Source organism: Pseudoalteromonas phenolica (assembly GCF_044788725.1).
Taxonomy (GTDB): domain Bacteria; phylum Pseudomonadota; class Gammaproteobacteria; order Enterobacterales; family Alteromonadaceae; genus Pseudoalteromonas; species Pseudoalteromonas phenolica_C.
Genome location: NZ_CP173161.1, coordinates 2,594,499 through 2,709,841, shown reverse-complemented (window position 1 = coordinate 2,709,841; position 115,343 = coordinate 2,594,499). Strand labels below are relative to the sequence as shown.

Genomic DNA, 115,343 nt, shown 5'->3' with positions numbered 1-115,343 from the left:
GATGATAACCCTGCGCAATTTGTTATTAATGCAATGGCGCCAGCTGAAGTCGCTTCAATTGTGATGGACGAAGATTCTCGTTCGATGGATATCGCAGTAGAAGCTGACAACCTTGCTCAAGCAATCGGTCGTAACGGTCAAAACATTCGTTTAGCTAGTCAGTTAACTGGTTGGGAACTAAACGTGATGACAGTGGAAGATATGGAAGCGAAAAACGCAGCTGAATCTGACAAACTGATCAACCTATTCACTGAAAATCTAGACATTGATGATGACTTTGCTGCGTTACTAATAAACGAAGGCTTCTCTTCACTTGAAGAAGTGGCTTACGTACCAGTTGCAGAATTCTTAGAAATTGATGGCCTTGACGAAGACACAGTTGAAGAGCTTCGTAACCGTGCTAAAGATGCACTAACTACGAGTGCCCTTAAGACTGAAGAAAGCCTTGAAGGCGCAGAGCCGGCAGAAGATTTATTAGCACTAGAAGGTCTAGAGCGTCACCTCGCATTTGTAATGGCAAGTAAAGGTGTTGTAACGCTTGAAGATTTAGCTGAACAAGGTATTGACGAATTAGTAGAGATTACTGAACTTTCAGAAGAGCAAGCAGGCGAGTTAATCATGGCTGCTCGTAATATCTGTTGGTTTGGTGAAGACGCATAAAATTTATTGACGGAGGTAACACACACTATGGCAGAAGTAAGTATTGAAAAACTGGCCGAAACTATTGATACATCTGTTGATAAACTGTTGCAGCAATTAAGCGATGCAGGGATCAGCAAAAGCAATGGTGACATGGTTACTGAAGCTGAAAAAGCACAATTACTTGATCATTTGAGCAAGCAGCACGGTGGTAAAGGTGCTGAAGGCCCTGAGCGTATGACGCTTCAACGTAAGAGTAAAAGTACACTGAGCGTAAAAGGTTCAACGGGTAAAGAGAAATCTGTACAAGTTGAAGTTCGTAAAAAGCGTACTTATGTGAAGAAGAGCGCCATTGATCAGCAAAAAGAGCAAGAGCGTTTAGCGCAAGAGGAAGCTGCTCGTAAAGAAGCTGAGTTGAAAGCTCAGCAAGAAGCTGAACAAAAGGCGAAAGAAGAAGCAGAGCGTAAAGCAATAGAGGAAGCAGAGCGCAAGGCGAAAGAGGAAGCTAAGCGTAAAGCAGACGCAGAGCGTAAAGCGAAAGAACAGCAGAGCAAGCAAGTGGATACAGAACAGCAAGAGAAAGATCGTCTAGAAGCTGAAAGACTTAAAAATGAAGCAGAAGCAGCGGCTTTAAAGAAAGCTGAAGAAGAAGCAAAACGCCAAGCAGAAGAAGCGCGTCGTCTAGCGGAAGAAAACGAAGCACGCTGGAAAAAGGAAGAAGAAGAGCGCAAGAAGCGCGAAGAAACAGCAGATCACCATATGACTACATCAGCATATGCACGTGCTGCTGAAGATGAATCAGATGCGCGTGAAGAAAAAAGTGCGCGTCGTAAGAAAAAGAAAAAAGCACCAGCTAAAGATGAGGCGCCAGCTAGAGGCCGTAAAGGTAAGCTTAAAGCTCCAACTTCTTTACAACATGGTTTCCAAAAGCCTGTTGCTGATGTTAAACAAGAAGTTCGTATTAGTGAAACTATCACTGTAGCTGAGCTTGCATCTCGTATGGCTGTTAAAGGCGTTGAAGTCGTAAAAGCCATGATGAAGATGGGTGAGATGGTTACTATTAACCAAGTGCTTGACCAAGAAACAGCGCAAGTAGTTGCTGAAGAATTAGGCCATAAAGTTGTCTTAGTTAAAGAGAATGAGCTAGAAGAAAAGGTACTAAATGACCGTTGTGAAGGTTCAGCAGAGCTTAAGTCTCGTGCACCAGTAGTAACGGTTATGGGTCACGTTGACCACGGTAAAACGTCAACACTTGACTACATCCGTTCTAAGAACGTGGTATCAGGTGAAGCGGGTGGTATTACCCAGCACATCGGTGCTTACCATGTTGAAACAGAAAACGGTATGGTGACTTTCCTAGATACTCCTGGTCACGCAGCGTTTACTTCAATGCGTGCGCGTGGTGCGAAAGCGACTGATATCGTAATCCTAGTTGTTGCAGCAGATGATGGCGTAATGCCACAAACAATCGAAGCGGTACAGCACGCTAAAGCGGCTGAAGTACCACTTATTGTTGCAGTGAACAAAATCGATAAAGAAACAGCAGATCCAGATCGCGTTAAGAATGAACTTTCTCAGCACGATGTAATTCCTGAAGATTGGGGTGGTGACGTACAGTTCGTTCACATCTCAGCGAAAACAGGTCAAGGTGTTGATGAGCTACTTGAAGCGGTTCTAATGCAGGCTGAAATCCTTGAGCTTACAGCTGTTCATGATGGCATGGCATCAGGTGTTGTTATTGAATCTCGTCTAGATAAAGGTCGTGGTCCAGTTGCTTCTGTACTAGTTCAATCTGGTACGCTTAAGCAAGGTGATATTGTTCTTTGTGGTCTTGAATACGGCCGTGTTCGTGCAATGAAAGACGAAGATGGTAAAGACATCAAAGAAGCTGGTCCTTCAATTCCAGTAGAGATTTTAGGTCTTTCTGGTGTGCCAGCTGCAGGTGATGAAGCGACTGTTGTAAAAGATGAGCGTAAAGCGCGTGAAGTAGCACTTTATCGTCAAGGTAAATTCCGCGATGTTAAACTTGCTCGTCAGCAGAAAGCGAAACTTGAGAACATGTTCTCTAACATGACTGAAGGTGATGTGTCTGAAGTTAATGTTGTACTTAAAGCGGACGTTCAAGGTTCAGTTGAAGCAATTTCTGATGCACTAGTTAAGCTTTCAACAGACGAAGTTAAAGTGAAGATTGTTGGTACAGGTGTAGGTGGTATCACTGAAACTGATGCAACACTTGCTGCAGCGTCAAACGCGATTGTAGTAGGCTTTAACGTTCGTGCGGATGCATCTGCGCGTAAAGTGATTGAAACTGAAAGCCTAGACTTACGTTACTACAGCGTAATCTATCACTTAATCGACGAAGTTAAACAAGCAATGTCAGGTATGCTTGCACCTGAATTCAAGCAAGAAATCATAGGTCTTGCTGAGGTACGTGATGTATTCCGTTCACCTAAGTTCGGTGCAGTTGCAGGTTGTATGGTAACTGAAGGTGTGATTAAGCGTAGCAATCCAATCCGTGTACTTCGTGATAACGTTGTTATCTACGAAGGTGAGCTTGAGTCACTGCGTCGCTTTAAAGATGACGTAAACGAAGTTCGTAACGGTATGGAATGTGGTATCGGTGTTAAGAACTACAACGATGTTCGCGTTGGTGACCAAATCGAAGTATTCGAGATCATCGAAATTCAGCGTAGCCTGTAATACATTGCTATACTGATAAGATTAATGGGGGCATTTATGCCCCCATTCGTCTATTTTAACATTTATAAAACTGTTATATAAATCAATGGTTTAAAATTATAAGTAGGTGATAATGAGAGAATTTTCTCGTACTGACAGAGTTGCACAGCAAATTCAAAAAGAAATCGCTGTGATCTTACAAAGAGAAATTAAAGATCCGCGTTTAGGTTTTGTGACGGTTTCTGCCGTTGAAGTTTCAAGAGACCTTTCATACGCGAAAATCTTCGTGACGGTGTTAAACACCAGTGATGAAGATAAAACCAAACAGAGCGTACAAATACTGAATGATGCAACGGGTTATATTCGTTCTATTTTAGGTAAACGTATTCGCGCTCGTATTATGCCTGAGCTGAGATTTGTGGTTGATACATCTCTTCTTGAAGGTATGCGTATTTCTAACTTAGTTGACTCTGTGATCCGTGAAGACAATGCGAAGCGCGGCCCAGAGGAAGAAAACGAAGAGTAACCAGCATGGCGAGACGATCTAAAGGTCGCCCGGTTGATGGCATTTTACTTCTTCATAAGCCAGAAGGCATTTCTTCAAATAAAGCATTACAGCGCGCGAAAGGTATTTATTACGCGCAAAAAGCTGGTCACACTGGGGCACTAGACCCACTTGCGACAGGTATGCTGCCAATTTGTTTTGGTGAAGCGACTAAATTCAGCCAGTTTTTACTTGATACCGATAAAACCTATGTTGTAAGAGCAAAATTAGGCGAACGTACCACCACCTCAGACTCTGACGGTGAAGTAGTCGAAACTCGTCCAGTTGCAGTGACGCAAGAAATGCTTGAAGAGCAAATTGCTAGCTTTTTAGGTGAATCAGATCAGTACCCTTCGATGTACTCGGCGTTGAAATACGAAGGCAAGCCTTTGTATTTTTATGCAAGGCAAGGTATCGAAGTGCCACGCAAATGTCGCAAGATTAATGTGTTCAGTTTAACACTTGACGAATATGACGCAGAAAATGAAGAAATTCAAATGACGGCGCATGTGTCTAAAGGCACTTATATTCGCACAATTGTTGACGACTTAGGCGAAAAGCTTGGCTGTGGCGCACATGTGATTATGCTTCATCGCTCGAAAGTGGGGCATTATCCAAGTGATAAAATGCTGACACTCGAGCAACTTGAAGAAAAACTAAATCAGGCGAAAGCAGAAGATTTACCAGCAAGTACGTATCTAGACGAATTGCTGTTACCCATGGATACCGCACTCGTTGATTTACCTAGTGTTGAAATTGATGAAACGCAAGGCATTGCATTTGGCCACGGTCAAACAGTAAGTTGTGGTGAGTTGCCAGACGGCCCGATTAAAGTCGTTGCCAATGGGCAATTTGCAGGTGTGGGTGAACGTAATGATCAAGGCTTACTAAAAGCAAAACGCGCACTTTCAAGTCAACAAGATTAAATACTAGAGTTTAGGTGTGAATGTTGATAAACTACGCGCCGCTTCCCGCTTTGGCTGAATTAGTGATCGGCTAAAGCACAATTTAAATTTATTTTGGAGTTATTATGTCACTAAGCAACCAAGAAAAAGCAGAAATCGTAGCAAAATTCGCACGTGCAGAAGGCGACACTGGTTCACCAGAAGTACAAGTTGCACTTCTAACTGCTGACATCAACAAGCTACAAGGTCACTTCGCTAACCACAAGCATGATTTCCACTCACGTCGTGGTCTTCTACGTAAAGTTAGCCAACGTCGTAACCTTCTAGACTACCTAAAAGGTAAAAGTGTTGAGCGTTATTCTGCACTAATCAAAGAGCTTGGCCTACGTCGCTAATCTTTTTGTTTATGTTGGCTTTTTAGTCAATGATAAAAAAGGGGCCTAATCGCCCCTTTTTTTGTGGGTATTCTACAAGTATACTTACTCGCACTTGGCAATTTTGCCGAGTGAACGCCGACGCGTTAGCCAATTGTAGTACTTAAGCAGATTTAATGAGTCTGCTTAAGACTGTAATTGGTGATTGTTGGCGTTTTATTTTGTTTTAAATAAGGAAAATATTGTGCAAGCAATTATTAAAGAATTTCAACTAGGTCAACATACAGTGACCCTAGAAACAGGTGCAATTGCACGTCAAGCTGACGGTGCGGTACTAGCAAGCATCGGCGACACTTCAGTTTTAGTAACGGTTGTTGGTAAGCGTGATGCGGCACCAGGTCAAGACTTCTTCCCACTGACAGTAAACTACCAAGAGCGTATGTACGCTGCTGGTCGTATTCCTGGTGGTTTCTTAAAGCGTGAAGGTCGTCCAAACGACGGTGAAACATTGATCGCTCGTCTAATTGACCGTCCAATTCGTCCACTTTTCCCAGACGGTTTCGTAAACGAAGTACAAGTTATTGCAACAGTTGTTTCTGTAAACCCTGACATTCAGCCTGATATGGTTGCGATGATTGGTACATCAGCGGCACTTGCTATTTCTGGTATTCCATTCAACGGTCCACTAGGTGCGGTTCGTGTTGGTTACACTGATGGCCAATACGTACTTAACCCAACATTGACTGAGCTTGAATCAAGCAAGCTAGATTTAGTTGTTGCTGGTACTGAAAACGCAGTATTAATGGTTGAATCAGAAGCTGAAGTTCTAACAGAAGAAGAGATGCTGGGTGCGGTTGTTTATGGTCATGAACAAGCACAGGCTATCATCAAAGCTGTTGAAGAATTCAAAGCAGAAGCGGGTAAACCAGCTTGGGATTGGACAGCACCAGAAAAGAACGTAACACTTGCTGATAAAATCGCTGCAATCGCAGAAGAGAAAGTAGGCGCTGCTTACCTGATCACTGACAAAGTGGCTCGTAAAGAAGCAATTTCTGCTGCTAAAGCAGAAGTTGTTGAAAAACTTACAGCTGAGCTTGCTGAAGATGAGTCTTTGGATGAGCAAGAAGTTGGTAAGCTGTTTGGTTCTTTAGAGAAGAAGACTGTACGTGGTCGTATCATCGCGGGTGAAAAGCGTATCGATGGTCGTGAACCAGACATGGTTCGTGCACTAGACGTAATGACAGGTGTTCTACCTCGTACGCACGGTTCTGCTATCTTCACACGTGGTGAAACTCAGGCCTTGGTTACTGCAACATTAGGTACTGAGCGTGATTCACAGCTAATTGACGACCTGACTGGTACTCAAAAGAACCACTTCATGTTGCACTACAACTTCCCTCCATTCTGTGTAGGTGAAACTGGTTTTGTAGGTTCTCCTAAGCGTCGTGAAATCGGTCATGGTAACCTAGCTAAGCGTGGTGTAGCTGCAGTTCTTCCTACACTTGAAGAATTCCCATACTCAATCCGTGTCGTATCAGAAATCACTGAATCAAATGGTTCATCTTCAATGGCGTCTGTGTGCGGTACGTCACTAGCGCTTATGAACGCGGGTGTACCAGTGAAAGCTTCTGTTGCGGGTATCGCAATGGGTCTAGTTAAAGAAGGTGACGACTTTGTTGTTCTTTCTGACATCTTAGGTGATGAAGATCACTTAGGCGACATGGACTTTAAAGTAGCTGGTACTAATGCGGGTGTTACTGCACTTCAAATGGATATCAAGATTGAAGGTATCACTAAAGAAATCATGCAGATCGCACTTAAGCAAGCAAAAGCGGCGCGTTTACACATCCTAAGTGTGATGGACCAAGCTATTGCGGCACCTTCAGAAGAGCTTTCTGAATTTGCACCGCGTATCTACACAATGAACATTCCACCGAAGAAGATTGCAGATGTGATCGGTAAAGGTGGTGCAACAATTCGTCAGCTTACTGAAGAGACTGGTACAACAATCGAAATCGAAGATGACGGTACAGTTAAGATTGCTGCAACAGATGGTCTAAGTGCAAAAGATGCTATCGCACGTATCGAAGCGCTTACTGCCGAACTTGAAGTTGGTACGCTTTACAATGGTAAAGTTGTACGTATCGTTGACTTTGGTGCATTCGTTAACGTACTTCCTGGTAAAGATGGTCTTGTACACATTTCTCAGATCAGTGAAGAGCGTGTAAACAACGTGTCTGATCACCTATCTGTAGGTCAAGAAGTTAAAGTTAAAGTACTTGAAGTTGACCGTCAGGGCCGTGTTCGTTTGAGCATCAAAGAGGCTGTTGAGAAAAAAGCAGATGCTGAGCCAGCACAACCGGCTGAATAATCTACTCTAAATTGTAGGTAACAAAGAAAAGGGGCTGTTAGGCCCCTTTTTTTATGTTTTAATGGCACTTATTGTCATACAGATTGTCAGCTAATAGAAGAAAGTTAAACTAGCTACAAAGCAAATAAAGGAAGTCAATGAAGTTCAAATCATTTCTGCTCGCATCATTGGTTGCGTTAACCTTGGCAGGCTGTCAAACAACATCAGACAAAAAAATGGCTAAGTCGGTGGCTAACGTGCCTCTAGGTGTACCATTGGCGCCAAATTACCGAAATGAAATCGAAATTGCCCGTTATTCAGAATTATTGTTGTCGTCAGAAATTAATAATGAACAAAAAGCGGAGTTGTTTTTAAGAAGAGGACGCTTGTATGACAGTGTTGGTTTAGCAACGTTAGCGCGTATTGATTTCAATCGCGCCGTGCAGCTCAAACCAGATCTAGCCTCCGTGTATAATTTTCTAGGAATTCATCACACACTCGCACAAGACTTTGGTAAGGCATACGAAATGTTTGATGCGGTGTTAGAGTTAGATGAAGACCACCAATATGCTTATCTTAATCGTGGTATAGCGCTTTATTACGGTGGTAGACCTGAACTTTCTAGCCAAGATTTAGAGGCGTTTTTAGCTCGTTCTCCGGCGGATGCGTATCGTGTTATGTGGGTGTACCTTGCTCAGGCTAAAGTAGATGCTAATGCAGCGTACGAGCAGTTAAAAGCCAATAGCCAAGCACTTAACCCGGATGAGTGGTCTACACAGCTTGTACAACTTTATATGGGTGAATTATCAGAGACACAATTTTTGGCTCAAATCACAGATGGGGTTGAGGGTCATCAACAATATGCAGAGCGGTTGTGTGAAGCGTATTTTTACTTAGCTAAACTGTATCAAGCTAGGGGAAAGCAAGCTGTTGCCGTTGACTTTTTCAAGCTTGCATTAGCGACTAACGTGTTTGAATTTGTCGAGCATAAGTATGCACGACTTGAGTTAGAGCTCTTTGCTGGTGTTAAAGCTGGTTAAATTCATTTTCATACTTATTTTGATTGGGGTGATCAACAGTAGTGCTGATCACCCTAAGCTTCATGATAAACGTTCACAAGCTAATTTCCTTTTAAACTTTCCCCAAAGCTATTATTTAACAGACATTAACCCAGCATCATTGTCATTAAGCACCATAGAGAATTTAACAGTGCTTAATGATCCCGAAATCAACTTTGTTTGGCTGCAGTATCTGGTTGAGCGAGGTGAGTATAATAAAGCAAGATTTTTGTGGTCTCGGATCCCGTCAGAAATACCATCAGAAAAACTCAACGAGTTTGTTGACTTGCTTGTGATGCAGCAACGATGGCAAGAGATAGCTCGTTTGGCAGAGCACGTATACTCAAGCGATAGACTTGATGTGCTATTGGCAATGCAATCAGGTGTGAATGCAAATAAACTAACAAAGGCGCAGTTAAATTACTTTGCAATAAATACTTTACCAGACAGGCTTAACTTTGCTTCAGAGTGTAAGAATTCAGTTTTGCTGCTTGCGGATCATTTCTCTGCTTATCAGCACCTAAAAAGGTTACGTGCACAGTACATTCAAAACCCAGAGCCTGAGGAAAATAGCTTTTGTCTTAGTAAGGTTTTCTATTTAGGAAATACACTGGACTGTAAGCAAGGCTTTAAAGGTTTTGCCAGTTGCAATATTAATACAGCTTTACCTGAAACAGATTTTTATATCTTGATGACAAAAAATGGTCTTGCGAACGTCAGAGAGTCACAAATGACATTGACACTAAAAAGCGACATCAATGTCATGGTTCACGAACTTATGCACTTCAGTGGTTTTGAGGATGAATATCCAATTTATGGCCAAAAAGCCAAATGGTTATGTAATTCTGAAGGGTTAAAAGCACCGAATTTATTTGTTGGCACAGCTGAGCAGGCGCCAGTGGGCTGGGTAAAAGCAAAAACATGTCAGAATGGTATTTTAGACGCCTATAAACCCTCTCCGAAGTGGAGTAAAATGCAATTTCAAGAACTACCACTTTCTGAACAATATCGGCAACTTTGGCAAAAGAAAATCCACCAAGATTGGTTGTTTGAAGAGCAAAATGTTGCAAAAAGCACTTCAAGTATTATTAATTAAGCTGTCAGCTTATATCCAATTTTATAATTTAATCTGAATTGTTTGTTAATTTCGTCTAGTATTTAACCAGCTAGAACCTAAAACTATAGACAACTCAAACACTAATAAAGTATAAATTGTAACAGTTTTGCATGGAGAAAATGCGCGATTAGATGCATAACTATCCATCACTATCAGTGTTTAGTTGCACTGTTTTATCTCTGTGACAGCACAATAAAAAAGGTTAATTATATGACTTTGCTTTGGATACCTTTGTTATCCTTCTTTGGCAGTATTATTTCATCTTTAACAGGTAAGTTAACGCGTAACCAAACGACCGCATTAACACTCGTAATGCCTGCTATCGCATTAATACTGGTCATTAACTCTGCTGCAGACGTGTTTGCGGGCGAAGTATTACGTGAAAGCGTTAACTGGGTGCCAGCACTTGGCCTAGAGTTATCATTTAGACTTGACGGGCTCTCGCTACTATTTGTATTCATGATCTTAGGTATTGGCATGTTGGTTATCTTCTATGCCCGTTATTACCTGAGTGAAAAAGATTCAATGCCAAAACTATTTGCATACCTGATGCTGTTTATGACGGCGATGTTAGGCATTGTGACGGCGAATAATGTACTGCAGTTATGGCTATTCTGGGAGCTTACCAGTATCAGCTCGTTTTTATTAATTAGCTATTGGTGGGATAAATCAGAAGCGCGCAAAGGCGCGCGTATGGCGCTTACTATTACTGGGGGCGGTGGCCTCGCATTATTAGCTGGTCTGCTAATGATTGGTCATATTGTTGGCAGTTACGATATTGATGTTATCTTAGCAAGCCGTGAGCTTATTCAAGCTCATGACCTATACGAAGTGACTTTAGTACTTGTGCTGCTTGGCGCATTCACTAAATCGGCCCAGTTCCCATTTCATTTCTGGCTACCGCATGCAATGGCAGCTCCTACACCTGTAAGTGCTTACTTACATAGTGCAACTATGGTGAAAGCGGGGATCTTCTTGCTTGCGCGTTTTTATCCTGCACTTGCTGGTACTGAATTGTGGTTTATTTTAGTTGGCCTTACTGGTTTGGCGACTTTGTTGTTTGCGGCCTATGTTGCGCTGTTTAAGCATGACTTAAAAGGGCTGTTGGCTTACTCTACGATCAGCCATTTAGGTTTAATTACTTTACTGTTTGGCTTAGATACAGAACTTGCAACCGTTGCTGCCATTTTCCACATCATTAACCATGCAACTTTTAAAGCGTCATTATTTATGGCGGCCGGTATTATCGACCATGAAACTGGCACCCGTGATATGCGTAAGCTTAATGGTATGTGGAGATTTATGCCTTACACAGCCACACTGGCTATGGTTGCAGCAGCGTCAATGGCTGGTGTGCCATTGTTAAATGGGTTCTTATCGAAAGAAATGTTCTTCGCTGAAACCCTACACCAGCAGCTTTTGGGTTCAATGTCATGGCTGGTTCCAGTTTTAGCGACTATTGCTGCGGCATTCTCTGTGGCTTATTCTGCCCGCTTTATCCATGATGTATTCTTTAACGGCGATCCGATCGACTTACCTAAGCACCCTCATGAACCGCCACGTTATATGCGCGTTCCGATAGAGATCTTAGTCGCACTTTGCTTGATTGTGGGGATGTTCCCGAACTTTGTGGTACACGACATCATCTACACTGCCGCAGATGCAGTGTTAGCGGGTCAAGTGCCTGAATACAAAATTTCCTTGTGGCATGGTTTTAACTTACCCCTACTTATGAGTGCGGTAGCGGTTGCTGGGGGTATTTTAATTTATACCCAGCGCAAGTATTTATTCCAATTCCAAGCATCTTTACCGCCAATGACGGGTAAAAAGATGTTTGATGGCTCGGTGTCAAAGCTTGTGAAGTGGAGCCAAAATAAAATTGCAGCCATCGAAAACGGTTCTCTGCAACGTTACTTAATGCTGATGTTTATCATCGTGTTACTGGCGGCTGGCTGGCCTTTATTTGAAATGGCACAGTTAGCGGGGAATAACCCATTAACTCCGGTAGATGTTCACAATGGTATTGGTGCTGGTTTATTAATGATAGCGGCGATTGCGACAGTGATCTGGCATCGTATGCGTATGATTTCACTTCTGATGGTGTCAGTGGTGGGTCTAATGGTATCAATCGCTTTCACCCGCTTCTCTGCGCCCGATTTAGCATTGACCCAACTAACGGTAGAAGTAGTGACCATTATTTTATTAATGTTAGCGCTGTTCTTTTTACCGCAAAAATCGCCAAAGGCTTCGAGCTCAATTCGAGTGTTGCGTGATTTAGGTATCGCATCTGCAATTGGTATAGTGGTGGGCAGTATTTGTTATGCGTTGATCACCCGTCCGTTTAGCAGTATTTCAGATTTCTTTATCGCTAATGCTAAGACAGGAGGTGGTGGCACTAATGTGGTGAACGTCATCCTTGTTGATTTCCGTGGTTTTGATACTTTGGGTGAAATTACCGTATTAGGTATTGCGGCATTGGGTATCCACAAGCTGCTAGTTAACTTACCGCTATTTATGCCTGGTTCTGACAGTGAAGGTCGCCCTTGGGCGAAAGAGCGCTATCCGTTACTGCTTGCAAGTATCTCGCAAAGCTTGTTGCCTCTTGCTCTGTTAGTTTCATTCTATATTTTCCTTCGCGGCCATAACCTGCCTGGTGGCGGCTTTATCGCGGGTCTTATAACCGCAATTGCGTTTATTTTGCAGTACATCGCGCATGGTTCGAATTGGATAGCTGAACGTTTGACCATTAACTACCGTAAGATTATCGCTTCAGGTATTGCCATTGCGTTAGCAACAGGTGTTGGTAGCTGGATCTTTGACCGTCCATTCTTAAAAACGTGGTTCGACTATTTCGATCTACCAGTAGTCGGTCAGATTGAGTTAGCCAGCGCACTGATATTTGATTTAGGTGTTTACATTACTGTGGTGGGTGCAACTCTTATGATTTTAGCAAGTCTTGGTAAGTTAACTGCCAATGCGCCGAAAGAAGAGGTGAATATTTAATGGAAATCTTATATGCATCTTGCGTCGGTCTGCTCGTTGCGTGCGGCGTATTTTTGATTTTACGCTCGCGTACTTTCCCTGTGGTCTTGGGGTTAACTATGCTGTCTTACGCGGTAAACTTATTTTTATTTGCATCTGGTCGTTTAACGTTGAACAAAGCTGCAGTACTTGGATATAGCGCTGAATATGCAGATCCGTTGCCACAGGCTTTGGTTTTAACGGCAATTGTTATCGGTTTTGCGATGACGGCATTTGTGGTGATTTTAGCAATCCGTGGCCGTGCAGATTTAGGTAACGACCACGTAAACGGTCAAGTTCCGTCAAATAATAACAAGGGCAAAGCATGATCCAACATTTAACTTCTCTGCCTGTATTACTTCCTATGTTGGCAGGGGTTATTTTATTAATGCCACCCTGTGGAAAAAACAAACATATTCGTCGTTTTTCATCAGTGGCACTGAGTTTTATTACGTTACTTGCATCTGCTTTGTTACTGCTACAAGTAAATGATACAGGCAGTACAACTTACGCAATTGGTGATTGGCAAGCGCCATTTGGTATTGTGCTATTTGCGGATCCGCTTTCAACGCTATTGGTGACGCTCACTTCATTATTAGGGTTAGTGTGTGCACTTTATGCTTGTGCAGGTGACGATCAAAAGGGTAGTTTCTACCATCCATTACTGCACTTCTTAATTTTAGGTGTGAATGGCGCATTTTTAACTGGGGATGCGTTCAACCTATTCGTATTCTTTGAAGTGCTATTAATTGCATCATATTCGCTGCTTATGCATGGTGGTGATAAGCACAATACCCGCGCTGCGTTGCAATATGTCATTATGAACCTAGTGGGTTCAGCTATCTTCCTTATCGCATTAGGTATTTTATATGGTGTGTTAGGCACACTAAACATGGCAGATATGGCGAATAAAATTACGCATTTGCAAGGCGATGATGTGTTTTTAGCGAAGATAGGTGGCTTATTACTCTTGGTTGTTTTTGCACTTAAAGGCGCTTTATTACCTCTTCACCTTTGGTTGCCAAATACTTACGCGACAGCTATGCCTGTGGTTGCAGCCCTGTTTGCGATTATGACCAAAGTTGGTGTGTATTCTATGATGCGTGTGTATACCTTAATTTTCGGTGACGAAGCCGGTGAGTTGAGTCATATGGCGCAAAGCTGGTTGTGGTGGTTAGCACTTGCAACCATTGCAATGGGGGCTATTGGCGTGCTCGCTAGTCATGACTTAAGAAAGCTAGTTGCTAACTTAGTGATTGTGTCAGTAGGCACCTTAGTTGCACTTGTTGCGGTGCAAACAGAAGAAGCCAGTGCTGCAGCTATTTTTTATCTTGTGCATTCAACTTTGGTCACGGCTGCTTTATTCTTGCTGGCTGACCTAATAGGCACGCAGCGCGGCAAAGTTGCTGATCGCATCACAATCGGTCGTCCGGTAACACAGCCTATTTTACTGGGTGGTGCATTTATTATTGCTGCTATTACCGTGATTGGTATGCCGCCACTGTCAGGATTTATTGGTAAAGTTTGGTTATTGAGAGCGACTTTCGAAAGTGAGCACGGTGCAATTTTCTGGGGGCTCTACCTTCTTGCGAGCTTGGCATTACTAGTCGGTATTTCGAAAGCGGGCAGTACAGTATTTTGGCATCATCAAAACAAAGTACAAGATACGAGTGAACCGGTAAAGGCGCATAAATATCAAATCTCTGCGCTATTAATAGTATTACTCGGCTCTCCTCTGATGGTTATCTTCGCGGGTAATATGGCTGACTATGCTATTGAAGCAGCGAAACAGCTGCATAACTTCTCAGGCAATATCACAGTCGTTTTAGGGGAGGGTAAATAATGCGTACAGAAGCTAGATTTAAGTGGTTACCGACCCCATTCAGAAGCTTATTGTTGTTTAGTGTTTGGTTATTGCTTAATAACAGTGCGTCTGCAGGCCACATTATTTTGGGGTTAATTCTAGCCATAGTGATCCCTTTGGCAACAAATCCATTTAGAACCAAGCAGCCTTTGCTCTTACACCCTTGGCTGGCATTTAAGCACCTGATGTTGGTGTTGTACGATATTATTACTGCAAATATTCAGGTTGCGCTTTTGATACTCGGGCCAACTAAAAAGCTCAACCCCGGTTTTGTTAAGGTGCCTTTAGACCTTGATCATTCAATGCCAATTACTATTTTGGCAAGTACAGTATCACTGACTCCAGGCACTGTGAGTGCAGAGGTTTACCCTTGGAAAGAGACTTTAGAAGAAGGTGAAAAGCCAGAGCAGCGATATTTGTTGATCCATGTCTTGAACCTCAAAGACGAGCAAGAATTGATTGACACTATCAAACAGCGCTATGAAGCACCTTTAAAGGAGATCTTTGAATGTTAGAGACAGTTATCCTGATTGTATTTGCGATGATTGGCGTTTCGTTACTATTAAATCTGTGGCGATTAGTGAAAGGCCCGTCAGTGCCAGATAGAATTTTAGCTTTAGATACCATGTACATTAACAGTATTGCTTTAATCATTTTATATGGTTTAAGTATGGGCACTGAGCTTTATTTTGAGGCTGCGCTGTTGATTGCAATGTTAGGTTTTGTAAGTACTGTTGCAGTTTGTAAGTATTTACTACGTGGCGATATTATTGAGTAGGTGAGCTATGGCTGAATGGATTATTTCTATATTACTTTTAATTGGTGGCTCATTTGTATTGGTTGGGTCAATTGGTTTAGTGAAAATGCCTGATTTCTTCATGCGTTTGCACGGTCCAACAAAAGCAACAACACTGGGTATGGCTTGTTTGTTAACAGCTGCAATGGTGTTTTTCAGTCAATCTGAAGCGGGGATCAGTGTAAAAGAAATCTTGATTTCGATTTTCTTACTACTAACTGCACCTATCAGTGGTTATATGCTGATCAAGTCAGCAATACATCATAAGCTTGATAGTATTGAACGCACGAAAGGAAAAGATAACATCGAGGATGATGTTTGATTTACCCGATTATCTAAAGCTCTGAACTAGACATTTTAAATGGCTAGTTCATCTAAACCGATAACTAAAAAATGAGACAAGCGCGTTAAGACGCAGCTTAACGGCTTGCTCATTGGGCTAGTATATTTTATAACGCAGGTTGTATTTCTACTTCTTGGCCTTGAGCGAGTGTTTCAGCACCCCTAATTGCGATTCTGTCACCTACGTTTAGTATTCCAAGATCTTTAGCTCTGATTGCCACTTTGTTCCCTTGGCCTTTGCCAACAATCACAGGTACGTGTAGCGCGGTATTATCATCTTGAATTTTTACAATATGCACACCTTGCTGTCTAAGTATTAGAGCATCTCTGCTTACAATAAGTTCCTCAGTATTTGAACTCAGTGGCACTACCACATCCACAAGTTGGCCTGACGCCCAGCTTTGTGCCTCATTCGTTGCAATGTCGGCACGAACTTCAAATGATTGTGCTCTGGGATCGGTTGCTGGGATAACAGCTGTTACAGTTGCAAGCGCCTGCTGTGGGTCATCTAGTTGACCTGCACTTAACTGTAACTCATTGCCTAAGCTCAAGTATTTTAAATATTTAACTGGTACATATAAACGCACTTCTAGGTTATTGATATCAACTAAACTTACTACTGGTTGAGCTCGATTTATTTCGCTACCAGCTCGCTCAAAACGCTCACTGACTACGCCACTGAAAGGCGCTTTTAATATCGCTCTGCTCAATTGGTCTTCAATAACTTTTAGTTCAATTTCTGCAAGTTTAATATCGGTCAATGTCAAATCATGAAGGTTTTGTGCTTGATCAACTTGCGTCGCTGCGGCGCTATTGGTTTTGGCCAATCGGTTTAAACGTGCAAGTTCTTGTTTTTGGAATGTTAGGTTTATTTTGGCTCTTTCTAACATCACCTCTTGTTTTGCCTTATTGAGCTGAAGTGGCAGTAAATCAATTTTTGCGAGTACGTCATTTTTACTGACGTATTGCCCAGGTGTGGCAACAAAGGTTAAGCGGCCGGCAACGCTAGATGTTAATTTTACATCTTGCTTGCCATACAGAGTCCCGTGAACTGACAAAGCACTATCAAGCCTTGCTTGCTCTATGGTTTCAACTGCAACAGGTGAAACCGCGAAACTAGATGAAGAAAATAAGGCGATAGACGATGCTAGCCCCAATGCAAAACTGCTTGAAAGCATGTTTGCACGAATTTTTGAATGCTTAAAAATCATCTGCGGTTTTCCTTTATTGGTTAGCAACAAGATTTAGTTTGGGTTTATCTTTGCTGATAGGGGGAGATGTTTGCTTTTTTGCTTTACCAAGCAGTAACAGACTAGGCATTAATACCAGAGTAAAAATTGCACTTATCGCCATACCGCCAACAATCACCGTCGCCAATCCTCGGTATATTTCAGAGCCGACGCCAGGAACTAACATCAGTGGCAACATGCCAAATAAACTCGTTAATGTGCTTAAATAAACCGGACGAGCGCGTAAAAGCACAGCTTGTTTAACGGCTTCTTCACGAGATGCGCCTTCGCGTTCAGAGCAACGAGTTTGATCGACCAATAAGATGGCATTATTAACTACTAAGCCAAGCAAAATAATGAAGCCTATCATGGTCAGTAAATCGAGTGACTGAAAGGTAAATAGGTTGAGTAAGTACAAAGCAATCACACCGCCAGCAAGGGCTAATGGCATAATTAGTAAGACTAAAAAGCTATCTTTGGCTGATTTGAATAGTGCGGTCATTAGCAAAAATAAAATAAACAACGCTAGCGCAAAATTAACCGCCATCTCTTCAATTGCTGAGTTCATCTTCTGCGCATTACCTGCCAAAATTACACTTGTTGAAGGTGCGATCACGGCTTTGACTTTAGGCAGAACCTGAGCGTTGAGTATCGCTTGTGCTTCTTGCAAGCTCATTAATGGCGGTGGTGTAACCATGACAGAAACTGTACGTTTACCGTTGACTCGCCTTAATTGAGTAGGACCTACCGTTCTTTCTACTCGAGCAAGTTCTCCCAGTGTTTGGGTACCAGCTAGAGGAGTAATAATTGGCATTTCTTTAAGCTCTTCAGGAGACTGCCAAGGTTTTGCGCGCAAGATCACGTTCATACGCTCATTACCATCAAAGTATTCATTAATGAATAAGCCGCCAGTAAATGCTTGTACAGCTTGCGCTACATCGCTACGCGTTAATCCTGCTTGAGTAATGCGCCTGTCGTCAGGGTGTAATCTTAATTCAGGCTCCGCCATGTCTAAACGAGGCATTGGTCTGGCTGAAGCCTCTGGAATGGCTTCTCGCGTTGCTTGCATTGCTATTTTGGCACCGGCAATTAAATCATCAATATTCGGGCCTGACAGATCAATGTTAATGGCTCGACCATCGCCGCCATTATTAACACTGATCATCGAACCTCTGGTTAAAAATACACGGGTGTCTGGGAGGTCATGAAAGATTTCTTCTCTGGCAACTTTCATTAATTCTTCAACTCGAGTTGGGTCGTCAGAATAGATAAATCCACCTGCGTTGGAGCCAAACACATAGAAGTTGAAGTCTTTTATTTTTGGTGACTTTTCGCCTTCATAATATGGCATAACTCGTTGTTTAACACGCGAGGCTATTTCGGCTTCCATAAATTGAATATTACCACCCGGCGGTGTTAGCAAAGTATAGAAAAAGCCATCTGTTGGGGCGCGAGGCATAAAATCTGTTTGTGGCAATAATGCATAAGTAATAAATACCGAGCCACCAAGTAACGACGCTATCCAGCTAAGTTGTTTGACTCTTGAGTTTGTTAAATTGACAACCAGTGCTGTGACTCTATGCCAGTAAGCTTTGTATGGATCAGGTTTTATTTCGCTATCAGGCCAAATTTTATTCGCTACGGGAATAAGTGTCATCGCACAAATTAAAGATGAAATAACAGCGATAGAAAGTGTGAGCGCTAAATCTGAGAATAATTGACCCTCAACACCTGCCATAAACATAATTGGTAAGAAGATCGCGACACTGGTTGCGGTTGAAGCAAATAGCGCACCGCCGACTTGAGTAGCGCCTTTGAGTGTGGCTTTGCTGGCGGTCATACCTGATGCTGTTAAGCGGGCGATGTTTTCTTGTACTATGATTGCGGCATCCAGCACTAAGCCGACAGCAAATGCCAGACCTGCTAATGACACGACGTTGAGACTGCGTTCAAATAAGTTTAGTGCAAGAAAAGCGACCATAAGAGAAACAGGGATTGTCGCTGCGATGATCAGAGTTGGCTTAAACCCCCTAAAGAATAACCATAAAATACCACAGGCAAGTAGAACGCCAAGCCCGAGGTTACTTTTTACCAATTGCAGGGCATTTCGAATGTGCACAGAAGAGTCAAAGCTCAGTTCTATGGCAAGTCCTGCCTCTTTCAGTGCCCCTTCATTTAGCTCTTTAATCGCAATATTGATTTCATCAAGTACAGCAACGGTATTGGCATCATTGGCTCTCGAAATAGTAATGTAGTAAGCGGGTTTACCATTTCTAAGGGTCATTGAGCGGCGATCGGTTACCGTATCTTCGACACTGGCAATATCACCTAGATATATAGGACGTTGACCTACATAGCCTACACGTAACTCAGCTAGATTATCGACATTGTATTTGCCTGTGAATCGTACTGTGTACTGTCGGCGTCCGACATCAGCCAAGCCACCAGAACTATCATTAGCAGTTGATAAAGTTCGACGAATTTGCGCAAGACTAATACCAAATGCCGCTGCTTTTTGCGGGTCGAAAGTGACGCGTAATTCTCGAGGGCGTTCGCTGTTCATGTTGACGCGGGAGATACCAGGAATGCGAGCGAGTCTGGGCTCTATTATGTCTTCAATTTGTTTCTGATATTGCGCCATGTCCAGTTTCTCTGAGTCAAAACTAAGCGGCACAACCAATAAACTTGCTGCAGTCGGACCACCAGAACCTGGTCCTCCATTTCCTCCGGCAGTAACAATTGGGTCCATGGCATCTAATGGAAGAGGCGGAGCCTGATTCAAACTGGTAAGCACATCCAACATGGCCTGTTGCATATCGGCGCCAACGGCAAAAGAAAGACTGATTGCCCCACCGCCTTGGTTAATTGTGGTGTTCACTTCTAATGCGCCTGGCGTATGTTTTACTGCATTCTCGAGTGGTTCAATGATCATTGATTCAATTTCTTCAGGTGCTGCTTGTCGCCAGCCTGAGAATATTGTGATTTGCGGTTGTTCAATTTCTGGTGTGAGCTGTATCGGTAATTTAAAAATACTGATGATGCCAAATAAGATGATCAACGTGAGTATGACGAGAACCGCTGCTGGGTTCTTCAACGAGGAACGAGTTAAATTCATGGCTTTATCCAATTGCACCAAAAGTAGTCTGCTTTATTATTGTGACTTAGTTATGCACAATTTAGCAAAGGCAAAAAATTGAGATTTCGTTGAATCTCCCTAGAAGTCAGTTAAACCGAAGGTTTCGCAATATCTTGTAACGATTTGAAAAAGTTTAGTAATGAAATTGTTGTCTGATTTGTTGATTTAGCACAAGCAAGATGATTATCACACTTTCAAATTATTATCTTATTAATACAATCACGACAGAAATTAAATAAGGAGTGATTATGTTCGTTGCATTAAAATGGGACCATCAAATAGGTGCGCATTTTGTCTCTTGGATTGTGGTTGAATGTTCAGGGGTAAGTGAAAAATTTGGTTTGCCGCAAGCATTACCTCCTCGCAGAGACATTGCCTATTTTGTTGACGAAAAGACGGCAGAATATGATGCGAAGGTATTTGCTGCCTATAAAAATGGTTTGCTTGATACCTCTGTACTAGACAAGTATGACCCATTTTTATCACCGCACCATGGTTTTTGTCATTACGAGTGGGATCATACTTATATGGGCGACTTGGTGAAACATGCGGTGTTATATTGGGAAGATGGCAAGCACCATCGGAATAAGCCTTTTAGAGACGACATTGGCTACTTTATTTGCCCAGATCAATCAGAAGCCGATAGTCAGTTTTATGCACAATATAAACTCGGCCTGTTAGATTTCAACTCAGAAAACTTAAAAACAGCCTAACACGCTGTAAAGTGACATGAAGCTAGTTTGAGCTAGCTTCATCGTTTAATTTATTTTGAAAGTCTGATTTTACAATCTCTAGTGCAGCAAGTACGTCTTCGGCTGGCAGTTCATGTTGTTCAAGCAACATGATTAAATCAACAGCCAATTTCACATGGGTTGGTGCATTTTCTAAGCTATTACTCATTTCGAAAAGTTACTCACTGGCCGTTGAACCTCTTTTAGCTACTTGTGTCATGGCAACATCAATTGCAATATCGACTCTTTGCTCCATTTGGATACGCTCGTGTTGAGGTAAGTAAAAAGCCATGTCTACATCATAGCGAATATACCTTGCAGGCAATTGATTGAGTACAGTACAGCAAAAATCAGCCATTACATCATCATCGTATTTGTCTTGCAGATTGCGCTCAACAATGCGATCTAGCATGACTTTTTCATAATAATTGTGCACATCATCATGTAGTTTCATGTCATCTTCCTAATGTTTTTATTTTTTGAGTTTATACCAAAAATCAATAGTTTTCGAACACAGCGAATAAAAGTTGTTTATGCACTTCAATCAGTTGCTCTTCATTACGTTGATAGCCACCGCCAAGGCCAATCGATAAAGGGATATCGTTGTTTTTACAGAATGATATTACTGTTCTTTCACGCTCTAACACACCAGCAAGACTGATATCTAGTAAACCGAGTTCATCTTTATGGTAAATATCAGCACCGGCGTTATAGATAATAATATCAGGCCGATAGAAACGCTTAATTAAATCTAAAGCTTGCTCTAGCGTTTGCAAATAGTGTGAATCGGTACAACCTTTTTCGATTTCGAAATCAAGATCTGATCGAGCTTTTGCTCGGGGGAAATTCTGAGCGCAGTGCAAAGAGCAAGTAATGATGTTGTCGTTGCCATTTAAAATGTCTGCAGTACCATCTCCTTGATGAACATCGCAATCGAGGATCACAACCCGCTCAACAAGGTCTTGCTGGATCAGGTGCTGTGCAGTTATGGCATGGTCGTTAAAAATACAAAAGCCAGCACCATGGTCGAATTGGGCGTGGTGGTAGCCTCCACCTAGATTTAAACCGAGTCCATGTTCTAATGCGTATTCAGCAGCTTCGATACTTGCGCCAACAGAAAGTAAGGTTCTTTCAACTAATGTTGTTGACCATGGAAAGCCCATTTTTTTGATTGCTTTCTGAGATAAAAAGCCGTTTACAAATGCGTCGACATAATCAGCATCATGGCAAAGCTTGATCTGCGCTAAGCTAGCAGGCTTAGGTTCAAATACTCGGTCGGAAAACCCCATTGTATGAATTGTGTTTTCAAGTTTTTGGTATTTTTTTATGGGAAAGCGATGTCTTTCAGGCAGCTGTAGGGCACTGTATAGAGGGTGATAGAAAATCATTAGCGGTTTTGTTGTTTTTCAACTTGTTGAATTTTGTCTTCTGTGGCGGTAATGGCTTTTCTACATCGGCCAAGTCGGGCATGCAGTGCCAATATTTCTTGATTGATTTTACTTGCTTCAGCATTACTTGCCGATGATAACTGCTGTTTACGAATATCGATCATCTCTTGTAAACGACGCTCAAACTCATGGTTTTGTGATAACTCTTGGTATAGCTCATGAGAGCTTTGCATGATTTTCTTAACTGCTTGCTTATAGACTTTCGCTTTCTTAGGCTTAGTAAACTTATTCTCTTTGGCCCAAACAGGCGTCGATTTTAATACCTTTATAACAGCTTCTATTTGAGTGCTTAATTTTTCGAGGGCAAATGCATAGGCATGGCGCTTTTCAGGGCTTGGCAACCTTGCAAATGCTTCTTTGATCTCGTCTACATAGTCGCACAATTTTAAGCTTTTTGTTGCAAACACGCTGTGTGCAAATAAACTTGGCTGCGCTTGAATGTAGCGGTTTTTATCAAACCACTTCGCTTTATCAAATTGGTGAGCATGCTGAGCAAGTTGCTCAATTTGCTGTTGTAATTTGACAATAGCCTGACTCATATAAAATAAGCCTCATAAATAAGTTTGCCGGCAAGTACGATAACCACACTGTTAAACAGCGGTTTTATTAGTTTATTTCCAAACTTAATCGCAGAGTGCGCGCCTATCCATGCGCCTACCATTAAGAATAGTCCCATGGTAATGCCAAGTAAAAAGTTAACATGACCTAGTGCCACAAAGGTGATCAGCGAAATAAAGTTCGATACAAAGTTCATTGAACGCGCAAGTCCGCAATTCAACAATAAACTCATCTTATAAAGTAGGCTATTTGATGCAGTCCAAAAAGTGCCTGTACCAGGGCCTGCTAAACCATCAAAAAAACCTAAACTTAACCCTTGCGACCACTGTTTTATTTTTAGTTGTAACGTTTTTGTCGGTAAATGATGACTAGTCTCAGTACTAAATTTACCGAATAAACTGTAGCAGGCCACTGCAATGATGATCACTGGTAGTAATTTATTTAAAAACTCAATACTGAGATGATCAACCAAGAGAGTACCGAGAAGTGCTCCTATTGCGGTTGCCAGTATTGACCCTGCCCAAAACTTGGGGTTGAATAAGTTCTTTTTATAATAAGTGATGCTAGCTGTAATTGAGCCAAAGCTTGCAGCCAGTTTATTGGTCCCTAACGTCATGTGGGGGGGTAAGCCTGCAGTAAGAAGAGCTGGAACAGTTAACATGCCGCCACCGCCTGCAACTGCATCAATAAAGCCTGCGATTAAAGCTACTAAACACAATAAGCCCCAAGTCGTGGGGTCGAGCGCAAATTCAAACATTAATAATCTATTTGTCTTTTAAATGGCGGGAGGGTATCTAGCATGGCTTTACCATACCGTTTACTGACCAAACGCCTATCAAGGAGCGTAATTTTTCCTTGATCGGTTTCTTTTCTCAGCAGTCTACCACAGCTTTGTACTAATTTCTTTGCGGCATCGGGTACAGTGATTGATAAAAATGGATTACCACCTTTACTCGTAACAAACTCAGCTTGCGCCTCTTCTATCGGGGAGGTAGGTACTGCAAAAGGGATCTTAGTTATGACTAAATTTTCTAAATAAGCACCGGGTAAATCGAGCCCTTCAGACAAGCTTTGCGTACCAAATAAAATGCTGCCATGGCCCGAATCAATACGAGATTTGTGCTTTTTCAGTAGGGCATCACGTGAAAATTCGCCTTGCACTAGAATTTGCCAGTTCTTAAGGCGCATTTTTTTTGCAACATGTTCCATCTGCCAATAGGAGGCAAATAACACCAAATTACCCTTTGTTCTGTCTAAATACTTAGGCAAAGCATCGGCTAAAAAGTCACTGAATGCTTTATCTGTGGGCTCTTTATCTGTGGTCGGTATATGTAGTGTCGCTTGTTTAGGATAATCAAACGGTGAATTAGCTTTAATATATTGCACGCCTTCTTCACCTTTTAACCCACTTTCTTTTGCGAAATGGTCAAATGTACCGAGTGCACTGAGCGTGGCTGAACATAATACGGCGCCTGCACATTCGCGCCATAGTTTATCTTTTAAGTAGTAACCTACTTCAATAGGGCAGTCGCAGAGCAAATGGTCGTGATGATTTTTATATTCAAGTCGCTTAATCCATCGTGCATGCGGAATAGTTTCACCTTTGCTGGCGTAGCTGAACCACAGTTTTTGTAATTGCTCAAGGCGGTTAATGTACTGACCACTCTCGGCTAAAAGTGGATCGGCTAAGAATGCAGTCACGTCACCATCGCTGACATCTAAAGTAAGTGCGTCATGCATTTTATTGAGTGCTCTTAAGGCATCGAGTGTTGCATCGCTGATGTCTTTGGCTTTAATGGTCAATTGCTCGGGCACAATGCCGTGTTCAAATCGATAAGTGTCGTCATCGTTGTAATTAAAATCAGCTTGGTCTAGCAAGTCCCTGACCGACCTTAGATCTTTAGCCGCATCATTTGCGGCGTCGTTAAGCTTAAAGTTTTGACCAATGGCTTTTTGCGACACAATGGCATTGGCCATCTTCTGACTGAACTTTAAAAGCTTTTCAATCCAATCTAATGTGCCTTTAATGGTTGCCGCTGCGGATGAAAAGTCTCGAGTGATATGAGGCAAATGGTGCGCTTCATCAATAACATAAAAGGTCTCATCGGGCTCAGGTAAGATTTTGCCGCCACCGAGCTCTAAGTCAGCAAGTAACAGAGCATGGTTAATAACAAGCACATCCATTTGCGCCATTTTTTGTCGTGCTAAATGGAATGGGCATAAATGATGAGACTTCATCTGTCTTTGACATGCATGTTTATCGCAGGCAATTAAGTTCCATACTCGATCAGGAATGGTGTCAGCCCAACTGTCTCTATCGCCTTGCCATTGCTTGTTCTGATAAGCATTCTGAAGCGCAACTAAGCAGTTTTTCTCTTGCTCAGATAGCGGCGAGCTCAATGTAGGTACGAGTGACATTTGCATCATGTCTTCATCTAATGCTGAATTTAATTTGTGGACACAGATATATCTATGCCTGCCTTTGACCAAATCAAACTTAAAATCGAGTCCTGAGTGTTCTTTGAAAAAAGGTAACTCTTTTTCAATGAGCTGTTCTTGTAAAGCAACAGTAGCAGTAGAAATGACGAGTTTTTTCTTTTTAGCCAATGCCAAAGGCAGGGCGCCTAAACAATAGGCGAGAGACTTACCTGTACCAGTTCCTGCTTCTATTACACAGATTTTTTGTGATCTATGGTATTCGCCTGCTAAGACCTTGGCGATTTCTGCGACTAGATAGTTTTGGCTTTTTCTGGGTCTATAACCGTCTAAGCTTTCAGCAATGCTGGTATGTGTTGTTCGAATTGTTTTTTTTAATGCATCTGAAAGCATGAAGGTCGCCTAAAAAGTACGGTATGTATATAATTACAGTATTTGATATTTTAGATGGGGTTTTATCTTGGCACAAGCTGTATACGAAGGCTTTATACTATCACGCCAGCAATTTAATCAGCAGGGGAAGTTGTGTCTTCGTTATTGGCTTATGACACCACAAGGTCCAGCCAAGGTAATTATACCCGATCAGCAATCTGTTTTTTTTATTCGCCAGTCAGATGTAGCGCAAGCTAAAAGCCTTATCAAAGAGCAAGGGTTGAAATGTGATATAAAAGCACTTTCATTAAAGCACTTCGACGGTGAGCCCGTAGCAGCCTGTTATTTTTCTTCTAATCAGCATCTATTTCAAGCCAAGCAACGCTTTTCTCAGCATATGCGTTTGTATGAGGATGATATTCGTCATTGTGACCGTTATTTAATGGAACGGTTCATTAAAGGTGGAGTTTGGGTAAGTGGAAAAGTGAAGCAACGTAATGGTTATACCGAGATCACGGATGCAAAGTTAAAAGAAAACCCAGACTACAAGCCAAACCTTTCTATGCTGTCACTTGATATTGAGTGTGATGGACAAGGGGTACTTTTTTCAGTCGGTCTTGTCAGCGAGCACTATAAAAGTGTCATCATGATTGGAGCGCCTCAGCAAACAGAGCAAAGTATTATTTGGGTCGAAGACGAAATTGAACTGCTACAAGTTTTAATGCAGCAAGTGAAGGCTATAGATCCAGATGTAATCATTGGCTGGAATGTCATTGAGTTTGATTTTGTGGTTCTAGCTGAGCGGGCTGAAGCACTCGGTATTGAACTTTGTTTAGGGCGTGATAACGCCTCTATAGATATTTATAAAGGCAACTATGTTCGAGTTTTGATTTCAGGCCGAGTAGTTATTGATGGTATTGATACCATGAAAAATGCCACATATCACTTTTCGAGTTTTAGCCTTGCGAATGTGGCGAGTGAAATCTTAGGTGAGCAAAAGCTTATCCAACAAGATAATCGCTTGTCTGAAATTATCAGGCAATTTAATGAAGATAAACTCGCTTTAGCAGCCTACAACTTGCAAGATTGCATGCTTGTTATGTCGATATTCAAGAAACTAAACTTGCTAGAATTTGCCATTGTCCGAACGCAAATGACAGGTTTGGAGCTCGAAAAAATGGGCGGGTCAGTGGCTGCTTTCATTAATTTATACTTACCTTTATTACATCGAAGTGGCTACATTGCACCAAATTTAGCCGAACATGGAGTGTCTTTTGAAAGCCCTGGTGGTTATGTAATGGAGTCCAAACCTGGCCTTTATAAAAATGTACTCGTGCTTGATTTTAAAAGCTTGTATCCATCCATCATTAGAACTTTCTTTATCGATCCGTTGGGGCTTATTAAAGGGTTAGAGAGCCAAGATAATGCATTAGAGGGGTTCAACGGCGGATACTTTTCTAAAACAGCACATCATTTGCCTAAATTGGTCGAGCAATTGTCAGAGAAACGGCAAAACGCCAAAGAGCAGGGCGATGCCATGTTATCGCAAGCTATCAAAATTATTATGAATAGTTTATACGGTGTATTAGGCTCGAAAGGGTGTCGTTTTTATGATCCAAGACTGTCAAGTTCTATAACTGTCCGTGGTCATCAAATTATGCAAACAACGCGTAAATGGCTTGAAAGTTGGGGATATGAAGTTATCTACGGTGATACAGATTCAACTTTTGTGGCCTTACCGGAAGATTTGACTGCTGAACAAAGCCAAGAAATAGGCAAAGCGCTGCAAAGAAAAATCAACCAAACTTGGTCTTTAGAGTGCGAAGAACGTTTTGGCATTCAAAGTCATTTAGAAATTGAATTCGAAACGCATTACAGCCCATTTTTTATGCCGACTATCCGTGGACAAGAAACCGGTTCAAAAAAACGTTACGTGGGCAGAGTAGAAAAGAACGGTCACTCTGAACTGGTATTCAAAGGTATGGAAACAGTTAGAAGTGATTGGACTGAAATCGCGAAATTATTCCAAAAGGAATTGGTTGAAACCCTATTTGCAGGGGGAGATCTTGAAGCAGTTGCACAGAAATATATAAAAAAGGTGTTATCTGGTGAGGTGGACCATTTACTAGTTTATCGTAAGCGTTTAGGTAAGCCCTTAGAGCAATACACGAAAAGTATTCCTCCCCATGTAAAGGCAGCTAAAGAATACAAGAAAGAATGCCCGAGTCAATTTGTTAAAGGCTCAATCATTTGTTACTGCATAACAACCTTAGGGCCAGCAATTGTCACAACAAAACAAAGTCATACACTCGACTATGAACATTATGTTGAAAAACAGATAAAAGTTATTCTAAACATGTTTATATTATCTGAAGGCTCATCTATATGTTCGAACCAACTAAAGCTTTTTGGAGATGTCATTGATGTTTAAGTGCCTAATATAGAGTTTTACAACACAAAGCCGACAAGGAAATGTTATTAGCGAACTTAATTTCCATATCTAACATAGCGTTAACCTGGTTGGTTGGTTTTGAGTAAAATAGTTAAGTAACGATTGTCGCTTTACCCTAATTAGGGAAAAATTAATGTTATCCTTGTGTTATAAAATGAGGTTTTTTTTAATTGACATGTACATTGTGTGTTGTTTAGTATGCAACTTGTATTGTGTATGTCACATAATACCAATTGGGTTTTACCCAAAAAAAATTATAAAACTACTAACAAGTGGTCCAGGGAGATAAAATGTTAAATAACAAAGTTTCAAAAGCAGTTCGTTTAGCGATTGCTTTTGGTGCAGCTTCTTCTGCTGCATTTTCTGCAAATACATTAGCAAACGATGAAAACAAAGCTGAAGAAGTAGAGCGTATTCAGGTTACTGGTTCTCGTATTAGCCGTACAGATATGGAAACAGCAACTCCAGTTACTGTTTTTACTTCTGTAGAAATTGACAAGACAGGTGTGTCTACAGTTGCTGAGTTCCTACGTACTAACGCCGCTTCTGGTGGTTTTAACGAATCAGCTACTTTAAGCCAATCGGCAGGTGCTTCTTCAATAGGTATTCGTGGCTTTGGTCCTGATTATACTCTAATCCTTTTAAACGGTCGCCGACTACCTAAAAACTCTGCAGGTGGTATTTTTACTGATATTAACCAAATTCCTATGTCTGCTGTTGAACGTATTGATGTTCTTCCTGACGGTGCTTCAGCTGTATACGGTTCTGATGCGGTTGCGGGTGTAATTAACATCATCACTAAAACAGATATGGAAGGTGTTGAAGCTCGTGCTAAGTATGGTGCAGCAGTAGAACATCGCGACGGTGATGAACTGCAATTCTCTTTCACAGCAGGTGCGACAAGTGGTAATACTAACATCTTATTCTCTGCAGATTATTTTGAACGTCGTCCAATTATGGCTGTTGACCGTGAAATGGGTAGCACTGCTTATATTGAAGGACACGAAGGTGGCGAAGGTCGTTCTAGCTGGGGTATTCCTGGTTCAACATTAATTAGCTCTCCATCAGCAAATGAAGCTGAACTAGGTGGCTGGGCTCCTTGGTCTGATTGTCCTACTGAGAATGTATTGTCAAATGGTCGTTGTGCTTATGACTTTGCTCCATTGTATCAATTACAACCACAAAGCGACCGTCAATCAATCTTCACTAGTGTAACACATGAGTACAGTGATAGTCTTACGTTTGATACACAGTTCCGCTTCTCTCGTGCTTATACTAAGACTGCTAACGCGCCAGCTCCAGGTGCGGTAAACATTTCTAATAGTCCTTATCTGAGAGATTTCTTAGTTAACGACCGTTATAAAGATAACCCTACTTTAGGTGCGAAAATTGCTGATGAGTTAGCTGCAGGTGAAGGTTATGCATATGTAGGTCGTCGTTACTTAGACTTCCCACACCGTCAAAAAGACAATACAAACGAAACGTTTGAAGCAACTACAGGTTTCTCTTACCTAATCAACGATGATTGGCAGTTAGATTACGATTTAGGTTTCTCTCGTCTTACTAACCGTCAAGTAGGTGCGGGTGGTCAACTTCTTGTTGATGAAGTTGAGTCTGCATTCTCAGGTGGTAAGTTAAATCCATTCGTACTAAACGACTGTAACTCTGCTGAACTTAAAGATTTCTGTGATAGCCTAAACTCTTCAATTCACAGAACTTCAGAGTTTGAAATAAGCTTCTCGTCACTTGCAGTTTCTGGTTTGACATCGCTTGAATTACCAGGTGGTCAAGTTGGTGTGGCTGCAGGTGTTGACGTTCGTCGTGAAAATTACCTTGACCGTTCAGACACAGCATCAATCAATGGTGATGTAATCGGTGGTGCTGGTTCTAATGGTGGCGGTTACATGAAAAATGAAGCTGTATTCGTTGAATTATCTCTACCTGTAATTGATGACATGGAACTTAGCCTTGCTGCTCGTAACGACAAAGCAGATTGGGGTATCAGTGATGCGTCTGAAACTACTTACTCAGCAAAAGTTTCTTATCGTCCAGTAGATTCATTATTACTTCGTGCTTCATATGGTACGGGTTTCAAGGCACCAGGTCTAGGTCAGCTATATCTTGGTAGTTCATTCGGTGTGAGTAAAGCAATTGATACCAAGCTTTGCCTAGCAGCCGGTGGTAATTCGGAACATCCAGATTGTAAAGAAGTAGAGTTAAACTCTAAATCAGGTGGTAATACTGAGCTTGAACCAGAAACATCTACATCATACAACTTAGGTCTTGTTTGGGATGTGACTGATGAAGTGGCTGTTACTGTTGATTATTGGTCATTAGAAATTGAAAACATCATTGGTTCACTAGGTATCCAAGAAATTCTTGATGAAGAAGCACAAGGTCGTTTAACAGATCTAGTAGTTCGTAACTCGCAAGGTCGTATCGATGATACTGGCCGTACAGGCTTCGTAAAAACTGACTTACAAAACCTGACAGTTGCTTCTTCAAAAGGTATCAACTATAACATTACTTACGACACTGAATTAAGCTTTGGTGCACTTAAAACAGACTTTAAAGTTGAGCAGTACTTAGAGCAGAAACGTCAGCAGTCAGCTGTTCAGCCATTGTGTGACCTTAATGATATTGGTAGAAAGTACCGTGTGAATGGTAACGTTTCACTTGAAACTGGTAATTTCACCACTTCACTTAACGTGCGTTTCTTACCTGGTTATGAGTCATATGACAAACTGAACACAATTGAAAAGACGTGTGAAGCTGTAGGCTACTACGATGTTAAGACTAAGAAGAACGAAGCTGGTGATACTGTGTACACTGACTTTGGTCGTTCGCAACGTTTCGCATCATATATGCAATTTGACTTAACTGGTGCTTATAACATTGATGATAACAACAGTGTTACAATTGGTATTCGTAACTTGTTTGATAGACAACCACCATTCAGTTCTGTGAATGACTGGCCATTCTACAGCCAAAGCACTTATGACAATATTGGTCGCTTTGCATACGTACAATACGACATTAAATTCTAATTTTATTTAATGTTTTTAAAGCGCACTTAATGTAGTGCGCTTTTTTTTGCCTGGAGAAAAGAATGAAATTAAAAGCTACTCCAAAAGTCTGCTTTGCCACACCAATCTTAGAGGGTTACTTTGAAGGGGTGGAATTATTAAACTCTGAACTAACAGAATTGTTTCTCGAGCTAGAAGCCAAAGGTTTTAAAAATGGAAAAAGACTTAATACTACGATAGGGAATATATCTGATAGCCCTGGTGATTTATTTTCAATGCAAGGCTATCAAGCTTTAGATGAAATTAAAAAACATATGAATGGAACATTATCTTCTTGGATACTAGAAACCGGAAAGATGACGCAGCAAGAGCTTTCGCAGTGTAAGTTTGAAGTCGAATCTTGGTATCACATTACTAGATTTGGAGGAACCAAAACATTACATGACCATGGTCAGTGTTCTTGGTCTATGGTCTATTATGTGGATGCTGGCGATCCCCCTACACAAGAATACCCTAGAAGTGGCTTTCTACAAGTATATGATCCAAGAAGAATAAGGCAAAACCCTGATGATAAAGGCTTTTTTAATCTAAAACCTATGTTTGATTATGGGGGGTTTTCTTTTGCTCCTGCATCTGGAGGGTTTGTGATATTTCCAGGTTATCTAGAACATGAAGTGTTGACATACTTCGGGAAAAAACCTCGTATTATGATCGCAATAAATTGTTTTATAAGGTGATTCTAAGAATATTAGACTTTATTTACATTATTAGCACTTACTTACACTTTTTTTATTTATATTGATAATTTAATTGTTATATTAACACTTATTGATTAAGCGTTAGATTTATCTAATTTAAATTTTTAGGGAAAAATACATGAAATTTTTAAGTTTTCTTGCTTTATGCTTTATTTCATTTTTTAGTTCTGCAAATAGTGACTGGATTAAATTTGAAATAATTAATGGGAAAATGGTAGTACCAATAAAAGTAGAGGGGCAAAATGTAAAGGCTATTTTAGATACTAGTGGTGAAGGACACTACATCAGTGAATCATTCGCTAAGTTAGGAAAATTAGATGCACGAAAAACATCACCTGTTATTGTTGAGGACAATATATCAGAAGTGTACAAGCCTTTATATCAACAAGTTGGAATAAATGTTTTTGGTTTCGATATTACTTTAGATGAGATGCAACTTGCAGTTCTTCCTGAAGCAGAAGTTAAACTAGGTGCTGGTTTTTTCTTTAACTTTGTCTATCAATTTGATTATCCGAATAAGAGATTGAGATTATTAGATAGAAAAAGTGTAAATTTAAAGAAAGTAAAAAATATTGAAATGAGAGCACATCGTCAAACAGGTTTACCAATAGTTAAAGTAGGTATTAATAATAAAGAAGACGCTTGGTTTGCTATGGGTACTGGGTTAACAGAAGGATTAAGAATAACTCGCTCTCATGCTAAATCGTTAGGCTTAACAGAGCAAGAAGTATCAAAAGTTGAGGTGGCAGATCTAAATGCTTTGAGAGAGTATGACCAAGTTAATCTTCCTGAAATTAAGTTTGGCCCATTTTCACTTTCAAATGTAAAAACTATCTTTTATAAAGACGATACGCGCTATGAGTTGTACGATAATAGAGCAAGGACAGGTTCTAGAGTTAAAGGTGTTATGGTTAAAGGCGCATTAGGCTATGATGTTTTACAGCACTTTGTAATTACAGTCGATTTCAAAAATGGATACATGCATGTAGGAACTTCTGCATAATACTTTTGCTAGCTCAAATTCAGTTATGCTGATTTCAGATAATAGTTTTTGAGCTAAATCAGAGTGTTAATTTTAAGTTTTTTAACATGTAAAGCTCATTGATTTGAGTTTACTCAATTCTAAAGAAACTTTGTTTCGGTTGGATGATTTATATTCTTGCATTCATTCTTTTTTAACAATTGATTACTAGTGAAGTTGCCATATCAGCTATTAGAGCAAATAAATATTTTTTGTAACTAGATTAAAAACTGAGTCCCAAATTCAACTTCGAAGTGCAGTACGCTAACATCAATCGACCATTGCTAATTATTTAAAAATAAGTGCTGGCTGCTTGAATCCAAAACACTTTCTTGGGCGGCTATTTATCCTTGATTGAACAAACTGAATATACTCATCCGTTACCTGTTTTAAGTCTGACCTTTTCTTCACATATTGCCTCAAAAGACTATTCGCGTTTTCGTTTGCACCTCGTCCCCAATAGCTTTATAAATGAAAAAATATATGTCAGCATCAAGAGCAACACTAATCTGCTCATGGCTCTCGAATTCTCTACCATTGTCTGCCGTGATTGTGTTAAATGGCATAAGCATTTCTATTGTCGTTTTTGTCACTGTATCGATTTCCCAATTCCTGAATCGTTCTTAGTTATTCACAGTTAATGGGTGTTCATCAATGGATACCGCATTTTTCATCCATGGCGCCCTCTCTTTGAGGCCTTTGCGTTATCGTTTGTCCTTGCCTCAAGTGACGACAGAGTTGACCGCCTTGGCATTAAACTAAAGCAACATAACGATAAATCCATTCATGACTAACGCGAGTTCCTACTCTTGTAGGGACATTGGATATTTGCTCTGTGCTCCAGTCAATACTAAGCAGCAAGCATACAAACTCAATACGCTAGACAGGTATTTGATATTTGTGAGTTGCTTTGCGCATTCGAACCGGAAAAGCGTGAGCATTCTGAGGACAATAACCCCCATACGTTTGATTTCTTTTTTTACTCACGATACACCGTTGCACGGTAACACCTCACTTTTTTGGTAATTTCAGAATCGAAATTCCCAGTTCAAAAAGGGTAGAAATCTGGTATCTTCTCCTCTCGGTCAATTGCTGATAACTCATAGTTGTAATGCTTGCTTCTTTGTCGAGAAGAGCGTACCACTTTTGGCAGTTGGCTTCTTCTACACCTTTCTATGAGTGTCGCACTTATTATCTGAAATCTGGGTTAGGCATTTGTTAAATAGCACAATACTGATTTGATATATTTTTATAAGGGATATTTATATCAAGTTTTGTTAACTCACAATTTATGAATATGTTAATATTTTATTCTTACTACTGGATATTTGAGAGTTTTAGGTTAATATATTTATTTTATAAAAAAGGAAATGAAATGAAGAATAGAAACACATTTACTCTTATTATGTTAGTTCTAGTATTATTAGGTTGTAATTCTACAAGTAATAAAAAAGAGACTATGGCTAATCAACTTGCTGCGGTTGAAAAAGATGATAATTATATATGCAAGACTGTAAAAAAAACAGGCTCTAACTTTAATACTAGACGTTGCATGACAAAAGAAGCGTATGAAAAGAGTAAAAAACAAGCTAGAGATGCAATGGATGAGCTTGATCGTAGCTGGAATACAGGTAATAATGTTGGATTCTAAGCTTTATTCTTAAGTTTGTCGCAACTACTAATGTTCGTTAGATGGATAAGTAGTTGCGCCAAAGTCAAAGTTTGTAATTATTTCTTGCATTTATTACCACTCAAACGGCAAAGTTATTTAGCATCTTTTTAAATTCAGTATAGATTCTCAGGTGCATTAATTTGAAAAAAGTGTTTAAGTTAACTGAAGTCCAAATATCGAAAAACCTCCTTGAAAGTTAGCGGTTACTTTGTAGTTTCCCCAAACTATGAAACACTTCGCAAGTAGAATTTTCCATTTATTAAAAAGTTACGTTGAGAAAAGTAACTTTACTGAAACTTAAATTGCCATCATGGTCAAAGAAATTGACTTTGTGATAGCGACCCTGATTTACCTTAAATGCACTTGAAACTTGGGTTAAATAAAACAGCATCAAGCTGGAGCTTATAATAGCTGGTAGCTTTTATAAAAACGGCTGTGTAGAAAGGTTTAACTGAAGTTACAGTGAAAAGATAATTGTTTAATACTGGTTTGAATTACCACAAGAAGTACGTGAAATAAAAGAAGAGTTGTTAAACATTTATAATTATGTGAATTAGGTCTCAACTTGCTCTGACATTTCGATTTGAAAAGTTGAGAGTTGCCAGTTTTTATAAATGTGTCGAATCTTTTAATCAAAGCAACCAAAAGGTGCTAACTCTCACGCTTCATACTGACAACCCAATCATTAAACACTAAACTGACTAACTTAATCCTGCTGAAGAGAGAGCATTTTTCTAAAGCCTCTAAAGCCATGGGGGTTCTAGAGACACGTTTTTTCGATGCTAAGAGCCATATTCGAAGACAGTGGCTTTGGGTACACTCATTGATAAAAGTCATAGGTCTCCAAAAATCAAAAGTAGAGTCGGTGAAGAAACTGAACTAGCAGTTCTTAAGTACACTTTTGACTACCTGCTCAAGAACAACACAAAACAATCAATGAACTAAGGAAGCAAGATGTATTTGTATCTGTCAGCGCTGTTCGATCGATTTGGTTACGTCATACTTAGAAGCCTTTGATAAGCGTCTGAAAGCTTTACACTTCAGACCACCGATTACAGCGGCAGATATTTAATTATAAGGTTTTACCTTATTTAGAACGGCAGGAGCTGCTAATGCTACAAATTTTTAATTACTGAGGTACAGAGTATTGCAGCAAGGTTGCACATAGTGACTACAAATTTTATCTTGCAATTAACGATATAGACCATACGCAAACAAAAGCGATGTTGCCTCAAACTAACGGTATCAGCGAGCGATTTCACAAAACAATACTTAGCGAGTTTTAGCAGATTACATTCCGCAAAAAGCTGTAAAGTTCGATAGAGTATTTACAAAAATGATCTGAACGAATGGGTGGCTTATTTCAATAATGACCTAATACCATTCCGCTTAAATATCTGATCTAATAGAAGTCATATAAAATCACCAACTCAATAACGTTGAACACAAACATATCTGAACAGCTTTTATCGCTTTCGCGAAAAGAACCCAACGCACGAAAGCGCATTCGATTGCTTGCCGTGTCATTATTTTATGAGGGCAATAGTAGAGCCGACATTGCAAAACGCCTTAATACTGCACGAAGTAGTGTTAATAAATGGGTCTCTAGTTACCTAGAGCATGGCCTCGATGGCTTAGACAATAAGCCTATTCAAGGGCGTCCATCTAGACTCCAACAACCACAGCTTGAGCAACTGTCTGAGTTTATAAAGCGCGCAAACTCAGACCTTCAAGGTGGCCGTCTAACCGGTGAGGACATTGTGCAATACATTAGCACCGAGTTTGGCGTTCATTACCACTTAAATCATGTCTATAAAATACTAAAACAGCTTGGCTTTAGCTGGATCACAAGTCGCTCGAAGCATCCTAAGCAATCACAGCAGAGGCAAGAAGCTTTTAAAAAACTTTCTACTGGAAACGATCCTTCACACTCCAGGCCACCTTCCTCTTGACCGTATCGATGTCTGGTTTCAGGATGAAGCTCGATTTGGTCAGCAGAACCCGACTACACGCATTTGGGCTGAAACAGGAACACGGCCAAGGATTGTGAAACAACAACAGTTTGAATACGGGTACTTATTTGGTGCAGTATGTCCTTCCACAGGCCAAACTGAAGCGTTAGTAAGTCCATTCGTAAATAAAGAAGCGATGAGGCAGCATATGCGTCAAATATCACAAGCTACACCAGTTGGCAGGCATGCAGTTGTGATTATAGACGGCGCAGGCTGGCATACAGATGATACTGCGGCAGAATTCAGCAACTTAACGCTCATAAAACTTCCTCCTTATTCACCAGAGCTAAATCCAATAGAACAAGTATGGAGCTGGATACGACAACATTGTTTATCCAATAGAGTGTTTTCTGGCTATGACGACATAGTTGATGAAGTTTCAAAAGCATGGAATCAATTTATTTCACTACCGGATCGAGTGAAGAAGATGTGCAGCCGAGAATGGATAAAGCTGACTTAATCTTTATGCGGAATGGTATAACTCACAAGGAAAAATATGCTGTGACAGAACGCCACTTAATACGGAAGAAGATGGAAAATATATTTGGGCAGAAAAAATTTGCTCAGTCCTAATCTGACAGTCTCCGATTTAAAAAGGTAACTGTCAGATTAAGTCCGAGCTAGTACAAATAACGAATTGACTTGTGATTCACTTGGTGATAAGACACTAATTAATTATCTTAAGGGTGTATAAAATTCTATGAAAAGACATTACTAAATTGGGTGGATTCACAACTTCAAAAATTTCTTAGCGTAGCAAAAAGTTTATGTATGTACTCGTGTGATTATTTAATATTGGCTCGTATTTACCGAATTTATCCATTTTATAACACACGAGTTCAAGCTGCTTCTAATTAGTTCCACCTTCGGTATAAGTTCGACCTAGCCTAATTAAAGCCTCTTGAGCGGCTTCTTTTGATCTTTTGTATGCTTCTTTTGTCATACACCTTCTAGTGTTGAAATTTGAGCCCGTTTTCTTAACCGTCTTACATATATAATTGTCATTATTTTCGACAGCAGCTAACTGGTTATTCATTTTTGTTTTACGATCAACTGTGTTTGAACAGCCAGATATGATGAATGTAAGCCCGAAAAGTAAAAGTGAAATTTTTTTCATAATAAATCCTTTTCTGTTGTGTTGTTCCTTTTTATAATACAATATTTTAACTTAAGTACAACACTTTATTATGTTGGACTTAGTTATTAAGCGTGGGAGTTTACTTATACTGTATTTTTATTTTTTGCCTTCAACCACTGTTTTGCACAACTAATTCAGGACACTTTTCTTAAGGAACTTTGCTTATATTCAATTGGCGATAGATCACCATTTTCCGTATGGAGTCGTTCTAAGTTGTAATAACGCATGTACGCTGTCACATCATCTCTCATATACTCGTGTCTTGGCTGAGGTACTTTCAACAACCGCATTCTCCCAACACGCTCCAACATCGTCCATACTCGCTATAATACCGTAGGTGGCTAGCAGTTTACGGTAATGCTTACTGGTATATTGTGAGCCTTTATCAGAATGAAACACCAAGCCTTTAGGTGGCTGACGTAAGTTATAAGCTTTCTTCACAGCTTTGCTTACCAAGTCAGTCGTTATTCGCTTATTGATATGCCAGCCAACGATGCGGCGTGAATATAAGCCCATAACAATGGCTAGGTACATCCAGTCTTCTCCTGTTCTTAAATATGTCACATCACCAGCCAAAACCTGATTTGCAGCAATAGGATTAAAGTTCTGATTCAATAGGTTACCAGCTACGGCATCAGTATATTTACGCTTGGTTGTGACTTTATAAGCAACTCGCAGATAACAAATAAACCAAGCATAGCCATTAACTTCTTATCGCCATATTCGCTGGCTATAAAGCCCTTCTTGCATAACTGCTTCTTCAGCTCTCGATAACCCAAGCTATTTCTGTTTTGCCTGAAGATGACTTTGGCTCTTCGATACATATGCAAATGCTCTGCTGTAATGATTTTAGCGGGTCGCTTCAGGCAAGCATAATAGGCTGAGTGACTGACGTCCATTACTTTACAAAGCTTACTTACTGGAAATACCGAAGATAGTTTCTTAAAGGTTTTAAACGTTACTTGGTTTCCTTTAGCAGGGCGCTGGCCTTTTTTAAGGTTTCTTTTTCCATCCTGAGCTCTTTATTTTCATTGTGAAGCCTTAACAATTCAGCTCGTTCACCTGCACTTAAACTGGTCTCAGATTGCTTAGCTTCAAACTTAGCTTTCTAGTTATAAAGTATTTTATCTGTGATGCCTAAAGACGCCGCTGTTTTTGGTACGCTTTAACCTTGCTCAGTTACTAATGCCACAGCTTCTAGCTTAAATTCAGCAGTATAATTTCTGTTTGTCATTTTTGTCATTTCACACCTCAATAATTGGGTTATATTCCATTATAAAAGTGTCCTGTTTGATTAAAGCAGAACAGTGTTTTATTAGGTCATCATTGCCATGCTTTCTGAATAATGTACCGTCAACTGCAAATACTTGTAAGCCATGCTAACTATCCTGAGTGTAACGCTCAAGTCCTCATTTATAGTTACATTGCCTAAAAAGCCCTGGCCTAGGATTTTATAGGCTTCAATTAAAGCATTTTTAGCTATTAGCTTTTCATCAACTAACCCTTCGGCACAAATATTTAATCATCGTGATACTTCAGCGATTGTCTCAATGCGAAAATACGCCATACCAACCACTAACCAAAGCAATATATCACTGGGTAGTCTTCGTCTTCTAATTGTTGCCTTAGATGAAAGCCAAGTGGCTTGCGCAACCCATTCGGTAGGAATGTGTTCACAAAATGTAGAAAGTTGAGCTAGTTCAATAGCTGACTCGTCTATAATATCTACAAATAAATGTGTGCTAGATATAAAAAAACCATAATCAGAAACCTGACTAAAGGTTTTTCACGATCATTTGGATCGGTTAACTGATCTCTTTCTTATTAGATCTGAATAGCCCTAGAAGGTGGATTTTTTGTAAAAATATTTTTTGTTTCATAATAGTAAATCACGAAGTGTTTATTAACACTATTTATTATTTCACATCAACCACTTTACTTGCCTTTTTATACTGAATTTTAAATCCCTTCCAAGCTGGTAATTCCCATCTTTTTGGGGCATCTTTGCGAGCGCCACTATCGTAATGCAGGGTTAAACGCTTAGCCTTAAAGAAATACTCAACCGATAGCTTTAACTCAGGTAAATCGATTTTAAGCGGGTATTTTTCTTTAAATGGCTCAATTAACCAAGACTCCACACCTTGATAAAACAAGTCTTCGGGTTCGATTAAGGCTAAATCATCTTGTTCACGAATACCTAAATTGGTCAAAGTTTCTAGCAAGTATTGCTCGGCTGTTGGTAGTGTCTCAGTAATATTTTCAGCTAAGTTATAAAGAGTATGATAATCAATCGACCCCGTCACTTGCTCGGCTACGCCCGGCATTAATTGATTATTGAGTATGAGCTCGACACAGGCGGGAATGAGGGTGTTTGAGGTGACAGGCTCAAGTTTTGACGAAAGTTCTACACCGGCAAAAATATGGCTGATATTCACCATGATATCATCGTCAATGATTTCAGCTTTGTTGAGTGTGGTTTCGTATTGTGCGTATTCACTAATAAGATTAAGCGATATAGGTGCGGCGCAGGTTGCCAACGTCATGGCTTGTTTTGTCCCTTTACCAGCCATGGCATACGTGTCTAACACTATCATTGCTTGCGCCTTATCGTTAATGCGAGATTCTTTGGCAGGGATCACTTCGTTGTGGCCATTACCAAAAGCACCACGTCGATTATTTCTTTTTATGTAAAGTAAATCAGGTCGAGCTTGAGCAATATGTTGTAAGAGTAAGTTTCTATCAAAATTCGCGGCTTTACTGAGCTCTGGTAATGAAAAGGCCTCTCGTAGTTGTTCGCTAAATTGCTTGGCCTCTTCAAACGCGTTTTGTTCGACATTTACATGAGGGGCTTTACCTCTAAGTAGATTAATAGCTAATTCTAGATCGCAATGATTAGGTAGGGTCTTGTTTAATTCTTCGAGTTGTTCTGAATTATTCGGTAGCTGATAAACCCTTGCTGGCACACTTAAAACGGCAATGGCATCGATCATGGCTTGTTTTAGTACTCCGCTTGGCATCTGCGTAATTAAGTATGCATATTCTGCATCAATGGGTAGCGGATATAACACTTTGCCCAGTTCTGTGGCGTTCAAATCATTATCAAGGGCTGCGACTTTTTGTAATTGTGTAATGGCGGTATTTAACGAGCTACTTGGCAATGGTTCTAAAAATTGTAACTCATGTATATTGAACCCTGCACAAGCACTCGCCAATACCAGTTCAGACAAGGCTTCCCTGTGAATTTCTGGCGGCGTGGTTTTTATTAGTGGCGCATATTGACCGTATAAGCGTATGCAGCTACCTGCTTGTGTTCTACCGGCGCGGCCAAGTCGTTGTTTTGCTGAGTCCGCAGCTATGGCTTCTAGTGCCAGTACTGTTTTACCGCCGCGAAGATGGGTGCGACGCTCAAGGCCTGAATCAATCACAAAGGTAATATTGGGGATGGTCAATGACGTTTCTGCGACATTGGTTGCTAAGATAATACGTTGTTTTGATTGTTGTTTAAGCGCCAAATCTTGCTGTGATTTATGACAACCACTATACAAACCAATGACAATGGCATCTAACTCCTTGAGCGCACTCGCGGCACTTTGAATTTCGCCTTTGCCCGGTAAAAACACCAAAATATCACCTTGGGTTTCATGCAATGCTTGAGCACAAGCTTGATATACCCTTGGGGCTAAGTCATGTTTGCTTGGCATCGCCCGCATATCATCTGCAATAAAGGTCTCTTCGACGGGGAACATTTTGCCTTCGCTATGAAGGTGCGTTGCGTGTAAATAATCACATAGAGGCTTTGTATCTAGTGTGGCCGAGGTGACGATGAGTTTATGCGCTTGATGACTTTTAAGAAGAGCAAGGAGTAGATCCATGTCCCAGCGGCGCTCGTGAAATTCATCGAGCATGACCACATCAAATTCTTTTAATTTAGACTCAAAAAACCACCGCAGTGCGACACCTGGTGTGGCAAATACCACTTGGGTGTTTTCATCGAAGTGGCTTTCAAAACGAATGGCGTAGCCAATCTCTTTTCCGAGCGGTTGCTGGCTTTGCTCAGCTAAATATTCCGCAAGTGACGTACAGGCAATACGTCTTGGTTGTACTACCAACACTCGGCCAATTTTTTTTGCCCAAACAGGTAAACAAGTTGATTTGCCTGAACCAGTGCTTGCGCTGATCACAAGCGGAGAAGAGTCAATATGAGCGTGAAAATCAGCTTCTATATGGGCTATGGGTAAAGTCATGGCAGAGTGTTCTATCTTATAATCTTTAAGTTTCTTTGATTTTATCAAAGCTATATTGAAATCGCTGCAATTCGTACCTACTAACTCATTAGTAGAGTAAAGAGAATTCACATGATAAATATTTTCTTGATGTTGGCACTTGTCGCCTTTGTGGTTATTTATTGGCGTTGGCATGATGTAATGAGGCAATATTGGCAGCGTAAATATGCTGAGCAAAACCTGTCAGAGCAAGATAAGCAGATCTTACTTAAATATATGCCTATCTATCGTAATATGACCGACAATGACCGTGAAAAGCTCGAAAATCATATTGTCTGGTTTTTAGGTGAAAAGCGTGTATTAGGCCGCGATGGTTTAACAGTGAATCGTGCCATGGTCTTACTGATTGCTGCCGATGCTTGTTTATTGGTGCTGAACAGCCAGTGGCCTTTATATCCAAATGTGAAAGAAGTGCTGTTATATCCCAGTAGCTACTATGCGCCACAGCAAAGTCGCGATTCGGCAGGGCTGGTTAATTACCATACCTCAGTTAGACAAGGGGAATCTTGGCCCGGTGGTACTTTGGTTTTAAGTTGGGATAACGTCATTGAAGGGCATAGGTTACCTGAAGATGGCCATAATTTGGTGTTTCACGAATTTGCCCATCAGCTCGATCAGCAAACAGGGCAAACCAATGGTACACCTCAGTTACATTCAGAGGCCATGTATCAACAATGGGGTAAAGTGTTTACTCGTGCATTTTCAAACTTGAAAAGTCATGTGGCTTACGGCATGCATCATGTTATGCATAGTTATGGGGCAACCAATGAAGCGGAATTTTTTGCGGTGCTGACCGAGACATTCATAGAAAAACCGTTCGAGCTGAACCAATACGACCCAGAGCTATTCACGTTACTGACGGATTATTACCAGTTTGATCCCCGTAACTGGTACCGTCGATAAAATCTGCAATTGGTGGCTTTTTTCTGGTATCTCATACGAAATTTTGTTGCAATCAGTTGTAATGATAACTGAGAGACAACAAGATGAAAAAACAGTTTTATAGTGCGCTCGCACTTTCTGTGTCATTGGCACTTGGCAGTGCACAGGCCGCAGAAAAATCAGAAAAATGGCAAGTTGATTCGCCGCAAGGTGAGTTCTTCGATGCGAAAGTATCGGTAGAGCAAGGTACTTGGATGAATGTCGACGTCAGCCCAGATGGTAAAACCATTGTATTTGATTTACTTGGTGACATTTACACTATGCCGATGAAAGGCGGTAAAGCCACACAGTTAACCTCAGACATTGGTTGGCAAATGCAACCACGCTTTAGCCCTGATGGTCAGTATATTGCTTTTACTTCAGATCAAGGTGGTGGCGACAATATTTGGGTGATGAAGACCGACGGATCAGAGCAAACCGCCGTTACCAAAGAAACGTTTCGTTTATTGAACAGTCCGGCATGGAGTCCAGATGGTAACTTTATCGTGGCGCGTAAGCACTTTACCGGTACTCGCTCTTTAGGTGCGGGCGAAGTTTGGATGTACCACAAAAGCGGTGGTAATGGTGTTCAGCTAACGAAGCGTCCAAATGAACAAAAAGACTTAGGTGAGCCTGCGTTCTCGCCAGATGGTCGTTATGTGTATTTCTCACAAGATGCCACACCGGGCAAAACTTTCCACTACTCAAAAGATTCAGTGGCAGGCATTTATAAAATTAAGCGTCTAGACAGAGAAACAGGTGAGATCGAGGTGATCTTATCGGGTATGGGCGGTGCCATTCGTCCAACCCCGTCACCAGATGGTAAAACACTGGCATATATTAAACGTGACGATTTTCAATCAAGCCTCTATTTATATGACTTAGAGTCAGGTGAGCATACTAAGCTTTATGGTGAACTTGAGCGTGATATGCAAGAGACTTGGGCCATTCACGGTGTATATCCAACCATTGCTTGGACACCAGATCAAAAACATTTGATATTCTGGGCAGGTGGTAAAATTCATAAACTGGCTGTGAAAGACAAATCAGTTGAAGAAATTGCCTTCAAAGTAGAAACCACCAAAAAGCTTCAAAAAGCATTACGTTTTGCTCAGGACATCGATGAGCCTGAATTTGATGTGAAAATGCTTCGTAACGTACAAGTCTCTCCTGACGGTGAAACGGCCATTTTTGAAGCCATGGGTCATATTTACAAAAGAGATCTTGATTCTGGCAAAATTAAGCGTTTGACTAAGCAAAAAGATCATTTTGAATTCTTCCCACAATTTTCTCGTGATGGCAAAAAGATTGTTTATGTTACTTGGGATGATAAAGAGCAGGGCTCGGTACGTGTTGTATCTGCGCGCTCAGGTCGAGGTAAAGCAGTTACTAAACAGCCAGGCAAATATGTAGAGCCAACATTTAGTCCTGATGGCGACACAGTGGTGTACCGTAAAACTTCAGGCAGTTCGATTTTAACGCCTGAGTGGTCATTAAAGTCGGGGATTTACAAAGTTTCAAGTAAAGGCGGAGAATCAGAGCTCATCACAGAGTCAGGTTTCCAACCTCAGTTTGCTGACAGAAACGACCGTATTTTTGTAATGGCTGGGTGGCCTAAACCGCAATTGCGCGCAGTAAACTTAGAGACGAAGAAAACACAGGTTTTATACGAATCAAAACATGCGACTGAATACCGCGTATCTCCGGATGGTAAATATCTCGCATTTGCTGAACGTTTTAAGGTATTTGTGACGCCGTTTGTAGAGAGTGGCAAAACCATTAATATCTCTCCAAGCGATAAACAATTTCCTGTTGAGCAGTTATCTGTCAGAGCGGGGGAGGGCATTTCATGGAGTGCTAAAGGCGATAAACTATATTGGAGTCTAGGACCTGAGCTTTATCATGCGTCACTTGCAGGCATGTTTGATATCAATAAAGCTGAAGATGCTGACTTTAAAGTGGCCAGTGGCACAAACATTGGTTTCAAGCAGAAAATGGCTGAGCCAAAAGGCATGATTGCGTTAACTGGCGCAATCATTGTTACCATGAAAGGCGAGCAAGTTATCGAAAATGGTGTGGTGCTGACTGATGGCAAGCACATCAAAGCGGTGGGGTCACAAGCTGATGTGCGTATTCCAAAAGGCGCAAAAGTGATTGATGTAACAGGTAAAACTATTTTACCTGGGCTGGTGGATGTACACGCGCACGGTGCGCAAGGCAGTAACGAGATCATTCCAGAGCAAAACTGGAAGAACTTTGCGGGCTTGTCTTTAGGTGTAACAACCATTCACGATCCATCAAACGATACCACAGAGATCTTTGCAGCCAGCGAAATGCAAAAAGCAGGCAAAATTGTTGGCCCTCGTATTTTCTCAACCGGCACAATTTTGTACGGAGCGAATATGCCGGGTTATACATCACACGTAGATTCATTAGACGATGCTAAGTTCCACTTAGAGCGTTTACAAAAAGTCGGTGCCTTTAGTGTGAAGTCTTATAACCAACCGCGTCGTGAGCAGCGTCAGCAAGTGGTTGAAGCGGGTCGTCAGTTAGGCATGATGGTTGTGCCTGAAGGTGGGTCATTGTTACAACACAACCTCACTATGGTCGTTGATGGTCATACTGGTATTGAGCACTCGTTACCTGTCTCGCATATCTATGACGATATTAAGCAGTTATGGTCGCAGACTGATGTAGGTTATACACCAACGCTAGGTGTGGCTTATGGCGGTATTTGGGGTGAAAACTATTGGTACGATAAAACAGATGTGTGGGCACACCCAAGATTAAGTAAGTTTGTGCCTAAGAATCAATTACTACCACGTTCAATGCGTCGTATTAAGTCACCAGATCACCACTATAATCACTTCAACAACGCACGTGTGTCTGCTGAATTACAAGACTTAGGTGCGCTAGTGAATCTAGGTGCACACGGTCAGCGTGAAGGCCTAGCGGCACACTGGGAAATCTGGATGTTTGCACAAGGTGGCATGACGCCACATGAAGCATTGCGTGCAGCTACGATTGATCCGGCTAAGCATATCGGTCTTGATGAACATATTGGTTCAATTGAGGCGGGTAAATTAGCTGACTTAATCGTGCTAGATAAAAACCCGTTAGATAACATCAGAGATACGGACAAGATCAGTCTTACTATGATCAATGGCCGTTTATTTGATGCGTCAACGATGCAAGAAGTCGGTGCTAAAAAACGTGAGAAGTTATTCTTCGAAGAGTAACATTTTCATTGGTGAGTGAGGCTTAGGTCTCACTCCTGTTGGATTTTAATCTTTCAATGTTAAAATCCAGACATAAAAAAACCGCGGTAAACGCGGTTTTTTTATGTCTAGCTGTGAGTGGAGATTAAACCACACCACGTGGAAGGCGACAGTCATGCTCTTTTTCAGCAAGACGGATAATCCAGAACTCTTCTGGTGTGTAGCCTTCTTCGTTAGCTTTAACAACAGTAAATGCTGCTTTTTTAGTTTTCGCAGGCGCTGCTGGTTTTTTTGTTTCTTTTTTAGCAGGAGCCGCTTCTTGGCTAGGAGCCGCAGAACCAGAAGTAAGCTCTTCTGTTAGTGCTGCTACATCTGCAAGACGCATGTTTTTGCCACCGTCAATGCTGTACCAGCCAGGTTTAGTTGTGATCTCTGGCTTTTTACCATGGGCAGCTTCATATGCAGCTTCAAAAGCGCTTAATACTTCAGTTTTATCAAGTTTACTCATCGTAGATCCTAGTCGTTAATACGCGGATACGCGGGTTTAATTTAAAGGCGCATTTATACCGAAAATTGGGCTAATTTTCAATTTTTTGCGCCATTTCTCTACTTTTAGCCATCTAAAATGTGATAAAGCGCTGTAAAAGTAAGCATTTTAACGTATTTTTAAGCACTGATTCATAAAGCTTCAGGGTTAATGAATCGTCTTAATGCAATCCACGCTTTACCTATAACTTCATGCCAGTGACTCGTAACCGCTCTTAATACCCCCGAATCTGGAATAAAAAGCTTATAAGTAGGAGTATTTGTATAAGTGTAAAATTGCACGGGTGCTTTGAGCACATCAACCCCTTGCACATAAAATAAATCACTGGCTCTGGCCATATGACTTGCTGACGTTACCAATGCAACTTGTCTATCGACTAATTTTGGGGCAAGAAGTTTTGCTTCATCGGCGGTGTCTTTGGCTGTTGGGTTGGTCGAAATACGGTGTTTCGCAATACCTAAACTTTTAGCAGTCTCAGCCATTAAATCAGCGCCAGTGGTTATACCAAAACCATACCCTGAGACTATCAGTTTAGCTTGAGGGTATGCGTTTGCCAGACGAAGCCCTTCAACTAGGCGTGATAACGCGCAACCACCAAGTTGGCCATTTGCTGGCAAACGGCTATTGGCATAGACATCACAGCCAAGTACAACAATATAGTGGAGCTTTTTGTGTTTTTTAATATTGAAAGGCGCTTGTGTCTTTTCAACAGGTTCAATCAATAAGTTTGCGCCGTAAGGTGTGCTTATAAACCAAGTGGCAAGAACACTAAGCCAAGCAATTAAGTATGACTTTTTATTTTGTTTTGCGATAAATAATAAACACAGTGACAAGATGATCAATGTGAGTGGCAAGGGCATCAAGAGGCCGCCGATGATCTTTTTGATTTCAAACATAAAAAAGCCCAAAGAGAATTTGGGCTAGTTTAAAATAGAATCAGTAAGACAACCAGATGATTTCTGTGGTTATCGTCCGTTACTTTGCTTACACGTATTTAAGAAGTGACGATAGACAGGGTTGTCTTTCATGTTTTTCTTCATGGCTAAATACATCGGACGATTTAAACCCAGTGCGCCCAGCGGAATAGACTTAATTAACCCTTGGCTTTCATAAGGTGTTACTAGCCAATCAGGTAGAGCGGCAACACCCATTCCGGCACTGACTAACTGGAAAATAAGTAATCCTTGGTCAACCGTTTTTAATGTACCGTCAAAGCGTGCATTTTGAATAAAATGCTTAAAAATATCTTGGCGCTCTTTTGGAATAGGGTACGAAATAATGGTTTCGTCTTTTAAGTCGAGGGCCGTTACGTAGGCTTTTTTAGCCAGTTCATGATCGGGTGATACAATCAGCTTCAATTTAAAATCAAATAGATGCGCGTATTCAAGCTTATCTGCTTCACGAATGTCAGAAGTTAATACTAAATCTAAGTCATCGTTGAGTAGCTCAGGAATAGCGTCGTAGCTAAACCCGCGCTCATAATCTACATGGATGTCAGGCCAGAAGTTGTTAAATTCTCTGATTGTCGGCAATAACCAATGGAAACATGCGTGACATTCAACACTTAAGCGCAGTTGCGAAATTGGCTGATTAAGGCTTTCTTTTAACCGACACTTTGTAGCTTCTACTCTTGGTAACACTTCGTTGGCCAATTCTAGTAATAGCATACCTTGTGGGGTAAAACGCACTGGTTGTGTTTTTCTTTCGAACAATTGACAGTCTAATTTGTTCTCTAAGTCTTTAATTTGGTGAGATAAAGCAGATTGAGTTAAAAACAGTTCACGGGCTGTATTGACAAGCGAGCCGGTTTCTTTAAGCGTTGAAATGGTTTTTAAATGTTTAATATCTATCATCTTCAATAAATCTCATTCTTAGAGTGAGCAAAATTCAGAGTTCACCTATTCTTGAACTGCATAACTTCAATTTCCGTGTTTGCTAGTTTATAAAAACAGCATAAAACTGTGTTTAATTAGCAAAATCACTATAACACTATTTTTGACAGCGTTGTCATGTTTTGATCATATTTTTTACAAATTTATTTGATTAATTTTGTTCATGTTAAAACTGAAAAACCATCAATTGTCTTCATCCTATCTCATGTTAATACTTTTAGCCATCTAAACATCCGTATAATTTTAAGGAAAGAGCATGGCGCATATTCATAATTTAGGTTTTCCTCGAGTTGGCAAAAAACGTGAACTCAAATTTGCAGTCGAAGCGTATTGGCGAGGCGAGCTAACTAAGGCCGAGTTACTAGAGAAAGGCAGAGTGATCAGAGCCGAGAATTGGGCGATACAGGCTGAAGCTGGCATTGAATTACTCCCAGTTGGCGATTTTGCATGGTATGACCATGTACTCAATACCAGTTTATTAGTAGGCGCTATACCAAAACGCCATGTAAATACCGATGGCAGTGTTGACCTAGATACATTATTCAGAATAGGCCGAGGTAAAGCGCCAAGTGGTTGTGCCTGTGCTGCGAGTGAAATGACTAAGTGGTTTAATACCAACTACCACTATATAGTGCCTGAACTTTCTAAAGAGCAAAGCTTTGAACTTAGCTGGCAGGCACTGTTTGAAGAAGTCTCTGAAGCATACAGTCTGGGTTATAAAGTTAAACCTGTTTTGGTAGGGCCTGTCACTTATTTGCATTTAGCTAAGTGTGCAGATGAGCCGTTTAATAAGCTTTCACTTCTAGAAAAGTTACTACCGGTTTATCAGCAAGTATTACAAAAGCTGGCTGAACTTGGCGTTGAATGGGTACAGATTGACGAGCCAATTCTTGCCTTAGAGCTATCAGATGAGTATCGCACTGCATTGCGCACTTCTTTTGCTACATTAAATGGGCAAGGTGTGAAGGTTTTACTGGCAAGCTACTTTGATTCAGTAAAAGATTACTATGAAGATATTCAGCAATATTCTGTTGCAGGCGTGCATTTTGATTGTGTGGCTGGTGAGCAAGATCTTGCAAAGTTAAACCAGCTTTTAAATGACGACCAGGTATTATCTTTAGGGGTTATAAATGGCCGTAATATTTGGCGAGCAGATCTGTCTGCTATTTATGATCAAATCGAGCCCATAGCACAAAGTCGTGGTGATAATTTATGGTTAGCACCGTCATGTTCATTACTCCATACCCCGGTAGATTTAGATCAAGAAGAAAAGCTTGATGCTGAATTACGTTCTTGGTTGGCGTTCGCAAAACAAAAGGCACAAGAGCTTAAGTTACTTAAAGCAGCCATTAATAATAAAGCACTAACAACTTTAGATTTATATTCTGCGCCCGTAAAAGCTAGAGCGAGTTCTAAGCGAGTAAATAATCTTTTGGTTCAAGAAAAAGTGGCATCACTTACTGCCGAGCACGCAAAGCGACAAAGTGAATTTGCCAAACGAACTAAAAAGCAGCAAGCCGCATTAGGGTTACCTTTATTACCGACCACAACCATAGGCTCTTTTCCACAGACACAAGCCATTCGTCAAGCACGAAAAGAGTTTAAAGCCGGTGTTATTTCAGCCGCAGAGTACGAAAACCAAATGCAAGCGGAGATCCGTTATGCGGTTGAAGAGCAAGAAGCGCTTGATATCGATGTGCTAGTGCATGGTGAGGCTGAGCGTAATGATATGGTTGAGTATTTTGGTGAGCAGCTCGAAGGATTTGCATTTACGCAATTTGGTTGGGTGCAAAGCTATGGCTCTCGCTGTGTTAAACCGCCTATTATTTGGGGCGATGTATCTCGAGAAAAGCCAATGACTGTGGGCTGGACGCAATATGCGCAAGCGCAAACCGCTAAGAAAATGAAAGGTATGCTCACAGGGCCTGTCACCATTTTATTTTGGTCATTTGTTAGAGATGATCTCGATAAGCCGAGCATTGCAAATCAAATCGCATTGGCGCTTCGAGATGAAGTCGTCGATTTACAAAACGCGGGAATTGATATCATACAAATTGACGAACCAGCATTTCGAGAAGGCATGCCATTAAAGGCAAGTGAATGGCAAAGTTATCTTGATTGGGCGGCATATGCATTTAGAGTGTCGGCATCGGGGGTTAAAGATGAAACGCAAATTCATACACACATGTGTTATGCAGAGTTCAACGACATTATTGGTGCAATCGCCGATATGGATGCTGATGTGATCACCATAGAAACATCTCGGTCGAACATGGAACTACTAAATGCTTTTGAAGATTTTGCCTATCCAAATGAGATTGGTCCCGGTGTGTATGATATTCATAGTCCGAATGTGCCAGACATTGCGTGGATCAAATCGCTTATTCATAAAGCCGCCGAGAAGATCCCCGTGGAGCGTTTATGGGTGAATCCTGATTGCGGTCTAAAAACTCGTGGATGGGAAGAAACTAGAGCTGCGCTTGATAACATGGTGAAAGCGACCAAAGAGCTCAGAAAGGAACTAGGATAAAATTAGCTTGAACTAAAACTAAATTTAGCTAGAAGATAAAACAAAACCTGCGTAAGGCAGGTTTTGTTTTATTAATTTAAGTAGAAGGTCACTTTTAAATAGGTAGTACCATCTCTGTATGTTTGAGTAATAACTCCATGGCTTTATCGGCAGGTAGTGGCTTCGACACAATATAGCCTTGACCAAATTGACAACCTTTACGTTTTAGTAGCGCCCATTGTTTTGGGTTCTCAATACCTTCAGCAACCACAGTGAGCTTTAAAGAGTGGGCTAGAGATAAAATAGCATCTACCAAGGGGTTCTCTTTTTGTGTTAATTGATCCACAAAGCTCTTATCTATTTTCAGTACATGGATCGGTAATTGATGAAGATAACCAAGCGCCGAATAGCCCGTACCAAAATCATCTAAATAAAGTTTTACACCGAGTGGCTCTAATCCTTCAATAATTCGCGTTGCTAGGCTGAGGTTTTCAATTAAACCTGACTCAGTTATTTCTAAACACAATGTCCCATTGGGTAACTGGTATTTGGTGTAGATCTCTTTCATAAAGTCTACAAACTCAAGACTGGCAAAGTGACGAGACGAGACATTGACGGTTACTCGAATTGTCGGCATACCTGCGCGACGCCATTTTTGTAACTGTGCACCCGCAAGCTCTAATAAATGCAGGTCTAGGTCGATGATCTGGCCTGTTTGCTCAGCAATAGGAATAAAGTCATTAGGCGGCACTAAGCCAGTTTTTGGGTGATGCCATCTTACCAAGGCTTCAAAACTGACAATATGAGGGTCTTGCAATGCAAAAATAGGCTGAAAGAACAGCTCGAACTCATTGTTTTTGATGCCATGTTGTAAGTCGTTTTCAATATCTGCTTGGCGCTTTAGCTTTCGGCGCATGGCATTATTGAAGTAACACACTTGGCCTCTACCACGAGACTTAGCTTCATACATGGCAGCGTCTGCCTGTTGCAGTAATGAGATCGCATTGTCTTTGGCACTTTCTGTGAAGGCTACACCGATACTACTGGATGCTTGTAAAACATGACCATCAATGTGTAAAGGCTTTGCGATTGCATTGGTGATACGTTCAAGCGCCAATTCTACTTGATGTTTGTCCTGAACATTTTCCATAAAGATCGCAAACTCATCACCGCCGAGTCGGGCAAAAGTATCGGTTTTACGAATACAGCTTTTTACCATATTAACAATTGCGATAAGAAAGTGGTCACCCACATCGTGACCGAGAGAATCATTAATACTTTTAAACCTATCCAGATCTAAATAGAGTAAACAGTGTAGGTTTTTTTGCTTGGCACGGCCCAAAGCCAAAATCGCGTGTTTCACGCGCTCAAACAATAAGTAGCGGTTCGCTAATCCGGTTAACTCATCGTGTAATGCTCTATGCTCTAGTGCTTGACGAGAGATTTGACGATCTATGGCCATACTTACTTGACGGCTTATATAAGTAAGGATCTCAAGATCATGCGCTTCAAAGCTTTTATGTTTTTGATAACTTTGCAGCACAATAACGCCCTGATACTGTTCGTTAACTGTAAACGGCACACCTAACCAAGAAAGTGGCGAACGACCGAGCATTTTAAAATGTCCGTCTTCAATATGCTGTTTAAATTGAGCTTGATCGCACAGCAGCGCTTTATTACTTTTCAGCAAATAATACGACGCGGAATCTTTTAATTGGTCTTTTGAAATTTTTGGCGTTGCTAAACACTTTAATTCACTTTCAATAAGGTATTTAATTTCTAAGACATCTGACTTGCGGTTATAAAGCGCAATAAAAAAGTTTTCCGCGGGTAATTGTGTATTAATGATCTGGTAAAGATCATCATAAAATGCATTTAAGTCAGCAGATTTATACGCGATGTTAGCAATTTTTAGTAAGCACTGTTCGAGCTGTTGGGCTTGGTTTAACTGATTTACTGTTGTAGTTAAATTATCAAGTGTACGAACTTGATATATTTTTGCGCTTAATAAATGCGCAACGGTAGACAGTATTTGTAAGTGCGCATCAGTAAAATAATTTAATTCTGGGTGTTCACAATCAATTACCCCGAGCAGGGTATTTTCATAAACTAAAGGCACACATATTTCTGATAGAGCAGGGCGTGAGTCGGCAATATACATCGCTTCTTTTCGCACATCTCCTGTGACAAACGGTACTTGAGTACGAGCAACATGTCCGGTGATACCTTGATCTATCGGTATACGCGTTTGCGCTACTTGGTAATCGATACTTTGATGCGCGACACCCATTGAGGCAACTTCGTCTAAGAATTCAGCTTGTTCATCAGCTAAATAGATAACACAGTCGACAAAGCCTAAGCGACTGACAACTTGAGAAGTTACATAATCAAATAATTCATCTAGCTGTGTGATCTGTAAAAGCGAAGATGAAAATTGATTAATAATGCTGAGCTGTTCGGTTTTTGATTCTAATTTGTTGTTATTCGAAAGCATGCACAATATTCATTCTGGTCCATGACTATACGTTAACCTACTTGTCACTAAAACTACATAATAAAATAGGTCCATTAACGAATTTGATTGTAAATGGTTGTATAGAAATGGGGAGTATTTCGTCCCAAAAACTTTACTAGATAAGGCTAAGTGCCTATGATCGAGCAAATTCAGCAGCGGAAATAAGCAATGACAAGTAAAGTAACCACTTTAACTATTACTCGACCTGATGATTGGCACATTCATTTACGTGATGGTGTGCAGCTAAAAGATACAGTTCGAGATGTGAGCCGTTATATGGGTCGCGCCATTATCATGCCAAACCTTGTACCACCTGCGACTTGCACTGATACAGCGTTATCTTATCGTGATCGTATTATGGCTGCAGAGCCGCAAGGTAATTTTGAACCTCTCATGGTTTTATATCTCACAGATAAAACAACCCCTGAAGAAATCAGAAAAGCAAAGGCTACAGGTAAAATTTTCGCTGCAAAACTTTATCCTGCTGGTGCAACAACTAATTCAGATTCAGGCGTTACTGACATTGAAAATGTATTTCCTGCATTAGAAGCAATGCAAGAAGTAGGTATGCTGTTATTAGTACATGGTGAAGTAACCGATTCTTCAATCGATATTTTCGACAGAGAAAGAGTGTTTTTAGAAACAAAATTATCAAAAGTTGTTGATGCTTTCCCTGGTCTAAAAATTGTTCTAGAGCACATCACGACTAAAGATGCGGTTGAGTTTGTTGAAGCAGCCTCTGACAATGTAGCCGCAACTATTACTGCCCACCACTTACTTTATAACCGTAATCATATGTTAGCTGGTGGTATTCGTCCTCATTATTACTGTTTACCAATTCTTAAACGTAATACACATCAACAGGCACTAATAAAAGCTGCAACAAGCGGTAGCCCTAAGTTTTTCTTAGGTACCGACTCAGCGCCTCATGCCAAAGATAAGAAAGAAGCAGCATGCGGTTGTGCGGGTGCTTATACTGCTCACGCAGCAATTGAGTTATATGCTGAAGCATTTGAAGAAGTAGATGCATTAGATAAGCTAGAAGGCTTTGCTAGCCACTTTGGTCCTGACTTTTATGGCTTACCAAGAAACAACGATACCATCACGCTAGAGAAGTCACCTTGGCAGGTGCCTGATAGTTATCCGTTGGGCGATGCAGATGTTGTACCTATTAAAGCAGGTGCAGAAATCGACTGGAAAGTAGTCTAAATATAACTTAACTATTTTTTGTAATTTTTAAAACGCGCATCAAGCGCGTTTTTTTGTGCAATTATATTTCGTAACAAATATAATATTTGCAAGTTTTTAATATATTTATACTATTAATATTGAAGTGAAATTATTTTAAAATTCACACTAAACTATAAACTTAGACTTTAATAACCGAGAAGTGGCAATGAAAGAAATTAAATCATTTATTAAAACAGCAAGTGTGAGTGATCTTGAAAAAGCACTTGGATTAATAAACGACGCAATTGCCTCACAAAAAGCGCAGGAAGCTGCAAAAGCAGAAGTATTAGCTTTAATAAAAGACAAAGGACTGACTGTTGAGGACTTGCTTGAAAGTGCGCCGTTAGACAAGCGTAGTAAAGTAGCTATCAAATATCGTATTGAGAAAGATGGTGAGCTAGTAGAGTGGAGTGGTCGAGGCAAACGTCCAAAGGCCTTCATTGGTGTTGATTTAGAAAAATACGCAGTATAATCTCCAGCTATCGTTTTGTGAGCAGGCTTATAGCCTGCTCATTTGTTTTAGAGGTTATTTATTTACACGCTCAGACCTTACCAGCAAGAAGCTGTTCAAAATACCATATCTCATTTTCAGAAAACTAACGACCCAGCAGTCATTGTTTTACCAACAGGTGCAGGCAAAAGCCTTGTGATTGCAGAGTTAGCCAGACTCGCAAAGAAAAAAATTCTTGTTTTGGCTCATGTTAAAGAATTAGTTGAGCAAAATAGCGAAAAATATAAAAGCTTTGGTTTACAAGCGAGTATTTTCTCTGCAGGTTTAAAACAAAAGTCACTCATTCACCAAGTCACTTTTGCCAGTGTTCAATCGCTTTCTAGAAATATCGACCAATTAAATGAAGAATACTCCTTGGTCATTATTGATGAATGCCACCGCGTAAATGGGGATGATAATAGTCAGTACGGCAAAGTCATTTCAGCTTTGAAAGAACATAACGCGAGTTTAAAGGTGCTAGGTTTAACCGCGACACCATATCGTTTAGGCATGGGTTGGATCTATCAACATCATTATCATGGCTTTGCCAGAGGTAATAGCGACTCTCCATTTAAGAAATGTATTTTCGAGTTGCCCTTAAGGTATATGATAAGCAATAAATACCTTACGCCGCCTAAACAAGTTGATCCGGCAATAAAACATTATGATTTCTCCAGTCTGACAACAGATAACTTTGGCAGGTTTTCTGAAACAGAAATGAATAGTTTGTTAGATAGCCAAACTCGAGCGACAAAAAGTATCATTGACCATGTGATAGAGCAAAGCACTTCAAGAAAAGGTGTAATGATCTTCGCTGCCACGGTGATGCATGCTAAAGAAATTTTTTCGTACTTACCGCAAAGTGAAACCGCACTAGTGATAGGTGATACCCATCAGGCTGAGCGTGATGCCATTATTAAAAACTTCAAAAACAAACAAATAAAGTACCTTATAAATGTATCCGTTCTTACGACTGGTTTCGATGCCCCCCATGTTGACTTCATCGCAATATTGAGACCAACAGAATCTGTCAGTTTGTACCAACAAATAGTGGGACGAGGTTTACGGCTTGCAGAGGACAAAAAAGATTGCCTCGTTATAGACTTTGCAGGTAATCAGTTTGATTTGTTTCAACCCGAAGTGGGTGCTAAAAAACCAAGCTCAGATAACGAGCCTGTCCAAGTGCTTTGCCCTGGTTGTGGTTTTGCTAATATATTCTGGGGCAAAACAGATGAACAAGGAAAAGTCATTGAGCATTTTGGCCGCCGTTGTCAGGGGTTACTAAATAATGGTGAAGAAGAGCAACAATGTGATTACCGTTTTAAATTTAAAGAATGTGATGAATGTGGCGCTGAAAATGACATAGCCGCGAGGCAATGTCATCAATGTCATTCTATTATGGCTGATCCGGATGATAAATTGAGAGCGGCACTGAATCTTAAAAACGCCATGGTGTTACGTTGTAGTGGTTTGTCTATTACAACTCTGGCCGATGAAAAGCTAAAAGTAACTTACTTTGATGAAGACGGCGCATCTTGTAGTGAGGTGTACGATTTCAATAATAGTAAAAGTGTGTACGTTTTTAATAAGCAATACGCAAAACGTGTATCAGGTGTCTCTTCTCCAATTAACTTTAAGCGAGCTTCTACAGTCCAACAATATGCGTACCAATTAAAAGCACCAGACTTTGTCATTGCAAACCAACATAAGAAGTACGGTTGGCAAGTTAAAGAGAAGCTATTTGATTATGAAGGCAGCTATAGAGTTGCAGACAAGTCATAAACTAGGTATCAGAATGTTAGTGTTTGTGTGTTTTTTAATCTAAAAACATACAAAAATACACGTTTCGTTCAAAAAGTGCGCGAATGAACTGGTTTTTGCATTTTTCTTTAAAAAAGGGCTTGCGTAATTTTCTGCTCTCCCTATAATGCGCACCCACTGACACGGAGCGAGACGCTGAAAAGCAAATCAAAACGATGTCGAGTCAAATAAAACTTAATCTTAAAAACTTTTTAAAATTAAGTGTTGACATAAAAAGTGAAGTCGTTATTATGGCGCTCCACTTCGCAGCAAGGCTGCGGTAACTAACCAAGGTTAGTTACAACGTTCTTTAAAAATATGAAGCAATCATCTGTGTGGGCACTCGTACAGGTTGAGTTCTAACAGCTCTTGATTCAGGAGCAAAAAAATTAGAGTCTCAAATGTAACTGAGTGACTTCATAGTCAATTCGATTCGAAAGAATCAAAATCAGAATTCATTGAGCATGGTTTGAATTTTACTTCAAGCAAAAAACTTTTAATTGAAGAGTTTGATCATGGCTCAGATTGAACGCTGGCGGCAGGCCTAACACATGCAAGTCGAGCGGTAACATTTCTAGCTTGCTAGAAGATGACGAGCGGCGGACGGGTGAGTAATGCTTGGGAATATGCCTTAGGGTGGGGGACAACAGTTGGAAACGACTGCTAATACCGCATAACGTCTACGGACCAAAGGGGGCTTCGGCTCTCGCCCTTAGATTAGCCCAAGTGGGATTAGCTAGTTGGTGAGGTAATGGCTCACCAAGGCGACGATCCCTAGCTGGTTTGAGAGGATGATCAGCCACACTGGAACTGAGACACGGTCCAGACTCCTACGGGAGGCAGCAGTGGGGAATATTGCACAATGGGCGCAAGCCTGATGCAGCCATGCCGCGTGTGTGAAGAAGGCCTTAGGGTTGTAAAGCACTTTCAGTAAGGAGGAAAGGTTAGTAGTTAATACCTGCTAGCTGTGACGTTACTTACAGAAGAAGCACCGGCTAACTCCGTGCCAGCAGCCGCGGTAATACGGAGGGTGCGAGCGTTAATCGGAATTACTGGGCGTAAAGCGTACGCAGGCGGTTTGTTAAGCGAGATGTGAAAGCCCCGGGCTCAACCTGGGAACTGCATTTCGAACTGGCAAACTAGAGTATGATAGAGGGTGGTAGAATTTCAGGTGTAGCGGTGAAATGCGTAGAGATCTGAAGGAATACCGATGGCGAAGGCAGCCACCTGGGTCAATACTGACGCTCATGTACGAAAGCGTGGGGAGCAAACGGGATTAGATACCCCGGTAGTCCACGCCGTAAACGATGTCTACTAGGAGCTGGGGTCTTCGGACAACTTTTCCAAAGCTAACGCATTAAGTAGACCGCCTGGGGAGTACGGCCGCAAGGTTAAAACTCAAATGAATTGACGGGGGCCCGCACAAGCGGTGGAGCATGTGGTTTAATTCGATGCAACGCGAAGAACCTTACCTACACTTGACATACAGAGAACTTACCAGAGATGGTTTGGTGCCTTCGGGAACTCTGATACAGGTGCTGCATGGCTGTCGTCAGCTCGTGTTGTGAGATGTTGGGTTAAGTCCCGCAACGAGCGCAACCCCTATCCTTAGTTGCCAGCGATTCGGTCGGGAACTCTAAGGAGACTGCCGGTGATAAACCGGAGGAAGGTGGGGACGACGTCAAGTCATCATGGCCCTTACGTGTAGGGCTACACACGTGCTACAATGGCGCATACAGAGTGCTGCAAGCTCGCGAGAGTTAGCGAATCACTTAAAGTGCGTCGTAGTCCGGATTGGAGTCTGCAACTCGACTCCATGAAGTCGGAATCGCTAGTAATCGCGGATCAGAATGCCGCGGTGAATACGTTCCCGGGCCTTGTACACACCGCCCGTCACACCATGGGAGTGGGTTGCTCCAGAAGTAGGTAGCTTAACCTTAGGGAGGGCGCTTACCACGGAGTGATTCATGACTGGGGTGAAGTCGTAACAAGGTAGCCCTAGGGGAACCTGGGGCTGGATCACCTCCTTAACGATTTAGAACAGATTTGTTCGTAGTGTCCACACAGATGATTGTTAGTTAGCTTTATAGCTAATTAATATTGCTCTTTAAAAATTTGGAAAAGCTGATAATTAATTCTTTTAGAAGAAATTCTAAAAAGAGTTTTCAAAAGTAAAACAATGCCGATAAACATTTAATTGTTTATTAGCGTCTACTTTAGTATTCAATATTAACTTCTGGCGAAGTTAAAACTGTCTTTGACACATACACCTCAAAGTAATAAACCACTTCGGGTTGTATGGTTAAGTGACTAAGCGTACACGGTGGATGCCTTGGCAGTTGGAGGCGATGAAGGACGTACTAACTTGCGATAAGCCTAGTCAAGCCAGTAAGAGGCGCTTGAGACTAGGATTTCCGAATGGGGAAACCCACCTGTTTACAGGTATCGTTAACTGAATACATAGGTTAACGAGGCGAACGCGGAGAACTGAAACATCTAAGTACCCGTAGGAAAAGAAATCAACCGAGATTCCGAAAGTAGCGGCGAGCGAAATCGGACTAGCCCTTAAGCTTTAGTGTAGTTAGTGGAACATTCTGGAAAGTTTGACGACACAGGGTGACAGTCCCGTACACAAAAACTTATCTAAAGTGAAATCGAGTAGGTCGGAGCACGTGAAACTTTGACTGAATATAGGTGGACCATCATCTAAGGCTAAATACTCCCAACTGACCGATAGTGAACCAGTACCGTGAGGGAAAGGCGAAAAGAACCCCTGTGAGGGGAGTGAAATAGAACCTGAAACCGTGTACGTACAAGCAGTAGGAGCCCTTCGAGGGTGACTGCGTACCTTTTGTATAATGGGTCAGCGACTTATATTTTGTAGCGAGGTTAACCGTTTAGGGTAGCCGTAGCGAAAGCGAGTCTTAACTGGGCGTTGAGTTGCAAGGTATAGACCCGAAACCCGGTGATCTAGCCATGGGCAGGTTGAAGGTTGAGTAACATCAACTGGAGGACCGAACCCACTAACGTTGAAAAGTTAGGGGATGACCTGTGGCTTGGAGTGAAAGGCTAATCAAACCGGGAGATAGCTGGTTCTCCCCGAAATCTATTTAGGTAGAGCCTCGGACGAATACTTACGGGGGTAGAGCACTGTTAAGGCTAGGGGGTCATCCCGACTTACCAACCCTTTGCAAACTCCGAATACCGTAAAGTAATATCCGGGAGACACACGGTGGGTGCTAACGTCCATCGTGGAGAGGGAAACAACCCAGACCGTCAGCTAAGGTCCCAAAGTGTATGTTAAGTGGGAAACGATGTGGGAAGGCTAAAACAGCTAGGAGGTTGGCTTAGAAGCAGCCATCCTTTAAAGAAAGCGTAATAGCTCACTAGTCGAGTCGGCCTGCGCGGAAGATGTAACGGGGCTAAACATACCACCGAAGCTACGGCTGCATACATTAGTATGCGGGGTAGGGGAGCGTTCTGTAAGCGGCTGAAGCTCAATTGTAAAGTTGGGTGGACGTATCAGAAGTGCGAATGCTGACATGAGTAACGATAATGCGGGTGAAAAACCCGCACGCCGGAAGACCAAGGGTTCCTATCCCATGTTAATCAGGGTAGGGTAAGTCGACCCCTAAGGCGAGGCTGAAGAGCGTAGTCGATGGGAAACGGGTTAATATTCCCGTACTTGGAATAATTGCGATGGGGGGACGGAGCAGGCTAATCAAGCATGGCGTTGGTTGTCCATGTGAAAGGCTGTAGGCTGGTGACTTAGGAAAATCCGGGTCGCTAAGGCTGAGAGTCGAGACGAGCCACTACGGTGGTGAAGTTGATGATGCCCTACTTCCAGGAAAAGCCTCTAAGCTTCAGATTATTTCGAATCGTACCCCAAACCGACACAGGTGGTCAGGTAGAGAATACTAAGGCGCTTGAGAGAACTCGGGTGAAGGAACTAGGCAAAATTGTACCGTAACTTCGGGAGAAGGTACGCTGTTGTTGGTGATGAGACTTGCTCTCTAAGCTGACGACAGCCGCAGTGACCAGGTGGCTGGGACTGTTTATTAAAAACACAGCACTGTGCAAAATCGTAAGATGACGTATACGGTGTGACACCTGCCCGGTGCCGGAAGGTTAATTGATGGGGTTAGCTTAGGCGAAGCTCTTGATCGAAGCCCCGGTAAACGGCGGCCGTAACTATAACGGTCCTAAGGTAGCGAAATTCCTTGTCGGGTAAGTTCCGACCTGCACGAATGGTGTAACCATGGCCACGCTGTCTCCACCCGAGACTCAGTGAAATTGAAATCGCAGTGAAGATGCTGTGTACCCGCGGCTAGACGGAAAGACCCCGTGAACCTTTACTACAGCTTGGCACTGAACATTGAGCCTACATGTGTAGGATAGGTGGGAGGCTTTGAAGTGGCGACGCCAGTTGTCATGGAGCCATCCTTGAAATACCACCCTTGTATGTTTGATGTTCTAACATAGGTCCCTAATCGGGATTGTGGACAGTGCCTGGTGGGTAGTTTGACTGGGGCGGTCTCCTCCCAAAGAGTAACGGAGGAGCACGAAGGTTGGCTAAGTACGGTCGGACATCGTACGGTTAGTGTAATGGTAGAAGCCAGCTTAACTGCGAGACAGACACGTCGAGCAGGTACGAAAGTAGGTCATAGTGATCCGGTGGTTCTGAATGGAAGGGCCATCGCTCAACGGATAAAAGGTACTCCGGGGATAACAGGCTGATACCGCCCAAGAGTTCATATCGACGGCGGTGTTTGGCACCTCGATGTCGGCTCATCACATCCTGGGGCTGAAGTCGGTCCCAAGGGTATGGCTGTTCGCCATTTAAAGTGGTACGCGAGCTGGGTTTAGAACGTCGTGAGACAGTTCGGTCCCTATCTGCCGTGGGCGTTTGAGAATTGAGAGGGGCTGCTCCTAGTACGAGAGGACCGGAGTGGACGAACCGCTGGTGTTCGGGTTGTGATGCCAATTGCATTGCCCGGTAGCTACGTTCGGAATCGATAACCGCTGAAAGCATCTAAGCGGGAAGCGAGCCTCGAGATGAGTTCTCACTTTAACTTTAAGTTAACTGAAGGGCCGTTGGAGACTACAACGTTGATAGGCTGGGTGTGGAAGTGTAGTGATACATTAAGCTAACCAGTACTAATTACCCGTGAGGCTTAACCATACAACGCCAAAGTGGTTTTAGCTCAGAAGCTAATATGAACTAGAGTAGAAGTTTTATAATTATCAGATTTTTTCCAGATTTTAACAAATTTGCTTGGTGACCATAGCGTTTTGGAACCACCTGATTCCATGCCGAACTCAGAAGTGAAACGAAACAGCGTCGATGATAGTGTGGGTCTCCCATGTGAAAGTAGAACATTGCCAAGCACCTATTTAGAGAAAGCCCGATTCGAAAGAGTCGGGCTTTTTTGCTTTTATGGTGCTAAATCGTCCTGCACAGTGATGAGATTGTAAGCAGTGATAAAAAGACGAATTAGCGCAAGGTGAAGTGATACCATTCCGCATAAAGATTAAGTCAGCTTTATCCATTCTCGGCTGCACATCTTCTTCACTCGATCCGGTAGTGAAATAAATTGATTCCATGCTTTTGAAACTTCATCAACTATGTCGTCATAGCCAGAAAACACTCTATTGGATAAACAATGTTGTCGTATCCAGCTCCATACTTGTTCTATTGGATTTATACCATTCCGCATAAAGATTAAGTCAGCTTTATCCATTCTCGGCTGCACATCTTCTTCACTCGATCCGGTAGTGAAATAAATTGATTCCATGCTTTTGAAACTTCATCAACTATGTCGTCATAGCCAGAAAACACTCTATTGGATAAACAATGTTGTCGTATCCAGCTCCATACTTGTTCTATTGGATTTAGCTCTGGTGAATAAGGAGGAAGTTTTATGAGCGTTAAGTTGCTGAATTCTGCCGCAGTATCATCTGTATGCCAGCCTGCGCCGTCTATAATCACAACTGCATGCCTGCCAACTGGTGTAGCTTGTGATATTTGACGCATATGCTGCCTCATCGCTTCTTTATTTACAAATGGACTTACTAACGCTTCAGTTTGGCCTGTGGCAGGACATACTGCACCAAATAAGTACCCGTATTCAAACTGTTGTTGTTTCACAATCCTTGGCCGTGTTCCTGTTTCAGCCCAAATGCGTGTAGTCGGGTTCTGCTGACCAAATCGAGCTTCATCCTGAAACCAGACATCGATACGGTCAAGAGGAAGGTGGCCTGGAGTGTGAAGGATCGTTTCCAGTAGAAAGTTTTTTAAAAGCTTCTTGCCTCTGCTGTGATTGCTTAGGATGCTTCGAGCGACTTGTGATCCAGCTAAAGCCAAGCTGTTTTAGTATTTTATAGACATGATTTAAGTGGTAATGAACGCCAAACTCGGTGCTAATGTATTGCACAATGTCCTCACCGGTTAGACGGCCACCTTGAAGGTCTGAGTTTGCGCGCTTTATAAACTCAGACAGTTGCTCAAGCTGTGGTTGTTGGAGTCTAGATGGACGCCCTTGAATAGGCTTATTGTCTAAGCCATCGAGGCCATGCTCTAGGTAACTAGAGACCCATTTATTAACACTACTTCGTGCAGTATTAAGGCGTTTTGCAATGTCGGCTCTACTATTGCCCTCATAAAATAATGACACGGCAAGCAATCGAATGCGCTTTCGTGCGTTGGGTTCTTTTCGGGAAAGCGATAAAAGCTGTTCAGATATGTTTGTGTTCAACGTTATTGAGTTGGTGATTTTATATGACTTCTATTAGATCAGATATTTAAGCGGAATGGTATAACGCAAGGTGAAGTGAGCAACCTTCGCAGGAGTTCATCTTTTCTTGTTGAATTAGTTTCCATGTAGATAAACCTCGTTTGCTAATTCATCCCTGAAGCTGGGTCCCATCGCGCATCCATGCGCTCATCTCAATGAACTGCGAAGCTACGCTTCGGTCTCATTTCGTCCATGTGAAAGTAGAACATCGGCAAGCACCTATTTAAAGAAAGCCCGATTCGAAAGAGTCGAGTTTTATAGTGCAGAATTTTCGCATCGATATGTAAGTGTCTCAGCGCTTGTTAAAATAGATTGATTCACCTTGGGCAAAGAAAATGTGCTCGCTTTGCTCGCTGTCATTAACTTTGCACTACTTCACTGTGTTCGCTGTCGCTAATTTTGCACTATTTACGTATTAATCGGTGTGATTGGTTAAAATTGAATGAAGTAAAAGGGAATTAGATATAGGTAAAGTCGTTCTCACGAACCGTTCAAAGGCAGAAAAAACTTAGAGGAAGAGAGTGTTTAATTAGGCAATGACTTAACTGTTTTATGCTTTGTACTCGGCTGTGGTAAAGCCCAAAAAAGCGATGCTTTATTGGGCTTCGAAAACGCTTAAACTTGCTTTGACGGTCGTGAGAATATGTACGACACGACGGCTATTTTTATGCTGCCAACGACGCAGGCAAGCCATGCCGCTGGTGAAAGCACAATCAAAATGGCATAACTGATAGCCATACTTGTTGACGCAAAAATTTTCGCTTTCAGTGGAATAATCTTATGCGTTTGCCACTGTCTTAAACTGCGGCCAAAACGAGGGTGACAGAGTAACCACTTGGCAAGTTTGGGAGACGCGTTTGAAAAGCACGCCAAAGCCAAAATAAAAAACACAGTGGTTGGCATGACGGGCAGAACAATACCAATCACTCCAAGGGCGACAAATAAATACCCACATAGCAGTAGGGCTACTTTTTTATATTTGGCAAAGGCGGCTTTTAATTTCATGGGTATACGTGAGCCTGAAATGCTTGGAAACGCGTAAACGCTTGTCTAGCGCCTTCAATCAGTGCTTGCTCCTGTTGTTCGTTAAGCTCAACAGAGTCGATAAGTTGCACTAATTCACGCCATGCACTACCACGGCCTGCGCCTGGACCTGTTAAATAGCGTGCTCCATGTTCGGCATTAAAGTTTAATTTTGCTTGAACTTGTTTGCCCAGCATTGCTGCACCAACTTTTGAGCCTTCAACGACATATAACCAGCCTAATGCTGTGGCGACATCAGTATTAATGGTGACGAAAGGCGGTAAATAAGCCGCTGGTAAGTTGGCAGATAGGTCTTCAAAATCTTGTTCAAGTAGGCTCAAGCGTCTGCGTGAAGTTAAATCCGGAATTAGAGCAAGTAATTCAGCGTGTTCATACAGGGCGCTGACATCTCGTAAGAAATAAAATTGCAGACGCAAAAAGTCGAGATAGTTTTGTGTATTGGCAAACGGGTCTTGCGCCATAATGGTTTTGTCGACGTTGTCGTGAACATCCGCAGTAGCGAGTTTTAAATTTTGCGCACGAGAAAGAGTAGGGGCGACGGTCGTCATGAATGCTCCAAAAATAAAGAGTGCACTGAGTGAGCTCTATCACTCAGTGCGGGTTTATGATTTAAATAATGGTTTTATCGAAATTTATGAAGCTTAAAGTTTGAACTCTAAGCCAATTGAAATGGTTTGCCCTGGCTCAGGCATGGCCACGATAGAGCCGGTCGAGACCTTATATTGATCGGTTAAATTAGTGATAGCGATATTGCCTGTGATGTCGTCACTAAAGGTGTAATCAAAATAAAAGTCTAGCTGGTAACCCGCTGGAATGTACTCAAGTGCGGTAACACCAGTGCCTGATAAAAAGCCGCCCGGATGGTGTTTTTCTGTATGCTTTTTATAGGTGAAGCCTGTGTCGATAGCATCGTTAAATAATTTAGTACCAACAATGGCGATGTAGCTTTTCTCAGGTGGTACACGCAGTGGGGTTAAACTACCCGCAAAGCCACCGCTATTACAAGCCTCGACGTCTGCAGCTTGTGCCATCAGGCTTGAACACATTTCTACGTTTGAATACTTGGTGTAAGACAACTTGCTGTAGAACAAGTCGCTCTGGTAGTAAATACCTAGCTCTGTACCAGGTAGCTCGAACTTATCATAGTTTGTGAAAGTAAACTTCTGATCCCAAGCTGGTTTGTCAGGCTTAGGTAAAAAGCCCGTCGCTAACATATTTTCAATATTGGTGTAGAAGTACTCTGCAGATAAAACCAGTTTATCGCCATTTTGCATTAAATTAGTGAATTCACTCTCGATACCAATGTCATAAGACTTTGTCTTTTCTGAGGTGATTGGATAATCACTTGAGTAAGAAAACACTTCATTTGACACCGTTGTTTCATACAAGTTTGGCATTCTGTAAGCGTTACTGTATTTGGCTTTAACCGCGGTGTTATCGAGCAGGTGATATTTTGCTTGCAGGGTAAAATCGGTTTTACCAGCAAACTTAAGGGTATTTTCAGCCTGAAAATCTTGGTTCACAGAGTCATGGTGGTTTAGGTTTAAAGCCAGCTCTACAGGCGCGAGATCTATTTGCGCATTGGCAAAAATAGCGCGCTTAGTTTGTTCACCGTTACGCGACGTTGATTTGAGTTTAAAGTCTGCCGGATGCCAATCGCGCTTAAAGTTATCTTGCCAATCTTGATGCGGAGAAAGTGTTTCGCTCTGCCAAGATAAACCATAAGTCAGTGTGATAGGTTTGTTTGCAACAGCAAAAGCCGATGCGTTTAACACGCTTACCCCATGGCGCTTATTATTAACGCGGTGGAAGTATTGTCCGGCATTTTGACCTAGGTTACTGCCAAGGGCATTGTACTGCTGCAAACGAGCACTTGTGCGCCACACGTTTACACTCAGATCGACTAGTGCATTGTTACTCGGCACAAAGCGATAAAGTGCACTGGCACTGTTTACCAAAGCTGAGCCCGGCTGCCACTGTGGCATGGTTTCAACGCCTTCTGGAATTTCTTCTGACATCCATTGGTCTTCACCATTTTCGTCTGTCTCTTTCCAAAACTTTGTGTCGCCAGCGCGTTGCTTGTACCAATAAGACGCAAGCATTTCACCGGCTTCTTGCTTATGAAAACGGGTGTTTACTTCAAGCGATTGCTCGTCAGTGAACTCGTAAGTTAACTTGGCAAGATATGAATCACTTTCAAAGCTAGTGTTTACCACTTCACCGTTTTGATTCACCGGAGGCGGAATTAATTCAATATAAGGTATTTCGTCATATTTCCCAGCCTCGGTTTTTGAAGGTTCCCAGCGAATGTATTCTTTTTCTTCAACAAATTCTTCAAACCCATTTGAACCTGCAAAATAGTTACCGACCTTTTTCTTGCTGTAAGCCAGTACGGCTTTCAGATTGTCTTGCTCGTAGGCGGTTGCCAGAGTAAAGCCGCCGCCAGCAAAATCGAGCGTGCCATTATCATTGCTTACTTCGTAATAGCTTTGTAGCCCGAAGCTCTCTGGTACATCTGGTGTATGGTTATTGTTATGGGTGTTTACTTTAATCAGCGCGCCAAGTTGTTCACCGCTTTTTAAGATGTCTTGTGTATCTAGCGTGCGAATACTCACCATGCCGCCAATTGCACCTGAACTAAATGGTGACGCTTTTGCTGAAGCGCCTTTTTCAATATTTACTTTGCTGATCAGGTTTGAGTCGATATAGGTTCTGTCAGATGTGCCCATATAACCGCGGTTGGTATGGGTTGATTGTAAGCTGCCATCAATAAAAATTGGCACGCGACCTTCACCTTGTACACCGCGAATACCGATATCTAATGCGCCCGCTTCATTGCGCAGGTTGTTCGCTTCGATACCTGCAAAGCTTGAGAAGATATCTGAGTTTGATAAACCTTTGGTGCGAGCAATTTGCTCGCGGTGCATATGTAATCTATCCCCTTTGACTTCAATCACTTCAATGTCTTGTTGCGAACTGTTGGCACCATCAGGCACAAAGCTGGTGTGTCTTTTATGGTTTGATGAAGTCTGTACACTTACTGCCGCTTTAATGATGATGTTATTGTCGATAATACGCGCGGTTAAGTTGCTATTTTGCAGGGTCAGCTCTAGTGCTTTGTTTAAACTAATCTCACCATGGAGTGCCGGGGCTTGTAGGCCATTTAACAGTTTTGCGTCAGCGATTAAATTCATACTCGCGGCTTTGGCTACTTGCGTCAGAGTATGGCTCATAGGCTGTTTTGCTAGATTAAATTCATATACCGAAAGCTGATTTTGTGCCGCAGCAGGTAGGCTCAGGCTTAGGCCTAGCGCAAATGCAAGGGGAGTGAGTCGTGTGTTTAGTACAGAGCGAGTTCTCATTTTTATACGTCCAAATAAATTACCTATTATGAAAACGAATGAGAATGAGAACTCCTCAATAAATTTTTAAAGTTTTTTTGGTTTAATTTCGTTTGCTTATAATTGTATGATTATTAAGGTTTCTAACTTCAACAGGTAAAGCGTGAGGTAACAAGCTAACGAAATTCTCTAGCTCTGAAGCCGAAAAAGTCCCTGAAATAGTTAATGCGTTTTGAGATTTAGTTGCCAAGGTGTAACTAAAGTCATGATGACGGTTGAAGGTTTCAAGTGCTTCATTAAGCGGGGTGTTATCAAACATTAAGCGACCTTGTTTAAACGCATCGACATGCGTGATCTCAGGATCAAACTTGCTAAGCACCATACCTGAGGCATGAATGGTCGCTACGTCACCTTTGACTAATTCAATACGCTCGCGCTGGTTTTGCACACTGACGCGTCCATGTTCAACCATCACTCGTGTGCTACGAGATTTTTTATCCACCGAAAAGCGAGTGCCTAGAACGGTTATTGTACTGTTGCCTGTTTCTATTACAAAAGGGCGGGCTTTGTCGCTTGCAACATCGAACACTACACGGCCTTTGAGGAGTTTATTTACTCTTTGCTCGTTATCGAAGTTAATAGAAATAGAGGCTTTTGCATCGAGTGTGAGTCTACTTTGATCTGGTAATTCAATATCTGTGATTTCCCCTCGTTTAGTTTGATAATTGGCTTGAAAAGCTGCCGAGTTCAACGGGGTAGGCCATTTTAAGTAACTGAACAAGCAAACACAAAGTAGTGCAAAACATGCTGCGATTGCAAAAGGGCTCTGGCTTGCTCTTTTGCTTGTTTGATGTGTAGTTGTAACACTTTGCTCAAGACTTTGAATGTCTTGCTCAGAAAATTGTGACAATAGCTGTTCGACTTGTTTGCTTTCTTGATAGGCGAGCACATGCTTGCTGTCAGTGTCTAGCCAATCTTGTAGGGCGCTTGCTTGTTGCTGGCTTAGGCCTTGTTTTTCAAGCTCTAGCCAACGATCCACTTGCTGTTGAATGTGTAAGTTTTGACGGTCCATTTCGATTCTCTTATTGTTTTTTTAGTGCTTGTCGACAAGCTAGCATTGCAGTGGCAAGGTGCTTTTCAACCATACTCACTGATATCCCCATTTGTTCTGCGATTTGTGATTGGTTTAGGTTTTTAAATTTGTAGAGCACAAAAGCCTGCTTGGTCTTCAATGGCAAAGACTCAATACTACGATTAAGTAGTGCCAGCTGTTGCTGACTTGCTAACTTCGCTTCTGGCTCATAAAAACTCGGGGCAATCAGCTCAACCTCATCAGGTTCTGCAATAGGCTGATTTTTACGATACTGATCGATCACAATATTTTTAGCTGCCTTGAAAAAAAGCGCGCGTTCTTGAGTTCTATCTTGCTTTGGATTACTGCGATGGTAGCTCAACAGTCGAGTGTAAGCTTCTTGCACAATGTTTTGAGCTTTGTCTTTGCATCCAACTGAGCGAGCGATATAACTTAACACTTCAGAGTAATAACGTTCCAAAATACACCAGTTTGATTTTCAAAAGTCGCGCATACTAGCAAGAGAGTTTAATAATGAGAATAGTTATCGATGCTATTTGAGAGTAAAGTACCAAATATGTGAACAGTTATGTGGTTAGAAGAAACTAAATTAGGTTTAAATTTAATAAATTCATTACAAGCGTAAAAGAGGTTTTGTATTACGCGTTTCACTCAGGGCTGAATGAATTTTGTTACTTTTATATTCATTACTTAGAGATTTGTTTCAGACTAAATAGGCAGAAGTAGCTCATAAGGGTAATTGATTACGGGAAAAAGTTTGTTTGAGCACGACGGTAGACTCTATGGCTGCAATGCTACTTATTTGGCCCAAAGATTTCTTAACAAAGCTTTCGTAGTGACTTAAATCTTTGGCGACTATCTTCAACAAATAATCATAGCTGCCAGTGATCACAGAACACTCCATAACCTGCTCTAGGGCTTCTACTTCGCTTTCAAATTCATCGGCGAGCTTATCAGAATTGGCATTTAGCCTGACTAAGGCATACACCAAAATTGAGAGGTTGAGTTTTTCACGGTCTAGAATGGCCTGATAGCCCTTAATAATGCCCTCTTGCTCTAGTTTTTTTATTCTTCTTAGGCAAGGGGTGTCAGATAAATTAACCTGTTGTGCCACTTCAGTGGTTGTCATTCGGCCACGATACTGTAATAGGTCTAAAATGGCTAAATCTTTATTATCAACATTCATATTAGTGAATTTCACTCTTTTTTGTTGTTGTTTTGTCAAATATCACTCAAATAGGGTGGAATAATCAAGTTTATTGGTGAATTTTTATCATAGCCTGCTGCTACTATTAAATTAACAATTTCAATAAAAATAAAAAATTATGACAGCGCGTACACGAGAATTCGATGCTTGGATCCGCAGTTCATTCTGCGAAATAAACTCACAATTAGAAACCTTATATTGGCAACAGGAAGACAAGGCGAACGTTGAAAATGTCGGTGAAGCATTAAAACAACAATTACAGGTCGAAGGCACAGAATTAATTAAAGCCCTGGTCGATGAAGGCAACACCGATGAAGGATTCGACAACGCCTTTGATTTACTCGGCAATGTTGGCCTATATATGGCAGCTTGCAGACGACATGAAATCACAGAGCCGAGTCGAGAGCGTACTTCACCCCTAGTTGAAGCTTCTACACTGGCCATGCATATTGGTGCGTCGATAGGCGTTACGCCACGTTTTGCGACCGCGCATTTGACGACGCACAACACCGCGGTCAATGGTGTGTATAAACGTTTTACCGATCTTGTAGACGAAAAAATCTTCGTTGATTACAACACCAAAGGAATTTTGGCCTATAAACGCGCCGCTGATGCCTTGTTAAAAATCTTACCGCTGGGTGTATCGCACCCAATCACGGGCGATTTGTTAAAAGTGGCCAAATACGCGCTGCAAGATGTGATTGACTCTAACCAACAGTTGTTTGATAAGCTCGACACTGACCGATTTTTTTACTGTGTAAGACCTTATTACAAACCGCATCGAGTTGGCGCTCAGGTTTATCGTGGCGCGAATGCCGGGGATTTTGCTGGTATTAATGTGATTGATATGCTGCTCGGATTATGTGTTGCCAACGAGCCCAGTTACTCGCAAATGCTGGTGGATAAATTCTTGTATATGATGCCAGAAGATCAGCAAATTTTGCGTGATTGTATGCGCCGCACGAGTTTGATGGATTCATTTTTAAACCTTGAAAGCCAGCACAGTGCTTCTTGGTATCAAGAGAATGTGTCGTTATTTTTAGAAGTGTGCGAGTTACACGGAAAAGGCGCGACCCAGCATCATAATCAATTGGTAGAAAAGTATATTGCGCAGCCCTCAAATTCAATGGCAGAGCAGCACCTTGATAAAGTAACAGCCAGCGGCCCGCCACTGTCAGTCTTACTTGGCTCACTCGAAAAGCTTCGAGACCGCCGCGCAGCTAATCAGCGAGATGATATTTTTACTCGCTATCATGATATTCAAAAACTCAAAGCCACGTTAAGTAGATAGCCAGATGAAACAAGATTTTGTATTACCGACTGAAACCTATTTATTGAATCACTCAGTTGGAAGACCACTAAAAAGCGCCGAAAGTCACTTTAAGCAAAGCTATTTATCGCCTTGGCAAGATTCAGGCAGAGAGCCGTGGCAAGCTTGGCTGGCAATCATTACTGAGTTTCAAAACGCGTTAGGGCGACTTTTTAACTCATCACCTATGCAGTTTTGCCCGCAAGTTAATTTATCGAGTGGGCTTACAAAACTTATTATGGCTTTGCCTGAGCTAGACGAAAACAGTGTGGTATTGATGAGTGCGCAAGACTTCCCAAGTATGGGGTTTGCGATGCAAAAGGCACTCCCTGACGGGGCGACAATTCGCTACATACCAGAGCATGAAGACATCACACAAATTGACGTTTGGCAGCAACATTTAACTGCCGATGTCGATTTAGTCTTTGTTAGCCAAGCCTACTCAAATACCGGGCAGCTCGCACCAGTCAATGACATTGTAAAGTTTGCCAAAGCCAATCAAACCTTGAGCATTATTGATGTGGCGCAATCAGCCGGGGTTATCGCTTTAGATTTAAATGAGCTTGATGCCGATTTTATGATTGGCTCAAGCGTAAAGTGGTTATGTGGTGGACCAGGGGCCGCCTATTTATGGCTTAATCAGAAGCATATTGAGCGATTAGCGCCAAAAGATGTAGGCTGGTTTTCACATGAAAACCCGTTCGAATTCGATATTCACCATTTTGCTTATCACGACAGCGCTTTAAAGTTCTGGGGCGGTACACCTAGCGTTGCACCTTACGCTTTTGCCTCGCACAGCATTGATTATTTTGCCCAGCTTGGTGATAAACTCAGGGCGCATAACCAAATTTTAATAGATTTACTCATTCAGCATTTGGGCGAACAAGTGGTGTCACCTCACGATAGAAATCATCGAAGTGGTACTGTGATTATTAATCCTCAAATAGGTGTAGAAGCGGCATTAGCTGCATGTAATCAAGCGGGGATCAGCCTCGATGCTAGAGCGCACGGTATGCGTGTATCACCGCATATATATAATGACGAGAGTGATATTTTAAAGCTGGTAGCAGCGCTCAAGTAAGTGGTTTTTTAATGCGATGTTTTGTGGCTCAACGAGTGGTAACTGGTTGAGCCATTTTTGTTTGTAGCAATAAAAAAGAATAAATAAGCCCGCTATCAAAACTCAATGCTTTGTTACAAACTTATTATTGCTCAAAATTATTAATAAGGGGTACAGTAAGCTAATTTAAATTTATGATATTGCAAGGATAGTTATGAAGGTTAAGCTTCTTACATTGGCTGCATCTGGATTACTCGTCAGCTCGATTGTACAGGCTAATTCGTCCACTCAAATACCTACCAAAACGCAAATAGATAATGTGTTTGCAGATATTAAATCAACTAATCCAGGTTGTAGTGTGGGTGTAATTAAAGACGGTAAACTGATCCATAAAGCGGGTTACGGCTTGGCGAATATGGAATTAAATGTGCCATTAGATGGTTCACATGTTCATCGTATCGCGTCTGTATCTAAGCAGTTTACAGCAATGGCGGTGCAGTTATTGGCCGAAGAAGGCAAAATTGATTTAAACGCTGATATCAGAAAATACTTGCCAGAGCTGAGAGATTATAAAGTATCTGTCACCATTAATGCCATGTTGGGGCATTTTTCGGGGATGGGAGATTATGACTTTGTTGATGCTGAACTAGATAAAGAAGCACTTAAACTTAAATCCACTATGGGTGGCGAATTTCGTTTAGGTAATGAAGATTATTTGACCATTCAGGAGTTTTACGATTACGTAAAAACCATGCCTCTTAGAAATAAGCCTAATCAAGAGTTTCGTTATAGTAATTACGCTTATTTCTTATTATCGATGCTGGTGGAGCGTGTTTCTGGCGAAAGCTTAAGAGCGTACAGTGAAAGGCGAATTTTTAAACCCTTGGGCATGAGTAATACTTTCTTTAGCGATGAGCCTACAGAGATCGTTAAAAACCGTGCAAGCGGGTACAGTAAAAATGAAAATGGGAAATACATTACCAGTATGACTAACTTATTTTGGGTTGGTGATGGTGGATTACACACTAATGTGGAAGATATGGCAAAATGGGACGCCTATTTTTACAATCCAAGCTTAGGCAAAAACCCTCAGAAATTACTAGCTCAATTTATGCATCCAAATAATGATCAAATCACAATAGAAGGCCGAAAATATGCGAATGGACAATTCATCGGTGAGAAGGATGATATTGAGATTGTTTATCATAGTGGTGGCTGGTTAGGCACAATCACAAACTATGAGCGAATTCCAGAGAAAAAATATGCTTCGATTGTGTTTTGTAATGACACGTCTATTGATATTGCAAAGCGGGTGAAGGATTTAAGAAAGTTAGTTTTATAACTTGTCGCAGTGGCAAGTATGAATACTTGCCACTGGCATGGTTTATTTATTCTATCTCATTTCTTCACACCAGTGTGCCCCAAGCTTCGCTTCAAGCAATGGTTCTATTGGCTTTCTTTGTTGCTCAGCAGAGATAACATTATCCAACTTAAGAGATTTTAGTAGTAATCTAACACTTTCATTCGCATCATCATTTTTTGCAAGTTCATTGAGTAGTAATGCTGTTTTACTTGTTTCTAATTCAACGGTATCACGCATGCTAATTGCGTGACTCACCATATCTAGAAAGGTTAAGAAGTCTGAGTTATCTATATTGAAGTCTTTAATTTTTGTTTCTGCATTTGTCCTATACGTTTGATAAAGTGATAGGTTTTTTTCGAGCAAGGCGGCAGTCATAATATTAAATTCGACTCGAATAGAGTCTCTTATTTTGTTTTCTTCTTTAAATAGCTTAATGGCTTCTTGATAACTTTGAATTGCTGCCGTCGTTTCCCCCAAGTGCAAAGATAAATTGCCTTTGACAACATTAATACCAGCCCTAATAGGTGTGTTTAAAACCTTAAATTCAATAGAGTCTAACAACCGAAAACCAACCGATGGTTGACCCTGTATGCGATAAACAATGGCAATATTTGCTTTTAGAGCTGCGGTTTGATGGGCGTTACTGGTTTTATCAATGGCGCATTTAAAATGGGCGATTGCATCATCAAATTGATTATTTAATCTATACGCTACACCTATATCGTTAATGATGTGCAATGTTTTTTTACTGGTGTAGGGCGTGAGTTCTGGTTGTTTTAATGTTTCAAGAATACTTAAAAAGGTCGGCCAATCAGTCAGGTCATTTGCTGCTTTTAGGGCAACTCTATGATATTGCACAGCCTCTAAAGAGAAGGAGCGAAGGTAATCTTCTCTACTTTTTTTATATACCTTGAGTGCTTGGTGAGGGTCATTTTTCTCTAACTCGCTCAATTGAGTGACCATATCAGGTGTAATTACTGAGCTCGAGAGAGCCAATAGAGGAATAAGTAAATTCATAGCACGACAACCAAACTAATACTAATTTGCTATTAATTGTAAGTGTTATGTTTTATTTTTAATATTGCAATTTTTTAATGTGAGTAATTTTTTATTCTTGTTTTTTGAGCTAAATCAAATTAACTGCAAAAATGTACTTTATTTACTAATTGTACTGAGCACAACATCTGCATCTTCATGTAACCAGTGTGAGTAAAAATAAATAAGTTTGTCATTGCTGCTTTCAAAATAAGCACTTGATACAAACTCCGCTTCAGCAGGCAAAGTTATTTTTCTATTTACTTGTAACTCAGGTGATAAAGAGATGAGCTGGTTTTTGTTTTCTAGCCTTAAATGTACAAGGATATGGCTACCTACACTAAAAGCATGCACTATTTCACTGTGTTCTAACGCCCACTTTTTGCTTCTTGCCAGGTTTTCTAGATGGTTATCACGCCACACAATTTGCTGTAATGTGTCTTTGTAAATCACTATGCCTTGTTGCTCAAAGCTGAAGCTTTCAAAGGTGTTTGTATTGAGTATGACTGACTTATTAGTTTGACGAGTCGTAGCTACCAGCTGGCTAGGGTTTTGTTGCCAGTGATCAATGCGTACTAGAGGAAATTCAGACTGTAAGTGTTTTAACTCCTGGGTACCAATGTCATATATATATGCTCTACCATTTGCTGCAAAGGCAAGCATTTGATTGTCTGCAGACCAAATAGCTCTTGAAATAAAGCCTGCATTTTCTTTGTTTTCGAAAATAATCGAATGATGGTCATTTTGTTGCAGGTAAAGCATTGGGCGGCCTTGTTTATGTGAGACAAAAGTCATCAGTTGGCCATCAGAGGAGACACTGGCAAGGTAATCTTCATACTTACTATTGAGCTCAAAAGAGTGAGGGGCGTTCGAAAATATATCAATGTTTTGACTGAACAGAGTGGCCACAAGCTTGTCCTCTCGTAACATGGCTTGAGTTAGAGGCATCTCAGTATGCAATTTTATTGGCTTTAAGCCAGACGGAATTTCTTGAGTATGGTTAAGCGAATCACCATCAATAGCATAGCCTTCGGCCTTTAAGGTATCAAAGAACAAAAGTTGCTGACTTTTCTCATGCCAAACAAGGTGGTAAATAGAAGCAAGGTTATCTTTAAGTAGTGATAGTGTTTGCGACTTTAAATCAAAGCGGAATAACTGCTGGATAGTTTGTGATTGAGTTGCAGTTAGAAACAAAGCGTTCTTAGACGCAGCGAGGGAATGATAGAGAGTGTCATTGGCCAACAAAGCTAAGATCTTAACTTGGTTCGAAGTTGCAGAGAACGTTGCAAGTGACACTCTTGTATTGTTTGCAGGCCCTTGAGTTAAGATAAAATAGGTTATTCCGTTAGTCGTACTGTGTATTTGATCAATGGAGCGAGTATCTTTTGGCAATGGCAGTTGTTCTTCTGATATTACTTTATTGTTTTCAATCGTGAATCCTTTGAGTTCTAACGCTTTACTTTCAGGTTTGTTGTAAGCACTTACTATTTTTGAGTTGTTCAGCCATGAAAAGGTAATTGGCTTTGTTTGACTTAACAGTATGTGTGACTGTTCACTTTCTATTTCTTTTAAAACTAATTTATATTCACCGTTTTTTTGTTGCATAAATAGCAGCTTTTTCGCGTCAAAAGATAACTGACCACGGGATTCTCGGTAGGCAGAATAGGTGAGGGGCGCTGTTTTTGAAATCTCAAGAATGGAGTTATTTAGCTTTGGAAAAAGCTGAAATATAACAGTGCTCACTAATAATAGAACGAGCGCACTCATTAATAACAAGGCAATGAGTTTGTTTTGTTGAGTGTTGGCTTCAGTCGTTGGCTCTTCTAAATATTCAGGTACAACTTCAAGGCTGTATCCGCGTTTGGCATGAGTACGAATAAAGCGGGCATTTTTAGGGTCGTCTTTAAATGCTTTTCGCAGCAGCGCCACGAGTCTTTGCAAAGCGCTTGGAGAAAATACACGGTTTTGCCATATGCTTTCTATAAGTGTTTCTTGGCTGAGTACTTGGTTTGGGTGTTTAGCCAAAACACAGAGCAAACTCATCGCTTTGGGCTCTATCAGTTCACAGTTTTCACCATGGCAAATTTGGTTTCTGTTAGGATCAACTAACACATTTTGTAGATAAAATTTGTCCATGAACTTCTTGTAATGTATTGAAAAATATTAATATAAAAAGCCTAAGCGATTCATAAGCTAAACATAACTTAGCAAACATAGAGTTTATTCTAAGTAATCGATAGGGTCATTAACCCAATTCATTACTAAGGTATTTTTATGTTAGGTATTTTTAAATTTTCTAGCTTTATACAACTTCTGATGCTGCTGTTAGCGTTGAATGTAACAAGCGTTATTGCTACGCAGAGCCCTCACATTACTAAAATAAAATCAAAAGTCTACGGTGTTGACCGAGAAATTATGGTGTCTTTACCAAGCGGCTATCATCAAGATAAAGATAAAATTTATCCAGTTATTTATCTTACGGATGCGCAAATGCATATACCGCATGCTGCACCTATGATCCAATTTTTAGCTGGTGGTATTTCAGAGCTGATTGTTGTTGGGGTGCAAACTTTTGACCGTCAAAACGAATTGAGTCCATATCGTGAAGATGGCCGTGAGTTTTCTAAGCATCAAGGGGCTGAGCAATTACTAAAATTTATTGAAACTGAAGTAAAGCCTCATATAAATTCAACCTATCGAACGGCTCCATTCGAAATATTAAGTGGACATTCTCTAGGTGGTTTATTTACGATGTTTACATTTACGCGCTACCCAGATTCATTCGATGCCTATTTTGCGCTCTCCCCCACGCTTGCTTACGCGAATTTCAGTATTTTGAGCGAATTAGAGGCGAAGTTATCACGTGTACCAAAAAATAAAATATTGGTTGCGTACAGTGAACAGGAAACCCCATTTGAAAATCAATATAAGGCTTTTAACCAATTTTTAATGCTGCTAAAAGCACAAGCGCCAGATTGGCTCGATAGCCAAGCAAGGTTTATTAGCGGTGAAGATCACATGACGATTGCCCATCTAGGCCTATATCATGGGTTGCGACATACTTTCAGAGATTGGTGGCTATTTAGTAATGCCATGGTGGGGGCGCCAGAAAAGTTTGATGCCCATTACAAACGTTTATCGACTCGTTTAGGGTATGAGGTAATTCCTGAATTTAATGAGCTTTGGGCTTTAACGGCTTATTTGATAAGAGAGCAGCATTATGACGAGGCCCATTACTTGATAAAAAAATGGCAGAGCTATTACCCAAATCAGTCTGCACCGCATTATGAATTAGCTCAGTTATATATTGCTCAAAATGACCCTCACCGAGCAGTTGAGTCCGTAAGCTTGGCTATCGAATTTGCTAAGCCTAACTCTAGGCAATATCGAAGAAGTAAAGATCTACAGCAAGCAATTAAAAACAAACTTTAAGCGGGTTTAATCGGTTGAGTGTTAAAACCGCTCAACCGATTGATAGCGAGTTATTTGTTAGGTTCTATCGGGCAGAATTCACCGCCGTTAGGTACCCAAACACTGCGTGTTTCCCAGCGACAGTTATAAGCGACTGTTTTAGACTCTTGCTGAGTGAAGAATGTGTCGTGTTGATGGATATAAACACCGCCAGGCGCATGCCCATAAGGACCTGGGATAGTCCAACTAGCTGGGCAACTATTACTTGCAAGCACTGTTTTTGTTTCCCAAGCAGGGGCTGTGCTATTTGAATGTGCATACATCAATTTGTAGTGGCACGTTTTGTAAGCAACGTCAGTAAGCTCAGTGCGGTAATCACAAACGCGCACGCGACGCTCATCCCAATAACCACCACAGTCTGAGTTTGCTACTTGAGTGTCGTAAAAGGTATTAAAGTCAGTTGTTTTTATTTCTTGTTCTGCAGTATTGGCTGCAGCATTAAAAGTCAGTGCCAGAAAAGCACTTGCGATCAATGTAGTTGTTTTCATTTCAAAATCCTTTGAATGATTAAAAGAGGTACAATTGTTAACTCTGTGTTTGCTTTTGTAAATAGCTTACTGATTGAATAATTTTAATACAGAAAGTTGAAATTTAATCGTTGAAATTAGAGTCATTGTCATGGTTTTAAAGAAGTGATTTACATTTAGATACTATTTCTCGTCGCATTTTTTATTGCACTCCTTTAATTGCCTCGTACCATAGAAGGGTTAACTTAAGGGAAACGTATAAAATGAAATTAAAAATCTCTCTATTAAGTGCTGCAGTTGTTGTAGCGCTTGCAGGTTGCAGTTCAACTGAGACGAATACGCAAACTGAAACGGTAGTACAAAAAGTAGAAAAACAGTACGACAATATTTTATTACAAAAGTACGCAGGGCCTTATGAAGGTGTACCTCAGTTCGACAAAGTAACGATTGCTGATTTAGAGCCTGCACTGGATGTTGCGATTGCAGAGAACCTTGCAGAAATTGATGCCATTGCAAATAACCCAGAGAAGCCAACGTTCCAAAACACCATAGTTGCGCTAGAAGCGTCAGGTTCAGCACTAGACCGTTTATTCCCGTACTACGGTATTTGGGCAAACAATAACTCAAGCCCAGCGTTTCGTGAACTACAAGGTAAATTGCTGCCTAAGTTTTCAGAAATGAGCTCTAAAATCACGCAAAACAAAGCGTTATTTGAGCGTATTCAAGCGGTTTATAAGAGCGACGAGTTTAAAAATTTAACCGCAGAAGAGCAGCGTATTACTTGGATGCGTTACAACGGCTTTGCACGTAACGGTGCAACGCTATCTGGCGACAAAGCAAAACGTTATGCTGAAATTAACTTAGAACTGTCAGGCTTACATTCTAAGTTTGGTAACAACGTATTGGCCGATGAAGAAAACTATGTTGTTTATCTTACAAAAGATCAGCTAGCAGGTTTACCTCAGTCTTACATCTCAGCGGCGGCTGCGGCTGCAAAAGCGCGTGGTCAAGAAGGTAAATACGCGGTGACGAATACACGTTCATCAATGGACCCATTCTTAAAGTATTCAGAAGAGCGTGAACTGCGTAAGCAAGTTTGGCACAACTACTACAATCGCGGTAATAATGCGGGCGAAAACAACAACCGTGACGTGATCAGCCAAATCTTAAAGTTACGCCATGAACGTATTCAGCTGCTAGGCTACGAAAACTATGCACAATGGCGTTTAGAAGATCGCATGGCAAAAGCACCTGAAAATGCCATCGGACTTATGAACAAAGTATGGCCTGCTGCGATTGCACGCGTAAAAGAAGAAGTGGCAGACATGCAAGCTGTCGCTGATAAAGAAGACGCTAATATCACCATCGAGCCTTGGGACTACCGTTTCTACGCAGAAAAAGTACGTAAAGCGAAATACGACCTAGATTCAAACGAAGTAAAAGAATACCTTCAAGCGGACAAGCTAACTGAAGCCATGTTCTATGTGGCAGGTGAGTTATTTGATTTCACATTCACACCAGTACCAGAGGGTTCAGTGCCGGTATTCCACGAAGATGTGAAAGTATGGGAAGTGAAACGTAAGTCTAACGGTGAGCACGTGGGTTTATTCTACCTTGACCCGTTTGCTCGTAAAGGTAAACGCTCAGGTGCATGGGCAACGTCATTCCGTTCACACACCACATTCCAAGGTAAGACAAACGTACTAAGCACCAATAACTCAAACTTTGTTAAAGCGCCAAACGGTGAAGCAACACTGGTTTCTTGGGATGATGCGAATACCTACTTCCACGAATTTGGTCATGCGTTACACGCGCTTTCTTCAAATGTGAAATACCCAAGCTCAAACGGCGGTGTGCGTGATTACACTGAGTTCCAATCTCAATTATTAGAGCGTTGGTTATCGACTGACGAAGTGATAAACAACTACCTTGTTCATTACAAAACGGGCAAGCCAATGCCTAAAGAGTTAATCGAGAAGATCCAAAAGTCTTCAACGTTTAACCAAGGTTTCTCAACAACTGAATACCTGGCCTCTGCGATCATGGATATGAAATTCCATATGACTGATCCTGAGTTAATTGGCGATCCGGTTGAGTTTGAGAAAACAGAACTTGCGAAGTTAGGCATGCCATCTGAAATCGTAATGCGCCACCGTACAACGCATTTCGGTCATATCTTCTCAGGTGAAGGTTACTCGGCAGGTTATTATGGTTACCTGTGGGCTGAAGTATTAACCTCTGATGCAGCAGAAGCATTTGCAAATGCACCAGGTGGTTTCTACGACAAAGACTTAGGTGACCGTTTAGTTCAGTACTTATTCTCAGTACGTAATGCAATGGATCCGGCAGAAGCTTATAACAAGTTCCGTGGTCGTGATGCAGAAGTAGGCGCGTTAATGCGTGACCGTGGCTTCCCAGTATCTGAATAATTTTTAGCAGTTAGCTTTAAATAAAAGACATCAAGCCCAGCAGTTGCTGGGCTTTTTCGTGTTAAGACTAAACGACACCATAGGCCAGCATGGCATCAGCCACTTTAATAAAGCCGGCGATGTTGGCACCTTTGACATAATCAACGTGTTTTTCATGTTCACCATATTGCACGCATTTATCATGTATTTGCTTCATGATGTTGTGCAGTTTCTCTTCAAGCTCCTCGTGTGACCAAGACATACGAATGCTGTTTTGCGACATTTCTAAAGCTGATACAGCAACACCACCTGCGTTTGCTGCTTTGCCCGGTGCATAAAGAATCTTATTGTCATGAAATACTTTTACGGCTTCTGGCGTACAAGGCATGTTGGCCCCTTCTGATACCGCAATACAGCCATTTTCAGCCAATTGTTTTGCATCTTCTTCTGTAAGCTCATTTTGAGTAGCACAAGGAAAAGCGAGTTCAGCTTCTATGTGCCATGGCTTTTTATTTTCGAAAAATTCGCAATTAAACTCACTGGTCAATATATCAAGTCGCTTGCGTTGTTGAATCTTAATGTCTTTAATTTTTTCAAGTTGTTCTTGCGTTAGACCATCTGGAATAAATAGTGTGCCGCTTGAATCAGAAAGCGTGAGCACTTTGGCATCAAGATGTATTAGCTTCTCTGCGCAATGAAGCGCAACATTACCTGAGCCTGATACTAAGCAAGTCTTGTCTTTAATGTCGTGCTGGTGGTGAGCGAGCATAGCTTGCATAAAATACGCGTTACCATACCCCGTTGCCTCTGTGCGAATGAGGCTGCCACCATACTCAATGGCTTTACCTGTGAGTACACTTTCGACTCTGTGAGTAATGCGTTTGTATTGACCAAATAAGTAACTGATTTCTTTTGAGCCAACGCCGATATCGCCTGCAGGCACGTCCATATTTGGGCCAATATGTTGATAAAGCTGTGTCATAAATGACTGGCAAAAGCGCATGATCTCTCTGTCAGATTTGCCTTTAGGATTAAAATCAGCACCGCCTTTACCTGCGCCTATGGGCAAAGTGGTTAAGCTATTTTTAAAGGTTTGTTCGAAGCCTAAAAATTTTAAAATACTTAAACTGACAGAAGGATCGAAGCGAAGCCCGCCTTTGTATGGGCCAATGGCATTGTTAAATTGGACTCTGTAGCCACGGTTAATACGAATATTTCCCTCGTCATCTTCCCAAGTTACGCGAAAAGACACGACTTTATCGGGCTCTGTCATTCTTTCTAGAATATGTGCTTGATGATATTTTTTATTTTGATTAATAAATGGGATTACTGACTCTGCCACTTCTTTGACGGCTTGGTGAAATTCTGGTTCATGTGGATTTCTTTTTATGAGCCCATCCATAAAATGTTTTAGGGTCAAATCGTCGTACATATATTCACCTTACTTTTGTTATCGCTGTTCTAATCGGCTATTTTTAGCCTAGTCTAATTAGTCGAACTTGTGGTTTATTTTTGTTTAATTTCCAACTGTTTAGTTGATATGATTTTGCAGACAATTTAGATCAAGTGTTACCATTTGTTTCTAATTTACAAACCCTTACAAATTAACAAAGGCAGCGTTATTTTTTCTTTACCTTTTAGCTTATGATGTGAGCAAATAACATATGGCTAGTAAAAATAAGAAGGGAATATGTCGTTGCTAAATACATTTCAAAAATCACTTTTGGCATTATCTGTATTAGGCTTAGTGGCCTGCTCAGGCGAAGAAAGCACAGAAAATGCAGATAGCAAAACACAGCAAACTGAGAAAAAACAAGAGAAAGAAGAGTTTGCAATTCCTGTTGAAGTGACCTTTTCAAAAGTTGGTGATGTTGCCAAGTTCTATCAAACCACTGCCATTTTAGAAGCAGAGCAAGAAAGTAAAGTCGTTAATAAGGTAACGGGCATGCTTGAATCTGTGCATGCACAAGAAGGTCAGCGTGTGAGTGCTGGAGAGTTACTAGCGCAAATTGACCCGCGAAATTATGAGTTAGATTTTGAACGTGCCAAGATTGATTATGAATCAGCAAAGTCAGAATACAATCGCAGCCAGCCAGTTGACGGCAAACAACTTATCTCTGAAAAAGACTTAGATAAACTGCGTTTTAGAGTGCAAACCACAGAAAACCAGCTTGAAGTTGCCAGAATTAAACTTCGCGATAGTAAAGTTGTTTCACCGATTGACGGTGTTATCGCTAAGCGTTCAGTCAAAGCCCATAATATGTTAAGCACATCTGGCAATGAAATGTTCCATGTTGTGTCACTAGACTCACTCATTGGTGTGGTTTACTTGCCAGAGTCAGAGCTTAGTAAAGTAAAGCTTGGGCAAGTTGCAAAACTTCATTTTCCTGCAGAGCCAAACTTACAACTAGAAGCAACCGTACTGAGAATTGCACCTTTAGTAGACAGCAAGTTAGGCACCTTCAAGGTGACACTGACGATTGATAATCAAGAGAATACCTTAAAGCCGGGGATGTTTGCCCGTGTTGCTTTACTGCTTGATAGCAAGCAGGGTGTTACCTTGGTACCTGAAAACGCTGTGATCAAAAAAGATGGTAAAGCAACCTTGTTCGTTGTACAGAATGACAGAGCTAAAAAACTTGAAGTTGAAACGGGTTACACCCAAGACGGTTGGGTAGAAGTCATCACGCCTATTTCGAGTGAAGATGGCGTTATCACTGTAGGTCAACATGGTCTTAAAGACGATGCATTATTGAAAGTGTTAAATCACGACCAAAGCGCCATCGTGACCAATACCGAAGAAAAACCACAACAGCTTTAATCGCGCCAGAAGTAAGGACAGAGTATGAATATTGCTAGGCTTGCGGTAAAGCGCCCAGTGACCATAACCATGTTGGTTTTGGCGGTGATGTTGTTCGGTATGGTGGGGTTCTCACGCCTTGTGGTGTCGTTATTACCTGATTTAAGTTACCCAACTTTAACAGTAAGAACAGAAAATCCCGGTGCGGCCCCCGCTGAAATTGAACAACTGATTTCAAAACCAATTGAAGAAGCGGTGGGTGTTGTTAAAGGCATTAGAAAGCTACATTCTATTTCTAAACCGGGACAATCAGATTTAGTCATTGAGTTTCAGTGGGGCACAGATATGGATCTGGCCATTATGGAACTTCGAGAAAAACTCGATATGGTGATGTTACCTGTTGAGCTGAGAAAACCCGTCATTTTAAGGTTTAACCCATCTTTAGATCCAATTTTAAGACTAAGCATCTCAGGTGATGCGCAATCTTACACACAGCTAAGATCACTGCGTACCTACGCAGAAGAAGAGCTAAAACGTGCCCTTGAACCTATTGATGGGGTTGCAGCGGTTCAGCTCAGTGGTGGTTTAGAGCAAGAAGTACAAGTGCTTATTGATCAACAACAAGCCATGCTGCGTGATGTGACCGCTGAGATGATCACTAACCGTATTAAAAACGAAAACATCAATGTGTCGGCGGGTCGAGTTTACGATGGTCAGCAAGAGTTTTTAGTTCGTACCCTTAACCAGTTTACTTATATCGAAGAAATCGGCGATGTCATTATTAAACAAGATGCCGGACAAACGATTTACTTGCGTGACATTGCCACTGTGGTTGATGGTGTAAAAGAGCGCCAAGATATTACTCGAGTTAATGGTAACGAAGCAATCGAGATGGCTTTGTACAAAGAGGGCGATGCCAATACGGTGGCAGTGGCTAAACGCGTACAGGCTAAAATTGAACAACTACAAGACGAGCTACCAGAAAATGCAGAGCTAGAAATTCTCTCTAATCAGGCTGAGTTTATTGAAAAAGCCATCGATGAAGTGAAGCAAACTGCCATCATCGGTGGTCTACTTGCGATTGTGGTTTTGTATCTTTTCTTAGGTAAGTTTAAACCGACAATCATCATTGCACTGGCTATTCCAACCTCCATCATTGCAACCTTTAACTTAATGTTTGCCAATAACATCAGCCTAAACATTATGTCTTTAGGCGGTATTGCACTGGCGGTTGGCCTATTGGTTGATAACGCTATCGTAGTGCTAGAAAATATCTATCGTAAAAAAGAACAAGGTCAAGATGTTGAACAAGCAGCAATTGAAGGCACCAATGAAGTATCCGGTGCAGTAACGGCGTCTACACTGACAACATTGGCAGTATTTGCACCTTTGGCATTTGTCACAGGCTTTGCTGGTGAGATTTTCAGCGATCAAGCACTAACGGTCACCTTTGCTCTACTTGCCTCATTAATTGTGGCACTGAGTTTTATTCCTATGTTGGCGTCGCGTCAATTTTCAATTGCTCCGAGTGATGCAAACCTTGAAAACATTGAATCTGAAAAGCCAGTGAAAACAGGTGCAAAGAAATGGCTTAGCCTGCTATTAATGCCGTTCAAGTTTGTGGCTGTTGTGATCCCGTGTTTTATCGGGCGTTGGATAATACGCATCATTATGATGCTATCGAAAATCATAGGCTGGTGTACCAGCAAAATTACTTATCCGGCTTATGTTGCATTCAATGGTGCCTATAAAATCTTTGCTAAAGGGTATGACAAGCTACTGAAAGGCGCGATGAAACAGCGCGCATTGGTTATTTCAATTTCGTTAGTTTTTGCTGTGGGTGTCGCAAGTCTATTGCCTAAATTGGGTATGGAGCTGATGCCTGAAGTTGCGCAAACAGAACTGACTTTAGAAGTTACACTGCGTCAGGGCACGCCGATTGAACAAACTGACCAACAGCTTAATTTGTTGGCGCGCTCAGTGGTTGATATGCCTGGAGTCGTGCACACTTACAGTATGTCGGGCACTGGTAGTCTGATGATGAGCAGTGCGACACGTGGAGGCTCTCACTGGGGGCAACTGGTTGTTAAAACTGAAACACCCGCACAACTAAGCGCTGTGCAAGATGCGTTACGTGCGCAACTGTCTGGCATGGCGCAAGTCAATGCGGAGTTCACGCAAAGTCGCATGTTTGAGCAAGAACGTCCATTAGTCGTGGTGATGAGCGGTTATCAGCTTGATGAGTTAAAACTGTTCGCCGATAGATTAGTGTCGCAACTACAACAGCAAAACCGTTTTGCCGATGTCACAACATCGCTCAGAGCGGGGCAACCTGAGCTGAAAATTGAGTTTGATCATCAGCGTTTAAGTAGCCTAGGTTTAACCGCAGCTGGCATTACCGATATTCTGGCAACCAAAATTGGCGGTAATGTAGCGAGCAAATATAACCTAGATGATCGTCAGGTTGATATTTTGGTTCAGGTTGATCGTGATTCACGTAACTCAGTGGCGGCGATCCGCGACTTAATTATTCATGGTGAGAATGGTCAGAGTGTGCCGCTGTCAGCGGTTGCAAAAGTCACTGAGTCTATTGGCCCGAACGAAATCAACCGTTTAGATCAGGCTCGTGTTGCCATCATTACTGCCTCTGTAAAAGAAGGTGATTTAGCAACAGCGGCGCAGGTTGTTCGCAGTGAAGTGGCATCTTTAGGATTACCTGATCGTATTTATAGTCAAGTGATTGGGCAAAACCAACAAATGGAAGAAGCCTATTCGTCATTAATTATGGCGCTATTGCTGGCGGTATTTTTGGTGTACTTGGTGATGGCTTCACAGTTTGAATCATTGTTAAATCCGTTCATCATTTTATTCAGCGTGCCATTGGCGGTACTCGGGTCAATCTTTGGTTTATTTATCACTGGTACCAGCTTAAGTGTGATCACCTTTATTGGCTTGATCATGCTAAGTGGTATTGTAGTAAACAACGCCATTGTATTAATCGACCGTATTAACCAGTTACGCGCGCAAGGTTGTGCGATGTTGGATGCTATTTTAGAGGCGGCCAACTCACGTCTGCGTCCAATCATCATGACGACCATGACCACGATTTTAGGTTTGTTACCGATGGCGATGGCTACGGGAGAGGGCGCAGAATTACGCGCGCCATTGGCGATTACGGTAATGAGCGGTCTATTAATTGCGACCTTCTTAACTCTGATTGTTATTCCAGTTTTATATAGTGTGTTTAACCGTGACCAAGTGCAGATAAATGAGAACTTAGGTAAGGCGGACTATGAAGCAGGCTAAATCAATCAAAAACCTGACTGCGCTGGCCCTAAAGCGGCCAGTGACCTGCTTTATGTTGATGTTATCAATGATCGTGGCTGGTCTTATGAGCAGTAAGCTTATCCCCCTTGATAGTTGGCCTGCGGTCAACGCGCCTGCCGTGTTTGTAAGAGCATCATACCCAGGCTCAACCCCTGAAGAGATTGAACGCCTTATTACCAAGCCCCTTGAAGAAGCCTTGGCAACCATGGGTGGGGTAAACTCAGTCACTTCGCGCACTTCTTCAGGGTGGACGTCACTTACGCTACAGATGAAGTTTTCGACCGACTTAAATGTGGCAATTTTAGAAGCACGCGAGAAGGTTGATCTGGTTCGACACCTTTTACCTGAAGATTTACAACGCGTAGACGTCATGAAGTTTTCAACCCAAGATATGCCGGTTGTTGAGTTAACATTACTGAGTGAAAAATCTTTAAATCGTGACTATGAGTTTTTAGAAAACAACCTAAAAATGCCATTAGAGCGCATTCAAGGCGTAGGGCGCGTAGAGCTTTATTTACGTCAGCCAAGAATTTGGGTGAAACTTGATCCTGACAAACTCGCTATGCATCGCGTTGATATTCAGCAAGTGACTCGCGTGCTTCAAGAAGCCAACTTCTTAAAATCTGTGGGTGAAGTTCATACTGATGATTATCGCTATGCGGTGACACCGCAGGGCCAATATCGTGATATCGAAGATATTCGAGCGCAACGCATTAATGAGCGTGTGAAACTCTCTGACATTGCCAACGTGCACTATGCTTTGAGCGAACGTCAATGGCAGCGTCGTGTTGACGGTCAACCCGCTGTTGGCTTAGATATCTTCAGAGAATCGGATTCAAATGTAGTCGAAGTGGCAAAGCGCATTCGTGAAACTCTTGATGAAGTGATGCAAAAGCCACAACTGCAACATATTGATATTCAATATGACAGAGATGATGGTCACAGTGTTGAAGTGTCGATTTCTTCGTTGTTACAGGCTGGTGCAATCGGGGCGGTATTATCATTCTTTGTACTGTGGTTTTTCTTACGCAATCTTAAACTCACCGGCGTTGTGGTGCTTGCCGTGCCTGTTTCATTAAGTATTTCACTGGCGATTATTTACTTCATGGGGTTCAGCTTAAATATGCTGACATTGATTGGCCTTATCATCGCAATAGGCTTACTTATCGATAACTCGGTGGTGGTTTGTGAGAGTATTTTGCAACAACGAGCACAAGGTGATTCGGGTAAAGCGGCTGTAATAGAGGGCGTTGATAAAGTCAGTACCGCTATTTTAAGTGCAACACTCACTACAGTGGTGATCTTTTTACCTCTACTTATGGGGGATAGTAACTTTTTAACTGTGATGCTGCAGCAAATAGCTGTGTCTATTTGTGTGCCATTAATGGTGTCTTTATTGGTTGCAAAAACCCTGATCCCATTGTGTATGTATCGTGTTTTACCTGACAATGCCGGCGCAAACGAATCTGGCTCTGATAAGGTACAGCAAAAATACCGCAAAGCATTAAATTGGGGCCTTAGCCATCCTAAGCGTGTGGGGGCTTTTTTCTTGATCATGTTCACCAGTGTCATGCTGGCAAAAGGTATGGTTGATAAGAGCTCAAGTGACGCCCAGTCACAGAAGCGGTTACAGATATTTTATGAGTTCAAAGGCGAACCTGAGCTTGATAAAAAGCTCGCGTTTTTGCAAGAAATTGAGACTTATTTACTCGATAACAAGCAATCACTTGGGATCCATAAGCTCTACTCTGGGGTATATCAAAGAGGTGCTTGGTCAAGTATTCGCTTTGTTGAAGATTTACCAAGGCCGATAGAAGATATTAAAAAAGATATACGTGAAAACTTTCCTGAATCAGCGTATGCAAAGGCGTCTTTGCAACGAGAAGCAGGATCTCGAACGGCGGTGAGTGTTTATCTGTTCGGTCGCTCGACAGCAAAGTTAAATGAGTTGGCTGAGCAGCTTATCCCTGTGATTGAAGCCCATCCACATTTTACCGATGTAAAAAATAGTGCTGAGGGCGATGTTTACGAAATGCAGCTGGTGGTAGACAGACAACGTGCTATGCAGCTGGGTGTTTCGACCCAAGAAATAGCCACTAAAATTGGTAATGCCATGCGTGGTCTTAACTTGAAAACGCTGAGAACCCTTGATAAGGGGGAGGTCGAGATCATCGCGGGTTACTATGAACAGGGTGCTATTCCTATGGAAGAACTTAAAAGTTTACCCGTCATGGAATCAAACGGCGCTATTTTAACCTTGCAACAACTGGTAGAAATAGAAACACGCCCAGCACCACGCACAATTTCTCGTAGAGATCGTCAAACACAGCTCTCCATTGAGATGAATATTCAAGATGTCAGTCATGAAGAAGCGGCTAAGTCGCTCAACGAAATGATGAATGCCATTACATTACCGCGAGGTTATTCTTGGGGCTTAGGTCCTAAGTTTGCTGAGCAAGATGAGTCGATGAAAGACATGGCCTTTAATATGATGATCGCGCTGTTCTTGATATTCATGATCATGGCGGCGTTGTTTGAGTCATTGTTATTGCCAATTGCAATTCTGAGCTCGATAGGTCTTGGCTTTGTTGGTGTGTACTGGACCTTTGCATTACTTGGCATGGGCTTGGGTGAAACAGGTATGTTAGGGATGTTGGTACTTATGGGGATTGTGGTGAATAACGGCATAGTCTTGATTGACCAAATTAACCGCTTTAAGGGCTCAGCAGAACACTTACAACAAGCGATAGTTGATGCTTGTTCAACCCGCTTGCGACCCATTTTAATGACAGTGGCAACAACAGTGATTGGCATGTTACCAGTGTTGTTTGATAGCAGCTCAGCAGATTCAGGTGTATTAGATTATAAACCCATGGCGATTGCGATTATTGGTGGCTTGATCTTCTCAACACTGACTAGTTTAGCCTTTGTGCCTTACTGTTATTACCTACTTTATCGTTTAGGTTTGGGTAGTAGTAACCGGCTTGCTGAAGCTCGGGCTTATGCAAATCAAAAGTTGTCAAAGCTGAGTTAAACAAGTAATAAAACTACCAGACGAATGGCGCTGTGTGCGCCATTTTTTTTTGATGTTCAACCTATACTCTGGAGCATGAAGCTATTTTTGGCTGCAGACTTTTAAAAATATTTACCAATTCAATATCAGTATCAATATGTTAGTAAATTTCTTAACCACAGCTTAGGTTCTTTAACGTTTCAAATATTGCCCCGGCGTGCAGTTAAATACCTTTTTAAAAGCGGTATTAAACGCCGAGCTGGACTCAAACCCCAGCTGTTCGGCTATTGTTTGTTGTGTGTAACCCGCTTCTATCATTTCAACGGCGCGAAGGCCGCGCAGCTTTTGCTTCCATTGGCTAAAGTTCATAGCAAAGCTTTTATGAAATAACCTATTAAGTGTGCGTGTTGAAGCGCCAACCTGTTCGCCCCATTGCTCTAGGGTTTTATTACAACCAGGGTTTGCGTATAGCTCCGAAATAATCGGCAATAAGCGGTCGTCTTGTGCGGTGGGCATAAAAAAGCTACTGGTTTGCGCACATTCTAGTTGGTCAATAAATACTTGGGTAAATCGCAGTTTTTTATCGTCAGGCTGGTAGTTGGGTGGCCAGTTACATATCTCTAAGATCATCGCTTTAAGTAGCTCATTCACATGCAGCAGCTTGGCTTCATTACCCAGCACTTTGACATATTTTTCATCAATATAAACGCTTCTAAAATGTCCGCCATAACGACAAAAAGTCTCATGGGGTAGGTTGGGCGGCAGCCACAGAGCTTGATCTGGCGGGATGACAAATTTACCCGCTGGCGTGTGAACACCTAACACCCCGTCGCTGGTATAGGCGAGCTGACCCCAAGTATGTGAATGGGTTTGCACATGCTGCCAAGGCGGCATTTCAGTGGCTCTTGGGTAGATAGGCTTGCCAAGGGCCTTTAGGTTAAACCGTGTTTTAACACTTACCCAACTCGAATTTGTCTGATTTGATAAATTATCTGTCATAACTTTGTGTTTTGGTCACACTGCGCACAGCATACAATGTGCTTGCGTTTTAATCAAAGTGCTTATGTGAGGGAAAAGTGGAACAGAATAAAAAGTGGCGGTCGCCGTTTGGGTTTTTAACCCTTGCAACCATTGTGATGGCAGTCACATTTTCGGCGTGGAATGCGTTATTAAATAATTTTGCGGTAGAAGCAGCACAATTCAATGGTGCCAATATGGGCATGTTGCAGTCTCTTCGAGAAATACCGGGTTTATTGGCTTTTACTGCAGTGTTTATTTTATTGGTATTAAAAGAGCAAACTTTTGCGCTAATAAGTTTATGTTTATTGTCGGTTGGGGTGGCGTTAACTGGGTTATTCCCGAGTGTGTATGGGCTATATGCCACAACCGTATTAATGTCGATTGGCTTTCACTACTTCGAAACCTTAAATCAATCTTTGAGTTTACAGTGGTTTAGCAAAGATGAAGCGCCACAAAAGCTTGGCCAGCTTATGTCGATAAAGTCTATGGCGTCATTGGCAACCTTTGCCCTAATTTGGCTCGGTGTGACCTTCTTTAGCACCGCCTATCAGGGACTTTATTTATTCTTTGGTGGTTTAGGCCTTTTATTAACTTTATTTATGATGGGTGCTTTTCCGCATTTTCCTGAGAAAAACGTACAGCATAAAAAGTTAATTGTGAGAAAAGAGTACAGTTTGTATTACATTTTGCTGTTCTTCTCAGGCGCACGTCGCCAGATCTTTATGGTCTTTGCAGGCTTCTTGATGGTGGAAAAATTTGGTTTCGACGTAGCGCAAATAACCATGCTGTATATGTTTAATCACGTCATCAATATTTTTGCAGCGCCTGCGATTGGTAAAATGATTGGTCGAATAGGCGAGCAAAAAGCATTAACCATTGAATACGCGGGTTTAGTGTTGGTGTTTGTCGGTTATGCGCTGGTGGAGTCGGCAGAGTTTGCTGCAGTACTGTATGTTGTTGACCATTTGTTTTTTGCCATGGCAATTGCTCTGAAAACCTATTTTCAAAAAATAGCCCGACCTGAAGATATTGCAGCTACGGCCGGTGTAAGCTTTACCATAAATCACATCGCGGCGGTGATCATTCCTGCAAGCTTTGGGGTTGTATGGTTATACGATAGTTCATTGGTGTTTTATTTCGGGGCGAGTTTAGCGGCTTGTTCATTAGTTATGAGTCAATTTATAGGCGGGCATTTAGCTCGTCATAAAGCACAAGTTGAGCAAACAGCATAATATGCGCTTTTCAAGCGCACTGATTGATACATGCAAAAGTGCGCTTTCTTTCTTGGGATCATTTTACATTTGTTCATAATCTGTAACGTTTCTGCCTGTCTATCGTGATTGCTATGTGGTTATAATCGAGCCAAATGTTTATTCATAGGGAACGTTATGCATATCAAAGTGGACAACATCAGCAAGCATTATAAAGAAGTAACAGCAGTTAATCGCTTAAGCTTTGAAGTACATCAAGGTGAGGTCTTTGCGCTGCTTGGGCCAAATGGTGCTGGTAAATCTTCTCTAGTACGTATGCTGGTTGGTTTTACACAAGCCGAAGAAGGTCAAATCACAATTACAGTCAATGGTGAGCAATACACGTCAATTCCTGCCTCAGAATTAGGCTATTTGCCTGAAGATAGAGGCCTCTATTTAGAAAAGTCTTTAGCACAAAACCTGATGTATTTTGCAACGCTTCGTGGTGTTGACAAAAAAGTGGCGAAAGAGCGCATAGATTATTGGCTAGAACGATTTGATTTACTCGAGCGAAAAGACGATCAACTAAAGAGCCTATCAAAAGGTAATCAACAAAAAGTACAGTTGATCAGTGCTGTGCTCCACCAACCACAACTGGTGTTACTCGATGAGCCATTCTCAGGACTCGATCCAGTTAACCAAGAAAAAGTCGTAGCATTCTTAAAAGAGTTAAAAGCGCAGAATATGACGGTTATTCTAAGTGCGCACCAAATGTCTATGGTCGAAAAACTGGCTGACAGAATGTTGCTAATGAATCACGGACAAAGCGTGTTATATGGCACATTGGCTGACATTCAATCGCAAGTCGGCGTGGGCAGCGCGTTAAAAGTGACCTTTACCCATGCGGTGAATGTGCTAGAGGCGAGCACAAAGCTAGCGCAGTTTGAAGTTGAGCAACTGAATGACACGACCTTGGCAATTCGTGCCGAGCGTGCCGATCAACTAAACCAGCTATTAGCGCACTTACCAGAATTAGGCGATATCGCGTTTATCGATAGTCAAAGAATGGACTTACATCAGCTTTACTTACATGCCATAGAAGCCGATCAAGCAGTACAAAAAGGAGAAGCCGCATGAGCCGTTTAAATCAAACCATCACTGTGGCGAAATGGGAGTTCATGCAATTCTTTAAGTGGAAACAGGAGCTCATAGCCAAATCTATCATGCTGCTTTTAGCGCTAGGCATGTATTTATGGCATAACCAAGTGTTGTATCAACCAGAGCCTCAAAAAATCGTTTCAAACATTGAATTAACGGGTCTGCAACTAAGCGATGATTTTGTATTGCGCAGCGAAGCAAAGTCGAAAGATGCCTTAGTGGAAGCCGTAAAGTCAGGTGAAATTGATGGTGCGCTGATCTTTAACTCTGCAACACTGCCGCAGCAGGTAACCTTATATTCGCAAGGTATTATGTCTTGGCAAACAGACTTACAGGCACAGTTAAATGACTATGCTCGCTCGAATGCAGCTGCGTCACTAAATTTAGGTGCTGAGCAGTTAGCCTTATTAGAACAGCCACTTCAGTTTGAAACAAATTACTTAGATGAAGCAATAAAAGATGCGATGCAGCAGTCATCATTTACCGCCAATGGCTTGCTAATTTTAATGGCTATCGGTGTGTTTATGACTTTTGGTCAAGTGTTTGTTGCCATCACTGGAGAAAAGCAGCAACGTGTCACTGAACAGCTTTATTCGTGTATGGATGCTAAAACTTGGATTGAAGGTAAAATCATAGGGCAAATGTTGCATGCTATTAAAGCCATGACAACAACCATTTTTACAGCTTTACTAGGTTTTGCGTTTGTACAAGTGATCCTTAAAGGTCAATCTTTAGATCTGAGTATCTTTGATTTTAGTGTGTTGCCTTGGTTTATTTTGTTTGTGCTAGTGGGTATTTACATGTGTACGGCGTTTATTGCTGCCATTGCTGCGGCCATCGACGATCCAAACCACAGTGGTAAAACGGCGTTTATGATGATCCCACTCATTCCTATCATCGTAGGCTTTATGATGATGGACAGCCCAAGTAGTTTGGCTGTGACCGTATTGAGTTACTTTCCACTGACTGCGTTTGTCTTTATGCCGATGAAAATGGCATTGATAGAAGTGCCATTTTGGCAGGTAGTAATTGCTTTTGTGAGCTCAGTCATTGGTTGCGTATTGATCCGCAATATGGCCGCACGCATGTTTAAAATGGGGATGACCATGTATGGAAAAGAGCCTGATTTTAAAACCATGATGAAGTGGGCAATGTCGGTTAGATCTTAGGTTATTTTCTGAGTCTAATCACTGCATATTGAGCATTATATTAAAAAAGCCACTTTGAAATAAAAGTGGCTTTTTCTTAAGAGAGTGTGCTTTAAACCTCTGGTGCGTCTGGCGAATCAGGCAACTGCTCAGGTAGGTCATGAATAGTTGGACGACGTCTACGCCTTGTTTTAGCTGGGATCATTTCACGCATTGCATCCATTCGGCCAAAGCAAAGTAGTTTATCATCAGCTTCGAGCACGCGGTCTTTACGAGGGTTTGGAATAACTTTAGCACCTCGGTATAAGGTTAAAACGTTAATGTCTTTGTCGTGCAAATTTGTTTCTAAAATAGTCTTGCCAACAAAATTTGAGCCATCAGGAATATAAATTTCACCTACGCCATAACCTTTACTTACGGTCAGACGCTGACGTACATCAATCTCAGGAAAATCGACTTGCGCTGCGATATATTCGATGATGGCGCCGGCTACATCAAGCCCAGTACAAGTTTCGATGCCTTCAAGGCCTGGTGATGAGTTAACTTCCATGACTTGTGGACCCGTGGCACTTTCGAGCATATCCACACCAGCCACTTGCAAGCCCATTATTTGCGCGGCTTTCACTGCGGTTTCTTTATATTCATCACTGAGCTCAACCGCCTCAGCACGACCGCCACGGTGCACGTTACTTCTGAACTCTTGGCCTTGAGCAACTCGGCGCATGGCTGCGACAACACGGTCACCGACGACGATGGCACGAATGTCTTTACCTTTACTCTCTGCAACAAACTTTTGAATAAGGACGTTTTGCTTCTGGCTCTGTAACAGTTCAATGATTGATTCAGCGGTATTTACCGACTCTGCCAATAACACACCGATACCTTGTGTACCTTCAATGAGTTTGATGATAACTGGTGCGCCACCCACACGTTCAATAGCTGGAAGTACGTCTTTTTTATCTCTAACGAAAGCTGTACGAGGAATGCCTATGTGATGACGGCTCATCAATTGTAGGCTGCGTAATTTATCGCGAGAGTTGGTGATACCATGTGCGGAGTTGGCGCAAAATACATCCATTTCTTGGAATTGACGTACAACCGCAGTGCCGTAATAAGTAATAGATGCACCAATACGTGGCAGCACCGCATCGTATTGGCTCAACAGTTTTTGTCTAAAGTGAAGTGCTGGCTCACCCTGTTGCAAATCTATGGCAAACTTTAAGGTGTTCAAAACCTTAACATTATGGCCGCGTTGCAAAGCCGCTTCTTTTAGTCGCTGAGTACTGTAAGAATTTGGCCCACAAGATAAAATGGCTAATTTCATAAATTCCTTCCTAAATTTTTTGTGTAAATACTTACTGCGCAACCTGTATTTACAGAATGAGGTTATTTGCTGTCTTTAGACACTAAAAACTCTTGGCTAGGGTCAACCAAAATATGTTTTTGCATGGCTTCACGGCCCAATAGCATCAGGTTTTGCATAGTTGATCTGTCGGTTAATGTGAGTTTGATGGGCCAAGTTCTCCCTCCAAGAGAGAGCTTGGTTTTAATCACAATACGGTGTTCGGTGTTGGCAGTTGAGCTTTTGACAACTTTTCTGCCCTTTAAAGACAAGGTTTTAGTGACAACTCGGTCGACATTATGAATATCTGGATGAATGTCAAAACGCACCATGGCTTTGCCATCTTCTTCAAATTCTTCAATATTATCAACGTGCAAAGATGAAGTGGCAGCGCCAGTATCTACTCTAATTTGAATATCGAAAAGCTCTAACTCGGGCAAGTCGCAGCACTCAAGTGCGCCAACGAGTAATTTTTCGCTCGATTCCTTCATTTTTCACCCTTTTAAAATTAATGCTGTAGCAAATCTGCTTTTAGTTTTGGGTCTTGTTAGTTATAGCAGCTCTCAACCCAGATTAAAAATGACTTTGGTAAAGTACCGCTACAAAGATAAATAGCCATTCGCACTTAAAAAAAGACCATTAATAAAAATAAAGGCTGTAAGCGAATGCGCTATCGGTACAATGGCTTTATAGCATTTCGTGACATAAACGTATTTAGAACCACTATGAAAAATATAAGGTTGCAACGTTCGGAGTATTGCATGGCTTTGGTCATCATTACTCTAGTTAGTTTAACTATTAGTACTACAGACTGGGTCCAGCGGGGGATGATACCTTCCTTTAACATTTTATTCTCAGTGGTAAGTGCCGTACTGCTTATTTATTGGTTGCCAATGGTGGGCAGCTACTCTGTGGTTATGAAGCTTAAGCTTCAACGCTGGTGGCAGCAATGGCTAGTTTTTTATGTCAGCATGTTAGTCGGCACGTTTATTTGGGGAGAAGTAAGAGCCTTATTTTTACCCTTGCAGGGCATAGGCTGGTTGCAAGCTGGTTTGATAAGCCTACCATGGAGTGTAATGATCTTAATTTCGGTTAAATTTTATCTGTCACAAAAAAATCTAAAAGTTGAGCAACAATTAAGGAAACAAGCCGAAATTAACTTATTGCATTCACAGTTAAATCCTCATTTTTTGTTTAATAGTTTAAATACGATTGCTTCATTTGCGCGAACTCAGCCTGAACGCTGCGAAGACTTGGTGCATGATCTGGCTGCTGTCCTTCGCTATTCGTTGTCGCACTCTAGTATGAACAAAACGACATCAAACGAACAAACCTGTCATCGAGTAAAGCTGAGTGACGAGCTTGTGATTTTAAATAAATGGTGCGATATCGAGCGTAGCCGATTTGGAAATAAATTGGACATTAGTTTTGACGTCGATGAAAACTTACTCAATGAGTTAGTACCCGCAATGTTATTACAGCCCTTGCTCGAAAATGCCATCAAACATGGAAAAAAGCAGCCTCTGCATATTTGGGTCACAGTACAATGTGAAGGACATTATATCTTTATTAGAGTCCGAGATAATGGCGTTGGTTTTCCTGAGGCCTTTTTAAATCGTAGAAATTTTCACTCATCAGATATGAGTAAGAGTGTGCCAGAAACTGGTGACTCAACACACCTAGGTCTTGAAATAACACGTGCTAGATTAAAGCTGGAATCAGATACCACTCTTTTTCTAAGTAATAGTCCAGCTGGGGGCGCATGTGTTGAGTTTTATTTACCAACAGGAAGTAGATCATGCTAAATATTGCCATTATTGAAGACGAGCAACCTGCACTTGAAAAGCTGCTGTCTCAGTTAGGGAGAGTTGTGCAACACAAGGTGTTGTTTACGTGTGATACAGTGACAGGCTGCTTGGCATCGAGTCAGTTGTCAAAGGTTGATGTGATTTTTGTTGATATTAACCTGCCTGACGCCAGCGGCATGAGCTTGGTAGCAACGCTTAAAAGCAGTGGATTTAAAGGTGAGTGTATTTTTAGCACCGCCTATAGTGAATTTGCGGTGGAGGCTTTCACAATCGGTGCTGCCGATTATTTATTAAAGCCCTATACCGACGACCGTTTGTCGTTGGCTTTGTCTCGAGTTAATGAAAAGCGCAATAACAAAGCCTCAGAATTACAAGAAGCAGAAGAACAGACGCTAGTTAGCAAAGTTGGCGATAAAGTGACTTTAGTGAAAGTGTCCGATATATGTGCAATCAAATTAGAACATGGTCAAGCTATTGCGTATGGTACAAACGCTTCAAACCCGCTTGACCAGTCCCTTGACGAGTTAATGACTTTATTACCGCCGCATTTTTTGCGAATCCACCGTAACTGCATAGCAAATATTAAAGCAGTTAAACACATGGACCGTTGGATAACAGGCGGTTACTTAATCAAATTTAATCAATCAGAAGTGCAAGCAATCAGCAGCCGAAATGGCGGGCGATTGCTAAAAGACAAGCTAATGCTATAGCTAATCTAACTATCTAAAATCAATAGGAAAACTCATGAAAAAAATAATGCCATGTCTCTTGGTAGGGCTGCTTGCGGCCTGCTCAAACCAAAACACGCAAGACGTTAAAACTCAGATTATCGACGATGGTCAAAAACATCCCTTAGTGATTTTGCTTGGAGGCAGCGATGGAGGCAATGCACTTGCAAAACCGCAGTGGCAGCCAATTTTTGACAGATTAAATGAAGCTGGCATGTCAGTGGCATCACTTGGGTATTTTGGTACAGACAGTACATCGAGTAGTGCAGCTGAGTTGTCATTAGAAGAAATAGAAAAGCGTATCTCTTCATTGGCTAAGAGTGACAAAATCAACAACAAGTGCGTGGCGGTTTTCGGTTTCTCTAAAGGCGCAGAGTTGGCTCTATTATTGGGCAGTCATTTCGATGCAATTAATCATGTGGTGGCCGTGATGCCAAGTCATGTGAGTTGGAATGCAGTTAAGACGGTGTCAGCTAAATCAAGCTGGAGTTTGAATAATAAACCACTGAACTTCATCAATGCGCCTCTGCTTTCTTGGCAGATGCAAAAAGGCAATGTTACTGGAGAATTTACCCCAGCTTTCAAAGAAGCTTTAGCAAGTGCGACTGAGCTTGAAATAGACCAAGCAAGAATTCCCGTTGATAAAAATTCAGGGCCCATATTATTAGTATCTGCTAAGCAAGATGAGATTTGGCCGTCTTACGAAATGGCAAATGAAGTGATGAAGTACTTAGAAAAGCAAGAATATAACTATACCTATGAGCATATCGCAATTGATGGCAGTCACTATGGCTTTGATAAAAAGACACTGGAGCAAATTAAGCAGTTTTTGAGTAAACATTTGGTCGCACAATGTCAAGCTTAGGGTGCTTCGAAGCAAATTTTGTCAGTGTATATTTAGTGTGACTATATTGTTTATTTATTGAATCAAGTTTATGTTGTGGGTACTGCTATTTGGCAGGGAACTATTCATAAGGAAAATAAAATGAAACTTAAATTAAACAAAAAAAACCTAAAGCAATTAAACAAAGATAAAGCGCTGGCTCATGGTGCGACACCTCAGGTAGCGGGTGGTAATTTCACTAATATAGCTGAATTATGTACACCAACTAATAATTGTCCGGGTTTAAACACCGATGCCTTTATGGGGTGTCCTACTGGTCCGGGTTATTGCTTTAGTACGCCTAATGAAGCTTGTATTGACACTCGTATTTAATGACGAATTAATCATCACTTAAAGCCAGTTTGATCTGGCTTTTTTGTACAGTCTTTTTACTGTTGCGTATTTTTCAATATTCTTGCTAGATGAATTACCTATTGCGCACTAATCTTTATTAGTGAACTTTTAAAAGGTACTTCTTATGCAGCTCAACTCCATTCGTACCCTGATGACAGCTATTTTTGGCGGCATCATTATATTCGTTGTTATCGTGACCCTGTTGGTTATTAACATGTACAACGCGCTATTAGATGTTGAACAAATGGCTGATAATCGATACCAAGCTTATCAATTGGCTGATGAATTAAGGCAAAGCTCTGACGACCTAACTCGCTTGGGCCGAACTTATGCTGTAACAGGGAATGATAAATACGAAAAAATGTATATGGATGTGTTGGCCATTCGAAATGGTGAAAAGCCAAGGCCTGAAGGCTACCATAAAATTTATTGGGACCTGGTGCTTAACTATGGTGATAAACCCAAACCAGATGGTGCGAAAAAAGTACTACTCAATGAAATGAAAGCGGCAGGATTCACGCAAAAAGAGTTAAATTTGTTAACCGAAGCACAAAACAACTCAAATGGTTTAGTTGCGTTAGAAGTTGAAGCAATGAACGCCGTTAAGGGCCGATTCAAAGACAGTGCAGGCAATTACACAGTCATTGGTGCACCAGACTTAAATAAAGCCATTCAGCTCACCCACAGTGAAGACTACCATAGTTACAAAGCTAATATTATGAAGCCTGTTGAGTCTTTTTTCACAGAGCTCGAAAGACGAACCCAAAATAATGTCGAAAATGCCAATCAAAAAGTTGAATCATTTTTATATATTGTGATTGTTATTTTAGTAGTGACGATTTGCTTTAGCTTGTTTGGCGTTTATCTAGTTAGACGCAGAATTTTGAAACCGTTAGAGCTTTTAGGCAGAACATTTGAAGAAATCGGCAGCTCAAATGATCTGAGAAAAACGGTTGATGAGAAAGGTGTTAATGAAATCAAAACGGTGGCCAGCATCGTAAATAGAATGCTCAGAAGCTTCAAAGAAACAGTAACGAGTATAGGTTCAGCTGGAAGCGAAATGACGCAATCGTCCCATGAAGTAGCGCATTTTATTCGCAGCAACAAAGAGATCAGTGAAGCACAGAATCAGCGCCTTGATACTATAGCGACTGCGGCAGAAGAAATGACGGCCACGTTAAACGAAGTCACCTCGAGCACAGTCAGTACCGCAGATTACGCCAACCAAGTTGAACAAGAAGCTGAGCGCGGCATGCAGGTTATGTCACAAACAAGCCAACAATTTACTGCTTTGTCCCAGCGCTTTGAAGAAACAGCGCAAATTATTACCGAGCTCACATCTCAAAGTGATCAGGTTTCTAATGTGGTGAGTGTAATTCAGGCCATCGCAGAGCAGACAAATTTGTTAGCACTTAATGCAGCCATTGAAGCGGCAAGGGCCGGTGAGCAAGGTCGCGGCTTCGCAGTTGTGGCGGATGAAGTGAGAACATTAGCGCAAAGAACACAGCAGTCGACAGAAGAAATTAGAGACATAATTAATCAGTTACAAGTGAAAGCCGAGGGTGCGAATAACGCGATTCAACAAAGCCAGTCACAAGTCAAAACTACCGAAGAGCAAGTTATGATTTCTTCCGAAGTACTTGATAGCATTTTCGAGGCGGTGAGCAAAATTAAAGGTTTGACACAAAGCGTCGCTACGGCCTCTCAAGAACAGCTTTCAGTTACTGAAGATATTAATCTTAATATAAATGGCTTAAGTGATATTTCTAAAGAAGCGGTTAAACGTATGAGTGAGTTTATGGTGATTGTTGAGCAGTTAGAGCGTACAAGTTCGAAACTAAACGATAATGCAAAAGAGTTCACAGTGTAAACTTCAGTGGCTATCTTGTAGGTAATATTTGCTGTTGCATAAGATCAGGGCTTTGATTATGGTGCCATAAATACGGTATCCCATTTTTTAAATAAGACTCTAATGAAAAAGGCCATAGTTATAGGCGCAACAGGTTTGATAGGTCAAAGCTTGTTAGAAGAACTCGCAGTTGATAATACGTTTGGTGAAGTTGTAGCGATAACTCGAAGGCCGGTAAGTTTTCAAAATCCTAAAATTATTAATCAAGTTGTAGAGTTTGATAATCTTGCAAAGTTTAGCCTCGTGCTTAAAGGTGATGCGCTATTTTCTTGCTTAGGTACCACTAAAAAACAAGCGGGTTCCATCTCCGCTCAACGTTTAGTCGATGTAGACTACCAACTAAAAGCCGCTGAAATTGCAGCCGAAAATGGTGTCACAGACTATTTTTTAGTGTCATCAAGTGGCGCAAATTCTGCCAGCTCGAATGCTTATTTGCAGATGAAAGGCGAGTTAGAAGATAAAGTTGCTCAACTTAGATTCAAGCGTATTTGTATTTTTCAACCTTCATTGCTACTTGGTGAGCGTGTGGGATTTAGGCTAGCTGAAAAGTTAGCGGGTTGGATCTTACCAACATTGTGCACTTTACCATTTCTAACTCGTTATAAGCCGATTTATGGTAGTCAAATAGCAAAGAAAATGCGCCAAGAGTCTGTGAAGCGCTTTACTGGAACACACGTTTTTACTCTTGATGAATGCTTTCCAAGTGAATAAATAATACCAATCCGCTATAACACTTAATCCCTCAAAATAGACTACATAGTTAAGCGGATTAGTATAATTAGGAGTTTTGATGCAAACAAAAATCTCAGAAATAGGTCAAATAGCCATTACCGTCAGTGATGTTAAGCAAGCCATGGTGTTTTATCGTGATGTGTTAAAGCTCGATTTTTTATTTTCACCATCAGATGAATTAGCATTTTTCCAATGTGGTTCAACGCGTATTATGCTAAGCACGCCACAAGGGGCTGGAGAAATAGGTAAAAACTCGCTCATTTACTTTAAGGTCGAGAACATAGAAGCTTTTTATGAAGCTGTTATCCAGCAAGGCGCGACTCCGGAGCGTGAGCCACAATTTGCAGCGCCCATGCCTGATCATGAATTGTGGATTGGTTTTGTAAGAGATCCGGATGGTAATCTCGTTGGGATAATGGAAGAGAAGCGTTCAAACTAATATGACTCCATATATATCGACACCCCGACTAATTGTGTATGAGCTCACGAAAGCTCCCAGTTTTGCTGCGGATAGCTTAGTTGAGCAAATTCCCAATATTTTGAGTGAAAGGGTGGTAGCCAATTTACCGCCACACTTTCATGAAATAGCGAATACAAAGCAGGCAAATGCTTGGCTTGAGCTGATGCTTTCAGAGAGTCGTCTATTTGTAGTGAAAAGCAGAGAAGGCATTTTTATTGGGTTTATTTTTATCAGTGAAAACGATGCGAAAGAAAAACATATCGGCTACTTGTTAGCTGAAGCTTATTGGGGGAAGGGATTAGCTTACGAATTACTTAAAGCTTTTTTAAACCACGTAAAACAAGCTGAACCTTGGCTGGTATTAGTTGGTGGTGTTGATAAGCACAATATTGCTTCTGCTAAGTTACTTTTGAAATTAGGTTTTCAGTTGCGAGATAGCCTTGATAATAGTGTTGATTTCTATGAGCTTTACCTTAATTAAACCTATATGTAATACACAAATAGTAAGCGCTAAAAGGTATATTCCGAAGCAAATTACACGGCGCTTAACGTATCAACTACATGAGCACAGCGTCAATGTAAACGGACTTGTAACATCTGGGCAGAGCTAAAAAGGTCGCTCTTAATTTGTTATTATATTAAGTCTTAAGTTTATCTACCATTTCGACAAATCTAGAAACCCCAACCGCTACGTCTTGTAGGCCTTGGGCAACATTGTTGATACTATCTTCACTTTGCAGTGCAGTACCTGTTATGGCTCCTAATTTTCCGTCAATGTCATGAATGAGCTTAGTGTTATTTTGTACAACATTGGCTATTTCACCTGTTGCCTCTGCAGTGCGGGCTGCTAATTTTCTTACTTCATCTGCCACAACTGCAAACCCTCTGCCCGCATCACCAGCTCTTGCTGCTTCAATCGCCGCGTTAAGGGCGAGTAAATTAGTTTGGTCTGCGATGGCTCTAATAGTCACGACAATATCATTGATATTTTTTGATTGATCCATCAAGTCATTACCAAGAGCCGATGCTTGTTTAACTTGATCCGCGATTTCATGAGATGTTTCAACAGCTTCATGTAACACTTCTACGGCATTAGAGGCTATTTGCGAAGTCTGCTCTGAGGTCGATGAAGCAACGTCGATTGCTTGCATTGCAGAACTAACCCGCTGGGTTATGTCTGACGCAAATTTTACTATCTTAAACACTTTACCATCTGCATCGAATATAGGGTTGTATGTGGCTTCTAACCAGACTAAATTGCCACGCGAATCAAATCGTTGGAAGCGACCAGATTTAAAATCACCCGCGGCAAGTTCATCCCAAAATCTTGGGAAATTATGATAAAAATCGTCATTACAAAACATCTTATGATGCTGGCCTGCGATTTCTTGCAACCCGTACCCCATCACTTGAAGAAAATTACTGTTTGCTGTGAGAATAGTGCCATCAGGTAAAAACTCAATAACAGCCATAGATTTATCTATCGCCTTATAAACAGCATCTCGTGTGGCAAGTCGCTCTTGTACTTTGGTTACATCAGCCGCAATTTTGACTATTTTTTCTATTTTTCCCGTTGAATCTAATACAGGGAAGTAACTGGATTGAAGATGAATAATATGCCCATCTTTTTTGACACGACCATAAATACCACTGAAAGAGCGACCACTAGAAAGTTGTTGCCAAAAAGTTTTGTATTCTTGTGAAGACACTAAATCCGGAAGGCAAAACATTCGATGATGTTGACCAATAATTTCACCATATTCATAACCCATACATTGTAGAAAAATTTCATTGGCATCCAATACAATGCCATCAGGAGAAAAGCAAATGTAAGCAGTATTGTTTTTTATGGCATCTAATTCATTTTTACAGTCGATCGCTTGTGATTGTGCTTGCAAATCGATGTCCTTGACTTCTTTTTGTCGACGGCCCAAAAAAATCATTCTACAACTCCTAATTTTGTTTATGTTTTATGGACATAAATTAAAAACTTTCATCTATTAAAGTAAATTTAGACTTACATTGATTATTTCGCCAAAAATGATGAGTAAAATAAGAAAAAGTAAATAACAGCAGCTTTAATGATTGACAGTAAAAAGAGTCCTTCAGGTTGGCATTTGTCTAAACGCAGGAAAGAAGTCTCAAGTGGCAGCATGATTATTGAAAATTAGGTCTGACTGTGGTGGTTTTAAGGCTAAACATTAGAAATAAAAATAACAAATAAAAACATAGGGTTGTGTTTTTAAGGCCGAGGCTCTCAATAGTTGGCGGGAAACTGTCGTGAAGATTTTTATTTTTATAATGTAGTGTGTTTAGATGATTTTCTTGCAACTCCAAAAGTGATTAAACAAGTGAAAGTATCTATAGATAAAATCCGGCAGTTAAGAACAAGCAAAGGTTGGCCACAAGATCAGTTAGCTCGAATCTCTGGTTTGAGTGTGCGCACAGTGCAAAGAGTTGAATCAGAAGGGGTTGCTTCTTTCAATACCGCCATGAGCTTAGCGGCAACTTTTGAGGTAAATGTTTCTGAATTACAACAAGCACCAGAGCTTGAAGTGTCAGATAAACACAGAAGGCATTTTGGTCTTTATATTGGATTAGTCATCATGAGCTTATCGCTTGTAAATCAACCCTTGCATTTACCAAATGATCCTTACTCTGCTTACATGAGCTTTATGAGTTATTTTATTGTCGGTTTTAGTTTTTTTATCATGATCCCGAGTTTAATTTTAGCCTTTAAACACAAACAATTTATCGCACTTTTACTGGCCGTAATAGGCACACCGTTGAGTACATTCCTTGTGATAGGTGTGTTGTACTTTGTCCTCGGTCTAAGCATGCCGAAGTGGGAGTTATTTGTACTAGGCGTAGGCGGGGTTTACTTACTAATTATGTCAGTGAAAGAATTCATAAAAAGCAAATAAGCAACTTAAACCAGAGGCTTTTCTGCTTATTCATGCGAAGGATAACCAAACATCACTTTAAGCTTTTTGGTTATGCCTTTGGCCATTACCACTTGCCTATAGAGTATTTTAACTTGCATAAAGTTAGCACTCCACAGCGTGATATTAGGCTCTGGGCCCACAATGCCATAGCGGATTGTGAGGCTATTATCTTCTTCTACAAACGTACCGAATAACTTGTCCCAAATGATTAAGACACCAGCATAGTTCTTATCAATATAAGGGGCATTCGTGGCGTGATGAATTCTATGGTGTGTCGGTGTGTTGAATACCTTTTCGAGCCAACCTAAGTTGCCTATGGTTTGTGTATGCACAAAAAACTGAAAGGCGAGGTTGAGGGCGACAATGGCAAACACGATCGCAGGCGCAAAGCCCAGTAAAATCATGGGCAGCCAAAACAGCCACATGCCTACTAGGGGATATAAAAGGCTCTGCCTAAAAGCCGTTGTGAAGTTCATATGTTTTGAGCTGTGATGGACCACATGGGCAAGCCAAAACCAGTGGATATTATGAGATGCACGATGAAACCAATAGTACAAAAAATCTTGTAGTAAAAAGCCGACTAACAAACTGCCAATTGAAAAGGGGATATCAAACAAGGCAAATTGATGTAACCAATAAAAGAATGGCATTAATAATATGAGTGCGATGGCATCACTGCCTTGATGCAACAACGCGAGCACAGCGTTGTTTAAGCTGTCTTTTATGTTGTAATACTGCCTTGCTTTATAGAACTCAATCGCGACACATAATAAGAAAACAGGGCTGAGAGCAAGTAAAATTAGTTCAACGGGGAGCATACATATCTCCAAGTCTATTTAGACATTGTTGTATGTCTTTTTGAAGGATGGCTTTTAGAACAAATTTGGGAATATACCATGGGCTTTGGCATTGAATTCGATACGAAACTTGGGTGTGTTCATCGGTTTTATGAAATCGAATTTCACCACGGTGCTGGCGAACAGGAAAGTCATTGAGCACTCGGTAACATATCCCAGTGTGGTCAGCTTGGGTAATTTGTTCCTCAAAACTAACTCCCAATATTGATACTTGCCGAATACACCCCTTGCCACCAGTCATTTCATCTTTATTGGCAGGTTTGAGTACTTTGAATTGTGCATTAAAGAAACGATCAAGATTGCTGTGGTCAAGCAGGGCATTCAGCAAAGTATCTGCGCTACAAGCAATCTGTTTTTGATATTCAACGACTAGCATAATCGAATCACGTTTGGTTTTTTTAACAGCATAATTTGACAATAAGTGAGGTTCTTGCGCTAATACGACAAGGTTTTGTTATTTTGCGACAGGGTTGGTATGGCGTCAGTTTCAAATGCATATTTGCACAGTGTCTTGGCTTTTTTGAATGAGCAGGGCATTGCTGCAGCAGAGATAAAATGTGATATCGCACAGCTCTCATCTGAGCGCATTGCCATGCAAACCTATGTTGATTTGCTTAACTTTGGTGCAGAGCGCACAGAGCTGAGCTTGTTTGGGTTTGAATTGGGCAAGCACATTCAAGCAAGAGATTACGGTGTATTGGGCTACTTGGTCGAAAGCTGTGAGAATCTCGCACAGGCCATAGACGTACTTAGGCGATTTGACGCATTGGTTGCTGATATAGGTCAAACTCAGCTAAATGTGACTGACACATTTGCGCACTTAGATTGGCAACCGCTTACCACCGACTGCAAACAGATGGTACTTCGAAATACCACAGCTTGGGTTGCGACGGTGAGAAAGATCCTTGGTGAAACGCTTTCTCCTCATCAAGTTTCATTCAGCTTTGCTTTGTCAGCACAAGAAATTGCACAGCTAAAAGAATGGTTTAATTGCGAGGTAATAACAAAGACTAATGAAAACCGCATCAGCTTTGATAAAACATTGCTGGCACTACCATTTACCTCTGAAAATAAAGCCATGTTTCTGGCTCTGGTTAAACTTTCTGAAGCTGAGCTCTCACAAAGCAAGCTTTCTCAATCTGAGCTTTCTCAAACTATTCGAAACAGCAATATCAAACATCAAGTTGCCACTTTACTCAGTGCCACAAGTAACTTACAAGGATGCGATCAAAAACGCATCGCCGAAGCACTCTTTATGAGTGCGCGTACATTACAAAGAAAGTTAAAAGCGGAGCAAGTGAGTTTTTCGGCTATGTTAGAGGCTGAACGTAAATCTCGTATAGATAACTTACTTAAACACAATACCATTGCTCAAACCGCTTATGAACTTGGCTTTGTGGAGCAATCTTCATTTACCCATGCATGTAAAAAATGGTTTGGCGTAACACCACTGACTTATCAGAAATCACTAACAAACAAAAATGCTTAATAATTCATTACAATTTTGTTGATGATTTTCAGTTTAAACCTTTGGGTCTTAAATAAAAATGTTTTAGCTTAGTGGGTAGTAATTGAAAATGGTTGGTGCCAAGATGAAACAAGATCAGATTAATTTTGCAGACAAATTTGCTAAATTCAATGAGCATTTTTCCGGTTACCGGGTCACCTCGAGTGATTGCAGAAATGAACGACTACCAGTTTAAACTGGTAAAAATTCAGGGCGAGTTTACCTGGCACGACCACAAAGATACCGACGAAGTATTTATTGTCATCGAAGGCGAGATGGGTATTGAATTTCGCGACAGAGTTATTCACCTCAAGACTGGTGAAATGTGTGTTGTTGCTAAAGGCGAAGAACACAAACCATTTGCTGAGCATGAATGTAAAGTAATGATTGTTGAGCCAAAAGGAGTTATAAATACGGGTGAAGCAGGCGGTGAACTGACCGCACAAAACGATGTTTGGATATAAAATAAGATAAAAAGGAAAAATGATGTCAAACGGTTGGAAATGCCCTAAATGTGATTGTCGAGATTATGAAACAGACACTATTGCGACAACAGGCAGTGGTTGGTCAAAAATCTTCGATATGCAAAATCGAAAGTTTACAGCTGTGACTTGTGTGCACTGTACTTATACTGAATTTTATAAGGGTAGCACCAGTACGCTAGGTAATGTGTTTGACCTGTTTACAAACTAGAGTGGTAATCTAAAGCGTCCAACGCAGTTTTCTTTATTGGTCTTTAAAGGCCACCACAGTAACTTGACCTAAAATGATTTTGTGGGTTTGTATCCACTTTGATACAAACCCACAACAAACCGATACCCAAATTTAATACACCCTTCGCTAAAGTGTTTTTGAACTCATCAATGGGAAAATAACACAATGAAAAAAACACTCTTAGCAATGGCACTAAGCCAAATAGTCACTATACCTGTTTATGCCGGAAACCTCTGGGAAGTCTCTTCACAGGCAAAAACATCTGAGCATCGATTGGCTCAACATTACCGCCTCGAACATACAGAGTTGGAGAGCAAGTTGATGGCTGCCAATAGTGATGTTGATATTCAATTGCCATTACCGAATGGTGAATTCGTTTTGTTTAGATTATCTCCTAGTCAGGTTATGTCTAAATCACTTGCGGAAAAATTTCCGAACATCAAAACATTCATTGGGTATGAATTAGCAAACCCCTCAAATACCGGTCGTTTTGATTTAGGACCGAAAGGATTTTATGGAGTATTTAACCAAGGTAATACACGCATATTTATTGACCCCGAGAAAACAGAAAATCTGTATAAAAGTTATGCCAAGCAATCAGAGTCTGAGCGAAAGCATATAAAACAAGCATCGCCGATTAAGCGTTTAAACAATAGCATGTTAAACCGTGATTTAATGCAGTTCGCACAAATGCAAGTTGAAAGTAATACTTTGCCTAACTTACACATCACCTACCGCATCGTCTTTGCCACAACGGGCGAATATGCTCAGTATCATGGTGGAACAAAAGAAACGGTAATGGCTGCATTAGTGACTATGGTTAACCGCCTGAACGATGTTTATGAACGCGATTTGGCTATGAAATTTGAGCTTGTAGCTGATAATGACAAACTGATTTTTTTAGACCCTGAAACCGATCCGTTTGCTAACACAGACGAAGATATTGATATATTAAGTGAAAAAATAAACGGGTTAATTGGTGAAGACAGCTATGACATCGGGCATTTAGTTGGCACCGGAGGGGGCGGTTTAGCTGGTTTTGAAGTGGTTTGTACTGAGTATAAAGCCGAAGGAATAACAGGCAGCGAAGCACCGACAAACGATGCATTTCATATTGATTATGTCGCTCACGAAATTGGACACCAGCTAGGAGCAGATCATACATTTAACGGTCAAGCTGGCGCATGTACCGGCAATCGAGCTGAAAATAGTGCTTACGAGCCGGGCAGCGGCTCGACCATTATGGGTTATACCGGGATTTGTGATGAGCAAGATTTGCAAGCTAATTCAGACCCTTACTTTCACATTCATTCGTTAGATCAAATGAACAAGTTTAGTCGCCAAGGTGCAGGTAAAACTTGTGGCCTTCATAAAGAGCGAGAAAATACTAAACCGACCGTTGAAGCGGGCGAAAATTTCACGATCCCCGCGAGAACTGCTTTTAAACTGATGGGAACCGCTCAAGATAAAGAAGGTGATGTGCTTAGTTACAGTTGGCAACAATTTAACCTAGGTCCAGCTTCTGCCGACAAGCAACAAGACAGTGTGGATGACGGTAAACGACCACTATTCAGAACTTTTAACCCAACATCTGAGCCAATACGAGTAGTGCCGCAGATGCAAGACTTACTAAAAGGAGAGTTAAGTTATGGTGAGGCGTTTGCAACTACAAGCCGAGCGTTAGATTTTCGCTTGGTCGTTCGCGATAACAAAGGCGGCGTGAACGACGATACAATGCAAGTGAATGTGATCGAAAATGAGAAAGGGTTTTCGGTAACACTGCCAGATGCTTCAAGTGTTTGGCGTGATAATAAGCAGCTAATAGAGTGGCACACAGCAGGCACCGAAAACGCTCCCGTGTCGTGTCAAAAGGTGGATATTTTATTATCAGATGATGGCGGGAAAAATTTTAAAACAGAAATCGCTAAGCGTATTGATAATAATGGTCAGTACACTGCAGAGCTAAAAAATATCAATACGGCGCAAGCTCGTTTACAAATCAAGTGCAGCGATAATATTTTCTTCGCCATCAACTCTGGCAACTTTACTATTCAAGTTGGTGATGGAGCTGACTCAGAAGTCGCCCCCAAGATCACTGGTCAAAATGTACTAACTATTAATGAAGATTCGCAATTAACCATCAAGTTAGCGGACTTAAAATTTGCAACAGACAAAGCCGTAGATAGCTTGGCCCTGCAGTCGGGTGAGAACTACACGTTTAGCAATAATACATTGGTCCCTAAGGCTGATTATCATGGTGTTTTGAAAGTGCCCGTGACGGTTACGCGAGGCAAGTTAACCAGTGAACCTTACTCATTGCAAATTACAATCACCCCAGTAAATGACGCACCAGAAGCTGCTAACGATAGTTTCGAAGTAGATTATGCCGCGAAAGATGTCGAGCTAAATATTCTGCAAAATGACACAGACAAAGACGGCGATACAGTGCAAATTGAAGCAGTTGATTATAGAGGTAAAGGGGCTGCAGTCATTAAAGACGGTAAATTGGTTTATAGTGCACCAGCCGACTTTTCAGGTGAAGAAGTTTTTAAGTACACCATTACTGATGGTAAAGGGGGCAGCAACTTTGCCGTCATTACGGTAAAGGTAAAAGAAAACCCAAATCCAGAGCCAGATAAGGGCGACGAAAAAGACGATTCTGGCTCATTAGGGTTTATCTCTATGCTAGGTTTATTCGCCTTGTTAACTAGAAGAGTAAGGAAAGGTTAGCATGGTTAAGCACATAAAACTTAGTGTTATCACTATGTGCTTGGCGGGCTGCGCATCGACTGCGCAGCCAGTTCACACAAGTGAGCGACAAGTAACCTTAGCTGATGTGAATCTTCAGTTAGCGCGGGCGATCCAAGTTGAAGATTTTAGATTGATGGCATTTGCAAGCCGTCGTTTGGCGTTTGTTGGCCTTGAGCAAGAAAATACTCAGCGCTTAAAAATACTCTGCGGCGTAAAGTATATCGATGGCAGCTCAGATATTTTGAAAAATGGCACAAGTAAACAAAAGCGATACGCGTATTATGAGTTTGCAAAGGCTTATAACGAAGTCATGGTAAAGCACTGCTTAAAAGCGGAGCCAACTTTAAAATCAATGATTGAATGATACACTGATGGTCAATCAAAAGCGTAAAATATCGGAGCTGCAAGACGTGCACTCAATTTTAATTATTGATGATGATATAGATTTGACTGATTTGATCAGTCAATTTCTCGTTCAGAATGGCTATCAAGTCACTGTTGTGAATGATGGCGGGGATGCGCTTGCTCGTATTAACTCTGAACAGCCTGACTTAATTATTCTTGATTTAATGCTCCCGGGAGTTGATGGCTTAACAATATGTAAACAAATTCGTCCGAGCTTTGCTGGGCCTATTATCATGCTCACAGCCTTGGTAGATGATATTGATGAGGTGACAGGCCTTGAAGTCGGTGCTGACGATTACCTGTGTAAGCCGATAAAACCAAGAGTATTATTGGCTCATATAAGGGCTCAATTGAGGCGACAGTCTCACATCGCAACTCAACAGCAAACACATATCATCGCATGTAATGGCGCGCTCGATATTGATTTACCTAACCGACGTGTAAAGTATCAAGCTAAAGATATTGAGTTATCGAGTGCAGAATTTGACTTATTAGTAATTTTGGCTGGGGCTGCAGGAGAAATTTTCTCTAGAGAATTGTTACATAAGAAAATTTTCAAACTAGATTATGACCCTATGGACCGTTCTATTGATTTACGTGTGTCTCGACTGAGAAAAAAACTGGGTGATGATCCGAAACAACCTAAGCTGTTTACCACGGTGAGAAACAAGGGGTATTTAATTGCAACTTAGTTTAAGAAAAATCGCTTTAGCCTCAGTGGTGATCATTTTATTTAATCTCGTGGTTGCTCAGGTTACCTATGATTATGTACAACCTGCCTTAGTTGAAGCAGCAATTGATGAATGGGAAAACCATTTAAACGAAGTTGCGACTGACTTAGAAGAAACTTTTAGCACTCGCTCGTCTGCCCAGTGGGAAGCTGAAGTTTTAAAGGCTAGTGAGCGCCACTTTGCAGATGCTTACATAGTAAAAAAAGATAACCTAGAAGGCTATGAACAAGAGTTACTTGTTAGGGCGATTTTAAATGCACAGCAAAGCTTTATCGATATATCAACTTCCAGTGTCTACTACAGGTTAGATAGCCAACAATTGGTGCTATTAGAAAACGTTTATTTTGATAGTTTTATTAATTGGCTATCTGACTGGGTTTTATGGCTTGTGGCTAGCCTATTGAACTTACTTTTTCTTGGCGCTTTTACCTTTTATTGCAGGAAAGAGCAGCAGCGTTTAGCGGTTAACATTGCTAACTTAAATCAAAAACCAAGTACACAAGCACATTCAATTGATGAACAAATTAACTACATTAAACAATATTTGGCAGAGATCAGTGCGCAAAACCAAGCTCAACTAAACCTGCAGCGGGACTTATTGCATGGTGTTGCGCATGAATTTAGAAGTCCAATGGCGCGCATGCAGTTTGCACTTGATATGCTCGAAGATGCCGATGATGAAGCAAAAAAAGAGTTAACTTGTTCAATACAAAGCTCATTGCAAGGACTTGATGATTTAGTAAAAGAGTTACTTTCTTACGCTCGGCTTAAAGATGGCTCTACAGTTTTGAATGTAGAGAAGATAACGCTGTCAGAAATCGCTTCACAGGCGATTGAGCAAGTCGAAACTTTTTATCCAGATATTCAATTTGAGTTAGAAGAAAACACAATGGCTGCCTGTGTTGATAATCATCTTTTAACACGTTTATTTATTAATCTACTTAGGAACGCAGGGCGTTTTGCAAAAAGCACATGCAGAATTAGTTTTGAACACATTGAAGATTATCTAATTTGTTATATTGAAGACGACGGGATGGGGATCCCACCGGGAAAAACAGCAAGAATATTTGAACCGTTTACACGCCTAGATCCTAGCCGCTCTCGAGACTCAGGTGGTTGTGGTTTGGGATTAGCTATTGCAAGCTCAATCGCGCAATTACATCAGGGGCAGCTAACCGTGATAGAGAAGCAAGAAGGTCTTGGTGGTGCCTGCTTTAGTTTGAAATTACCGCTTACAATATAAATAAGCGTATTGGATTGTTATTTAAATGCAACTGGGTTAGCTTGGTAGAGTTTTCGAGACACACTTAATTTTTTTGGCAGTAAATATGTTCACAAAGCTTTCTCCTAAAATGACCTTTGTTGCTTTTACATTGGTTACTCTTGTTTTTGATCAACTCTCTAAAATTTGGGCTGCGGCTGTTTTAACACCATGGCAAATGACCAGTTATCTCAATGACCTATTTCGTATTGGCTACACCGAAAATCACGGTGCGTTTTTAAGCTTAGGCGGGGCAATGTCTGAATCTATGCGCACTATGGTTTTTATTGGTGTCGTAGGCGCTTTTTTAACAGGTATCAGTATTTATGTACTCAGAGATAAAAAGCTCACAAATAAAATGGCGATGGCTTGGGCATTGATTGTCTCTGGAGGGACAAGTAACTGGTTAGATAGAGTGTTAAACGATGGTGGCGTAATAGACTTTTTGAATTTAGGTATTGGTAGTCTCAGAACTGGCGTATTCAATATCGCTGATATGTTTATTTTAGCAGGTGCTGCCATGCTGCTTTTTTGGGGCTGGCAAGAAGAGCGAGCGCTAAAAAGCGCGACTTAAGCTCACCTTCTAATTCTTTAACTCGTGCTTTGTGTTTGTAATTGTTATTAA

General features: G+C 41.3%; 85 protein-coding genes, 3 rRNA genes and 7 pseudogenes (1 of these 95 only partly in view). 59 read left to right on the top strand and 36 right to left on the bottom strand.

What is annotated here, in order from left to right; all coding sequences use genetic code 11:
* The 14 genes from nusA to ACH784_RS12255 form a co-directional block, all read left to right on the top strand.
* Positions 1-660, top strand: partial view of a transcription termination factor NusA gene (gene nusA / locus ACH784_RS12320; protein ID WP_404390600.1) — the final stretch only. Its footprint begins 843 nt before the window's first position; the window shows 660 of its 1,503 coding nt (coding positions 844-1,503); its start codon lies off the left edge, out of view; it ends in the stop codon at positions 658-660.
* A 27-nt stretch (positions 661-687) separates the two neighbouring features.
* On the top strand, positions 688-3,339 hold the full coding sequence (gene infB, locus ACH784_RS12315; RefSeq protein WP_404390598.1) for a translation initiation factor IF-2: 2,652 nt from the start codon (positions 688-690) through the stop codon (positions 3,337-3,339).
* Positions 3,340-3,451: 112 nt separating this feature from the next.
* A complete protein-coding gene (gene rbfA / locus ACH784_RS12310; RefSeq protein ID WP_404390596.1) occupies positions 3,452-3,844 on the top strand; it encodes a 30S ribosome-binding factor RbfA in 393 nt (130 codons plus the stop codon).
* Between the two features lie 5 nt (positions 3,845-3,849).
* Positions 3,850-4,788: a tRNA pseudouridine(55) synthase TruB gene (gene truB, locus ACH784_RS12305; RefSeq protein WP_404390594.1), complete on the top strand. Its 939-nt coding sequence runs from the start codon at positions 3,850-3,852 to the stop codon at positions 4,786-4,788.
* Positions 4,789-4,892: 104 nt separating this feature from the next.
* A complete protein-coding gene (gene rpsO, locus ACH784_RS12300) occupies positions 4,893-5,162 on the top strand; it encodes a 30S ribosomal protein S15 (RefSeq protein WP_010385052.1) in 270 nt (89 codons plus the stop codon).
* A 223-nt stretch (positions 5,163-5,385) separates the two neighbouring features.
* On the top strand, positions 5,386-7,512 hold the full coding sequence (gene pnp / locus ACH784_RS12295) for a polyribonucleotide nucleotidyltransferase (protein ID WP_404390591.1): 2,127 nt from the start codon (positions 5,386-5,388) through the stop codon (positions 7,510-7,512).
* 137 nt (positions 7,513-7,649) lie between these two features.
* Positions 7,650-8,531, top strand: a complete 882-nt coding sequence (gene nlpI, locus ACH784_RS12290; RefSeq protein WP_404390589.1) for a lipoprotein NlpI — start codon at positions 7,650-7,652, stop codon at positions 8,529-8,531.
* Complete coding sequence (locus tag ACH784_RS12285) at positions 8,515-9,645, top strand: hypothetical protein (RefSeq protein WP_404390587.1); 1,131 nt, start codon at positions 8,515-8,517, stop codon at positions 9,643-9,645. Before nlpI ends, ACH784_RS12285 begins: the two co-directional genes overlap by 17 nt.
* A 231-nt stretch (positions 9,646-9,876) precedes the next feature.
* The gene (locus ACH784_RS12280) at positions 9,877-12,669 is read left to right on the top strand and encodes a monovalent cation/H+ antiporter subunit A (RefSeq protein WP_404390585.1); all 2,793 of its coding nucleotides are present in this window, start codon (positions 9,877-9,879) and stop codon (positions 12,667-12,669) included.
* Positions 12,669-13,016 carry a Na+/H+ antiporter subunit C gene (locus ACH784_RS12275; protein ID WP_404390583.1) on the top strand — a complete coding sequence of 116 codons (348 nt, stop codon included), beginning with the start codon at positions 12,669-12,671 and terminating at the stop codon, positions 13,014-13,016. Before ACH784_RS12280 ends, ACH784_RS12275 begins: the two co-directional genes overlap by 1 nt.
* The gene (locus ACH784_RS12270; protein WP_404390581.1) at positions 13,013-14,530 is read left to right on the top strand and encodes a monovalent cation/H+ antiporter subunit D; all 1,518 of its coding nucleotides are present in this window, start codon (positions 13,013-13,015) and stop codon (positions 14,528-14,530) included. Before ACH784_RS12275 ends, ACH784_RS12270 begins: the two co-directional genes overlap by 4 nt.
* Positions 14,530-15,066: a Na+/H+ antiporter subunit E gene (locus ACH784_RS12265; protein WP_404390579.1), complete on the top strand. Its 537-nt coding sequence runs from the start codon at positions 14,530-14,532 to the stop codon at positions 15,064-15,066. Before ACH784_RS12270 ends, ACH784_RS12265 begins: the two co-directional genes overlap by 1 nt.
* Positions 15,060-15,329 carry a K+/H+ antiporter subunit F gene (locus ACH784_RS12260; RefSeq protein ID WP_058029288.1) on the top strand — a complete coding sequence of 90 codons (270 nt, stop codon included), beginning with the start codon at positions 15,060-15,062 and terminating at the stop codon, positions 15,327-15,329. The genes ACH784_RS12265 and ACH784_RS12260 overlap by 7 nt, the downstream gene beginning before the upstream one ends.
* A gap of 7 nt (positions 15,330-15,336) precedes the next feature.
* Positions 15,337-15,669: a Na+/H+ antiporter subunit G gene (locus ACH784_RS12255; RefSeq protein ID WP_058029289.1), complete on the top strand. Its 333-nt coding sequence runs from the start codon at positions 15,337-15,339 to the stop codon at positions 15,667-15,669.
* A 127-nt stretch (positions 15,670-15,796) separates the two neighbouring features.
* Here the strand turns inward: ACH784_RS12255 and ACH784_RS12250 are convergent, their stop codons facing one another.
* Positions 15,797-16,900 (bottom strand): efflux RND transporter periplasmic adaptor subunit, encoded by a 1,104-nt coding sequence (locus ACH784_RS12250; protein WP_404390577.1) that lies wholly within the window; start codon positions 16,898-16,900, stop codon positions 15,797-15,799.
* 13 nt (positions 16,901-16,913) lie between these two features.
* A complete protein-coding gene (locus tag ACH784_RS12245) occupies positions 16,914-20,033 on the bottom strand; it encodes an efflux RND transporter permease subunit (protein ID WP_404390575.1) in 3,120 nt (1,039 codons plus the stop codon).
* Positions 20,034-20,302: 269 nt separating this feature from the next.
* Between ACH784_RS12245 and ACH784_RS12240 the strand changes: the two genes are divergently transcribed.
* A complete protein-coding gene (locus ACH784_RS12240) occupies positions 20,303-20,767 on the top strand; it encodes a hypothetical protein (RefSeq protein ID WP_404390573.1) in 465 nt (154 codons plus the stop codon).
* A 22-nt stretch (positions 20,768-20,789) separates the two neighbouring features.
* Here the strand turns inward: ACH784_RS12240 and rsmS are convergent, their stop codons facing one another.
* The 6 genes from rsmS to dinG are packed head-to-tail and all read right to left on the bottom strand — an operon-like array spanning position 20,790 to position 25,620.
* Positions 20,790-20,954: a pleiotropic regulatory protein RsmS gene (rsmS, locus tag ACH784_RS12235; RefSeq protein ID WP_404390571.1), complete on the bottom strand. Its 165-nt coding sequence runs from the start codon at positions 20,952-20,954 to the stop codon at positions 20,790-20,792.
* Positions 20,955-20,963: 9 nt separating this feature from the next.
* Positions 20,964-21,239 (bottom strand): late competence development ComFB family protein, encoded by a 276-nt coding sequence (locus ACH784_RS12230; protein ID WP_404390569.1) that lies wholly within the window; start codon positions 21,237-21,239, stop codon positions 20,964-20,966.
* 43 nt (positions 21,240-21,282) lie between these two features.
* Positions 21,283-22,173, bottom strand: coding sequence for a histone deacetylase (locus ACH784_RS12225; protein ID WP_404390567.1), 891 nt, complete (start codon positions 22,171-22,173; stop codon positions 21,283-21,285).
* Entirely contained in the window at positions 22,173-22,772 is a 600-nt protein-coding gene (locus tag ACH784_RS12220; RefSeq protein WP_404390565.1) for a primosomal replication protein, read from the bottom strand. The genes ACH784_RS12225 and ACH784_RS12220 overlap by 1 nt, the downstream gene beginning before the upstream one ends.
* Positions 22,769-23,548 carry a TSUP family transporter gene (locus ACH784_RS12215; protein ID WP_404390563.1) on the bottom strand — a complete coding sequence of 260 codons (780 nt, stop codon included), beginning with the start codon at positions 23,546-23,548 and terminating at the stop codon, positions 22,769-22,771. The genes ACH784_RS12220 and ACH784_RS12215 overlap by 4 nt, the downstream gene beginning before the upstream one ends.
* Positions 23,548-25,620, bottom strand: coding sequence for an ATP-dependent DNA helicase DinG (gene dinG / locus ACH784_RS12210; protein WP_404390561.1), 2,073 nt, complete (start codon positions 25,618-25,620; stop codon positions 23,548-23,550). The genes ACH784_RS12215 and dinG overlap by 1 nt, the downstream gene beginning before the upstream one ends.
* Before the next feature lie 67 nt (positions 25,621-25,687).
* Between dinG and ACH784_RS12205 the strand changes: the two genes are divergently transcribed.
* The 4 genes from ACH784_RS12205 (at position 25,688) to ACH784_RS12190 (ending at position 32,838) form a co-directional block, all read left to right on the top strand.
* Positions 25,688-28,030 (top strand): DNA polymerase II, encoded by a 2,343-nt coding sequence (locus ACH784_RS12205; protein ID WP_404390559.1) that lies wholly within the window; start codon positions 25,688-25,690, stop codon positions 28,028-28,030.
* A gap of 311 nt (positions 28,031-28,341) precedes the next feature.
* Entirely contained in the window at positions 28,342-31,098 is a 2,757-nt protein-coding gene (locus ACH784_RS12200; RefSeq protein WP_404390557.1) for a TonB-dependent receptor domain-containing protein, read from the top strand.
* Between the two features lie 62 nt (positions 31,099-31,160).
* Complete coding sequence (locus ACH784_RS12195) at positions 31,161-31,814, top strand: putative 2OG-Fe(II) oxygenase (RefSeq protein ID WP_404390555.1); 654 nt, start codon at positions 31,161-31,163, stop codon at positions 31,812-31,814.
* A 139-nt stretch (positions 31,815-31,953) separates the two neighbouring features.
* Complete coding sequence (locus ACH784_RS12190) at positions 31,954-32,838, top strand: aspartyl protease family protein (protein WP_404390553.1); 885 nt, start codon at positions 31,954-31,956, stop codon at positions 32,836-32,838.
* A gap of 306 nt (positions 32,839-33,144) precedes the next feature.
* Here ACH784_RS12190 and ACH784_RS12185 read toward each other — a convergent pair.
* Positions 33,145-33,960 (bottom strand): annotated as a pseudogene (locus ACH784_RS12185) (IS30 family transposase).
* 271 nt (positions 33,961-34,231) lie between these two features.
* Between ACH784_RS12185 and ACH784_RS12180 the strand changes: the two are divergent.
* From ACH784_RS12180 to ACH784_RS12170, 3 genes and pseudogenes are all read left to right on the top strand, one after another.
* Positions 34,232-34,507, top strand: coding sequence for a hypothetical protein (locus tag ACH784_RS12180; protein WP_404390551.1), 276 nt, complete (start codon positions 34,232-34,234; stop codon positions 34,505-34,507).
* Positions 34,508-35,176: 669 nt separating this feature from the next.
* Positions 35,177-35,902, top strand: a pseudogene (locus ACH784_RS12175) (helix-turn-helix domain-containing protein); the annotation flags it as partial.
* Positions 35,903-35,979: 77 nt separating this feature from the next.
* A protein-coding gene (locus tag ACH784_RS12170) for an IS630 family transposase (protein WP_404395238.1) occupies positions 35,980-37,000 on the top strand; the annotation gives its coding sequence in 2 pieces (ribosomal slippage) (positions 35,980-36,432 and positions 36,434-37,000; 1,020 coding nt in all).
* 390 nt (positions 37,001-37,390) lie between these two features.
* On the opposite strand, the gene ACH784_RS12165 is transcribed toward ACH784_RS12170, so the two are convergent.
* The 4 genes and pseudogenes from ACH784_RS12165 to ACH784_RS12150 all read right to left on the bottom strand — a co-directional run bounded on the left by ACH784_RS12165 (position 37,391) and on the right by ACH784_RS12150 (position 41,922).
* Complete coding sequence (locus ACH784_RS12165; RefSeq protein ID WP_404390549.1) at positions 37,391-37,657, bottom strand: hypothetical protein; 267 nt, start codon at positions 37,655-37,657, stop codon at positions 37,391-37,393.
* Positions 37,658-37,812: 155 nt separating this feature from the next.
* Positions 37,813-38,921, bottom strand: a pseudogene (locus ACH784_RS12160) (IS3 family transposase).
* A gap of 64 nt (positions 38,922-38,985) precedes the next feature.
* Positions 38,986-39,428: pseudogene (locus ACH784_RS12155) on the bottom strand (transposase domain-containing protein); the annotation flags it as partial.
* A gap of 166 nt (positions 39,429-39,594) precedes the next feature.
* Entirely contained in the window at positions 39,595-41,922 is a 2,328-nt protein-coding gene (locus ACH784_RS12150) for a helicase-related protein (RefSeq protein WP_404390547.1), read from the bottom strand.
* 111 nt (positions 41,923-42,033) lie between these two features.
* Here ACH784_RS12150 and ACH784_RS12145 point away from each other — a divergent pair, with 111 nt between their 5' ends.
* Together ACH784_RS12145 and ACH784_RS12140 are read left to right on the top strand one after the other, a co-directional pair.
* Entirely contained in the window at positions 42,034-42,864 is an 831-nt protein-coding gene (locus ACH784_RS12145) for a M90 family metallopeptidase (protein WP_404390545.1), read from the top strand.
* Positions 42,865-42,947: 83 nt separating this feature from the next.
* Positions 42,948-46,121 (top strand): amidohydrolase family protein, encoded by a 3,174-nt coding sequence (locus tag ACH784_RS12140; protein WP_404390543.1) that lies wholly within the window; start codon positions 42,948-42,950, stop codon positions 46,119-46,121.
* A 124-nt stretch (positions 46,122-46,245) separates the two neighbouring features.
* Here the strand turns inward: ACH784_RS12140 and ACH784_RS12135 are convergent, their stop codons facing one another.
* The 3 genes from ACH784_RS12135 to ACH784_RS12125 all read right to left on the bottom strand — a co-directional run bounded on the left by ACH784_RS12135 (position 46,246) and on the right by ACH784_RS12125 (position 48,500).
* Entirely contained in the window at positions 46,246-46,608 is a 363-nt protein-coding gene (locus ACH784_RS12135; RefSeq protein ID WP_404390541.1) for a hypothetical protein, read from the bottom strand.
* Positions 46,609-46,778: 170 nt separating this feature from the next.
* A complete protein-coding gene (locus tag ACH784_RS12130) occupies positions 46,779-47,543 on the bottom strand; it encodes a YdcF family protein (protein WP_404390539.1) in 765 nt (254 codons plus the stop codon).
* 69 nt (positions 47,544-47,612) lie between these two features.
* Complete coding sequence (locus ACH784_RS12125) at positions 47,613-48,500, bottom strand: LysR substrate-binding domain-containing protein (RefSeq protein ID WP_404390537.1); 888 nt, start codon at positions 48,498-48,500, stop codon at positions 47,613-47,615.
* A 295-nt stretch (positions 48,501-48,795) separates the two neighbouring features.
* Between ACH784_RS12125 and metE the strand changes: the two genes are divergently transcribed.
* On the top strand, positions 48,796-51,069 hold the full coding sequence (gene metE, locus ACH784_RS12120; RefSeq protein ID WP_404390535.1) for a 5-methyltetrahydropteroyltriglutamate--homocysteine S-methyltransferase: 2,274 nt from the start codon (positions 48,796-48,798) through the stop codon (positions 51,067-51,069).
* A 94-nt stretch (positions 51,070-51,163) separates the two neighbouring features.
* Here metE and ACH784_RS12115 read toward each other — a convergent pair whose 3' ends face one another.
* Positions 51,164-53,542, bottom strand: coding sequence for an EAL domain-containing protein (locus ACH784_RS12115; protein WP_404390533.1), 2,379 nt, complete (start codon positions 53,540-53,542; stop codon positions 51,164-51,166).
* 189 nt (positions 53,543-53,731) lie between these two features.
* Here ACH784_RS12115 and pyrC point away from each other — a divergent pair, with 189 nt between their 5' ends.
* From pyrC to rrf, 6 genes are all read left to right on the top strand, one after another.
* Positions 53,732-54,772: a dihydroorotase gene (gene pyrC / locus ACH784_RS12110; protein WP_404390531.1), complete on the top strand. Its 1,041-nt coding sequence runs from the start codon at positions 53,732-53,734 to the stop codon at positions 54,770-54,772.
* A gap of 187 nt (positions 54,773-54,959) precedes the next feature.
* Positions 54,960-55,265, top strand: coding sequence for an H-NS family nucleoid-associated regulatory protein (locus tag ACH784_RS12105; RefSeq protein ID WP_404390529.1), 306 nt, complete (start codon positions 54,960-54,962; stop codon positions 55,263-55,265).
* A gap of 60 nt (positions 55,266-55,325) precedes the next feature.
* Positions 55,326-57,065: a DEAD/DEAH box helicase family protein gene (locus ACH784_RS12100; RefSeq protein ID WP_404395261.1), complete on the top strand. Its 1,740-nt coding sequence runs from the start codon at positions 55,326-55,328 to the stop codon at positions 57,063-57,065.
* A gap of 515 nt (positions 57,066-57,580) precedes the next feature.
* Positions 57,581-59,113 (top strand): 16S ribosomal RNA (locus tag ACH784_RS12095).
* A 270-nt stretch (positions 59,114-59,383) separates the two neighbouring features.
* Positions 59,384-62,265, top strand: a 23S ribosomal RNA gene (locus ACH784_RS12090).
* A gap of 92 nt (positions 62,266-62,357) precedes the next feature.
* A 5S ribosomal RNA gene (gene rrf / locus ACH784_RS12085) occupies positions 62,358-62,471 on the top strand.
* The 16S, 23S and 5S rRNA genes sit together here, the layout of an rRNA operon.
* A 334-nt stretch (positions 62,472-62,805) precedes the next feature.
* Here rrf and ACH784_RS12080 read toward each other — a convergent pair.
* From ACH784_RS12080 to ACH784_RS12050, 7 genes are all read right to left on the bottom strand, one after another.
* A protein-coding gene (locus ACH784_RS12080) for an IS630 family transposase (RefSeq protein WP_404395259.1) occupies positions 62,806-63,826 on the bottom strand; the annotation gives its coding sequence in 2 pieces (ribosomal slippage) (positions 62,806-63,372 and positions 63,374-63,826; 1,020 coding nt in all).
* A 666-nt stretch (positions 63,827-64,492) separates the two neighbouring features.
* On the bottom strand, positions 64,493-64,882 hold the full coding sequence (locus ACH784_RS12075) for a YbaN family protein (protein ID WP_404390527.1): 390 nt from the start codon (positions 64,880-64,882) through the stop codon (positions 64,493-64,495).
* The gene (locus tag ACH784_RS12070) at positions 64,879-65,469 is read right to left on the bottom strand and encodes a biliverdin-producing heme oxygenase (RefSeq protein ID WP_404390525.1); all 591 of its coding nucleotides are present in this window, start codon (positions 65,467-65,469) and stop codon (positions 64,879-64,881) included. Before ACH784_RS12070 ends, ACH784_RS12075 begins: the two co-directional genes overlap by 4 nt.
* A gap of 93 nt (positions 65,470-65,562) precedes the next feature.
* Positions 65,563-68,283 (bottom strand): TonB-dependent receptor domain-containing protein, encoded by a 2,721-nt coding sequence (locus ACH784_RS12065; RefSeq protein ID WP_404390523.1) that lies wholly within the window; start codon positions 68,281-68,283, stop codon positions 65,563-65,565.
* 82 nt (positions 68,284-68,365) lie between these two features.
* The gene (locus tag ACH784_RS12060) at positions 68,366-69,334 is read right to left on the bottom strand and encodes a FecR family protein (protein WP_404390521.1); all 969 of its coding nucleotides are present in this window, start codon (positions 69,332-69,334) and stop codon (positions 68,366-68,368) included.
* A gap of 10 nt (positions 69,335-69,344) precedes the next feature.
* A complete protein-coding gene (locus ACH784_RS12055) occupies positions 69,345-69,815 on the bottom strand; it encodes an RNA polymerase sigma factor (RefSeq protein ID WP_404390519.1) in 471 nt (156 codons plus the stop codon).
* 267 nt (positions 69,816-70,082) lie between these two features.
* The gene (locus tag ACH784_RS12050; RefSeq protein ID WP_404390517.1) at positions 70,083-70,541 is read right to left on the bottom strand and encodes an Lrp/AsnC family transcriptional regulator; all 459 of its coding nucleotides are present in this window, start codon (positions 70,539-70,541) and stop codon (positions 70,083-70,085) included.
* Between the two features lie 139 nt (positions 70,542-70,680).
* Between ACH784_RS12050 and ACH784_RS12045 the strand changes: the two genes are divergently transcribed.
* The 3 genes from ACH784_RS12045 to ACH784_RS12035 all read left to right on the top strand — a co-directional run bounded on the left by ACH784_RS12045 (position 70,681) and on the right by ACH784_RS12035 (position 74,273).
* The gene (locus ACH784_RS12045) at positions 70,681-71,853 is read left to right on the top strand and encodes a monodechloroaminopyrrolnitrin synthase PrnB family protein (protein ID WP_404390515.1); all 1,173 of its coding nucleotides are present in this window, start codon (positions 70,681-70,683) and stop codon (positions 71,851-71,853) included.
* Positions 71,854-71,857: 4 nt separating this feature from the next.
* A complete protein-coding gene (locus ACH784_RS12040) occupies positions 71,858-72,952 on the top strand; it encodes an aminotransferase class V-fold PLP-dependent enzyme (RefSeq protein WP_404390513.1) in 1,095 nt (364 codons plus the stop codon).
* A 193-nt stretch (positions 72,953-73,145) separates the two neighbouring features.
* Positions 73,146-74,273 (top strand): serine hydrolase domain-containing protein, encoded by a 1,128-nt coding sequence (locus tag ACH784_RS12035; RefSeq protein ID WP_404390511.1) that lies wholly within the window; start codon positions 73,146-73,148, stop codon positions 74,271-74,273.
* Between the two features lie 51 nt (positions 74,274-74,324).
* Here the strand turns inward: ACH784_RS12035 and ACH784_RS12030 are convergent, their stop codons facing one another.
* A complete protein-coding gene (locus tag ACH784_RS12030; RefSeq protein WP_404390509.1) occupies positions 74,325-75,311 on the bottom strand; it encodes a hypothetical protein in 987 nt (328 codons plus the stop codon).
* A gap of 138 nt (positions 75,312-75,449) precedes the next feature.
* Positions 75,450-77,465 carry a transcriptional regulator gene (locus ACH784_RS12025; RefSeq protein WP_404390507.1) on the bottom strand — a complete coding sequence of 672 codons (2,016 nt, stop codon included), beginning with the start codon at positions 77,463-77,465 and terminating at the stop codon, positions 75,450-75,452.
* Positions 77,466-77,603: 138 nt separating this feature from the next.
* On the opposite strand from ACH784_RS12025, the gene ACH784_RS12020 reads away from it, so the two are divergent.
* Entirely contained in the window at positions 77,604-78,761 is a 1,158-nt protein-coding gene (locus tag ACH784_RS12020; RefSeq protein WP_404390505.1) for an alpha/beta hydrolase-fold protein, read from the top strand.
* A gap of 50 nt (positions 78,762-78,811) precedes the next feature.
* Here the strand turns inward: ACH784_RS12020 and ACH784_RS12015 are convergent, their stop codons facing one another.
* A complete protein-coding gene (locus ACH784_RS12015) occupies positions 78,812-79,288 on the bottom strand; it encodes a hypothetical protein (RefSeq protein ID WP_404390503.1) in 477 nt (158 codons plus the stop codon).
* A 242-nt stretch (positions 79,289-79,530) separates the two neighbouring features.
* Between ACH784_RS12015 and ACH784_RS12010 the strand changes: the two genes are divergently transcribed.
* Positions 79,531-81,696, top strand: coding sequence for a M3 family metallopeptidase (locus ACH784_RS12010; protein WP_404390501.1), 2,166 nt, complete (start codon positions 79,531-79,533; stop codon positions 81,694-81,696).
* Positions 81,697-81,763: 67 nt separating this feature from the next.
* On the opposite strand, the gene gdhA is transcribed toward ACH784_RS12010, so the two are convergent.
* Positions 81,764-83,107, bottom strand: coding sequence for an NADP-specific glutamate dehydrogenase (gene gdhA / locus ACH784_RS12005; RefSeq protein WP_404390499.1), 1,344 nt, complete (start codon positions 83,105-83,107; stop codon positions 81,764-81,766).
* A gap of 258 nt (positions 83,108-83,365) precedes the next feature.
* On the opposite strand from gdhA, the gene ACH784_RS12000 reads away from it, so the two are divergent.
* From ACH784_RS12000 to ACH784_RS11990, 3 genes are read left to right on the top strand one after another with little or no spacing between them, the layout of a single operon-like run.
* A complete protein-coding gene (locus tag ACH784_RS12000) occupies positions 83,366-84,496 on the top strand; it encodes an efflux RND transporter periplasmic adaptor subunit (RefSeq protein ID WP_404390497.1) in 1,131 nt (376 codons plus the stop codon).
* 24 nt (positions 84,497-84,520) lie between these two features.
* Positions 84,521-87,781: an efflux RND transporter permease subunit gene (locus ACH784_RS11995; RefSeq protein ID WP_404390495.1), complete on the top strand. Its 3,261-nt coding sequence runs from the start codon at positions 84,521-84,523 to the stop codon at positions 87,779-87,781.
* Positions 87,768-90,836: an efflux RND transporter permease subunit gene (locus ACH784_RS11990; RefSeq protein WP_404390493.1), complete on the top strand. Its 3,069-nt coding sequence runs from the start codon at positions 87,768-87,770 to the stop codon at positions 90,834-90,836. The genes ACH784_RS11995 and ACH784_RS11990 overlap by 14 nt, the downstream gene beginning before the upstream one ends.
* Before the next feature lie 171 nt (positions 90,837-91,007).
* Here ACH784_RS11990 and ACH784_RS11985 read toward each other — a convergent pair whose 3' ends face one another.
* Complete coding sequence (locus ACH784_RS11985; RefSeq protein WP_404390491.1) at positions 91,008-91,814, bottom strand: AraC family transcriptional regulator; 807 nt, start codon at positions 91,812-91,814, stop codon at positions 91,008-91,010.
* A gap of 137 nt (positions 91,815-91,951) precedes the next feature.
* Here ACH784_RS11985 and ACH784_RS11980 point away from each other — a divergent pair, with 137 nt between their 5' ends.
* The 3 genes from ACH784_RS11980 to ACH784_RS11970 all read left to right on the top strand — a co-directional run bounded on the left by ACH784_RS11980 (position 91,952) and on the right by ACH784_RS11970 (position 95,352).
* Positions 91,952-93,067: an MFS transporter gene (locus tag ACH784_RS11980; protein WP_404395257.1), complete on the top strand. Its 1,116-nt coding sequence runs from the start codon at positions 91,952-91,954 to the stop codon at positions 93,065-93,067.
* Between the two features lie 156 nt (positions 93,068-93,223).
* Positions 93,224-94,162 carry an ABC transporter ATP-binding protein gene (locus ACH784_RS11975; protein WP_404390489.1) on the top strand — a complete coding sequence of 313 codons (939 nt, stop codon included), beginning with the start codon at positions 93,224-93,226 and terminating at the stop codon, positions 94,160-94,162.
* On the top strand, positions 94,159-95,352 hold the full coding sequence (locus ACH784_RS11970; RefSeq protein ID WP_404390487.1) for an ABC transporter permease: 1,194 nt from the start codon (positions 94,159-94,161) through the stop codon (positions 95,350-95,352). Before ACH784_RS11975 ends, ACH784_RS11970 begins: the two co-directional genes overlap by 4 nt.
* A gap of 91 nt (positions 95,353-95,443) precedes the next feature.
* On the opposite strand, the gene ACH784_RS11965 is transcribed toward ACH784_RS11970, so the two are convergent.
* From ACH784_RS11965 to ACH784_RS11955, 3 genes and pseudogenes are all read right to left on the bottom strand, one after another.
* A complete protein-coding gene (locus tag ACH784_RS11965) occupies positions 95,444-95,668 on the bottom strand; it encodes a hypothetical protein (protein ID WP_404395255.1) in 225 nt (74 codons plus the stop codon).
* Between the two features lie 63 nt (positions 95,669-95,731).
* Positions 95,732-96,655 (bottom strand): annotated as a pseudogene (gene rimK, locus ACH784_RS11960) (30S ribosomal protein S6--L-glutamate ligase); the annotation flags it as partial.
* Between the two features lie 62 nt (positions 96,656-96,717).
* On the bottom strand, positions 96,718-97,164 hold the full coding sequence (locus ACH784_RS11955; RefSeq protein ID WP_404390485.1) for an ATP-dependent zinc protease: 447 nt from the start codon (positions 97,162-97,164) through the stop codon (positions 96,718-96,720).
* A 270-nt stretch (positions 97,165-97,434) separates the two neighbouring features.
* Here ACH784_RS11955 and ACH784_RS11950 point away from each other — a divergent pair, with 270 nt between their 5' ends.
* The 8 genes from ACH784_RS11950 to ACH784_RS11915 all read left to right on the top strand — a co-directional run bounded on the left by ACH784_RS11950 (position 97,435) and on the right by ACH784_RS11915 (position 104,028).
* A complete protein-coding gene (locus tag ACH784_RS11950) occupies positions 97,435-98,478 on the top strand; it encodes a sensor histidine kinase (RefSeq protein ID WP_404390483.1) in 1,044 nt (347 codons plus the stop codon).
* Positions 98,472-99,191 carry a LytR/AlgR family response regulator transcription factor gene (locus ACH784_RS11945; RefSeq protein WP_404390481.1) on the top strand — a complete coding sequence of 240 codons (720 nt, stop codon included), beginning with the start codon at positions 98,472-98,474 and terminating at the stop codon, positions 99,189-99,191. Before ACH784_RS11950 ends, ACH784_RS11945 begins: the two co-directional genes overlap by 7 nt.
* 34 nt (positions 99,192-99,225) lie before the next feature.
* Positions 99,226-100,074, top strand: coding sequence for an acyl-CoA thioester hydrolase/BAAT C-terminal domain-containing protein (locus ACH784_RS11940; RefSeq protein WP_404390479.1), 849 nt, complete (start codon positions 99,226-99,228; stop codon positions 100,072-100,074).
* A gap of 120 nt (positions 100,075-100,194) precedes the next feature.
* Positions 100,195-100,425 carry a hypothetical protein gene (locus tag ACH784_RS11935; RefSeq protein WP_404390477.1) on the top strand — a complete coding sequence of 77 codons (231 nt, stop codon included), beginning with the start codon at positions 100,195-100,197 and terminating at the stop codon, positions 100,423-100,425.
* A 145-nt stretch (positions 100,426-100,570) separates the two neighbouring features.
* Entirely contained in the window at positions 100,571-102,316 is a 1,746-nt protein-coding gene (locus ACH784_RS11930; RefSeq protein WP_404390475.1) for a methyl-accepting chemotaxis protein, read from the top strand.
* Positions 102,317-102,418: 102 nt separating this feature from the next.
* A complete protein-coding gene (locus tag ACH784_RS11925) occupies positions 102,419-103,066 on the top strand; it encodes an NAD(P)H-binding protein (protein ID WP_404390473.1) in 648 nt (215 codons plus the stop codon).
* 79 nt (positions 103,067-103,145) lie between these two features.
* Positions 103,146-103,526: a VOC family protein gene (locus ACH784_RS11920; RefSeq protein ID WP_404390471.1), complete on the top strand. Its 381-nt coding sequence runs from the start codon at positions 103,146-103,148 to the stop codon at positions 103,524-103,526.
* Positions 103,527-103,560: 34 nt separating this feature from the next.
* A complete protein-coding gene (locus tag ACH784_RS11915) occupies positions 103,561-104,028 on the top strand; it encodes a GNAT family N-acetyltransferase (RefSeq protein ID WP_404390469.1) in 468 nt (155 codons plus the stop codon).
* A 157-nt stretch (positions 104,029-104,185) separates the two neighbouring features.
* On the opposite strand, the pseudogene ACH784_RS11910 reads toward ACH784_RS11915, so the two are convergent.
* Both ACH784_RS11910 and ACH784_RS11905 read right to left on the bottom strand, forming a co-directional pair.
* Positions 104,186-104,611: pseudogene (locus tag ACH784_RS11910) on the bottom strand (methyl-accepting chemotaxis protein); the annotation flags it as partial.
* Between the two features lie 153 nt (positions 104,612-104,764).
* Positions 104,765-105,490 (bottom strand): annotated as a pseudogene (locus ACH784_RS11905) (PAS domain-containing protein); the annotation flags it as partial.
* A 321-nt stretch (positions 105,491-105,811) separates the two neighbouring features.
* Between ACH784_RS11905 and ACH784_RS11900 the strand changes: the two are divergent.
* Positions 105,812-106,471 carry a helix-turn-helix domain-containing protein gene (locus ACH784_RS11900; RefSeq protein WP_404390467.1) on the top strand — a complete coding sequence of 220 codons (660 nt, stop codon included), beginning with the start codon at positions 105,812-105,814 and terminating at the stop codon, positions 106,469-106,471.
* 26 nt (positions 106,472-106,497) lie between these two features.
* On the opposite strand, the gene ACH784_RS11895 is transcribed toward ACH784_RS11900, so the two are convergent.
* Positions 106,498-107,310: a sterol desaturase family protein gene (locus ACH784_RS11895; RefSeq protein WP_404390465.1), complete on the bottom strand. Its 813-nt coding sequence runs from the start codon at positions 107,308-107,310 to the stop codon at positions 106,498-106,500.
* Positions 107,297-107,725 carry an SRPBCC family protein gene (locus tag ACH784_RS11890; RefSeq protein ID WP_404390463.1) on the bottom strand — a complete coding sequence of 143 codons (429 nt, stop codon included), beginning with the start codon at positions 107,723-107,725 and terminating at the stop codon, positions 107,297-107,299. Before ACH784_RS11890 ends, ACH784_RS11895 begins: the two co-directional genes overlap by 14 nt.
* Before the next feature lie 99 nt (positions 107,726-107,824).
* On the opposite strand from ACH784_RS11890, the gene ACH784_RS11885 reads away from it, so the two are divergent.
* From ACH784_RS11885 to lspA, 8 genes are all read left to right on the top strand, one after another.
* Positions 107,825-108,838: an AraC family transcriptional regulator ligand-binding domain-containing protein gene (locus ACH784_RS11885; RefSeq protein ID WP_404390461.1), complete on the top strand. Its 1,014-nt coding sequence runs from the start codon at positions 107,825-107,827 to the stop codon at positions 108,836-108,838.
* 149 nt (positions 108,839-108,987) lie between these two features.
* Positions 108,988-109,320, top strand: coding sequence for a cupin domain-containing protein (locus ACH784_RS11880; RefSeq protein ID WP_404390459.1), 333 nt, complete (start codon positions 108,988-108,990; stop codon positions 109,318-109,320).
* 22 nt (positions 109,321-109,342) lie between these two features.
* A complete protein-coding gene (locus tag ACH784_RS11875) occupies positions 109,343-109,549 on the top strand; it encodes a zinc ribbon domain-containing protein (RefSeq protein WP_404390457.1) in 207 nt (68 codons plus the stop codon).
* A gap of 186 nt (positions 109,550-109,735) precedes the next feature.
* Positions 109,736-112,300 (top strand): reprolysin-like metallopeptidase, encoded by a 2,565-nt coding sequence (locus ACH784_RS11870; RefSeq protein ID WP_404390455.1) that lies wholly within the window; start codon positions 109,736-109,738, stop codon positions 112,298-112,300.
* 1 nt (position 112,301) lies between these two features.
* The gene (locus ACH784_RS11865; RefSeq protein ID WP_404390453.1) at positions 112,302-112,685 is read left to right on the top strand and encodes a hypothetical protein; all 384 of its coding nucleotides are present in this window, start codon (positions 112,302-112,304) and stop codon (positions 112,683-112,685) included.
* A 7-nt stretch (positions 112,686-112,692) separates the two neighbouring features.
* Positions 112,693-113,418, top strand: a complete 726-nt coding sequence (locus ACH784_RS11860; protein WP_404390451.1) for a response regulator — start codon at positions 112,693-112,695, stop codon at positions 113,416-113,418.
* On the top strand, positions 113,408-114,700 hold the full coding sequence (locus tag ACH784_RS11855; protein WP_404390449.1) for a sensor histidine kinase: 1,293 nt from the start codon (positions 113,408-113,410) through the stop codon (positions 114,698-114,700). The genes ACH784_RS11860 and ACH784_RS11855 overlap by 11 nt, the downstream gene beginning before the upstream one ends.
* Positions 114,701-114,785: 85 nt before the next feature.
* The gene (gene lspA, locus ACH784_RS11850; protein WP_404390447.1) at positions 114,786-115,292 is read left to right on the top strand and encodes a signal peptidase II; all 507 of its coding nucleotides are present in this window, start codon (positions 114,786-114,788) and stop codon (positions 115,290-115,292) included.
* Positions 115,293-115,343: the final 51 nt, after the last annotated feature.

Excerpts from the sequence above, each read along its gene's own strand:
- ACH784_RS12245 (WP_404390575.1), bottom strand. The coding sequence starts at position 20,033 with ATGAATTTAACTCGTTCCTCGTTGAAGAACCCAGCAGCGGTTCTCGTC.
- ACH784_RS11975 (WP_404390489.1), top strand. The coding sequence starts at position 93,224 with ATGCATATCAAAGTGGACAACATCAGCAAGCATTATAAAGAAGTAACA.
- ACH784_RS11995 (WP_404390495.1), top strand. The coding sequence starts at position 84,521 with ATGAATATTGCTAGGCTTGCGGTAAAGCGCCCAGTGACCATAACCATG.
- ACH784_RS12270 (WP_404390581.1), top strand. The coding sequence starts at position 13,013 with ATGATCCAACATTTAACTTCTCTGCCTGTATTACTTCCTATGTTGGCA.
- rpsO (WP_010385052.1), top strand. The coding sequence starts at position 4,893 with ATGTCACTAAGCAACCAAGAAAAAGCAGAAATCGTAGCAAAATTCGCA.
- ACH784_RS11980 (WP_404395257.1), top strand. The coding sequence starts at position 91,952 with ATGGCAGTCACATTTTCGGCGTGGAATGCGTTATTAAATAATTTTGCG.
- infB (WP_404390598.1), top strand. The coding sequence starts at position 688 with ATGGCAGAAGTAAGTATTGAAAAACTGGCCGAAACTATTGATACATCT.
- ACH784_RS11860 (WP_404390451.1), top strand. The coding sequence starts at position 112,693 with ATGGTCAATCAAAAGCGTAAAATATCGGAGCTGCAAGACGTGCACTCA.
- dinG (WP_404390561.1), bottom strand. The coding sequence starts at position 25,620 with ATGCTTTCAGATGCATTAAAAAAAACAATTCGAACAACACATACCAGC.
- ACH784_RS12035 (WP_404390511.1), top strand. The coding sequence starts at position 73,146 with ATGAAGGTTAAGCTTCTTACATTGGCTGCATCTGGATTACTCGTCAGC.
- ACH784_RS12045 (WP_404390515.1), top strand. The coding sequence starts at position 70,681 with ATGACAGCGCGTACACGAGAATTCGATGCTTGGATCCGCAGTTCATTC.
- ACH784_RS12130 (WP_404390539.1), bottom strand. The coding sequence starts at position 47,543 with ATGTTTGAAATCAAAAAGATCATCGGCGGCCTCTTGATGCCCTTGCCA.
- ACH784_RS11985 (WP_404390491.1), bottom strand. The coding sequence starts at position 91,814 with ATGACAGATAATTTATCAAATCAGACAAATTCGAGTTGGGTAAGTGTT.
- ACH784_RS11970 (WP_404390487.1), top strand. The coding sequence starts at position 94,159 with ATGAGCCGTTTAAATCAAACCATCACTGTGGCGAAATGGGAGTTCATG.
- ACH784_RS11925 (WP_404390473.1), top strand. The coding sequence starts at position 102,419 with ATGAAAAAGGCCATAGTTATAGGCGCAACAGGTTTGATAGGTCAAAGC.
- ACH784_RS12145 (WP_404390545.1), top strand. The coding sequence starts at position 42,034 with ATGATAAATATTTTCTTGATGTTGGCACTTGTCGCCTTTGTGGTTATT.
- ACH784_RS12240 (WP_404390573.1), top strand. The coding sequence starts at position 20,303 with ATGTTCGTTGCATTAAAATGGGACCATCAAATAGGTGCGCATTTTGTC.
- ACH784_RS12190 (WP_404390553.1), top strand. The coding sequence starts at position 31,954 with ATGAAATTTTTAAGTTTTCTTGCTTTATGCTTTATTTCATTTTTTAGT.
- ACH784_RS12230 (WP_404390569.1), bottom strand. The coding sequence starts at position 21,239 with ATGAAACTACATGATGATGTGCACAATTATTATGAAAAAGTCATGCTA.
- rbfA (WP_404390596.1), top strand. The coding sequence starts at position 3,452 with ATGAGAGAATTTTCTCGTACTGACAGAGTTGCACAGCAAATTCAAAAA.
- ACH784_RS12250 (WP_404390577.1), bottom strand. The coding sequence starts at position 16,900 with ATGATTTTTAAGCATTCAAAAATTCGTGCAAACATGCTTTCAAGCAGT.
- lspA (WP_404390447.1), top strand. The coding sequence starts at position 114,786 with ATGTTCACAAAGCTTTCTCCTAAAATGACCTTTGTTGCTTTTACATTG.
- ACH784_RS12265 (WP_404390579.1), top strand. The coding sequence starts at position 14,530 with ATGCGTACAGAAGCTAGATTTAAGTGGTTACCGACCCCATTCAGAAGC.
- ACH784_RS11885 (WP_404390461.1), top strand. The coding sequence starts at position 107,825 with ATGGCGTCAGTTTCAAATGCATATTTGCACAGTGTCTTGGCTTTTTTG.
- ACH784_RS12025 (WP_404390507.1), bottom strand. The coding sequence starts at position 77,465 with ATGGACAAATTTTATCTACAAAATGTGTTAGTTGATCCTAACAGAAAC.
- ACH784_RS12225 (WP_404390567.1), bottom strand. The coding sequence starts at position 22,173 with ATGATTTTCTATCACCCTCTATACAGTGCCCTACAGCTGCCTGAAAGA.
- ACH784_RS12040 (WP_404390513.1), top strand. The coding sequence starts at position 71,858 with ATGAAACAAGATTTTGTATTACCGACTGAAACCTATTTATTGAATCAC.
- ACH784_RS12255 (WP_058029289.1), top strand. The coding sequence starts at position 15,337 with ATGGCTGAATGGATTATTTCTATATTACTTTTAATTGGTGGCTCATTT.
- ACH784_RS11895 (WP_404390465.1), bottom strand. The coding sequence starts at position 107,310 with ATGCTCCCCGTTGAACTAATTTTACTTGCTCTCAGCCCTGTTTTCTTA.
- ACH784_RS12165 (WP_404390549.1), bottom strand. The coding sequence starts at position 37,657 with ATGAAAAAAATTTCACTTTTACTTTTCGGGCTTACATTCATCATATCT.
- truB (WP_404390594.1), top strand. The coding sequence starts at position 3,850 with ATGGCGAGACGATCTAAAGGTCGCCCGGTTGATGGCATTTTACTTCTT.
- ACH784_RS12105 (WP_404390529.1), top strand. The coding sequence starts at position 54,960 with ATGAAAGAAATTAAATCATTTATTAAAACAGCAAGTGTGAGTGATCTT.
- ACH784_RS12000 (WP_404390497.1), top strand. The coding sequence starts at position 83,366 with ATGTCGTTGCTAAATACATTTCAAAAATCACTTTTGGCATTATCTGTA.
- ACH784_RS12280 (WP_404390585.1), top strand. The coding sequence starts at position 9,877 with ATGACTTTGCTTTGGATACCTTTGTTATCCTTCTTTGGCAGTATTATT.
- pyrC (WP_404390531.1), top strand. The coding sequence starts at position 53,732 with ATGACAAGTAAAGTAACCACTTTAACTATTACTCGACCTGATGATTGG.
- ACH784_RS12260 (WP_058029288.1), top strand. The coding sequence starts at position 15,060 with ATGTTAGAGACAGTTATCCTGATTGTATTTGCGATGATTGGCGTTTCG.
- ACH784_RS11940 (WP_404390479.1), top strand. The coding sequence starts at position 99,226 with ATGAAAAAAATAATGCCATGTCTCTTGGTAGGGCTGCTTGCGGCCTGC.
- ACH784_RS12060 (WP_404390521.1), bottom strand. The coding sequence starts at position 69,334 with ATGGACCGTCAAAACTTACACATTCAACAGCAAGTGGATCGTTGGCTA.
- ACH784_RS11990 (WP_404390493.1), top strand. The coding sequence starts at position 87,768 with ATGAAGCAGGCTAAATCAATCAAAAACCTGACTGCGCTGGCCCTAAAG.
- ACH784_RS12200 (WP_404390557.1), top strand. The coding sequence starts at position 28,342 with ATGTTAAATAACAAAGTTTCAAAAGCAGTTCGTTTAGCGATTGCTTTT.
- ACH784_RS12140 (WP_404390543.1), top strand. The coding sequence starts at position 42,948 with ATGAAAAAACAGTTTTATAGTGCGCTCGCACTTTCTGTGTCATTGGCA.
- ACH784_RS11945 (WP_404390481.1), top strand. The coding sequence starts at position 98,472 with ATGCTAAATATTGCCATTATTGAAGACGAGCAACCTGCACTTGAAAAG.
- ACH784_RS12065 (WP_404390523.1), bottom strand. The coding sequence starts at position 68,283 with ATGAGAACTCGCTCTGTACTAAACACACGACTCACTCCCCTTGCATTT.
- ACH784_RS11935 (WP_404390477.1), top strand. The coding sequence starts at position 100,195 with ATGAAACTTAAATTAAACAAAAAAAACCTAAAGCAATTAAACAAAGAT.
- ACH784_RS11865 (WP_404390453.1), top strand. The coding sequence starts at position 112,302 with ATGGTTAAGCACATAAAACTTAGTGTTATCACTATGTGCTTGGCGGGC.
- gdhA (WP_404390499.1), bottom strand. The coding sequence starts at position 83,107 with ATGTACGACGATTTGACCCTAAAACATTTTATGGATGGGCTCATAAAA.
- ACH784_RS12030 (WP_404390509.1), bottom strand. The coding sequence starts at position 75,311 with ATGAATTTACTTATTCCTCTATTGGCTCTCTCGAGCTCAGTAATTACA.
- ACH784_RS11880 (WP_404390459.1), top strand. The coding sequence starts at position 108,988 with ATGAGCATTTTTCCGGTTACCGGGTCACCTCGAGTGATTGCAGAAATG.
- ACH784_RS12020 (WP_404390505.1), top strand. The coding sequence starts at position 77,604 with ATGTTAGGTATTTTTAAATTTTCTAGCTTTATACAACTTCTGATGCTG.
- ACH784_RS11920 (WP_404390471.1), top strand. The coding sequence starts at position 103,146 with ATGCAAACAAAAATCTCAGAAATAGGTCAAATAGCCATTACCGTCAGT.
- ACH784_RS12220 (WP_404390565.1), bottom strand. The coding sequence starts at position 22,772 with ATGAGTCAGGCTATTGTCAAATTACAACAGCAAATTGAGCAACTTGCT.
- ACH784_RS12275 (WP_404390583.1), top strand. The coding sequence starts at position 12,669 with ATGGAAATCTTATATGCATCTTGCGTCGGTCTGCTCGTTGCGTGCGGC.
- ACH784_RS12135 (WP_404390541.1), bottom strand. The coding sequence starts at position 46,608 with ATGAGTAAACTTGATAAAACTGAAGTATTAAGCGCTTTTGAAGCTGCA.
- ACH784_RS12195 (WP_404390555.1), top strand. The coding sequence starts at position 31,161 with ATGAAATTAAAAGCTACTCCAAAAGTCTGCTTTGCCACACCAATCTTA.
- ACH784_RS12215 (WP_404390563.1), bottom strand. The coding sequence starts at position 23,548 with ATGTTTGAATTTGCGCTCGACCCCACGACTTGGGGCTTATTGTGTTTA.
- ACH784_RS12015 (WP_404390503.1), bottom strand. The coding sequence starts at position 79,288 with ATGAAAACAACTACATTGATCGCAAGTGCTTTTCTGGCACTGACTTTT.
- ACH784_RS12180 (WP_404390551.1), top strand. The coding sequence starts at position 34,232 with ATGAAGAATAGAAACACATTTACTCTTATTATGTTAGTTCTAGTATTA.
- ACH784_RS12150 (WP_404390547.1), bottom strand. The coding sequence starts at position 41,922 with ATGACTTTACCCATAGCCCATATAGAAGCTGATTTTCACGCTCATATT.
- metE (WP_404390535.1), top strand. The coding sequence starts at position 48,796 with ATGGCGCATATTCATAATTTAGGTTTTCCTCGAGTTGGCAAAAAACGT.
- ACH784_RS12115 (WP_404390533.1), bottom strand. The coding sequence starts at position 53,542 with ATGCTTTCGAATAACAACAAATTAGAATCAAAAACCGAACAGCTCAGC.
- ACH784_RS12125 (WP_404390537.1), bottom strand. The coding sequence starts at position 48,500 with ATGATAGATATTAAACATTTAAAAACCATTTCAACGCTTAAAGAAACC.
- ACH784_RS11950 (WP_404390483.1), top strand. The coding sequence starts at position 97,435 with ATGGCTTTGGTCATCATTACTCTAGTTAGTTTAACTATTAGTACTACA.
- ACH784_RS12050 (WP_404390517.1), bottom strand. The coding sequence starts at position 70,541 with ATGAATGTTGATAATAAAGATTTAGCCATTTTAGACCTATTACAGTAT.
- ACH784_RS11890 (WP_404390463.1), bottom strand. The coding sequence starts at position 107,725 with ATGCTAGTCGTTGAATATCAAAAACAGATTGCTTGTAGCGCAGATACT.
- nlpI (WP_404390589.1), top strand. The coding sequence starts at position 7,650 with ATGAAGTTCAAATCATTTCTGCTCGCATCATTGGTTGCGTTAACCTTG.
- ACH784_RS11955 (WP_404390485.1), bottom strand. The coding sequence starts at position 97,164 with ATGAAGGAATCGAGCGAAAAATTACTCGTTGGCGCACTTGAGTGCTGC.
- ACH784_RS11875 (WP_404390457.1), top strand. The coding sequence starts at position 109,343 with ATGTCAAACGGTTGGAAATGCCCTAAATGTGATTGTCGAGATTATGAA.
- ACH784_RS12075 (WP_404390527.1), bottom strand. The coding sequence starts at position 64,882 with ATGAAATTAAAAGCCGCCTTTGCCAAATATAAAAAAGTAGCCCTACTG.
- ACH784_RS12070 (WP_404390525.1), bottom strand. The coding sequence starts at position 65,469 with ATGACGACCGTCGCCCCTACTCTTTCTCGTGCGCAAAATTTAAAACTC.
- ACH784_RS12010 (WP_404390501.1), top strand. The coding sequence starts at position 79,531 with ATGAAATTAAAAATCTCTCTATTAAGTGCTGCAGTTGTTGTAGCGCTT.
- ACH784_RS11870 (WP_404390455.1), top strand. The coding sequence starts at position 109,736 with ATGAAAAAAACACTCTTAGCAATGGCACTAAGCCAAATAGTCACTATA.
- rsmS (WP_404390571.1), bottom strand. The coding sequence starts at position 20,954 with ATGAGTAATAGCTTAGAAAATGCACCAACCCATGTGAAATTGGCTGTT.
- ACH784_RS11930 (WP_404390475.1), top strand. The coding sequence starts at position 100,571 with ATGCAGCTCAACTCCATTCGTACCCTGATGACAGCTATTTTTGGCGGC.